We start from the raw sequence: 115,343 nt of genomic DNA on the forward strand, positions 1-115,343 counted from the left end.
TAAAACTGAGGTTTTCCGTTTGCGCTGTTAACAACTGTTGATCCGCCTGACGCAGATAGGAGGTTTGTGGCCCAAAGTAGTGGCAATATTCTCCGGCCTGTTGCTGACAGAGTTGGTCCTGAGTGGTGCGCTGGGGAGTGACGCAGGCCGTTAACATGCAAATAGAGGCGCCTAGGGTTGCTAGGCTAAAGGAAAAACGGCGTTTGCATTCAATCTTGCCTACATGGCGGTGTGATAAGGTTTCCATGATGTCACTCCCTCTTAGCTGATGCTCACGCTGAACTAGTGGCAACTAAAGTGCGCGATGGCCGCGTCTTGATCTTCATAAATACTGAATATCTGATGTAAGCGCGTCAGTTCGATCAGGGCACGCACATGGGCCGAGGGTGATAACAGCAGAATTTCACCATCTTGTTGCTGCGCCCGCTTAAGGGCGGAGATCAGCACCGACAATCCGCTAGAGTCGATATATTTCACTTGTTCAAGATTGATGATTAAGCGGTTGGTGTTCTGCTCCATATGGCGCAATAGCGCGGCCCTGTGGGTGGGCGTGTTGGCCATCATCATCTCGGTTGGAAATATCACTAGGCTCGCGTTGTATTTTTCAAGTGGGAAGAATTTCATGATAATCACCTCTGCCTGCCAGTTAGTATTGAAACCGCATCTTCAGAAAGCATTTATCAGGCCAAGATTTTTATTGATTAAAATCAGGTGGTTATTTTGCTTGTTAACTGGGCGCTATAGTCAGATTTGAAAATGCATTGCAATTTGCAATGGGGATTGTGTAACACGAAAACCAAACCTAGCGGTTGGTAAGCCTACCGCTAGATTTGGTATCGATCGGGTTTAATGATGACGCAGTAAGGTTAATCTTAAGTGTGAGCCAAGCACTGTGGTTTGAAAACGCACCGCATCCATCCAGTTGTACATGATCCACAGGCCACGGCCATGCTCGCTCAGTTGGTTTGGACACTCCTCGAAGGCAACCTTGGGCACTGTGGGGGAATGATCGAGTAAATCGACGACGATACGGTCGTGGTTACAATGCACGATCAACACTATAGGCTCATGGGTATCCTGAGTATGGCTAATCACATTACTTACCGCTTCGAGTACGCAGGTAATCACTTTAAAGCGTTGGCGTTCATGCACATTTTGCATCAACATAAACTGCTCTAACTCGTCACAGAAGGGATGTTGACGCCACTGTTCATGGGTGAGATTAAACTGCAAGCTGTTCATAGGGCCTCCAGAGCCGTATTGGCATAGTTGGCAGATGGGTAAGTAATTAACATCATGGAAATATCATCTTGGGTTGTGCCGCTTTGCCACAGCTTTAAGGCGTGGCTTAAATGGCGCAGCAAGTCTTGGTCGTTTAGGCTGTAGGCATTACGGCACAGGGCTTGTAATCGTTCTAAGCCAAAAAAACCAAATTTAGGGTGTTGGCACTCGTAGGCACCATCGGAAAACAGCAAGAGTCGAGCCCCAGGTGCAAGCCTTATGAGTTGATCTTGATACTGCACGGCGGCGTGGATCCCAAGGGGCAATTCGGTATCAAGAGGCAAAGGCGCGCAGTCAGTTTCACTCAGCAGTAACGGCGCAGGATGGCCGGCGCTGCACAGGCGCAGCTCGCCAGTCTGGGTATGGATCTTTCCAAGTAGCAGAGTCACGAAACGGCCAGTATTATCAGGATCGCTCAACTCACGATTGAGTTGATTGACTATCTCCTGCGGCGACAAGCCACGCCAATCGGTTCGCTCTAGCGACAAACGCTGGGCAAGGCTGACACTCTGCAGTGCGGCGGCAACGCCATGGCCTGCGGCATCTATAAGGAAAAAACCAAGTTCACCATCACCCAAATCAAAACACTGATATAAATCCCCGGCAAGGTAATGGGCGGGTTGAAACTCATGGTGCAACTGCCAGCCCCTTGGCAAGGTTTTACTGCGGGGCAGCAATTCCCGCTGCACTTTCGCGGCAGAAACTAAATCTTGTTTTAGGGTACTGAGCATGGCGGATTCCTTAGCCAGCCCTTGTTGTAACAGTTGATTGTTGCGGCTCAGATGGTGTTGCAGCTGCACGATACGCATCGCGGCTAACATTCTGACCTTGAGTAGCTCTGGGTGAAACGGTTTACAGATAAAATCATCGGCGCCGGCTTCGATACCCAGCACTATGTCGGCGGTCTGATTATTAGAAGTTAACAGGATCACAAAGGGCGGTAATTGATGATTTTTAACGATTTGGCACAGCTCAATACCATTCATCTTGGGCATGCGCCAATCGCTGACAATAATATGTACCTCGTTGTGCGCGAGATAATCCACCGCCTCCTGACCATTGCTTAGGCTCTGAACTAACCAACCAAATTGCCTCAATAGCTGTGTGATATAAAGGCGCTCACTGTCCGTATCTTCCACGACCAGCACAGACAAGGTAACGGCTTGCATCGATGACAACGAAGAGAGCGGCATAGTCTGGCTCCGATAATGGCGAATATTCTTCGATAGCAAGAGCTATGCCCATTTAAAAAAAGCCTGCTAATTGAGGTTGATACTGTCTACATGCGCTGAAAAGACCAAGCTAAAGACTGATTTTTTGTAGTTTGTTGCAAAATGCAAATCCGTCATCCATAGTGAGTTTATCTTTTGTGCAATGTTCTCCAAGGTGATTGTTTTTATTGGTGGTATTTTTTGTGGCATAGGGGTTGCTGATATCACCTCAGGGCGCGCTAGGTTGAGGCACCCTGTGTAGCCTGCATATCATTAACAAAAGGACATTTAGCATGGATAAGTTTTCGACATTAAGCACCCAGTCGACACCGAATAAGGCGAGTCATTGGCAATTTATCTGTTTGATAATTCTTATGATAAGTTTAATTTCACCGGTTAATGCCCAAGCTCCTCTCGTCGCAAAAAACACAAAACCCATATTGACCTTTGGCATAGTTCCTCAGCAATCGGCTATTCAACTGGCTAAGCTATGGCCGCCAATCTTGGCGGCCTTGTCCGAAAATGCAAATTATCAATTGCAATTTGCAACGGCGCCCGATATTCCCACCTTTGAGCAACGCCTGAAAGACGGGCAATACGATATTGCCTATATGAATCCCTATCATTATGTGGTGTTCCATGAAGTACCTGGCTACCAAGCGCTTGCGCGGGAAAAGGACAAAAAACTGAAAGGATTGCTCGTTGTCCGTAAGGATTCGCCGATAAAGTCCTTAACCGAGCTTGCGGGCAAAACCTTAGCTTTTCCCGCACCTGCCGCATTCGCGGCCAGCGTATTACCGAGAGCGCATTTAAAGCAGGGTAATATCGATGTGCAGGTGAAATATGTTGGCTCCCATGACTCGGTTTACTTAGCAGTACTTCAAGGACTCGTTGATGCTGGTGGCGGGGTGCAGCGCACCTTTAACAATTTGACCGATGCACAAAAACAGCAGCTAAATGTGCTTTGGCAGTCGCCAACCTACACGCCCCACGCCATTGCAACCCATCCGAGAGTGACAAAGGCGCAGCGTCAGCAGTTACTCGAACAATTAATGGCGCTATCCACGACGCCACAGGGGCAAGCCTTACTACAATCCGTCGACTTTTCTTCCTTTGTGGCGGCAGAAGACAAGGATTGGGATGATGTTCGTGAATTAAAACTGGGGACATTAACCAAGCCGCTCGAGGAGAAATAGTGTGTCCTTTAGACTGAAAACCATTTTAGGGATCGCCTTAATCGAAGGCTTACTATTGTTTTTGTTGGTGTACACCAGCATTAACTACCTTAAATTGTCCAATCAGTCGCAAATTGAAAAACGGGCCGAGGCCACCTTAACCTTGTTTTCGGTCGCCGCGCAGGATGCGGTGATCAGCAACGATCTCGCCACGCTGCAGTCATTGATCCAAGAGCTGCTGAGTCACAAGGAAGTGCTGTACGTCACTGTGTCTGATCAGAACCGTATTTTGGCCTATGGCGGCGCCGATAAATACATTCAAGTCTCCCATCAGGCGGATAAACACTTAGATCAAGTTGATGATGGGATCTTCGATCTGGTGCAATCCATTGAAGTCAATGGCTATCATTTTGGCTCAGTCAGTATGGGCTTTGAGACACAAAGCCTTGAGAACCTCGTTCATACAGTGACACAGCAGATCCTCTCGATAGCAGGGGTAGAAATGTTGCTGGTGGCCTTGTTTTCACTGCTGCTGGGGCATTATCTCACCCGTAATTTAACCCAGCTGACCAGCGCCTCGAAACGCATTTTAGCGGGGGAATTGGGGGTGCGTGTCCCCGTGAATGGCAAGGATGAAATCGCCCAGATGACTTGCGCTTTCAACAACATGGTGGATAAGGTCGATGCGCGGACCAAGGCGTTGGAAGCGGCGAATATCCGTCTTAACACTATTCTAGAATCGGCGGTCGATGGCTTTGTGATCATCAATGAATTTGGCATCATCACCGACATCAATCCCGCCGTCAGTCGACTCTTTGGTTATGCTCACAATGAATTGATTGGCCAGAATGTGTCGATTTTCATGCCGTTCGACCAAAGATCGCTGCACGATGGTTACATTCAACAGTACTTCACGACCCATGTTGCCAAAATCATCGGCACCAGCCGCGAGTTAACGGCGCAACGTAAGGATGGGCAGTTGTTTCCCATTGCTTTATCTGTGTCGCAGATGAGCATCGACAATCGGGCGATGTTTATCGGTTTAGTCAAAGATTTATCCGAAGCAAAACGCAAAGAAATTGCCGCGGCGAAAACCGAGTCAGTGCTGCTTGCCACCTTAGCGGCGAGCCAAGATTGTTTGATCACTATCGATATGTCGGGGAAAGTGATCGAGTTTAACCTCGCGGCCACACGGCTCTTTGGTTACAGCCGCGAAGAGGCGGTTGGGGCCTTGTTAGAAGACTTAATCATTCCTGATGAGCACCACCATGAGCACCGACAAGGGATGGCCCATTACAAACAAACGGGTGAAGGGCAAATCCTCAATAAACGGGTTGAATTGCAGGCCCGTTGCAAGGCGGGTCATCAAATTCCCATTGAGCTTGAGGTTGTGCCTATTCAGCTTGGTGATGAAGTGCTGTTTACGGCCTTTTTACGGGATATTTCCGAGCGCAAAGCCAACGAACTCAAGTTGCAATTAGCTAAGGAACAAGCCGAGCAGGGCAGTCGAGTCAAATCGCGCTTCTTAGCGACCATGAGCCATGAGATCCGCTCGCCACTGAATGCGATTTTAGGCGGGGTGGAATTATTACTCGATTCGTCCCTGAGTAAGGATCAGCGCATTCACGCCAATATCGCACGGGAAGCGGGCAGTGCGTTGCTGCATACCATTAACGATATTTTGGACTTCTCTAAGATTGAAGCCGGACAAATGGTGCTCGAGTCCCACGAATTTGAACCGGACAAACTGGTCGCTCAGGTGCTGCAAATTCTGGAACCTAAAGCCTTTGAGAAGGGATTACAGCTGGTGAGCTTTGTAAATCGTAATGTGCCCCGCACTGTGGTTGGCGATCAGCAGCGCTTACGCCAAGTGCTGCATAACTTAGTGGATAATGCGATTAAGTTCACTTCCTCTGGCACCATTACCGTCGAAATGTGGCTGCCGGACAATCATCAAACAGAGGTGCAACTCTATTGCCGCGTTACCGATCCCGGTATTGGGATTGCGGCGGAGGCACAAAGCAAATTATTCCAAGAATTCAGCCAAGTCCATGATACCCACAACACCAACTACAAAGGCACGGGTCTAGGTTTAGCCATCTGTAGCGAGCTTATCACTATGATGGGCGGCAGTATCGAATTACATAGCGAACTCGGTAAGGGCAGTTGCTTTACCTTTTATGTGTCTTTGCAGCTGCTCGATAGCAACTTCTGCCATAGCTATTACTTCCCCGCGCACTCGCGGGTACTGCTTGCCCATCAAGATGCGACCTGGCTCAGGCTCGTATCGAAACAATACTCGCAATATGGCGTGGAGACGGTCGAGGTGCAGGATTGGCCATCGATTAAACGCGCCAAGCAATTTAAAGCTCCGTTCAATCTTATCCTGCTCGATGAAACCTTTTTCTTCGAGGTGGATGAAAAAGATGTCCACCAATTACGAAAAGCACATTTAGCGCCCGATGGCTCCATGGTGGCTTTGGTGTCGGGGATGAGCACTGAGATAGGCCAAACCTTGACGACCTTAGGTCTAGATCAAGTGATCAATAAGCCGTTAAGCCGTGCGATGCAGTTGGCACTCTTGAGTAAGGATGCGCTTGCAAACGAATTTGAAGAGGAATACGTGGCTCAGGAGAAATTCCAAGGCCACATTTTGCTGGCGGAGGATAGTCCCGCCAACCAAATCATTGCCGGGACTATGCTCACCAAGGCAGGCTTTGATGTCACTTACGCCTGTAATGGTGTCGAGGCGGTTAACTTAGTCGATAACAAGCCCTTGGATCTCGTCTTGATGGACGTGCGTATGCCCGAGATGGATGGGCTTGAAGCCACGCAAATTATTTTGCAGCAGCATCCAGAGCAAGTGATCCTCGCCATGTCCGCCAATGTGATGAAAGAAGAGATAGAGCATTGTTATCAAGTTGGAATGAAGGACTTTATCGCCAAACCGGTCAAACAAAAGACCTTGTTGCAGGTGATTCAAAAGTGGTTGCCCAATGCCGTTGTCAGTTTACAAAGCCCGGTAAAACCTGCTGAAAATACTGCGAGTCTGCTCGATGAGCCGCTGCTGGCGGAGCTTGAGCAAACCCTCGGTAAGGCGAGTCTATCGAATATGATGAGTATCTTTTGCGATGAGTTAGCGCAGCGGCTCGAGAACTTAAGCGCTCTTAAGGCCAGTCAAGTGGACGAGATAGAAGATCAAGCCCACACTCTAAAAAGCAGCTCGGGCAGCTTTGGGGCGGCGGCATTATTTGTACTCGCTCGAAAATTAGAAGCCTGCGCCCGAGAGCAGCAACTGGGCGCCATCCCAGAGCTGATGGCACAAATTGATGTCCTTGGTAAGCAGACACACAGCGTATTAACGGAACGTTTTATTCAATAGGGAGAGCTATGAATTATTCTGCATTATTGGTCGAAGATAGCCTGTCACTCAGCGCGCTCTACACTGAGTATCTGCGTGCCGAGGACATAAAAGTGACCCATGCTCATTGCGGCGCAGACGCCTTAAGTGAATTGTCCAACTGGCAGCCCGATCTGCTGATCCTCGATATCAAGCTGCCGGATATGTCGGGGCTGGATATCCTCAAGCAAGTGCAGCAGCGCTATCCCCATATCAGCACAATTATGATCACCGCCCACGGCAGTATCGATATTGCCATCGACGCCATGCGTTCAGGGGCATTCGATTTTTTAGTCAAACCCTTTGATAGTAAAAGGCTTTCTATTACCGTTCGCAATGCGCTCAAGCAAAAGCAACTCTTAGAGCTCGTCACTCAATATGAAAACAGCTTACCGAAAGGCCATTACCAAGGGTTTATCGGTGATTCGCTGGCAATGCAGAGTGTGTACAAAACCATAGATTGTGTCGCTAACAGTAAGGCGTCAGTATTTATTATGGGGGAGAGCGGAACGGGTAAAGAGGTGTGCGCTCAGGCCATTCACCAAGTGGGTAACCGCGCCGACAAGCCTTTTATCGCCTTAAACTGCGCCTCTATTCCAAAGGATCTGATTGAAAGCGAAATTTTTGGCCACTGTAAGGGCGCATTTACCGGCGCCCACAGCAACCGAGATGGCGCGGCGACTCGTGCCGACGGTGGCACCTTGTTCCTCGACGAAATCTGCGAAATGGATTTAGAGCTCCAGAGTAAACTACTGCGGTTTATCCAAACGGGGACTTTCCAGCGGGTGGGCGGCTCCAAGGAAGAGCATGTGGATATTCGTTTTATCAGCGCGACCAATCGCGAACCCTGGGAAGAAGTCAAACTTGGGCATTTTCGCGAGGATTTGTTCTACCGCCTGCATGTTATCCCCATTGAACTGCCCCCTTTGCGCGCGCGGGGCAGCGATGTGCTATTGCTGGCTAAACAGTTATTAAAAACCTACAGCAAGGAAGAAGGTAAACAGTTTGTCGACTTTAACCCTCAAGCCGCGACTATGCTGCAAGCCTATGATTGGCCGGGTAATGTGAGGCAACTTCAGAACGTGATTCGCCAAATTGTGGTGCTCAATGACGCAAGCCATGTCGAGCCCAGCATGTTCCCCGCACCGCTGAAGCAGGCCTCGCAAGTGAGGAGCCATGCACAAGTTCATACTAATGCGCTTTCACAAAACAGTGCCCAGACTGAAACCCATACGCAGCTTCACGCTTCGCAGAACATAGATAACGCTATTCCACGGATAAGCAGCGAATTAGCGCCAGAGTCCACGCAAGATGCGCATCCACACATCCAAGAGACGCGGATCCAACCACTGTGGTTAACCGAAAAGCAAACGATAGAAGGGGCGATTGCCCTGTGTGATGGTAATGTTCCTAAAGCGGCAGCACTACTAGATATCAGCCCATCGACCATTTATCGCAAACGGATGACATGGGAAGAACAAGCGGAACGTTCAACTTAATAAATTGCTGAATTTGAGCCGCAGACACTTTGCGTTACTACAGAGCTTCAACAGAAAGCTTCCATATTGAACGTCAAAGTGTCTGCGATTAGATATTTATCCTCTTTTGTTACGCAGCCTAGGCCCCACTAATCTAGACTCCACTAACCTAGGCTGCGCTAGATCTCAAGCGTGCTAACGCACAGTGGTTCGGTGTAACTCACAATCGACCCACAGTCTTAAACCTATTCCCTAATCAATGACGACGCTTGGTCTTGAAGAAAGCGAGTAATTGTTTTTGCTTACCCGCTTCTGATAACACATCGTGGCAAGCCTTACTGGCGCTGCCGACGCCCACCACGTTTTGATCGACCATTTCTACCGTTGAAGAGATATTTCTGGAAATATCCTCGGTCACGCTCGATTGTTCGCTTGAGGCCGTAGCGACCACTGTATTGACGTTAGAAATCGCGTTGACTGAGGCCGAAATCCCCTGAAAAGCTCTGCGCACTTTTTCCGATACCATTTGGGACTCATCCAGCAAACTGGTGTTGGCCTTCATATAATGGTCGGCCTTTTCCGCCTGAGACTGTAATTTTGAAATAATTTCTTGGATATCAATGGTGGATTGCTGGGTTTTAGCCGCAAGAGAGCGAACCTCATCGGCGACAACGGCAAAACCGCGACCCGCTTCACCAGCCCTTGCCGCTTCAATCGCCGCATTGAGTGCCAGTAGGTTGGTTTGTTCGGAAATACTGGTAATCACATCGATAACCGAGCCAATTTCGATGGAATAGTCTTTCAACTGATTCACAATCGAGCCTGAATCTCGGATCGCCGCCCCGATTTTTACTGAAATATTATCTGACTCGCCGAGCGATTTATTGCCCTCAGAGACATTTGCCATCGCTTCGCCGGCGCTGGTTTCGGCCTCGGTCGCATTTTTACTCACTTCTAGCGCGGTACTGGACATTTCATTGAGCGCCGTCGCAATTTGCTCGACCTGAACCAACATGTGTTGGGAATTTTGTTCTACCTGATTCATGGTGGAGGCGAGGATTTCGGCCGAAGTGGCGGTATTGTCGGCGACGGTGATCAATTGCTCTGTCATCTCAGAAATTTTATCGGCAGTCTCATTACACCCCTGAGCCAAGAGGCCTAATTCATTGCTACCGGTATCCTGAATTCGGTCGGTAAGATCGCCATTAGCCAGTTTGGCAATAAAACTCTGCACAGTATTAATGGAGGTAATAATAAATTTTGAGATGAAGATGGAGGTGGCTAACACCAATAGTGACACTATGACTAAGATGGATACCATTATTGTGATCGATTCATCGTAAATCACATCGCCATAGCTGCTTGCATCCTGCGCGCCTTTGTAATTCAGATCCGATAACTTCAGCAATAAATCCGAATATTCGTTATACGCAGTGAGTGATTCCGTCAGCAGCAATTGCTTAGCATCTTCGTTTTTATTTGCCCGTGACAGTACCAGCAGCTTCTGATGAACGACCAGATATTCCTTATATAAGCGCTGAAAATCATTGAAGATATTTCGTTCTTCATTGCCGCTGATCAGTTGCTCGTAGGTGCGGATAGATTCATCGATTTGCGCTTTGGTTTTATCCAGCTCTCTTTCGGTTTCTTGCATCTGATCACTATCCAACGAAAGAATATGTCGGGATTCTAATACCCTAAGATCTGCGGTTTGACCGTTGAGTCGCTCAATGACCCGCACGGAGGGCAACCAGTCGTTGGATATGACGGTGGACTGATCATTGATGACTTGCATTTTGCTAATAGCCATCATGGTTAACCCTAGAATCGCAATAATAGGAATCGCAAACGCGCCAAGTAATAGGTGACTTATCTTTAGATTACGCATGTAAACCCCAGCAATGATGATTATGCTCAAATGTGTTTATCCGACGCCTGATACAGGCTTATTCCCTCCATAAATATATAAGCCAGACATTCAACTTTCGCTATGCCAACGGATAATTAATCGCTGAATTAACAGCAGTTATTTGCTGGTTTCTAAAGGAGCTTTGTTTCCCACATCGGTTGAACTGATTTTGATGTAGATTAGCAGAACGGCATGATTTTCAGAGCAATCAAGCCACTTACCTTAAGTCTCCTATAAAAACGCCAACTCGAAACAATACAACCAAGTGCCTTAAATAACTTAGGTTCGTTTACCTTCAGGCCCGATGAGCAGGCTATTGCTCAGTGACTTAGCCATTACCTCCCTCAATCTCAGAAACGGCTATGTACAGAATAGAGTAACTACTCTGCGATTGTTTAAGTATACGAAATTACAACGCGCAAGTTGCCGATACTCACGCCATGCACAAGTCACTGACTAACTGACTTGGCCAGGCATGTCTGAAACTCAATATCTCGTGTGACATTTAAACAAATAAATTGAATTTGTTGCCGTTATTAGGTTTGGATAACAAAGTCTCTGGAATTAATTCCATAAATCTGCATAAGTCAATTTTCTTAGAGAAACTAACGTTACTTAATACTTCTGCGATGTTGCCGATTTGGATTAAAGCAACTTTAAATGTTCTCTCGTTTTGGAATGCGTTCCATCTTTAATATGTTCCTGTCTATTAAAACAACAAGGGTGATGACAGATGAGCAAATATGATCTGCTAGGACGCCGTAATTTTATTAAAGGCTTAGGTGCCGCTACAGGTGTTGCGATTGCTGCACCTGCTATGGCGTTATCAGAAAAGGCCGACGGTGTTAAATGGGATAAAGAAGTTGAAGTGCTAATTGTGGGGTCTGGTTTTGCGGGATTAGCTGCAGGTATAGAGGCTATTCGCAAAGGCGCTAAAGATGTACATATATTTGAAAAAATGTCTTATTTCGGCGGTAACTCTGCAATTAATGGCGGTTTATTCGCGGCACCTGGGACGCCAATGCAGAAAAAAGAAGGCATTGATGATTCAGTTGAAAAAATGGTTGCGGATCAAATTGCATCTGGCCGCGGTATTGCAGACGAGAGCTTATTACGGCATGTGGCTTCACATGCTGTAGAGGCGCTGCAAATGACGTTAGATGCTGGAGCTGAATTTCATCCATATTTGCAGCAACTGGGTGGTCATTCCGTTGCTCGAACTTACCAAACGAGTGTGAGTTGTGGTGCCGGTATTACTCAACCTCTGCTAAAAGAGTGCCGCAGGCTAGGTGTAAAGACCCATAACCGCGCTAAGTTTGAAGGTTTCATTTTGGGGGATAAGGGAAATGTTGTCGGTGTGAAAATGCGCGAAAACTATCACTTTGCTGAAGATCAACCAGGGAAGGTTGTTAATATTCGAGCATTGCGAGGCGTGCTTATGGCGACCGGCGGCTTTGCGCAGAATATCGATTTTCGGATGGCGCAAGATCCGACGCTAACCTCTGAAGTAGGCTGTACCAATGCGCCTGGCGCGACCGGTGAGGGCATGTTGGAAATGTTCCGCTTAGGGGCTGTGCCTGTCCACCTTGCCCATATCCAATCTGGGCCATGGGCTTCGCCCGATGAAGGCGGCTTTGGCTATGTATCTAATTATTCGATTTTTAATTTCCCACATTCAATTGCGATTAACTGTATGACTGGTAAACGCTTCATGGATGAGATTGCGGACAGGAAAACACGAGCCGATGCGGAGTTGGCATGTCGTGATGCTAAAGGTGAACCGCTACCACCCATTTTAATTACGAGTTTTAAGGACTCTAAGCAGCATCCTAATACTGCCAAAGTACTTAAATATAATGTGGGTTGGAAGTTCGATACTCTTGAGGAGTTAGCGAAACACTTTGGCGTACCAATCGAGCCATTAAAAGCACAGATTGAAGAATATAACGGCTATGTCAAAACGGGTGTTGATAAGCAATTTAACAAGAATATGACAAAAGCCAAGGATAAATATATTGAAGCGCCATTTACCGTAGTTCGCCTATGGCCAAAAGTGCATTACTGCCAAGGTGGTGTGCAGGTCAATACTAAGGCGCAAGTAAAAGACAGCTTTACGGGTCAACCTATCCCAGGTTTGTATGCCGCTGGAGAAGTTTGTGGCGGTATTCACGGTGTTAGCCGTTTGGGGAGCTGCTCAATTCCAGAATGTATGGTGATGGGTATGACAGCCGCCCGCAGCATGATGCAAGCCTAAGTGGCCAGTAAATAAGAGGAATCAATAATGAAAATGTTAAATATTGTACTCGCGCTGGTCTTAGGTGGCTTGGTGAGTCTGTCTGCTCAAGCCGTAGAGCAACGTCCTTGGCATAAAGAAGTCATAGGCAAAGATTGTAAGGTATGTCACGACAATGGCATCAAGCAATTTCCTTCGGATCAAGCTTGTTTGCAGTGTCACGATGTGGATGATTTAGCCAAGAAAACGGCTCGTAGTGAAGAGGATAAGTGGCAGAATCCACATAATAATCTGCATTATGGTAAAGATCTGCCGTGTCAGGAATGTCACGGTGAACATAAGTCGAAGCAACCTTTATGCAGTAATTGCCACACCTTTAAGTTTGACAAGTATAAAAAGTAAAGGCTCCGACATGGCCTAGGATTACCCTAGGCTATCACTCGATATTAGCTCGCTTTATTTTTAAGATGATATAAATTGGGCACAACTAAGCTTGTGAAATAAATATAGCGAATTGACAAATTAAATTATCCCTGCAAAGAAATTTATAGTTAACATCCTCGCCTTATGTGCCCCTTAGTGATTATGACTAAGGGGCTTTTTTATTTTTTAAATTAGTCTCCCTTGTTAAATATAATTTTATAAATTGTGTGACTAGCGTTGTTTTGTGCGCTAGGCAAAGTTACTTATGTGCTGGCTACATTTTTGGAATGGATTCCAAGCGTATTATTCACTCGGTAAGTGGTTAGAAAAATAATATGTGAATAAGGATGAGATGAATGAAAAAGGCAATCATTGCTCTGTCATTGTTATCAGCAAATGCTGCAATGGCGACTGATATACCTGACTTTTTAGACGAGGCAGATATATACAACGCGCGGTTTAAGTGTTTGGGAGAACCAGTCAAGCATTCAAAAGCAGATCAAAAGTATCTCGATATGCTTTGGGATGAGACGCTAACCTACCTTAAGGCCTACGCTATCGCGTTAACCAATGGCGAAAACAGTCACTGCCTGAATTCTGATGAGGCCATTGTCGATTCGACCCTGAGTGCAAATAAGATGTGCATTATGGATCGCAGAGACATGCAGTTGATGGTGAAAAACATCTATCAAGTGATCTACAACGCCGACAAGGCCAAACAATGTTTCGGCGCCCGTGAAGAGGTTAATTGGATTTATAACCCCGGTGGCGAATTAACCAAACACTCACCCGTTGCGCAGTATTTCAAGCGTACAACGTTTGATGAATTCTTTAAAACAAAGGTGACAAATAAAGAGGTACAGAAATTAGGTCAGATCTTCACTGATAATTTCTATAAGATGGTCACTGGTGATGAAGTGAAAATGCCTTCAGCCTTTCCATATGATATCAGCGCCAACACTCTACCCAATTTGTGGGCAGCAGCAGGTTGGTTTCCTATGTATGCCGAAGAGAGTAAGCGAAATGATAAGAATTTTAACAACATCCGCGGTGGTTATGCCTATGCTGAGATCTTCGGTCATTGGGGATTACTGCGTATCGATGAGATTAATGGTGAAAAGGTGGGTGCTGAAGTGGGGATGACAGTGCAGTCAGTCGATACGCTTTATCCCTATCACAATCATGCGATTGCGGAGATCTACTACAACATGCGCGTGCCCGCATGCGTCAACCAATTTAAGAGTTTTGCAGTACGTGCTGATTCACCCTTGCTCAAGACGGTGAAGCAAGATGACAAGATGCGCAGAGTTCAATTCGATGCCGCACAGCACAATGGCCATACCATGTGGTTAGCCAGCAGCTATCAGCAAGATCCCTTGATGTATTTTCACCAGAACACAATACATGCTTTTGATATCGATGGTAGCTGTGAAGCTAAGCCTCATGAGCGGGCTATTGTTTCGGTTTGGGCCAGAAGTAATGCCCATGACAAGCGCAATGACTATGGCACGACACTGCTGTGTGAGTCGGCGAAACATCCAGGGACTCCGGCAAATAAAGATGAGGTTATTCAGTGTGATCTGACTAACTTGAAGTGGTAATTACGGAAAAATAAGGCCAAAAATAAGGTCAATATGAAGTGGTACCGTGCACCTAAAATTGCATGGGAAATAAAGAGGTAAATGATGAAAAATCTAAACTTATATCTTATCGCGGCATGGATTCTCCTCGCATTGACAACAAGTGGGGTGCAGGCAGAAGAACCACAAAATGGCATTGATGTTGGCGGTACTGTTAGGGTGAATTATGCCTATAAAGATTACAGTCAGAGCTCAAAAGATAAGGGCGGCGATCTTACTTTCGATATGGCGGCAATTAAGTTTAACGGTAAGCTGGGTGAGTGGGGACTTGCCAGTGAATACCGTTTTTATGATGGCTGGCAAGCGCTGCGTTATGGTTATGGATTTTACGACCTTAGTGCTGACTGGCAGATTCAGTTTGGCGTGAATCAGGTTCCTTTTGGTAATCCTGGATTTATTTCAAACAGCTTCTGGTTTGGTGTGCCTTACTACTTAGGATTCGAAGATGATTACGACTTAGGAGTGAAAGGGGTATACCAGAAGGGCGCTTGGGGGACCGAAATAGCCTTCTATAAGAATGCAGAATATGGTGCTGGCCGCGCCGATCGTTACTCAACTGATCTGTACAGCGGTATTGTTAACGGCACCGAATACAATAACGAAGAGACGAACCAGTTAAATCTACGTCAAATGTACGAGATGAGCTATGAAGGCGGCAAAACACTTTTGGGTGGCTCTATCGAATACGGCCAGATCTATAACGATGCAACAGGCAACAATGGTGACCGCTATGCTGTCGCGATTCATCTGGATGCGACCTACAATGGTTGGGGTCTACAACTGCAGGCTATGCAGTATGAATATGATGCAGCCGATGCCATAGATAGTAATAAAATAGCGGTCGCTGCTTACAATTGGCAGTATGAGATTGCCTCTAAGGCGCAGGCATACAGTGTTAATATCGCAAAGACAGTCACGACCGATTGGGGTAGTCTTAAGTTCTATAATGATTTTGGCATGGTGACACCGGATGTATCCGATGATAGCTATGATACCAGCTATCAAAATGTGACTGGCTGCGCCATTGCAGCAGGCCCGACTTATACCATGGTCGATTTTATTTTGGGTAAAAACATGTATGCCTCCACTCGTGACAATGGTCATGTTGGTTTACCTGAAATCGGTGATAGTTGGGATAAGCGAGTTAATATTAATTTCGGATATTATTTCTAAGCGGCGCTAAAAAAGTATTTCCTACTTATACGTATGCCAACATTTATGTTGGCATACGTTCAATTAGGTTAGCGATAAAACGTTGTTTATCTCACCGAGATTACGCATTATTTTGCATTTTATAAATGATCTACATTTGCTTTGAGTAATGCGATTAGCTGAATTGTGGCGTCTGTTTGCGTTTCTGGATTGAGATAAATAGATTCATTAAAGAGGGGAAGAGGTGGTAAGCCATATTCGAGTGGATCCAATATTTGCATCTGTTCATTAATGCGAAACTCGGCAATGGGCGCAATGACAAGATCATTCTCTACCGCCATACATAAGGCCTGTGGTGATGGGGTCGATAACAATACATGAATTGGCCGCATACTGAGTTGATGGTTGGCAAATACCTGCGCACGTATCGGGCAGTTTTCAGGGTAAAGCGCCATCGGAATCGTCTCGCGTTTATGTGCGTTGCCACCTTTGGCTGCAACCCAATGAAAGCGGCGGGAGAACAGCAACTCACCGTTAATAGGTGTTTGCCAGTGGGTGGCAACGATGAGGTCAAATTCCCCCTGCTGTAGGCGCTTAAACAGATTCCCACTGACATCAGTGTCGATCACGAGTTCGATACAGGTGAATTCTCGGATAAATTCCAACAAACAACTGTTCAAATAACATCCGATGTAGTCGGTAGGCACCCCTAATCTGATAGTTTCTCGGTTGGGACAGTCTTTTAATTCATTCATTGCCTGCGAATTGAGTTGCATCATTTTATAGGCGTAATTTAATAGAGTTAAACCAGCCTCGGTTAAGGCTACGCCTTTGTTGTCTCGCAGCAACAACGATTGACCAACGACCTCTTCAAGCTTTTTGACTTGTAAACTCAAGGTTGATTGTGTGCGGCAGACTTTATCTGCCGCTTTTGATAAGTTGCCGCATTCCGCTATTGCAATAAAACTCTCAAGTAGTTCAATTTTTAACATTTGTTGCTATTGAGTTTATTCATGATGGTATCAGTATTACTCAATTTGGCCTTGCGTTAAACACTGTTATTGTTTGATTGTGAAGTTGCAATGTTATTGATTGTCAGAATGTGATGAGGTCGAGATGAGTAGTTGGGAGCAAAGGAGAGACTACCTAACACAAGTTGCACTGCGTAGCTTGAGAGGACACAAAACATTTGATTTATGTCGTTCTCATTTGGTTCAGGTGAGTCAAATATCGAAAGGCACTATCTATAATCATTTTACAACAGAAGCTGATCTTATCGTTGCCGTCGCTTCTGCCCAATACGATGAGTGGCTCTTCGCGGCAAAGCAGGACGCACAGCGATATCCAGATCCTTTTAGCAGATTCTTATATCATCACTGCTATCGACTTCATCAAGTCTTATCGCAACAACGGTTTGTGATTGAGCGTATTATGCCCAATCAAACTTTATTATTCGAAGCGACAACGAGCTGCCGGCAGCGATTTGAAAAAAGATGTGATGAATACACTCAATGGAATAGAAATACGATCTCAGAAGTTGGTGATATTCCAGGGTTTAATCGAACTGAACTCGTCATGGACTATCTTCGTGGCGCAATGATAAATAGTGATGACTCCAATAGACAAGCGAATGATATACAGCTCTATTGTCAATTTAGTTATGCGTTAACTCAGTTAATGGGGCACTCGGATAAACGTATTCCAACTGAGTTTGTATTTGCCAAGTGGTTATCGAACTTACCTAGCAGTTCATCGGCCTTTTCGGCCGCTTGACGATAAGGATTATTTAATTTGAGAGACTGCATATCCATAAGAGTCTCGTTGTTAATATTTTTAATATAGCTTGCGGAGAAAACTTATGTTTGATGCTTTAGTTTTAACACAAAGAGATGGTCGTATAAATGCTCAAGTTACACCGATTAACGAAGCTGAACTACCAGAAGGTGAAGTTTTAGTCGATGTAGCATACTCCTCATTGAATTATAAAGATGGTTTAGCAGTGACTGGCACGGGCAAAATCATTCGCCAGTTTCCCATGGTTCCAGGCATCGATTTTGCGGGTGTGGTGCGCGGATCCACAGATACGAGATACCAAGTCGGCGATCAGGTGATTATGACGGGCTGGGGTGTGGGTGAAAACCATTGGGGTGGTATGGCGCAAAAAGCGCGAGTTAAAGCCGACTGGCTAGTGCATCTGCCGCAAGGTTGTGATGCCGCGAAAGCCATGATGATAGGCACGGCAGGGCTTACTGCGATGTTGTGCGTGCAAGCGCTGCAACAGGCAGGGGTGACACCCCAAAGTGGCGATGTTCTCGTAACAGGTGCCAGTGGTGGTGTGGGCTCTGTAGCAGTGGCTTTGCTCGCCAATGCAGGCTATCGTGTGGTTGCTTGCAGTGGTCGGGTTGAAGAGAATGCGCCATTATTGAAAGCACTAGGTGCTGTAGATGTGATCGCTCGCAGTGAACTTGAACAAGATGCTAAACCGCTTGAGGCGCAGCGCTGGGCGGGTGTGGTCGATACGGTTGGCAACAAGATCCTCGCTAAAGCATTAGCGCAAATACAATATAGTGGTGCAGCGGCTATCTGTGGATTAGCGGGCGGTTTTGCATTACCAACAACTGTTATGCCGTTTATTTTGCGGGGTGTGAAGTTACTTGGGATCGACTCTGTTTCTTGTCCATTTGAGAAACGAAAAGCGGCATGGGAAGCTGTGATTGAAGCACTACCAACTCATTTTTATCAACAAGCTTGCCAACAGATTTCATTAGCAGAGGTTCCTGATTTCGCACATAAAATTGTGCAAGGTCAAACGACTGGGCGTGTACTAGTTAAGCTGTAATTTACTTTTAAACATCGACTGTCAAGCAATATGATTAACCAATGTTTAATGCACTTATCTCAATAAATCGTTAGCAAAATTAAACCTTCTCACTTAAGGAACAACAAAAATCGTCAAAAGCATTTTGTGCCAACTGGTTTGGCACGAAATGGGCTCACATTTAGGAAACGGCGAATTTGAGAGAAATTCCGGTAAATCTCGATTAAGCAATAGAGGCAAAATTAGGTATAACCGAAGGGTGGGGCATGTTTGAATGTTTGTGGAAAAACAAAGAACAGGCACGAAGATTTTATCTTAGGCACAAATAAAAATTAAGCATCTTGATGGATTAACAGGTTAAATTGAGGTTTTATAGGGAGTTAAAGCAAGAAATGGTACACCCGAGTGGACTCGAACCACCGACCCCTACCATGTCAAGGTAGTGCTCTAACCAACTGAGCTACGGGTGCACTGTTTGAATTTCACTTTTTATACTCTGTGAAGAGAGTGGTACACCCGAGTGGACTCGAACCACCGACCCCTACCATGTCAAGGTAGTGCTCTAACCAACTGAGCTACGGGTGCATTGTTTTAATTGTTACGGTAACACTACTTTGCGTTGTGCTTCGGAACGAGCGCTATATTAGGGGGATAGCGAAAGGCTGGCAAGCAAAAAAATGAATTTTATTGCCAAATGGTGAATTGCTGTGCAACTTGTCCAGTGTTTCAGCAAAGTTGTTGATAAAACGGCAAGTTAGACTGAGATGCAGGCCAAAATCACCCTTCACGAAATAAAACGCCGAGCCAAATGCTCGCCGTTTCATCTTTCCATCTCCTTAGTGATGCACGCTGTCGCCTTCAATCAAACTTAAATGTACACCATGCTTTTGAATATAACGAAGGCGGATGAAAAACAGCAGCGCCGCCGAGGTGAGGCCTGCAATTAATCCTGTCCAAAAACCATGGGCGCCCATGGCGGGTACGATAAAGTCGGTATACGCCAAGGTGTAACCTAATGTCATGCCGATGCCCCAATAGGAGAACAGGGTAATGTAAAACGCACTGCGGGTATCTTTATATCCACGCAAGGCGCCGGCGGCGACCACCTGGACTGAGTCAGATAATTGATACAGCGCGGCCATCAGCATCAAGCTGCCCGCAAGTACCACCACTTCGGGATCGCTGTTATACAACTCGGCGATTTGGAAACGGAATAACACCGTTAAGATTGCCGTCGACAAGGCCAATGAAAGTGCCAACCACAATCCGACCTTTGCCACCACCGCAGAAATATCCGCACGATCGCGGCCGAGGTAGTAACCAATGCGAATCGAGACAGCAATACCAATCGAGAGTGGCAACATAAATACTATGGCGGAGAAGTTCAACGCAATCTGATGACTCGCCACCACAGTCGCGCCCAATGGCGCCAGAAGCAGGGCGATAATCGCAAACAGACTTACCTCAAAGAAGAGTGCCATCGCAATCGGCATCCCAAGCTTGGTCATCTTCTTCATGGTGGCAAAATCGGGGCGATGGAACTGGCTAAAGGGCGCCAATGCGGCAAACTTTTTATGGAACTGCATATAAATCGTCATGGCTATCAACATGGCCCAAAACACCAGTGCGGTCGCGACACCACAACCGGCACCGCCCATGGCAGGCACGCCGAAATGGCCATAGATAAAGATATAGTTCGCCGGAATATTCACCGCTAACCCCACGAATCCGATGATCATGGTCGGTAATGTGTAAGAAATCCCTTCACTGCAACCGCGTAATACCTGATAGAGCACAAATGCGGGCGCGCCCCATAAAATACCGTCGATATATCCTATGGTTAAGTTGTACAATTGGGGCTCTAAATTCATATGGCTGAGCACGAGTGGCGCGGATGCGAGAAACACCATCACGCCAATACCACCAATTAAGGCCAGATAAGCGCCTTGAAACGCCAGCGGTTGAATGGCTTTCTGATTGTTTGCGCCATTGTGATGGGCAAATAACGGCGTAAAGGCCATCAGCAGCCCTTGGACAAATAAGATGGCGGGTAACCAAAGACTGGTTCCTACGGCCACGGCGGCCATATCGACAGCACTGACGCGGCCCGCCATGACAGTATCGATAAACCCCATCATGGTTTGTGTCACTTGGGCGATCAACACTGGGAGTGCGAGTTGAATTAAGCGTTTGGCCTGAAAGCCTGAATGATTCATAAATACAGCCTTTAACGAATAAGCGAGCAAAAAATGTTTACTGGTATAGTTCAAGCCACCTGCGAGGTGGTTGCAATACATAAGAAAGATGGCCTAAATACCCTTGAGGTAGCGTTTAAACCTGATTTGCATGAGGGACTTGCGATTGGTGCAAGTGTGGCAAATAACGGGGTATGTCTGACGGTGACTCAGGTCGTTGATGATAGGGTATTTTTCGATGTAGTGGAAGAGACCTTAAGGTTGACAAACCTTGCCAATTTGACCGTTGGCCAGCGGGTGAACATTGAGCGTTCTTTGACGTTCGGCAGCGAAATCGGCGGCCATATCCTCTCGGGACACATTCATACTAAGGCGAAAGTTAGCCACATTAGTCATACCGAGCAGCATTATGATCTAACCTTAAGTGTCGAGCCCAAATGGATGAACTATATCCTTTATAAAGGCTTTGTCGGGGTAAACGGTTGCAGCTTAACGGTAGGCGAGGTGACCGAAAGCAGTTTTATGCTGCACTTGATCCCAGAAACCCTCAAATTGACCAATTTAGGCCAGTGTCAGGTTGGAGATGAGTTAAATATCGAAATTGACAGCCAAACCCAAGCGATCGTCGACACCGTCGAGCGCGTGCTGGCCAAACGTTTTAGCGGCCAATCTTAATTAACATGCCTAGTAAATTTGCTCGTCGTCCGAGTCAATATATAACTCTATGGTTCGGCGGGCATCATCCACATGTAAACGCAGGTGGATGGGATTACAACAAATTCGGCAGTCATCGTAATAATCCTGATCGCCGCTGCTGGCATCAATACTTATATGTTGATGATGTCCGCAGTGGGGGCAGGCAATCACTTTATTCATGATCCTCATGGCGCAACTCCTCTCTAACGAATGCTAGGGATGACACTTGTCGCTAAACCTTCACACTGGCTTTAGTTGAGTATACAAGAATGTGCCCTGGCAACTTAGATAAAGTCGGTATCAAAATCTCAGCAACTAGATTTTTCCGTTCCGCACAGCGCTTGGTACTTTTTCACTGAAATTTACCTAGCGTAAGAACCGTCAAGCATGCGCACCAGTTAAGTTATGTAAGTTATGTTAATTTAACTCAATCCTTTACAGTCATCAGTTCTACAGGCGCCGTCGGTAATATGCCTTCCTCTATATTGTCACTAATGGCCTGCGATAGCTGTTCTATCTGCAGCAAAAGCTCGGCGTGGATATCGGCCTGCAAACCAATGGCGTCAAATTGCACCGCTTGGCGTTGAACCGCTCGGGGTTCAGGTTGAATGACTGGCGTTGGGCTAACTGGGATTGGGTTCTGGGCGACTTGGCTAAGTGCAACCGTCAATAGGATACTCGTGAACATACCAACTCCTTTGGCTTCATTATTTACAGCGATGCGACTGCGCGATATGCGTGGTGGTAAACCTCCAACCCACCCGCAATTATTTAACGCGCATAGCGTAGGGGCGTTAAATGACTGCCACATGAACGATTGACTGCAATATGATGAATTCATGGCAAACTTTGCGGATGATGTTAATAACGGAGCTAATTTGGGGGCTAAGCCTCGCAATTGGGCCATTTAACTTGCGTGCCTTAAAGACTATCCCGTAGAATAACTGTCCTGCTACGCAAGGCGGCTAAGACTCCTGTACTGTCTTAACCTCGCGAGCATTCTCTTTTTACTTAATCACCATGTGGCCCTACGTGTGGGTCACCACTGGACAAGGATATTTCATGCCTGTAATTACACTTCCTGATGGTAGCAAACGCGAGTTTGCACATCCCGTATCGACTCTCGATGTTGCCGCTGATATCGGCCCTGGTCTTGCTAAAGCCTGTATCGCTGGTCGCGTGAATGGCGAACTAAAAGACGCTTGCGATCTGATCGAAACCGATGCTGAACTTTCTATTATTACCGCTAAAGACGAAGAAGGTATTGAAATCCTTCGCCATTCTTGCGCGCATTTATTAGGCCATGCAATCAAGCAATTATGGCCACAAACCAAGATGGCGATCGGTCCTGTGATCGATAACGGCTTCTACTACGACATCGATCTTGAGCACAAGCTGACTCAAGAAGATATCGAAGCCCTCGAAAAACGTATGCTTGAACTGGCTAAGACCAATTACGACGTAGTCAAACGCGTTGTGAGCTGGCAAGAAGCCCGTGATACCTTCGCCGCCCGCGGTGAAGAATACAAGATCGCGATTCTGGATGAGAACATCAGCAAAGATGCGACTCCAGCGCTCTATCATCACGAAGAATACACCGACATGTGCCGTGGTCCACACGTGCCAAACATGCGTTTCTGCCACCATTTCAAGTTGATGAGCATTGCCGGCGCTTATTGGCGCGGTAACTCTGAAAACAAGATGCTGCAACGTATTTACGGTACTGCATGGGCGGATAAAAAAGCCCTGAGCACCCATTTAGCCCGTCTTGAAGAAGCGGCTAAACGTGACCACCGTAAAATTGGTAAGCAGCTTGACCTCTACCATATGCAAGAAGAAGCACCAGGCATGGTGTTCTGGCATAACGATGGTTGGAGCATCTTCCTCGAATTAGAACGTTTCATTCGCCGTAAGTTAAATCAATACACTTACCAAGAAGTGAAAGGTCCGTTGATGATGGACCGCGTACTGTGGGAACGCTCTGGTCACTGGGATAAATACTCAGAAGCCATGTTCACAACCAGCAGTGAAAACCGTGAATACGCGGTTAAGCCAATGAACTGCCCAGGCCACGTACAGATCTTCAACCAAGGCTTGAAATCTTACCGTGATCTGCCATTGCGTATGGCGGAGTTTGGTTGCTGTCACCGCAATGAGCCCTCAGGTTCGCTGCACGGACTCATGCGCGTACGTGGTTTTACTCAAGACGATGCCCATATCTTCTGTACTGAAGATCAAGTTCAAGCAGAAGTGAGCTCTTGTATCCAAATGGTATACGACACTTACTCGACATTTGGCTTTGAAAACATCGTTGTAAAACTGTCGACTCGCCCAGAAAAACGTATCGGTGACGATGCCATGTGGGACAGAGCCGAAGAAGCACTCAAGCAAGCTTTACGTGCGAACAACATCGAGTTCACTATTTTACCGGGTGAAGGCGCCTTCTACGGTCCTAAGATTGAGTTCACACTACACGACTGTTTAGACCGTGCATGGCAGTGCGGTACTGTGCAATTAGACTATGCATTACCGAGCCGTTTAGGGGCAACTTATGTCGCCGAAGATAACAGCCGTCAAACACCAGTGATGATCCATCGTGCGATTTTAGGCTCGTTGGAGCGTTTCTTAGGTATTTTGATTGAAGAATACGCAGGTCGCTTCCCAACTTGGTTGGCCCCGATGCAAGTTGTCGTGATGAATATCACCGACAAACAGGCTGATTATGTTGAAGAAGTGGTCAAATTCTTCAAAGAACAAGGTATTCGTGCCTCATTTGACTTGAGGAATGAGAAAATAGGCTTTAAAATACGCGAGCACACCTTAAGGCGTGTTCCTTATTTATTGGTCGTTGGCGATCAGGAAATGGAAAATAAGGAAGTTGCGGTGCGTACACGTGATGGAGTCGATTTAGGTAAGATGCGAATCGAAGATTTCGCCGCCAAGATCCATCAACAAATTTCGCTCCGTAGTCTCAAATTGTTGGAGGAATAGGTCATAAAGATCAAGAAAACAGCAGGGCGTCAGCCGGCCCCTAATAGAATCAATGAAGAAATCACAGGTGTACCTGAAGTACGCTTAACTGGCATTGATGGTGAAGCTATTGGTGTGGTAAGCATCAGAGATGCTCAGAATTTGGCAGATGAAGCGGGTGTAGACCTAGTCGAAATTAGTCCAAACGCTGAACCTCCAGTATGTCGCATTATGGACTACGGTAAGTTCCTATTTGATAAAGCGAAAGCTCAAAAGGAACAAAAGAAGAAGCAAAAACAGGTTCAGGTTAAGGAAATCAAATTCCGTCCTGGAACTGACGAAAACGACTATCAGGTAAAACTACGCAACCTGATACGTTTTCTGGAAGACGGGGACAAAGCGAAAATTACGCTGCGTTTCCGAGGCCGCGAAATGGCTCACCAAAACCTGGGTATGGATCTATTGAACCGTATCAAAACAGATTTGGATGAGTATGCAATTGTTGAATCCTTCCCGAAAATGGAAGGCCGACAAGCCATTATGGTGCTAGCGCCTAAAAAGAAATAAGTAGGGCAACCTATAAAAGTAGCGAAGGCTATATGCCTTCGCTCGCCTTGCTTTTTATTTAACATCCCAATGCGGAGTTTTAGTAATGCCTAAAATGAAAACCGACAGAGGTGTAGCGAAGCGTTTTAAGAAAACCGCTAATGGTTTCAAGCGCAAGCAAGCCCATTTACGTCACATTCTGACCAAAAAGAGCACTAAGCGTAAGCGTCACTTACGTAACAAGTGTTTAGTTGCTAAAGTTGACGTTCCAGCAATCGCGCGTCAATTACCATACGCTTAATTTAGGAGATTAGAAAATGCCAAGAGTTAAGCGTGGTGTAACCGCACGTGCTCGTCACAAGAAAGTTTTAAAATTAGCTAAAGGTTATTATGGCGCTCGTAGCCGTACTTACCGCGTTGCTGTTCAAGCAGTAACTAAAGCTGGTCAATATGCTTACCGTGACCGTCGTCAGAAAAAACGTCAATTCCGTCAACTGTGGATTGCACGTATTAATGCTGCAGCTCGTCAAAATGGTCTGTCTTACAGCCGTTTCATCAACGGTCTGAAAAAGGCGTCTATCGAAATCGATCGTAAGATTTTGGCTGACATCGCTGTATTCGACAAAGTTGTATTCGCAACTTTAGTTGAAAAAGCAAAAGAAGCGTTAAACTAAGCAATTAGTTTGTCGCACTTAAGAGGGGACCATTTGGTCCCTTTTTTTGTTGCTGCTGCTGTAACCCGTCCTAAATAGCGTAGAGGCTTGCTTCAAGCGAGTCACAAGATACAGATAAAAAAATAGCAGGGAAATGCCTGCTATTTCATTTGAGTAGAGGACCACCCGTAAAAGTCACACTCGATTGTTTCGGCGCGTAATTACTTTTTAGCGTCTAAGTAACGCTCAGCATCTAATGCAGCCATACAACCGGTACCCGCAGAGGTAATCGCTTGACGGTAATGTTGGTCCATAACGTCACCTGCGGCAAACACACCTTCGATGCTCGTTTGGGTCGCGTTACCTTGAAGGCCGCTTTGTACCTTCAGATAACCGTTGTTCATCTCTAATTGGCCTTCGAAAATCCCAGTATTTGGGCTGTGACCAATGGCCACAAACACGCCGGCAACGGCCAGATCTGTGATAGCGCCATCTTTGGTGCTCTTCATTTTCAGGCCCGTTACACCCATAGCATCACCAACCACTTCTTCCATGGTTTGGTCAAGGTGCAGGATAATGTTGCCGTTTGCCACTTTATCCATTAAACGATCGATAAGGATTTTCTCTGAGCGGAAGGTGTCACGGCGGTGAATTAAGTGCACTTCGGCGGCGATGTTACTCAAATAAAGTGCTTCTTCAACGGCAGTGTTACCGCCACCAATGACTGCAACTTTCTGATTGCGATAGAAGAAACCATCACAGGTCGCACAGGCCGATACGCCGCGTCCTTTAAACGCTTCTTCAGACTCAAGTCCTAAGTAACGGGCAGAGGCGCCTGTCGCAATGATCAGCGCATCACAAGTGTATTCGCCATTGTCGCCTTTTAAACGGAAAGGGCGCTCAGTCAGCGTCACTTCATTGATATGGTCGAAAAGGATTTCAGTATCAAACTTTTCCGCATGCTTTTGCATACGCTCCATTAATGCGGGACCCGTTAAGTCTTCTGCATCACCTGGCCAGTTTTCAACTTCAGTCGTGGTGGTTAACTGACCACCTTGCTGCATACCTGTGATCATCACAGGCTTTAAGTTTGCGCGCGCAGCATAAACTGCGGCCGTGTATCCTGCGGGACCTGAACCTAAAATCAATAGGTTACTGTGTCTGACTTGGCTCATTTTTCTCTCCGTGCCTTTAGCAAATTGCATGGATTGTAGGGAATTTACCTGTAGGGGTAAAGCGCTGTTTGGTGATTCTTTTAGATTATGCTAATCGAATCCTAAGGCAAATTGTCAGCCTGAGTTTACTAAGACCCGCACGGATGAAGATATTTGTGATCAGCATAAAAAATCGGCCTCAACAGAGTGAGGCCGAACAAAGCAGAGTAGGTCAGAAAGACCTAGGCTCTCATATGATTAGGCTAATAAACTTGCTGGCGCTGTGTACTCAAGATTTAATGCTTGCGCCACTTCTTTACAAACCAGTTTGCCGTGCATCACGTTCAAACCGTTCAGTAAGTGTTTGTCTTGTAACAGGGCGGCTTTATAACCTAAGTTAGCTAACTTAAGAATATAAGGCAGAGTCGCGTTATTCAGAGCGAAGGTTGAAGTGCGGGCTACGGCACCTGGCATGTTTGCCACACAGTAGTGCACCACGTCATCAACGATGTAGGTTGGATCTTGGTGAGTCGTTGCATGTGAAGTTTCCACACAACCACCTTGATCGATTGCTACGTCAACGATAGCACTGCCAGGCTTCATGCGTGCGATCATGCTACGTGTTACAAGCTTAGGCGCCGCAGCACCAGGAATTAATACGCCACCAATCACAAGATCAGCTTCTAATACATGGCGCTCAATTGCATCGGCAGTTGAGTAAACAGCCTTAACTGCAGAACCAAATTGTACGTTTAAGCGACGCAGTGCATCGATACTGCGGTCAAGAACAACGACATCAGCGCCCATACCCACAGCCATTTGTGCAGCATTGGTACCGACCATGCCACCACCGATGATCACGACTTTTGCAGGCTCAACACCAGGAACACCGCCTAATAACATGCCGCGACCACCAGAGGATTTCTCTAATGCCATCGCGCCTGCTTGAATCGACATACGACCAGCCACTTCAGACATTGGGGCCAGCAGAGGTAAGCCACCACGGTCATCAGTCACGGTTTCGTAAGCGATACACACGGCACCACTTTTAATTAAATCTTCAGTTTGTGGTAAATCTGGCGCTAAATGCAGATAAGTGAATAAAATCTGGTCATGACGCAGCATAGCGCGTTCGACTGCTTGAGGCTCTTTTACCTTTACGATCATCTCTGCTTTAGCAAAGACTTCAGCAGCAGTTGCTAATATTTTAGCACCTGCATCAACATAATCCTGATCAGAAAAACCAATTCCCGTGCCGGCATTTGTTTCAACAAACACTTCATGACCTTTGATGGTCAATTCGCGAACGCTTGAAGGAACCATACCGACACGATACTCGTGGTTTTTAATTTCCTTTGGTACACCAATAATCATTTTTGAGCCTCAATTGCCTGAAAAACCCACTTTTAATGGGCATAATTGTTATTTTATCGTGACCTGAACGTGATTAATTCAGGGATATCTAGTATAGTATCGGCGACGCAGTTTATGCTGCTGAACTTTTGACATACGTAGAATAAAATGTTGTTTTAGTGATAAAGCAAGGTTAAATAAATGGCATATAATAAAAAGAGTCCTGTAAAAGACTTGGATCGCATCGATCGCAACATTCTTAATGAATTACAAATTGATGGACGCATTTCAAATGTGGAACTATCTAAAAGAGTAGGATTAAGTCCGACTCCGTGTTTAGAAAGAGTGAAACGACTCGAAAAGCAAGGATATATCAATGGCTATACCGCCTTGGTCAATCCTCATTTCTTGGGTGCATCCCTACTGGTATTCGTGGAAATCACTTTAAGCCGTGATACTCCCGAAGTATTTGATAAGTTTAATCGCGCTGTGCAACTGTTAGATGATATTCAAGAGTGTCATCTGGTTTCTGGTGACTTTGACTACTTATTAAAGACACGTGTTTCTGATATGTCAGCTTATCGTCGTTTACTCGGTGAGACGCTGTTGAAATTACCTTCAGTGTCCGATACCCGTACTTACGTGGTGATGGAAGAAGTGAAACACACTAGCCGTGTCGCGATAAACCATCTGCTCTCCGATATTTAATACCCTGAACGTTTACAATAAGGGGCCTAGGCCCCTTATTTATTCCTACGTTTGCCGTTTCTAACTCAAAAATGACCTTGCTTAGCCCTTAGGTTTGCCAGCTTAAGGGCGAATTTTTATCTGGTTTTTATCTTCTCAATAGCGCGTAAATTGGTTGCGTAATAGCCAGTTAGTGCTGAAAACCTGTGCTTTAGCTCATTAGCGCCGATTTTTTGTCTTGTACCAGTAATTCTTAGGATAAAAACGCCCTAAGATGCTCCACATTTAGTGGGATTCTGGTATCGTTAGCCCACCTGTTTTCATTTTTATGGATTAAGTCGTTTGTCTCAAGGAAATAGTGTACGCACGCTCTCAGGGCTGCAGCGTCTGCTCGAAGGCGGACTCATCATTTGCTGTGTTTTAGCCACCTATATTTTGCTTGCCTTAACCAGTTTTAGTCCGTCGGATCCGGGCTGGAGCCAGTCTCATTTTCAAGGCGATATCAAAAACTGGACGGGTGCAGTCGGGGCGTGGATTGCCGACATTCTGCTTTACTTTTTTGGCGTCACTGCTTACATCATGCCGATCATTGTGGCCTCCACAGGTTGGTTGCTTTTCAAACGCGCCCATGATTTATTGGAAATTGACTACTTTTCAGTCGCTCTGCGCATCATAGGTTTTCTACTGCTTATTCTTGGTTTTTCAGCATTAGCAAGCATGAATGCCAATAATATCTATGAGTTTTCCGCAGGTGGCGTGGCAGGGGATGTTATCGGCCAAGCCATGTTGCCGTATTTTAATAAGCTCGGTACTACCTTGTTGCTGCTGTGCTTTTTAGGCTCGGGTTTTACGCTGTTAACTGGGATCAGCTGGTTGACAGTGGTCGAGAAGGTTGGCTTTGTCTCCATTTGGTGTTTTAGAAAGCTCAAGCGTCTGCCACAGGCGTTAAAACGCGAGCGTGAAACCGAAGATACCCGCGGCTTCATGACGGTCGTTGATAAGTTTAAGCAGCGCCGTGACTCACAGCATCAACTTGAAAAAGCCCGGGTGCGTGAGCCTGAGGTTACACCGAGTCGTATCTTCACGACTCGCCCCGCGAAAGAAGAAGAGGTCAGCGACGAAATCATCACCGAAGCAAGCTCCGGTAAAGGTAAGCTGTCGGCGCTCGCAAAAATCTTAAGTTTAAACAGCAATAAAGCCAAGGCTGAACCTAAGGGCCTACAAAGAGTTGAACCCCAATTAGATCAAGCCAGTGCCGTAGCTGAGCATGGTCATTTTGAGGCGCCTCCTTGGGTCGCCAAGCCTAAAGAGGCGGAGTTAGATTTAGATGATGAAACTGAGTTCAAGGCGCACGTTTTCGAAGATGAAGATGACGACGATAAACCCGTATTCCATCGTGAAACCATGCTCGATGACGAGGATGAAGACGAGTTAGGTTTCAACGATGAAGATGTCATCGATTTTGATACTAAGGCCTCAACGGGCGCTGTGACTCAGGCGCAACGTCAAAAAGAAGCGCCAAAGGCGAAGATTGTCGATGGCATCGTGGTCTTACCGGGGCAAGAAGATAAACCTGTTCCAGCAAAACCTATGGATCCGCTGCCAAGCATCAGCTTGCTGGATGTGCCTAATCGTAAAAAGAATCCGATAAGCCCTGAGGAATTAGAGCAAGTTGCCCGCTTAGTCGAGGCCAAACTTGCCGACTTTAACATTGTGGCCACTGTGGTGGGGGTTTATCCCGGTCCTGTGATCACCCGTTTTGAGCTGGATTTAGCGCCAGGTATTAAAGCCTCGAAGATTTCAAACCTTGCGAACGACTTAGCGCGTTCGCTACTGGCTGAGCGTGTGCGTGTAGTTGAGGTCATTCCCGGTAAATCTTATGTGGGTCTAGAGCTGCCGAACAAGTTCCGCGAAACCGTGTACATGCGCGATGTACTCGATTGCGAAGCCTTTACCGAGAGCAAATCGAACCTGACCATGGTGCTTGGCCAAGACATTTCCGGCGAGCCTGTGGTGGTTGATTTAGGCAAAATGCCGCACTTACTGGTTGCCGGTACCACAGGTTCGGGTAAATCGGTCGGGGTGAACGTGATGATCACCAGCTTATTGTATAAGTCTGGCCCTGAAGATGTTCGCTTTATCATGATCGACCCGAAAATGCTGGAATTATCGGTTTATGAAGGCATCCCACATTTACTTTGTGAAGTGGTTACCGACATGAAAGAAGCGGCCAATGCGCTGCGCTGGTGTGTAGGTGAGATGGAGCGCCGCTACAAGCTAATGTCTATGATGGGCGTTCGTAACATCAAGGGCTATAACACCAAGATTGTCGAAGCGAAAGCGAATGGCGAAGTGATTTTAGATCCTATGTGGAAGTCATCTGATAGCATGGAGCCAGAGGCGCCAGCCTTAGATAAACTGCCATCGATTGTGGTTGTCGTCGACGAATTTGCCGACATGATGATGATTGTCGGTAAGAAAGTGGAAGAACTGATCGCCCGTATCGCCCAAAAGGCTCGTGCTGCGGGTATCCATTTAATTCTCGCGACCCAACGTCCATCGGTGGATGTGATCACAGGCTTAATTAAGGCCAACATCCCGACACGGATGGCCTTCCAAGTGTCTTCCCGTATCGACTCCCGTACCATTTTGGATCAGCAGGGCGCTGAAACCTTATTGGGTATGGGTGACATGTTGTATTTACCGCCCGGCACTGCGGTGCCAAACCGTGTTCATGGTGCTTTTATCGATGACCATGAGGTTCACCGTGTGGTGGCCGATTGGTGCGCCCGTGGTAAGCCACAATACATTGATGAAATCCTCAATGGCGTGAGTGAGGGCGAACAAGTGCTCTTGCCGGGTGAAACCGCCGAATCCGATGAAGAATACGATCCGCTTTACGATGAGGCCGTCGCCTTCGTGACCGAAACCCGCCGTGGTTCGATTTCAAGCGTGCAGCGTAAATTTAAGATTGGTTATAACCGCGCCGCGCGTATTATCGAACAAATGGAAATGCAGGGTGTTGTCTCGGCGCAGGGTCATAATGGTAACCGCGAAGTGCTGGCACCGCCGGCCCCGAAACACTATTAATGTTAAGCTAGATGTCAGTTTGAACTCGCCATAATGCGGCGAGTTCAACTTTTAGTCCAAAGGATACCTATGAAAAAACTGTTGTGTGCTGTGTTGTTATCACCATTGTTATACAGCAATGCAGTATTGGCCGATGACGCAAAGCAATTACGCGAAACCTTAAACGGCACTGAGTCACTCAAGGCGGATTTCAAGCAAACCGTTGCCGATATTAATAAAAAGGTTATCCAAACGGGCGCGGGTGTATTCGCACTGGCCCATCCAAACCAGTTTTATTGGCATTTAACTGCACCCGATGAATCCCAAATTGTCGCCGACGGTAAAGATTTATGGATCTACAATCCCTTCGCCGAAGAGGTGGTGATCATGGATTTTGCCGAAGCCATTAATGCATCGCCCATCGCCTTATTGGTTCACCGCGATGACGCCACTTGGTCGCAATATAGCGTGACCAAAAAGCAAGACTGTTATGAAATCAAACCTAAGTCCACGGATGCCGGGATTACCTCGGTCAATGTCTGTTTTAACAAAGGCATACTGAATAAATTTAATGTGCTCGATGATAAAGGCAACCTGAGCCAGTTTGACTTGAGTAACCAACACAGCATTAGCGCTGCGGATAAATCGCTGTTTAAGTTTGTGTTGCCAGAAAACGTTGATGTGGATGATCAACGTCTTAAAACACAATAGGTTAGCGCGTGAGCAGTTTATCGTTTAATTTTGCGCCTGATTTTCGTCCCTTAGCCGCGCGTATGCGGCCAAGGACGATTGCCGAGTATATAGGTCAAGCCCATTTGTTGGGGGAAGGCCAACCACTGCGCCAAGCATTAGAAGCGGGCCGTGCCCATTCGATGATGTTATGGGGACCGCCGGGCACAGGTAAAACGACACTTGCCGAACTTATTGCCCATTATTCCAATGCCCATGTTGAACGCATCTCGGCGGTCGCCTCGGGGGTAAAAGACATTCGCGCCGCCATCGAGCAGGCCCAAGCTGTGGCCCAATCCCGTGGCCAACGCACCTTGCTGTTTGTCGACGAAGTGCATCGCTTTAATAAGAGTCAACAGGACGCCTTTTTGCCGTTTATTGAAGATGGCACTGTGATTTTTATTGGGGCGACCACTGAAAACCCTTCATTTGAAATCAATAACGCCTTACTGTCGCGGGCACGTGTCTATCTTATCAAGCGCTTAAGCCAAGACGAGATAGTGCATATCATCACCCAAGCCTTAACGGATACCGAGCGAGGTTTAGGGCAGCGTCAGTTAATTATGCCAACGGATGTGCTCAATAAGCTGGCGCAGCTCTGTGACGGTGATGCGCGCAAGGCGCTAAATCTGCTTGAGTTGATGAGCGATATGGTGGCCGATGGCGGCAGTTTTACCACTGAAATGCTGGTACAAGTCGCAGGCCATCAAGTGGCGGGGTTCGATAAAAATGGCGATCAGTTTTACGATTTGATTTCGGCGGTACACAAATCGATTCGCGGCTCGGCGCCCGATGCCGCATTGTATTGGTTCTGCCGCATTCTAGAAGGCGGCGGCGATCCGTTATATGTCGCCAGACGCTTATTAGCCATAGCCTCGGAAGATGTGGGCAATGCCGATCCTAATGCCATGACGGTCGCGCTCAATGCCTGGGATTGTTTCCACCGTGTCGGACCTGCCGAAGGTGAGCGGGCGATTGCCCAAGCGATTGTGTATTTAGCCAGTGCGCCTAAGAGTAATGCCGTTTACACCGCCTTTAAAGCGGCGAGGGCGCTCGCCCGCGAAACCGGCCAAGAGGCCGTGCCTTATCATCTGCGCAATGCGCCGACCAAACTCATGGCGGAAATGGGCTTTGGCGCCGAATATCGCTATGCCCACGATGAACCCAATGCCTATGCCTGTGGCGAGAATTATTTCCCCGAATCCTTACAAGCATCGCAATTTTATTTCCCGACCGAACGCGGATTTGAGAAGCGAATTAAGGACAAATTGGCGCAATTAGCGCAATTAGATCAAGCCAGTGGGAGAAAAAGGTATGAATAATCTCCTACTTGTGGCCTTGGGTGGTTCCATTGGTGCGGTTTTTCGCTATCTTATTTCAATATTCATGATCCAAGTATTTGGCAGCAGTTTTCCTTTTGGTACACTGTTGGTCAATGTCCTCGGTTCATTTTTAATGGGCGTCATTTACGCACTGGGACAAATGAGTCATATCAGCCCAGAACTCAAAGCTCTGATCGGCGTTGGCCTGTTAGGCGCTTTGACAACGTTTTCAACTTTCTCAAACGAAACTTTATTGCTGATGCAAGAAGGAGATTGGTTGAAGGCGGCTTTGAATGTGGTGTTGAACCTAAGTCTATGTTTGTTTATGGTTTACTTAGGCCAACAACTGGTTTTTTCTCGCATTTAACTATTAAGAATATATCACATGTTAGATCCTAAATTTTTGCGCAACGAATTAGCAGTTACCGCTGAGCGATTAGCTACCCGTGGTTTTATTTTAGATGTCGCTCATCTCACTCAATTAGAAGAAAAACGTAAGTCACTGCAAGTGGCGACTGAAGAGTTACAAGCTTCGCGTAATGCTATTTCCAAGTCCATCGGACAAGCAAAAGCCCGCGGCGAAGATGTGGATGCCATCATGGCGCAGGTTGGCGATTTAGGTGCACAATTAGATGCGAAGAAAGTCGAGCTGGCTGCGGTACTTGAAGAAGTGAACGCGATTGCCATGTCGATGCCAAACCTGCCGGATGAGTCTGCGCCTATCGGTGCTGACGAGACTGAAAACGTTGAAATCCGTCGTTGGGGCACACCACGCAGCTTCGATTTCCCTGTTAAAGATCATATCGACTTAGGTGAAGGCCTAAACGGTTTAGATTTTAAGAGCGCCGTGAAAATCACTGGCTCACGCTTTATCGTCATGAAAGGCCAAATCGCCCGTTTAAACCGCGCATTAGGTCAGTTCATGTTAGATCTGCACACTACAGAGCACGGTTATACCGAAGCTTACGTGCCATTACTGGTTAACGAAGCAAGCTTACTGGGTACTGGCCAATTGCCTAAGTTTGGTGAAGACTTGTTCCACACTAAACCTGCGACCGAAGAAGGCCAAGGTTTAAGCCTGATCCCAACCGCAGAAGTGCCATTAACGAACTTAGTGCGTGACAGCATTGTCGATGAAGACGAATTACCGATTAAGTTAACCGCGCATACCGCCTGTTTCCGCAGTGAAGCGGGCTCATACGGTAAAGATACCCGTGGACTTATCCGTCAGCACCAATTCGATAAAGTGGAATTAGTACAACTGGTTAAGCCAGAAGACTCAATGGCGGCGCTCGAAGCATTAACGGGCCATGCTGAAACCGTACTGCAACGCCTCGGTCTGCCGTACCGCACAGTGATCCTGTGTACCGGTGACATGGGCTTTGGTTCAAGCAAAACCTACGATATCGAAGTGTGGTTACCTGGCCAAAACACTTACCGCGAGATCTCTTCATGTTCAAACATGAAAGACTTCCAAGCCCGTCGTATGCAAGCCCGTTACCGCGTTAAGGCAGATAACAAGCCAGCCTTGCTGCACACCTTAAACGGCTCAGGCTTAGCGGTAGGTCGTACTTTAGTGGCGATTTTAGAAAACTATCAAAATGCCGATGGTAGCGTGACCATTCCTGAGGCACTGCGTCCATACATGGGCGGACTGACTCAGATCGGTTAATTGGCGTAACACAACACCATGGATAAAGGTCAACGTTATCTTCGTTGGCTTTCCTACACCGCTGTCATCGCCGTGTTTTGCGCAGTGATGTTGGCCACCCTAGGTAAAGCCGTCTGGGTTGTGTTAGAAAACGTGAAATAGCACGACTCAAATAAAAAGGTATATTCCACTGGAATATACCTTTTTTGTTAGCAGAATTGATTAAACCTTAAATACACTTGGCAGGTTTAGGCAGGCCCGCAATCTTTGTCGCCTGTTTGGCAGGACCAACAGGAAAGAGGGTATAGAGGTACTTGGAGTTACCTTTATCCGGCCCTAAGGCTTGACCAATGGCTTTGACTAACACCCTGATCGCAGGGCTGGTTTTATATTCCAGATAAAAATCTCGAACAAAATGGATCACTTCCCAGTGGGCAGTGGTCAGTTCAATCTGTTCTTCTTGGGCTAACAGCGGCGCCATATCGGGCTGCCAGTCGGCGATATTCTTTAAATAACCTTGATGGTCGCGTTCAATTTCGACGCCATTGAATATAAGCGGATTTACCACGTGATCACCTTATCGTGCAGCAAAGATTGAGCGACAAACTCGTTGTAATCAATCTGACTAATGTTTTTAAGACGTTCCGTTAAGCCGCGGGCGATGACATCGTCCTTCAGCACCATAACCTTAAAGGGCGATAGCGCCATGGCCCATTGGCGCAGTAATAATGCGTTAACGCCATCGCTCGAGAGTAAAATCGCATCCTCTTTGCAAGCATAACGCAGGCAAAGTTTGAGGGCATTGTCTCGGCTGGGCGAGGTTTGGATATGATGTAAAATCATTAGAATACTAAGACCTCATCGACGGCTTTTAAGTGAGCAGAGATGGCTTCATCGTTTAAGATAGTCACCGGAATCGACAGCAAGCTATGGCTTAAGCCGTAGTCACCTAAGGACTGTTTGCAGGCGAACACTGATTCGATGTCGTACAGCGGGAGCGCTTTTAGCGCCGCAAGGTAATCTTTACCGCCGATAAGCTCGGGTTGTTGATCTTTGAGCAGATGTAGCACGCCTTCATCGACAAACACTAAACTCACTTCTTGCTCAAAACTGGCGCTTAACAGGGCAAAGTCTAAGGCTTCGCGGCCCTTAGTGGTGCCATGGGGCGCGCTTCGGAACAATATACAGATTTTTTTCATAACATTTCCGAAGCTTAAAAGCAGATCAAACGATCGGCTGATTCAATTCCCGTGACCAGTTCACCCAGTCCGCCCATAATAAAAGAATGTTCAACATTCCAGTGGCTTAGCCCGTTTTCCTGCGCCTCTTGCTGCGAGACTATGCCACGTCGTAATGCCGCTGAAACACAGTTCACTAACGAGACTTGATGCTCGGCTGCCAGTTGTTTCCAACCTTTAACCACATCATATTCATCGGATGCGGGTAAGTTAAAGTCCGTCGAGTTATACACGCCATCCTGATAGAAAAACACGCAGGCGATCTCATGTCCGCTTTGCAGGGAGGCTTGGGTGAAACGTAGGGCATTCACACTTGCCGACGTGCCATAGGCTGGCCCGTTTACTTGGATAATAAATTTGCTCATCATAAAAAAAATGGCCCTAAAAGTAGGGCCATTTTAGCGTAAGTTTCCCGAAAAGGGGATTAATCATCGTTACCAATGCCAAGCAAATGCAAAATGGCAATAAACAGGTTTAAAAAGTCCAGATACAAGGAGATAGTGGCGCGGATATAGTTAGTCTCGCCACCATTCACGATACGGCTAGTATCGAACAGGATAAAGCCGGTCATTAACAGCGCAAGACCCGCGTTAATCGCCATAAAGGCCACACTGTTACCTACGAAAATGTTAATCAGCGCAGCGGCGATCACCACAATCAATCCGGCGAACAGGAAACCACGTAGGAAAGAGAAATCTTTCTTCGTTGTGACTGCATAGGCCGAGAGCGCAATAAAGATAACCGAGGTTAATCCTAAAGCTTGCATGATAAGCTCAGAGCCATTGGTCATGCCGGCGTAGTGGTTAAGCATGTAACCTAATGAGGCGCCTTCCATACCGGTGAAGGCAAATACCCAGAAGATGCCCGCAGCCGAGTCGGCTTTGCGTAGGGTAACGAACAACAGCACTAAACCACCGATAGATAAACCCAGTGACATCAGAGGGCTGATATTGAGCGCCATCGCTAAGCCTGCACACAATGCAGAAAAGGCGAGGGTCATGGCCAGTAACAGATAAGTATTTTTTAGAAGTTTATTCACTTCTAAGGTGGATGCACTCGCTGAGTACAAGGTTTGCTGAGTCATATCTTTCTCCATTAGCTTTTAAATCCAAACTGATCATTTTGATTTTTAACAGGCACGAGAGTTCCCATCAATCTCGCAAATCCAGTAATCCTGTTTGCATACTACCTAAAACGGCGCTTGGCTTAAAGGATTCAAGCCACAAATAACAAGTTGTAAAGACTGATTTTTCCGCGCTTTCTGACGATTTAGTCTTATTTCATACAACCAGTGCAACACAAAGACTTTAAAACAAACTTAATCCTGTGGTAACGCAGCAATATTACGCCAGCCATTCACGGTGTAATTTCTCGGTATCCCCTAAGTAGTCGAGCACCCAAGCCAGGGCGGGCGACATCTTATCGGCGTTCCAAGCTAAGCAACATGGGCTGGTTAATTTCGGATTTTCAAGCTGCTTTTCAACCAAGGCGCCTGCTTTAATAAATACACTGGCCAGATGTACTGGCATATAGCCGATACCTAATCCCTCTCTAAAGCAGTTAATCGCGCGGATCCAATCTGGCACCACGAGTCTTCGTTGATTCTCCAATAACCAGGTCATGCGCTTAGGAATTTCCCGCGAGGTATCTTCCAAACAAATAGAGGGGAAGGGACGCAATTCATCATCGGTCAAGGGCCGATCAATACTGGCTAAGGGATGGTTTTTACTCACCAAAAACGCCCATTGAATATCGCCCATGTCCTTATATTGGTATACGCCTCCCACAGGGATCGCCGTTGTTGCACCAATGGCGATATCACTGCGACCAGTCGCAAGCGCCTCCCACACCCCGTTAAAGACCTCGATGCGGATGATAAGCTCAATATCTTGGAAATGACGGTAAAAGTCGGCGATTAATACGCTAATTCTGTCGGCGCGCACTATGTTATCTAAGGCGATAGACAGTGTGGGTTGCCAGCCGTTGGCCACACGCTGGGTGCCGCGTTTCATCTCATCCATTTGAGTCAGCAAGTTTCTGGCTTGCTTAACAAAATGCTCTCCCGCAGGGGTTAAGGTCACGCTGCGGTGGTGGCGCTCAAATAACACTACGCCAAGTTCTTCTTCGATTTGTTTAACGGCATAACTGACCGCAGAAGGGACCTTGTGCAGTCGATTGGCTGCCGCCGTAAAACTCCCAACACGGGCCACGATATCAATGAGTTCTAACGCTTGTTCCGAGAGCATAGCTGACATCCATTGTGATGAAAATAATTGATAGCATCTGTCAAAAATAAACGTTTCCAATCAAATTAACAAGTATTTAGACTGCACGCCTTAAGTCTTTTGACATGATTATTTTATGAAAACGTCTAGTAATATCTTTGTAAATATGAAGTTTTTTATATTCTTATTCTATTTGGCCTTATTAAGCATGTTAGGTTTTATTGCCACTGACATGTATTTGCCTGCTTTCAAAGCAATTGAAAGTTCGTTCAATTCTTCACCGTCTCAAGTGGCGATGTCGCTCACCTGTTTCTTGGCTGGTTTAGCCTTAGGGCAACTGATTTATGGCCCTTTGGTCAGTAAAATCGGCAAACGTTACGCCCTGATCCTCGGCCTTGGCATTTTTGCGCTCGCCAGTGTGGCCATCGCCAATAGCGACTCGATACTGATGCTAAACATCGCTCGCTTCTTCCAAGCCGTAGGCGCCTGTAGCGCAGGGGTCATCTGGCAAGCGATTGTGGTCGAGCAATATGATGCCGAAAAAGCGCAGGGAATTTTCAGTAACATTATGCCGTTAGTGGCATTATCACCCGCATTAGCCCCCATCCTTGGCGCTTATATTCTGAACGATTTTGGATGGCGTGCAATCTTTATCTCATTGTGTGTGATTGCCTTTTTATTGGTGTTGATGACCTTATACTTCGTGCCGAGCCACGCAGAGCATCAGGATGCTAAGCCAAGCGCGGTTTCCTACGGCAAGATTTTGAAAAATACCCGCTACCTTGGCAATGTGGTGATTTTTGGTGCCTGTTCGGGTGCGTTTTTTGCATATCTTACTGTATGGCCGATTGTCATGGAGCAACACGGCTATCAGGCAACTGAGATTGGGCTGAGCTTTATTCCACAAACCATTATGTTTATTGTGGGTGGATACGCGAGTAAGTTATTGATAAAACGCATTGGTGCCGACCGTACACTCAACGTATTGCTGACCATTTTTGGACTCTGCGTTATCTCGATTGTGTTTTTCACCTTATTAATGAAGGCGGAAACCATTTTCCCTCTGCTGATTTCCTTCTCGATACTCGCAGCGGCGAACGGGGCGATTTATCCCATTGTGGTGAACAGTGCTTTACAACAATTCACTCAAAATGCGGCTAAGGCGGCAGGATTACAGAACTTTTTGCAAATCACCATCGCCTTTGGCGCCTCAAGTTTAGTCGCGCTCTGGGCAAGTTCAGGAGAAGTCGCCATAGGTTGGGGTATTCTGAGCTGTTCGTTAGTGGTGATCTTGGGTTATCTGTTAAAAACCGAGCAAACTTGGGCGGATTTTGCCAAACACTTTACTGCGCCAGATCCTGCTCGTCTTGGGATCAACGCAGATACGAAGCAAAATCAAGCAGATTGAATGTAATACGAGCAGTTAGCGCATAATTATCAGTTAGTGCTTTACAGTCAGTAAACTAACTTATATTATGCGCATCGTTCGGAGGGGTGGCAGAGTGGTTTAATGCACCGGTCTTGAAAACCGGCGTGGGTTTATAGCCCACCCAGGGTTCAAATCCCTGCTCCTCCGCCATATTCTACGGAAAAGCCATCAGCAATGATGGCTTTTTTGTTTTTGCAGTTCCGGAAGTTGAACCTCAGGGTTCCTGATGCTATGTGCAGCTCCTGCCCAATATTCCACAGATTTGTCATCTGTTATGGTGACTTTTCTGTTTTTGGAATTTCGGAAGTTAAACCCTAGGGTTCCTCGTGCTAACCACAGCACCTCCACCCAATTCAGATAAAAAGGCCGCTAATGATTAGCGGCCTTCTTCTTTCGCAATGGATTTCATTTACCCATTAGCCTAGTTGTTCAAATAGCAAACCTGCTTAGGTTAAATAAGGCTAAGTTAAATAAGGCTAAGCTAAGTGAGCTTATGCCTGATAAGACTTAGCGCAAAAGCTTCATAGACAGCAACCGTTTCACTCCCCACCCATATACTGTAGATGCTGGCAGGGTCACTCAATTTAAGCCCCAGAGCGTCAAGATAGTCTGGGCCGTTGACCACGAAGAATTGATTTTTGTAGGGCAACAACACCATCTGTGGTGATTGCTTTAAAAAAGCCTGCGCCTCATCAAAACTGCTGAACCAGTGATTGAGCAAGCTATCGCAGCGCCTGCTATGGAAGAGGGTACCTAGGTCTTCACCGATTTGTGCTTGACCCGATAACACTCTTTGACAGTGATTAAAATCAGTAAAACCAAGCTCACGAGCCAATAGGCTTTGGCAATGCTTAAGCTGGATATTCTGCTGGGTTAAACCTTGCTTGTTCATCAAGGAAGCGAATTTATCTAGCGCCACGGCATCGCCAGTTTGGCAGGCTTTAAGGTGCTTTTTAGCGAGGATTTTGACTTCGGTTAAGGCACGTGGTGCTGGGGTAATTTGTTGTATCACAAACAATTCTCCTAAGTTTTATTGGCATCTCCGCTAAGCCAAACCTAATCAATTGTTGTGTCATACATGTGATGCGAACATCGAGATATGAGTCAGAGTGATGTCATCTTCTGCGGATAGGCGTCTCTGCAACCTGGCGCCATTATTCGACTTCTTCATGCTCGAGTCAAGCTTAGCACTGCTTCTACCTTCCTTACGCTTCATCCCCTTAATCGTTACATGCTCAGCCTTAATGTTAAAAATTTTATCACTCAACAACTAAAATCATATTGTATTACTATTGAGCTGTAGTAATATTGTAGTACTAAATAATATTCACTCTACCTGCGTAAACCGGATCGGACGCAGATAAAATGTACGGGGATGCAAATGTCGAATGTTTTAGGGGCTTACGCGTTAGGGCTTGATTACGGCTCAGATTCAGTTCGCGCGTTATTGGTGGATACCCAAACGGGCGCAGAAGTAGCAACAAATGTGGTGTACTACCCACGTTGGAAGAAGGGGCTTTTTTGCGATCCTGCCAAGAATCAATTTAGACAACATCCCCTCGATTACATCGAAAGCCTTATCGAGGTAGTACAAGGACTCTGGGCAAAAGCTCCCAGTGGCGCCGCGCAAAGAGTCTGCGGTTTGAGTGTTGATACCACAGGTTCAACCCCGATTGCGGTTGATGAATCGGGTGTTGCCTTAGCCTTAAAACCAGAGTTTGCGAGTAATCCCAATGCCATGTTTTTGCTTTGGAAAGATCACAGCGCCATTCTCGAAGCCCAACAAATTACCGCTGCGGCAAACAATGCAAGCGAAAATTACCTGAAATATGAAGGAGGAATTTACTCCTCAGAATGGTTTTGGGCAAAAGCGCTATTCGTACTGCGCCACGACACAGAAGTCAGACAAGCCGCCTATAGCTGGGTCGAGCACTGTGATTGGATCACCGCATTAATGACCGGCACCACACATCCAAAAGTCTTTAAGGCAGGGCGCTGCGCCGCCGGTCACAAAGTGATGTGGCACGAGTCATGGAATGGCTATCCACCGAATGACTTTTTCGTTGGCATCGACCCTTTACTCGATGGTTTAAGAGACAAATTACCGCTTGAAACCTGCACATCTGACAAAGTTTGCGGCCAGCTAACACCAGAGTGGGCACAGCATTTAGGGTTATCGACCGAGGTTATCGTGTCTTTTGGCTCATTCGACTGCCACGCAGGCGCCGTTGGAGCCAATGTTAAACCTGGTGTCTTAACCAAGGTGATGGGGACCTCTACCTGCGACATTACCGTCGCCAGTTATGAAGATATAGGTGAGCGCTGTATCAAAGGCATTTGCGGTCAAGTGGATGGCTCAGTATTACCCGGCATGATAGGGCTGGAAGCGGGTCAGTCAGCCTTTGGCGATCTCTACGCTTGGTTTAGGGATCTCACCGCATGGCCGATGCAACAGCTTGACACCTCAGCCTTATTTGATGACAACACCAAGGCCAAACTCATTCAGCAACTCGAATCTGAAACCCTGACAATGTTAGGCAATGCGGCCGCGAAAATCCCCGTTGGCGAGACTGGTATTGTCGCGCTCGATTGGATTAACGGACGTCGCACCCCCGATGCCGACCAATCTGTTGCCATGGCTATCACAGGCTTAACCATGGGCAGCCAAGCACCTCAAGTCTTCAAAGCTTTAGTGGAAGCTAGTGCCTATGGCGCACGGGCCATTATCGAGCGCTTCAAACAAGAAGGCGTTTGCATTGACCATGTGGTCACCATTGGTGGGATCTCGAAAAAATCCGACTTCATTATGCAAACCTGTGCCGATGTGTGGAATTGCAACATCGATGTACTCGAGAGCGAGCAAAGCTGTGCCCTAGGCGCCGCTATTTATGCCGCAACCGCAGCCGGGGTTTATCCCGATGTGCTGAGTGCCCAAGCTGCCATGGCCTCAAACGTTGCGAAAACCTATCAGCCAAATCCTGAAAACGCAGAGAAATATCAAGCGCTTTACCAAGGGTACTTAGCCCTTGGCCACTATGTTGATGGAGCGAAATAAGATGTCTTTTTTAGAGCTAAAACGCGAAGTATACGAAGCCAACATGGAGCTTGAGAAACGCAAACTGGTGACTTACACCTTTGGCAACGTTTCACAAATTGACCGCCAACTCGGCGTGATTGGTATCAAGCCCAGCGGTGTGCCCTATGAAGATTTGAAGGTTGAAGACATTGTGATTGTTGACCTTGAGAATCAAATCGTAGAAGGGCGCATGCGTCCTTCATCCGATACCAAGACACACACCTATTTGTATCGCCAGTGGCAGAGTATTGGTGGCATTACCCATACCCATTCGACCTATGCCACCGCCTGGGCGCAAGCGCAGATAGCGATTCCCTGCTTAGGCACGACACAAGCCGATTATGTGTATGGTGAAATCCCATGCACAGCAGTGATGCGCAACGATCAGATCAGCCGCGACTACGAAGAAGAAACCGGCGTGCAGATCCTCGATTGTTTCGCCGACCGAGATCCCAACGAGTCACCCATGGTGATAGTGGCAGGCCATGCACCGTTCACTTGGGGCGCGAATGCGGCAAAGTCTGTGTACCACGCCGTGTTGCTCGAAGAAATCGCTCGGATGGCGTATCTCACCAAAACCTTATCACCAGGTATTAGTCAGTTAAAACAAGAGCTTATTGATAAGCATTATTTGCGTAAGCATGGAAAAGACGCTTATTACGGCCAAAGCAAGTAATTGCCAGTCGGGTCTCATTTCAAACTAGAGAGAGTAATATGAAAGCCTTCAAACAAAAACAAGTGTGGTTTATCACGGGTTCGCAGGATTTATACGGCCCAAAAGTATTAGAGCAAGTCGCTAAAAACAGTGAGCAAATTGTTCATGGCTTCAATGAATCATCCGCCATTTCCATCGAAGTGGTGTATAAGCCAACCGTCAAATCCCCACGGGAAATTCACGCCGTATGCCAAGCGGCCAACAGCGATGAAAACTGTGTTGGCGTTATTCTGTGGATGCACACTTTCTCTCCCGCCAAGATGTGGATTGCTGGTCTTAATGAATTAAGCAAGCCATTCATGCACTTACACACTCAGTTCAATGCCGAGCTCCCTTGGAGCGAAATCAACATGAACTACATGAACACCCACCAAAGTGCTCACGGTTGCCGCGAATTTGGTTTTATCGGCACTCGTATGCGTAAAGAGCGCAAAGTGGTTGTGGGTCACTGGCAATCGAGCGATGTACAGGCTCAAATCGATGATTGGTGCCGCGCAGCGGCGGGTTGGCACGAGAGCCAAAACCTGCGTATTGCCCGCTTTGGCGACAACATGCGTCAAGTGGCCGTAACCGAAGGCGACAAAGTTGCCGCACAAATTCAATTCGGTTACGAAGTGCACGCCTACAGCTTAGGTGAACTCAATGAAGCGATTGCAGCCATTGCCGAAGGCGATGTAACCGCACAACTCGACCGTTACGCCAGCGAATACCAAGTGGGTAACGAGCTATTTGGGGATGAATACCAATTAGACCGTTTAAGAAAAGAAGCCAAGATTGAACTCGGCTTAACCCAATTCTTAACCCAAGGTGGATTTGGTGCCTTTACCAACTGCTTCGAAAACCTCACCGGTATGACAGGATTACCGGGACTGGCTACCCAACGTCTGATGGCGAACGGTTTCGGTTACGGCGGCGAAGGCGACTGGAAAACGGCTGCCATGGTGCGCATCATGAAAGTGATGGGCCAAGGCCGTGCCGGTGGTACTTCATTTATGGAAGACTACACCTATAACTTTGGCGCGACTGACCAAGTTCTTGGCGCCCACATGTTAGAAGTGTGTCCATCGATTGCTGCTGCAAAACCGCGTTTAGAAGTTCACCGCCACACCATTGGTGTGCGTTGTGACGTGCCACGTCTGTTATTCACAGGTAAAGCGGGCCCAGCAATCAACGTATCGACTATCGATTTAGGCAACCGTTTCCGTATCATTCTCAATGAATTAGATACAGTGACACCACCACAGGATCTGCCAAATCTGCCTGTCGCGTCAGCGCTGTGGGAGCCTCGTCCGAATTTAGCGGTTGCCGCCGCTGCTTGGATCCACGCTGGTGGTGCTCACCACTCAGCTTATAGCCAAGCCATCACGACGGATCAGATTGTCGACTTTGCTGAAATGGCCGGTGCTGAACTGGTTATCATCGATGCCGACACTAAGATCCGTGAGTTTAAGAATGAGCTTCGCCAAAATTCCGTTTATTACGGTTTAGCAAGAGGTTTATAATTCTCGCGCAGCAATAAAGCCGCCTTCGGGCGGCTTTCATTTTTCTGGCACCATTCATTTCATAGGGTTAACACAGATGTATACAGAATTTGACGGCATTATCTTCGATATGGATGGCACCTTAGTCGACAGCGGTCAGTTGCATGAGCAGGCATGGCGACAAACCTTGAATCACTTTGGGATCCCCGTAGAGCCTGCACTGATGCGCTCGTTAGCGGGTGTGCCCACCATTGGCACCTTAGAAATTCTGATCGCCCATTTTGGCGTCACGCCAACGGCCAGTTGCGAAGCCATGAACGAGTATAAAGAAGCCCTAGTGCGCGACACTATGCATTTATATGTCAAACCGACAGCATTAGCCGAATTTGCCAAGCAGAATCAGGGCAAACGCCCAATGGCAGTCGGCACAGGCGCCTACACAGAGGAAGCAATTCAAATCTTGACCCTGTGTGGATTGTTGGAATTAGTCGATTATGTGGTGGGCGCCGACCAAGTCGCGTCACCCAAACCTGCGCCCGATACCTTTTTACGCTGCGCCGAACTGATGGGCATAGCGCCTGAGCGCTGTATCGTATTTGAAGATGCGAAGGCGGGCATCCAAGCCGCCGAAGCTGCGGGAATGTTTGTGGTCGATGTACATGCCGAATTACAGATTGAAAATGACTATTTCCTAGGCACTCGGTAGTCGTTGCGAGCTTGTCCAATCACTGGCTAAAACGCAAAATTAGGCTTTACAATGTAAAAGTTTGGGGTAAGGTAGGGACAGTAAGTTTGAGGAAATTCCCATAAATTCTTAGCGTTAACAAAATTTTTATTACCTTTATCAGGAAAGGTAGTATCATAACATTTGTTTATCAGCGTTAAGCACCTTATCCAGCTGATTGGATTGAGCACAGAGATAGAGAGTTAAAGAGGGCACTATGGCAAATCAGGCAAATAACCGTCCGCAGAATATCCATAACTGGGTGGCAAGCGAATTAGGTTCTCGCATTGTGGGCGGCTTTTATGCGCCAGGTGAATATATCCCTAATGAAAATGCTATCTGTGAAGAGCTGGAAGTGTCACGCACCTCCTTAAGGGAAGCCTTTAAGGTGCTCACGGCAAAAGGGCTTATCGAATCCCGTCCTAAACTTGGCACCCGCATTCGTGAGCGTCGCCACTGGAACATGTTCGATCCGGTGATCTTAAACTGGTTTTCCCAATCTAAACCTTCGCCCGAGTTTTACACTTCTCTCTATGAAATCCGTGAAGTGTTTGAACCCGCAGCAGCGGAACTGGCGGCGAAAAAACGCACCCCTGAGCAGCTTGAGGTGATTGCGGCGGCCTATGCCAAGATGGAAGCGGCCGAATTAGGTACGGATGAAGTCTATACCTCGGATATCGATTTCCACATGGCGATTTTAGATGCGACCAATAACGAGTTTATGGTGTCCCTCGGCGTGTCTATCCAATCTGCGCTGCTCGAAATCTTTAGACTCAGTAGCACAATTCAGGATGACTTTATCCAATCACTCCCAGGCCATAAGGCCATTTATACTGCGATTGCCGCAGGGGACAGTGAAGGCGCGAAAGCCGAGATGAATAAATTACTCTCGACGTCTCAAGATACAGTGCATAAAAATATTGAGCGTAAATAACGAGTTATTCATTTTAACGCACTCTACCCATAAAAAAGGTGAACGTAGGTTCACCTTTTTTACTTTGGCGCGAGCAAAAAATAGGATTACTGCGGCTCGCTGATGCCTTCGCTCGTCATATGAATGCGCTGTAGTGTGCCATCGGCATTGTAATGCAGCGGGTCAATTGCCACTGAACGTCTAAACTCACCGCCACCATCCTGCGATGCGCCGGTATGGTAGATAAAGTAGGATTTCCCTTTAAATTCAATAATCGCTTGATGGTTTGTCGGCGAGTTGCCCGCCACTTCATTTAAGATGCCTTGGTACTTCCACGGCCCTTGAATGCTATCGCTGGTCGCATAGGCAATTTTTTCAGGGAAGCCAGAAGCGTATGAAAGATAATAGGTTTTATCTTTTTTATGTACCCAAAGCGCTTCGGTGAAGTTAGGAACATCAATGGCGTGTATTGGGCCATCAAGTTCAATCATATTGGCTTTTAGCTTGGCAAATCTTGGCTTAGTGTTGCCCCAAAACAGATAGGCTTGCTTGTCATCATCGATAAAGACAGCAGGATCGATATCATCCCAATCAATCTCGGTATCTGTGGTCATGTCATTGGTGATAAGGGCGCTGCCGCGGGCATCCTTGAAGGGACCAAGTGGACTATCTGCAACTGCGACACCAATAGCAAAGCCATTGATTTTGTTGTGTCTTGCCGTGACATACCAGTAAAACTTACCTTCTTTTTCGATCACATGGCTAGCCCATGCATCTCCTTTAGCCCAGCTGAAATCTTTCACAGATAACTTGCTGCCATGTGCCGTCCAATTGTGCATATCCTTAGAGCTGAAAACGAGCCAATCATGCATTTCGAAGAAGGTGCGATTGTCCTTTGCAACGTCATGGCCAGTATAAAGATAAACAGTATCTTGGTGCACTATGGCGGCAGGATCGGCAGTAAATACATCCGTAAACAGAGGGTTAGCAGCAATCGCTGCAGTGCTGACACTCGTACTCAATGCCAAACACACACTCAAAAATGCCTTTTTCATACTTCCTCTATTGTTTTTTGATATTTTGGTATTATAGTAATACCAATACTTTTACGTGCTAGCAATATTAAAGTACAAATTGTTAACTCAGGGCATTAGGTTCGTCCGTTTGTTTTATGTTGAGTGTTACTCAATTATTCGGGCAGGGCATGTGCCTTGGAAGACGAAGGTGTCATATGAATAATAAAAAACCGAAAACACTTCGTTCGGCTAGTTGGTTTGGTAGTGATGATAAAAATGGCTTTATGTATCGCAGTTGGATGAAAAACCAAGGCATACCCGAGCATCACTTTCAAAATAAGCCTGTGATTGGTATTTGCAATACCTGGTCAGAATTGACGCCCTGTAATGGTCATCTACGGGAATTGGCGCAAAGAGTAAAGAATGGCATTCGGGAAGCGGGTGGCATTCCAGTGGAGTTTCCAGTGTTTTCGAATGGCGAGTCTAACTTGCGTCCAAGTGCCATGCTTACCCGTAACCTTGCGGCCATGGACACGGAAGAAGCCATTCGTGGCAACCCCATCGACGGTGTTGTGCTGTTAGTGGGCTGCGATAAAACGACTCCGGCTTTATTAATGGGTGCGGCCAGTTGTGATTTACCGACAATTGTTGTTACCGGTGGTCCCATGCTCAATGGTAAGCATAAGGGCAAGGATGTCGGTTCGGGCACACTCGTATGGGAACTGCATCAAGAATATAAAGCGGGCAACATCAGTCTCGCCGCATTTATGAATGCCGAGGCGGATATGTCACGCTCAACGGGCACCTGCAACACTATGGGCACAGCATCGACTATGGCTTGTATGGTGGAAACCCTTGGGGTGAGTTTGCCACACAATGCAGCCATTCCTGCGGTGGATTCTCGCCGCCAAGTATTGGCGCATATGTCGGGAATGCGAATTGTGGAGATGGTCAAAGAGGATTTGACCTTAAGTAAAATTTTAAGCCGTGATGCTTTTATCAATGCCATCAAAGTCAATGCTGCGATTGGTGGCTCAACCAACGCCGTAATCCATTTAAAGGCGATTGCCGGCAGGATAGGGGTTGAGCTGTCACTCGATGACTGGCGCCATGGTTACACAGTACCGACCATAGTGAATCTTAAGCCTTCGGGTCAGTACTTAATGGAAGACTTTTACTACGCAGGTGGCCTGCCAGCAGTATTAAGGCAGCTGTTTGAGCATGATTTACTGAGCAAAAACACGCTTACAGTCAATGCGGCTAGCCTCTGGGACAATGTCAAAGAAGCGCCTTGTTATAACCAAGAGGTGATCATGTCACTTGAAAAACCCTTGGTCGAAAATGGCGGCATTCGCGTACTGCGCGGCAATCTCGCGCCCCGAGGCGCAGTGATCAAAACTTCAGCCGCCAGCGCACACCTGATGCAGCACCGCGGTAAAGCCGTGGTGTTTGAAAGCTTCGACGATTACAACGCTCGCATCGGCGATCCTGAATTGGATATTGATGAAAACAGCATTATGGTGCTTAAAAGCTGTGGCCCGAAGGGATATCCGGGCATGGCTGAGGTCGGCAATATGGGACTGCCACCTAAGTTGTTGAAAAAAGGAATTAAGGACATGGTTAGGATTTCCGATGCACGCATGAGTGGCACCGCCTTTGGCACAGTTGTGCTGCATGTTGCCCCAGAAGCACAAGCCCTTGGGCCACTGGCCGCCGTTCAAAATGGTGACATGATAGCGCTAGACACTTATGCCGGAACGTTACAGCTAGAGATCAGTGACCAAGAGTTACAGGCTCGTCTTGCCAAACTGGCGACGGTGAAATCCATTCCCGTGAATGGTGGCTATCTCTCGCTTTTTAAGGAGCATGTTCTCCAGGCGGATGAGGGATGTGATTTTGATTTTCTCGTGGGATGTCGAGGTGCAGAGATACCAGCACATTCCCATTAAATATGAACTCGTTTTCTTTTATAATAAAACCAGATAATTATTTTAATAAAAGGTTGAGTTATGAAGTTGACTAATCAATACCCGAGTTTACAAGGGAAAACCATTTTTATCAGTGGTGGTGCAACGGGTATTGGAGCTTGCTTGGTTAATGCTTTTTTAGAGCAGGGCGCTAAGGTGGCATTTGTCGATATTTTAGTTGAGGAGTCGACTCAACTCATCGCAGACCTTAAGCAGACTCAACCAGAGGCCAGCGTAAAATTTTATCACTGCGATCTTGTCGATATCGCCGCCCTCAAGCGTGTGATTGCTCAGGTCGAGGACGATTTGGGGCCAATATCGGTATTGATTAATAATGCCGCGTGCGATCAGCGCCATAGTATCGACGAAGTGACCCCAGAATATTGGGACCAATGCCTAAACACCAATTTGCGGCATTACTTTTTTGCCGTACAAGCGGTCAGGTCGCAAATGCAGCGCCTCGGCGGTGGCTCAGTGATCAACTTAGGTTCTATGAGTTGGCACAATCGGCAGGCGGGCATGGCGGGTTACACCGCATCTAAGGCCGGCGCCATGGGCTTAACCCGAGGGTTAGCAGCCGATTTAGGTAAAGATAAAATCCGGATTAATACCTTAACGCCGGGTTGGGTGATGACAAAACGTCAACTCACACACTGGGTAGATAAAGATACGGCAAAACATATCGAAAATAACCAATGTATTAAAGAATATGTAATGCCCGAAGATATTGCTGCTATGGCGTTATTTTTAGCAGCAGATGATAGCAAACTCTGCACCGCACAGAATTTTATTGTCGATGGTGGTTGGATTTAAATATCACAATAAAATTTCAGTTCATTAAATAATGAGGTGAGTGCTGAGTTTATTTTAAATAAAAGGTAAAGCACTCACCATGCAACTCTCTGTTACTAAAAAAAGCCTACAACACGCCGCATTTGCGGATGAATTACAATTAGTCACGCTCACCAATAGCCACGGGCTTGAAGTGGTTCTGTCAAATTACGGCGCCAGTATTTGGTCGGTCAAACTTTATGGTCAAGGGCAAGAACCTATTTCATTAAGTCTTGGCTATCAAGATATTAAAGATTGGGCGACTAATCCGTATTATTTTGGTATTACCGCCGGCCGTGTCGCAAATCGCATTGGTAAAGCACAATTCCCCTTAGCAGGTAAAACAATTCAATTAGTCGCCAATGAAGGCAACAATCAACTTCACGGCGGACCTAAAGGATTAAGCCATTGCACTTGGCAGGTTGAGACGCTGCAGGACAATGACAGTGTGGCGGCAGTTTTCAGCATTACCAGCCCCGATGGCGGTCAAGGATTTCCGGGTAATCTTGCCATCAAGCTAGAATACCGTCTCAATGAAAACAATGAATTAACCCTGAACTATCAAGCCGTTTGCGATCAAACCACCCCCGTCTGTTTAACCAATCATGCTTACTGGAATCTTGCCTCCAACAAACAGCAAGGCATTTTAGGGCACGAACTCTCCATTCAAGCCAGCCATTTCCTGGCGCTCGATAATGAACAGATCCCAACAGGCGAATTAACCTTAGTCGACGATGGCGCTTACGATTTCAAACAACCGAAGCTAATTGCCACGGATATTAAGCAATTAACTAATGGTTATGATCATTATTTTGTGATGGATAGAAATCCAGACAATAAAAACAGTTTGCAGGCTATTGCGGTGTTAAAAGATCCGCTTTCTGGCCGAGAACTCGAAATTAGTACCACTGAAGTCGGCGTGCAATTTTATAGTGGCAACTTTCTCGATGGCAGCCATATTGATGATGAAGGTTATAGCATTAATCAATTCCATGGCCTGTGTTTAGAAACCCACGGTTATCCGAATGCGGTAAACATTGACCATTTCCCGAGTGTCATGCTTGAGGCAAATACTCAATATCAACAAATTACGGTACATAAGTTTAAGAATATTTAATTCAATCAAGGCGAAATAACATTTATTTGTACGAGTTGGCCTGCTGTTAACAGCAGGCTAGGGGATCTCTGTTACCTAAAATTATAAAGGGAATAATAATGAAACATAATAAAATCATTACCGCATTGGGATTATGGGCTGTCAGTGCAACTTGTGCCTACGCCACCACGGTGGGCTTTTCACAGGTTGGCTCCGAGAGTGGTTGGCGCACCAGCTTTAGTGAAGCGGTCAAGGCCGAAGCCAAACAGCGTGGCATCGATTTAAAATTTGCCGACGCTCAGCAAAAACAAGAGAACCAAATCAAAGCCGTGCGTAGCTTTATCGCCCAAGGCGTGGATGCCATTATTATCGCTCCCGTGGTAGAAACAGGCTGGAAACCCGTACTCAAAGAAGCCAAACGTGCCCATATTCCTGTGGTGATTGTCGACCGTAATATTAAGGTCGATGATGACTCCTTATTCCTTACCCGTATCGCCTCCGACTTTACCGAAGAAGGCCGCAAGATTGGCCAATGGCTAATGGATAAAACCCAAGGCAACTGCGATATCGCCGAGTTGCAGGGCACAGTAGGTGCAACCGCAGCGATTGATCGCGCCGCCGGTTTTAACCAAGTGATTGCCAATTATCCCAATGCCAAGATCGTTCGTAGCCAAACCGGCGAATTTACCCGCGCTAAGGGTAAAGAAGTGATGGAAGGTTTCCTCAAGGCGCAAAACGGTCAGCCACTGTGCGCCGTGTGGTCGCATAACGATGAAATGGCCCTTGGCGCGGTGCAAGCCATTAAAGAAGCGGGTTTAAAACCGGGCAAAGATATTCTGATTGTCTCAGTGGACGGTGTTCCCGATTACTTTAAGGCCATGGCCGATGGTGATGTTAATGCCACGGTTGAGCTTAGCCCATACTTAGGCGGCCCAGCGTTCGATGCTATCGATGCGTACCTGAAGGGCAATAAGGATCAAGCCAAGCTTATTAGCACCACGGGTGATGTATTTACCCAAGAAACCGCGGCCGCAGAGTACGAAAAGCGCCGCCAGCAATAATCCCATTGACGCTTTCTTGGGGAATAGCGCTATGAGCCTTATTTTAGAACTCAAGCAGATCAGTAAGCATTATCCGGGCGTTAAAGCCCTTGAGGATGTGAGCTTACGGTTATTTGCGGGGGAAGTTCACGCCCTATTGGGCGAAAACGGTGCGGGTAAATCGACGCTGGTGAAAGTGATGACAGGCGCCCAGTCGAAAGACATGGGCGACATCCTCTTTCTAGGTGAGCCGCAACACTTCAACACACCAATGGACGCGCAAAAGGCGGGGATCAGCACGGTTTATCAAGAGGTGAACTTAGTGCCTAATCTGACCGTGGCACAAAACCTGTTCCTCGGTTACGAACCGCGACGCCTTGGGTTGATCCATTTTAAAAAAATGTATGCCGACGCGCGGGCCGTGTTAACCCAGTTCAAGCTGGATATCGATGTTAGCGCACCGCTGTCGGATTATTCCATCGCGGTGCAGCAACTGATCGCCATCGCCCGCGGCGTAGCCATGTCGGCCAAGGTATTAGTGCTCGATGAGCCTACGGCGAGCTTAGATGCCAAAGAAGTGCAAGTGCTGTTTGGGATCTTAAACCAGCTCAAAGCCAAGGGCGTGGCTATCGTCTTTATCACTCACTTCCTCGATCAGGTTTATCAGATAAGCGATCGCATTACCGTGTTACGTAACGGGCAGTTTATCGGCGAATATCTGACGGCAGAACTGCCACAACCTAAGTTGATTGAAGCCATGCTCGGGCGTTCTCTGCAGGAGCAATTGGTTGATAAACAGGAAAAGGAGCGCACAGTCACCCGCGCTGAGGCTGTGCTCTTGTCCCTCAAAGATGTGTCGGTAAAAGGTTCAATCCAATCGATGAATCTCACCGTGCCAAAGGGGCAGGCAGTTGGACTTGCGGGGCTGCTAGGCTCTGGGCGCAGCGAAGTCTGCAACGCCGTTTTTGGGCTGGACTTGGTCGATAGCGGCAGTATTCATTTGGCTGGGCAGAAATTGAATCTGTCACAACCCGTGGATGCAATCAGCGCTGGAATCGCCCTGTGCCCAGAAGATCGCAAGATTGACGGCATCATCGGCCCTTTATCGATTCGTGAAAACATCATACTCGCGCTGCAGGCGCGTATCGGGTGGTGGCGGTATCTATCTAAAGCTCGGCAGCAGGAAATTGCCCAGTTCTTTATCGATAAATTACAGATTGCGACACCGGACGCAGATAAACCCATAGAACAGTTGAGTGGTGGTAATCAACAGAAGGTGATCCTCGCGCGTTGGTTAGCCATAGAGCCGATTTTATTGGTACTGGATGAGCCGACCCGCGGCATCGATATTGGCGCCCACGCCGAAATCGTCAAACTTATCAGAACCTTGTGTGATGAAGGCATGTCGCTGCTGGTTGCATCGTCTGAGCTCGATGAGCTCGTGGCCTTTTCAAATAAAGTCGTGGTATTACGCGACAGATACGCAGTACGTGAACTTTCAGGAGCGGAATTAACCTCGCAACACGTAATGCAAGCGATTGCGGAGGGATAAATGAAAAGCTCAGCCGAAACCCTATCATCCACACGCATGTCCGCCGATTTGATCTCACCCCAGATGAACGCATCTGAGGCGCATTCATCTGAGCGGCAACCACGGATGCAGGAAAGTCATAAGACCATGGTTCAAGAAAAAAATGCCCGTTACCAAGCGGGTAAGTCGACCTCCATTAGTCGATACCTGTGGCCACTATTGGCCTTAACTATTCTGTTACTGGCCAATCTGTTTATTGACAGCAGTTTCTTCAATATCAGCTATCAAGACGACAGACTCTATGGCTCTTTGATTGATATCTTAAATCGCAGTGCACCCGTGGCGCTGCTCTCCATTGGTATGAGTCTCGTGATTGCTACTGGCGGAATCGACCTGTCGGTTGGTGCCGTAATGGCGATTGCAGGCGCGGTTTGCGCCAATCTACTGTTAGTGCCGGATATCAGCTTAGTCACCGTTATTGCGGCAGGCTTGATCGTTGGGCTCTTCGCTGGCTGTATTAATGGCGGTCTGGTGAGTTTCTTAGGTATTCAACCAATTGTCGCGACCTTACTGCTCATGGTGGCGGGGCGCGGTGTTGCTCAGCTTATCAATCAAGGGCAAATTATCACCTTCCAGCATCCTGGCTTTGCCGCCATTGGCGTGGGCCAGTTTTTAGGCCTGCCGATGCCAGTGTGGATTGTGATTGGGATGCTAACCTTCAGCCAATTACTGCTGCGTAAAACCGCTTTAGGGCTTTTTATCGAAGCGGTTGGCTGTAATGCCAAGGCAAGTCGTTACCTTGGGATCAACGATAAATCCATCAAACTGTTCGCCTATGGCATTGCGGGTCTGTGCGCGGCGTTGGCTGGCATGATCAGCACCGCCGATATCCAAGGTTCAGATGCGAATAACGCTGGGCTTTGGCTTGAACTCGATGCCGTGCTGGCCGTCGTGATTGGCGGCGCAGCGCTCACGGGCGGGCGTTTCTCGTTAATTTTGTCGGTCGTCGGCGCGCTGATCATTCAAACCTTAGCGACCACGATTATCGTCAGTGGTTTACCCGCTAAATTTAACTTGCTGATCAAGGCCATCGTTATCCTGACCGTGCTGCTGTTGCAATCGGCTAAATTTAGGCGCCAATTGTCGGCGCTGTTCACATCCAAGCGTCAAGCGGATGCCAAACCAGCAGAAAAGGGCACAAGTGCAAAAGCCAGTACAGCAACAGGAGAAAAACTATGATAGCAAGACGTTTTATCCCGCTGTGGATCACCGCCTCATTATTACTGACCATGTTTCTGGTCGGCACCTTTCAGTTTGATGGTTTTGCCAGTGGCCGAGTGGTCACCAACCTGTTGCGTGACAATGCATTCCTATTGATCACCGCATTAGGCATGACCTTAGTGATTATCTCTGGCGGGATCGATCTCTCGGTTGGCGCCGTCATCGCCTTAAGTGGAGTCGTCACTAGTTTATTAATCACCGAGTACCAGTGGCATCCATTGTTAGCCTTTGCGGTTATTCTGCCCCTAGGCACTCTGTTTGGCGCACTCATGGGCACTATTATCCATGTGTATAAGTTGCAGCCATTTATTGTAACGCTTGCGGGCATGTTCTTAGCGCGGGGCTTAGCGACAACGCTCAGCGAAGAGTCGATTGCCATTGACCATCCATTTTACGATGCAGTGGCCGAGATGAGCATTGCACTACCAGGCAATGGCGCGCTCGATTTAAGCTCGCTGATCTTTATCCTGTTCTTTGTGATTATCGCCGTGGTTATGCATTACACCCGTTTTGGTACGAATGTGTATGCCATTGGTGGCAATCAACATTCCGCCGAGCTGATGGGGATTTCCATCGCTAAAACTACCATCAGTATTTACGCCATCAGTAGCTTCCTGGCAACGCTGGCGGGGATTGTCTTTACCTTTTACACCTTCTCGGGCTATGCGCTTGGCGCCATTGGCGTCGAACTGGATGCCATTGCCGCCGTGGTCATTGGTGGCACCTTGCTAACTGGCGGCAGTGGCTTTGTGCTCGGCACTGTGCTTGGGGTGATTTTGATGGGGGTGATTCAAACCTATATTACCTTCGATGGCAGTTTAAGCAGTTGGTGGACCAAGATTGTCATTGGCCTGTTACTGTTCTTCTTCATCCTGTTACAGAAACTCTTGAATGGACGCAAAACACAACATGGATAATCGTCAACCTAACCTGTCGGTCTTTCGGCGCTTGCCTTTGACCTGTGGCTTACTCGCCGCATTGGCGCTGCCATTAGCGCAAGCTGTGCCTGTGCTTGAGATTAGCCGCGCACAATCCCACAGCGCCACGGCGCAAACCCTCGATGCGAATGCGCCCTTTATCGAGAGAAGGGCGGATCCTTGGGTGATCCGCGATGATGACGGCAGTTACTACTTTATTGCCTCAGTGCCTGAGTTTGACCGCATCGAACTTCGCCACGCCAAAACCATCGACGGTTTACGCCAAGCCACACCTAAAACCCTGTGGCACAAGCATGAAACCGGCCCCATGAGTATCGATATTTGGGCACCTGAGCTGCACAAAATCGATGGTCGCTGGTATATCTATTTTGCGGCCAGCAATAAGGATGTGCGTTTTCATAACCGCATGTTTGTTTTAGGACTCGAGGGCGACTCACCGATGACGGGCCAATGGCAAGAACTTGGCAAGTTACAATCGGCGCAGGATGCTTTCTCCCTCGATGCGACCAGCTTTAGCCTCAAGGGCGAGCGTTATTTTATTTGGGCGCAGCAGGACAAAGCCAAGCGTTACAACACCGGCTTAGTGATTGCCAAAATGCTATCGCCAACTCAACTCTCTGATAACGAAACCATTATCAGCGAGCCCTTATTGGATTGGGAGCGTTTAGGCTTTAAAGTCAACGAGGGCGCCGCGGTGCTTGTTAAAAACGGTAAAGTCTTCGTGACCTATTCAGCCAGTGCCACGGATGACCGCTATGCCATGGGGCTGTTATGGGCCGATGAAAATGCCGATTTACTCAATCCTAAGAGTTGGCATAAATCGCCAAGCCCAGTCTTTACCACTGAGCCGAGCCTGAATCGTTTTGGTCCTGGCCATAATAGTTTTGTGCTGGCAGAGGATGGTAAAACCGAGCTGATGTTTTACCATGCACGTAATTACCTTGAGCTGCAGGGGACACCATTGACTGACGGTAATAGACACACTTACTACCGCGCCATTCGCTGGTCGGCGGACGGTTTCCCAGTATTTGATAATCAGCAGAGCGATAGCCAAACATTTAATCAGCAAGACACGCAATCCCGCGAATAAGCGAAATGCATTAACAGACACGAACAGCACACTTAAGTAATCGAAATAGACAGGTTTTCCATGATAAGAGCAACAAACAGCCCCCTAGTCGAGCAGCGCGCCGATCCCTTTGTGTACCGACATAGCGATGGTTATTACTACTTTACGGGCTCTGTTCCGACCTACGATCGGATTGAACTGCGTAAATCCAAGACCTTAGACGGCTTGAAAGACGCCCAAACCTTCGATATCTGGTTTAAACACCAAAGCGGCCCGATGAGCCGCCACGTATGGGCGCCCGAGATCCATTATCTCGACGGCAAATGGTACATCTACTTCGCGGCCAGCGAAGAGGAAAATATTTGGGCATTACGCCCCTATGTGCTTGAGTGTCTGGGACAAGATCCATTAAATGATGAATGGATTGAACTTGGCATGATGCAGGCGGCCGAGGGTGATAATAAATCCTTTATCGACTTTTCCTTAGATGCGACCATTTTCGAAAACAACGGTAAGCGTTACTTCTGCTGGGCGGAGAAAACCGGTGGACAATTTGCGGCATCCAACCTGTATCTTGCGGAAATGGCATCGCCCATCAAGTTAAAGACGGCGCAATTTATGCTTACCACCCCAGATTATGATTGGGAGCGCGTCGATTTTTGGGTTAACGAAGGGCCTGCAGTGCTTAAACACCAGGGGAAAATCTTCATTACCTTCTCAGCCAGCGCCACAGGTGCTTGTTATTGCATGGGTTATATGGAAGCCGATGAGCATGCTGATTTGCTCGATCGTAACTCCTGGAAGAAAACCCGCCAGCCAGTGCTGTGCACGGATGTCGACAAGCAAATCTTCGGCCCTGGTCATAACAGTTTCACCGTGGCAGAAGATGGCGTAACGCCCATCTGTGTTTACCATGCCCGTGATTATGAACATGCGGTGGGCGATCCTAGCGTGGTGCCAAAAACAGATACCCGTCCATTAGCGCAAATCATTAAAGATCCACTCTATGATCCCAATCGCCATGCGCGAACGTTAGCGGTGTCATTTGATGAGAGCGGGCGCCCCTTGTTCAACCTCTACTAATTCATTTGCCGCCATAAATGATGTGATACCCGCGGGGCATGCTTATGCAGCCCCGCTTTTTTATGCCTGACTTAAGCGCTATTGCTTAGGTGAATCGCGATTTTTAGGCTCGCACGCGCAACATGCTATTCCAATCTATATTTCAATCACTTAACCGATTCAATCTTTGAACCTGTTGATGTTATATTGCCGCCCGAGCATTCACATGGTGGGCAGAAGCACTGCCTGCGTGTGGAAGTGAATATCAGTGATGATGATTTTGCTAAGTTCGAGGAGAAAGGGTATGGCGATAAACAAGGACAAGCTTAGTGCAAATATTGAGGAAAGAATGAATGAGTTTGCTCAGGAACTCACTCTGGCACTTGCGAAATATTACGATTGGTGGCTGTCAGAATATCCGGCGCAAACCCTCTACGGTTTTTGCCTATACAGCACGCCTTTAGTGGAATATTTAGGCGTCACCCTCTTCACCGAGGAAGGCCTGACGGCCGTCGCAGAGCAATATCAAAACGATCATCGTTTTCGGCATAAATCCCTCGCACAGCTTAAGCAAACGCTGCGCTGGTCGACCTGCGACTCTCCACATCACAATGAAAATGAAGACATTTTTGAGGCGATTAACGACAAACTGCAATTGCTGCAAGAGGACGCTGAGGCGCTCGAGTCCGAAGAGGCATACGATGCTTTCCTTAAAGCCTTGTACGCCATATTAGTCAGGGCGCTCAATGAGGTTAAAGCCATGCGCCCGCTAAACCAGCAGACAATATTGTTCTCCGTTTGGTTTGGCGATCAAAGCGATGCTAATATCGATTATTTTGTTCAAAATTGTAATGATAAAGAGATTATCGCTAGTTTTTATCAGCAATGGCGCTGAATATTGCCAACAAAAATTTTCAACTCAATTGGCTTATTTCGTTTGTTACCGACGAGGTCAGACTCAATATTGACTGAAATGGTGACTGAAATATTGATGGGTAGTGGTTGTTATTTACGGCAAGTCGCATAGGGCCACCAGCAAACATCAGGTAGTGCCAAGCGTAGAAACTCTGGGTAAGGGGATAAAAACAAGGGAAAGCGTTTCACTTTCCCTTATCTGAATCAGTGTTTTAAGCCCTAGTGCCTACATGCGCTCGGGATGCTCGCTTAATGAGTCGAGCTTGGCTCACTTTTTAGCAGGCGCACCTCATATAAACCGCCGGCAATCGAGCCCGGTTTTGCCACAAATTTCACCCTGAAGGGCACTGTGCTATCCGAAAGCCTGTCGGCGGGAATAGGGTAGTCGACGTTGTAAAATGTCGGCCCCTTATCGGCAGGCAGAGTGACTTCGGCAAGGCGTTTATCGTTGATCAAAATGTCGAAACGTCGCCCAGCATCCAAGCCAAAGTAAGTTAAGCGTAATATGGGTTGCGGTTCACCTTTGGCATCGAGTTGATAGCTAAACCAATCCTGGGCATGGCGCCAATGGCGATTACCATTAAGGCCAGCTTCACTCTTTGATGCCTTAAAGAAATGATCCGACTCAGGTTGCTGCTCACCGGGCTGCACACTATCTAAGGTTTGCGCCATCAGCTTGGCTTCCATTTTGGCTTTTTGAGCTAACTCTTGCTGTTTTTGTTGCCATTCATCGGGAGCACTCTGGCCAAAATACAAGGTATAGCGGCTGTCATGCAGGCGAAAGAAGGGGATCAGCGTGATGGGGCTCGCTTGATTTGTACGGGCTTTCCCCGTGGTAAATTGCAGCTGACTCATGGGCTCACGGCGGATATCGGTTAAAAAGCGGGTTCCATCACTGATAAAAATCGGCGCCTGACTGGGTTCGCACATAGGGCCACTGGCAATATGCCCCATGCGACTGGCATCGCCGATAAAGTTTAAGGCTTCGTTAGCGATAGGCGCCGTTTTTACCGCTAACACAATTGGTCCATAAAGCACTGAGTAATAGGCGGTTTTATCGGGTAGCTGCTCAAGACTAATGTCCATAGGTAAGGTGATGGTCACGCTATCGCCCTTGCGCCAGTGCCGTGTTAAGGGAATATATTGCCCTTGAGTCGGTGTAAACCTTTGCGGCTCGCCATTAATGCTCACGGTCACGTCCCCCTTAGCCCATGTGGGATAGCGCAGATTGAGGGTAAAGTCCGCTTCCTGATGGATAATCATCTGCGAAGTATTGTCATCGGGAAACTGAGTTCTTTGGCTAAGGCTGATGCCCTTGGCTTTCCAGTTGACCTCGGAATCGACAAACAGGTTCACAAACAGATTGTTGTCCTCCTCGGCATAGATGAGCTCGCCGTATTTAGCATGGTTTTCGATGCCTGAGCCGACACAACACCACATACTTTCCTGCGCCGAGGAATAGACGCGGTAATGGTCTGGGCGCATTGGCGTAAAATACACTAGGCCGCCAGTTTGCGGATGCTGGGACGAGAGAATATGGTTGTAGAGCGCACGCTCGTAGTAATCGATATAACGTAAATCACGTTTGTTTTCATAGAGTAATTTAGACAATTTCAGCATGTTGTAGGTATTGCAGGTCTCAGGGCCTTCTACCGAATCGAGCATACTGCTGAAGTCTTCACTGGGATGAAAATGCTCGCGCACACTGTTGCCACCAATGGAAACGGTGCGCTGGTGTACCACTTGCTGCCAAAAGTAATCGGCGCTCTCTAACCACGCCTTGTTATGACTGAGTTCGGCAATACGTGCCACTCCCACAATTTTAGGAATTTGTGTATTGGCATGTAGGCCCGTCAGTTTATCTTGATGCTGCAACAGGGGTTGTAACAGCCTCTGATCCGTATAGCGATTCGCAAGATTTAAGTATTTGTTTTGACCTGTAATGCTGTACACATCCGCTAAGGTTTCATTTAAGCCACCATATTCGGTGCGCAGCATAAGCTGCAGCTGCTCATCACTTAGATTGCGACTTAAATCCAGCATCCAATCGGCAAAACCGACGAGCATTTTCTTCGCTGTAGGATTTTGAGTATAAAGATAGGCATCCCGCAGGCCCGCAAATACCTTATGCAGGTTATACCAAGGCACCCATGATTGGTTGAGCGTAAACAGATCCGCTTCGATATGACCAGCGGCGACCTGCTGCCATAATTTGTCTCCATGGGGGACACCGCCCACGTAACCATTGCCATGGGCCTGTTGGCACTTTTCCAACTCGGCCACCATGTAGTTGAGTCGCTCAAGCACCGCCTGATCACCCGTGGCGGCATACATTAGGGCCAATGCCGATAGATAATGCCCACCGATATGGCCATCAAGGCCCGTATTTTCCCAATTGGGGTAGTTGTCGGCGGTAGTCGCAATTCCCGCTTCCTTGCGGTAAGGGGCCAGTAGTCGCTCGGGATCCATCGACATGATGTAAGCCAAATCGGTCTGCTGGGCATGCAGAAACGGCCCGGCTGTGAGGCGCACATCGTTTAGGGGAATGGGGGTAAGGCTAGCAAAACTTGGCTGGGATACGAATGGGCAAGTTAATGGCAATAACAGGCAAAGGCCAAACAATCGGGCAGTGTTCATCTTGGCTCCCTTTATTATACGGATTGGAGTATTACGTTTGGATTAACTCGGTTTTTGCGTGATAAAAAAGCCCCTGGGTAGGGGCTTATGGTGTTATCGCAGAAAGATTACGCCGATACTTGGGGCGCAGCAGTCTTAGGCGTTACGGCCTCAGAGGCTTCAGTGCTAGAGGCGAGAGCCTTAGACGTGAAGTTGGCGTCCGTTTGGCTTGAATGGGCCTGCTCGGGTAAAGCCTGTTTGATTTCTTCATAAACGCGGTCAGAAATCTTGTATTTGAACATCAGTAAGCCCATCAGCGCGTGGAATGCGCCAGGGATCACCGTCAGCATTAACGAAATACCGGTCAACGCAAACTCGCTTTGGGTTTCACCGGGTTGATAGTTAAAGTAGGTCAGCAGCATACCCACCACAAATCCCGCCGCGCCCATACCCGCTTTTTGGGCGAATGAGATCCCACCAAAGGCAAGGCCAGAGACCCTGTGGCCTGTTTTGACTGTGCCATAATCCACCGACTCTGAAATCACCGACCAGAAGACAGGTGCATGTAAATCCACCACGAATGAAATCGCAAAGTAGAGTACGAAGGCCAGCACTATGTCGCCCGGTTGCACGGCAAAGAACATGATGGCGCTTAAGATCCCAACCACGATTTGGCTATAGCGGAAGAGTTTTAGTTTGCAGTAACGCTTAGTGATCCAAGTTGAAGCGACCATGGCAAGAATCGCAGCACCCACACCGGTCGACAGGAATGCCGAGAGCATTTTGGCATCGCCGCCCAAGTAATAGGTGGCGTAGTAGGCTGCTACCGAGCCGCGGATCACATAGCCAATGGTACCAATCACACAAATCGCGACTAACACTAACCATTGATCGTTTTTGAACAATAATCGCAGTTGCATGCCAACAGGCTTAGTTTCCACCTTGTAGGCCACGCGCTCTGTGGTAGTGAAAAAGCAGAATAAAAACAGTAGTGTTGCCATCAATGCCATCACGCCCATGGCTTTTTGATAGCCCGCGGCAATGTTCTCACCGCCCCAGGCAGACGCTAGCATAGGCACGATAATAGTCACTAAAAAGGCGGCAATCTTTGCGAAGAACAAACGATAACCGTTGGCGGATAACCGCTCTTTTGGATCGTCGGTGATCACGCTGATAATCGAAATATAGGGAATAGTCACAGTGGTGAAGATGATAGTGACCAGAATATAGGTCGAGTAGGCCCAGATAAGTTTGGCATTGTAATCCCAATCCGGGGTTGAGAAGGTTAAGAAGACCGAAATACCAAAGGGAATTGCCATAAACAGGAAGTAGGGGCGATATCTTCCCCAGCGGGTGGTCACTTTATCGTTAATAATGCCCATTAAAGGATCGGTAATGGCATCGATAAGACGAACCAACAGGAACAATATCCCGACATCGGCGGGTTTTAACCCAAAAATATCGGTATAAAAGAAGGTAATAATTAACATCATTGACGAAATCACCACGTTAACGGCCATGTCCCCGGAGCCGTAACCGATCTTTTCAATGACTGACAATTTATGAGAACTCATCAGAAATCCTTATTATATTTATTATAAACAGTGAGTTATTGTGTTACTTTGCAATTTACCGCATCCGCAATGTTAACACATTTTTCTCCTGTTAATTTTTTTGCATTTGATTGTTACTTCCTTGTCCTGATAGTATGATAACTTAATTCATCATACAATAGCATAATAACTATTTTGTTATATGGGATGGGGTTCATAAGGAGAATTGATGCCAGCTATGAGAGTCACACCGAAAACAGCCCTAAAACGTCACCTTAAGATGCTCAATTGTGCGCTGCTAGGCGTATTGGGAACCCTAGGCCAAGTGAGTGCCAAGCAGGTGAGTATTCACGATCCTGTGATGGCAAAAGAGGCCGGACAGTATTATCTCTTCAGCACAGGCCCCGGTATTACCTATTATTCCTCAAAGGATAAGATCCATTGGGAATTAGCTGGGCGGGTATTCGAAACCGAGCCTAGCTGGGCAAAGGACGTTGCGCCAGAGTTTAACGGACATTTATGGGCGCCGGATATCATTGAGCATAACGGCTTGTTTTATCTGTATTACTCAGTATCAGCCTTTGGTAAAAACACCTCGGCCATTGGTGTGACAGTCAATAAAACCCTCGACAAAAATTCAAAGGACTATCAGTGGACAGATAAGGGGATCGTGATTCAATCTGTGCCAAATCGCGATGCATGGAACGCGATTGATCCCAATATTATTGTCGATGAGCTGGGTACGCCTTGGATGAGTTTTGGCTCCTTTTGGCAAGGGTTAAAACTGGTCAAACTCAATCCAGACTTTATCTCTATCGCCAAACCAGAGGAGTGGCACACGCTAGCCAAGCTAGAACGCCCCTCACTGCTGGGTGAAACTGAGCCAGGTCCTGCTGAAATCGAAGCGCCGTTTATCTATAAAAAGGATGGCTATTACTATCTTTTTGTCTCCTATGGCCTTTGCTGTCGTGGGGACGACAGCACTTACCACTTAGCCGTGGGCCGCGCCAAAACGGTGACAGGGCCTTACCTCGATAAAGAGGGCAAAGACATGGCGCAAGGCGGCGGTTCGGTTTTACTGCATGGCACTAAGGCTTGGCCTGGATTGGGCCATAACAGTGTTTATGCCTTCGATGGCAAAGATTACTTAGTCTTTCATGCCTACGAATCGGCTGATAATGGCTTACAAAAACTCAAGATGGCGGAACTGAGCTGGCGCCAAGGTTGGCCAGAGGTCGATCCTAAGGCGCTCAATCAATACCAGAGCGTATTAGTTGCACCCGAAGGAACAAAATAATAATGACTCATACAATCAACAAACGAATGGCTACGCTTGCGCTGGCCATGGGACTTAGTGCGACCTGCTTGTGGGCAGGTAACCTACATGCAGCAGAGAGTGCGAAGGGCGCGGATGAAAACCGCATTACCGCAGCGACCTTTGCGAATCCGTTATTTCGAAATGGGGCCGATCCTTGGCTCGAATACCACAATGGTAACTATTACCTAACGACCACCACGTGGACCTCTGAGCTGGTGATGCGTAAATCGCCCACCATTGCAGGGCTTGCCGATGCGCCGGCCCACAATATTTGGAGCGGTACCGATAAATCCAACTGCTGTAATTTTTGGGCATTCGAATTCCACCCTCTGCAAACTGCAGGGGGATTACGTTGGTATGTGATTTACACCTCGGGCGTGGCTGAAAACTTCGATGGCCAGCGTAACCATATCCTCGAGAGTGAAGGCAGTGACCCTATGGGGCCATACAAGTTTAAGGGCACGCCAATGCCCGACCACTGGAATATCGACGGCAGCTATTTGGAGTATAAAGGCCAGTTATATTTCCTCTGGTCCGAATGGCATGGCCAAGATCAAGTCAACTTGATTGCCAAGATGAGCAATCCTTGGACCGTCGAGGGCGAACATAAGGTGATCACTGCGCCCATTCACGACTGGGAAAAATCAGGCTTAAACGTCAACGAAGGCCCTGAAATCATCCAGCATGAGGGCAGAACCTTCTTAGTTCACTCGGCAAGCTTTTGTAACACTGAGGATTATTCCTTGGCCGTGGTTGAACTCACAGGTGACGATCCTATGGATCCTGCCGCATGGACTAAGTACGACAAGCCTTTCTTTAGCAAAGCCAATGGCGTCTATGGCCCTGGCCATCATGGTTTCTTCAAGTCTCCCGATGGGAAAGAAGATTGGCTCATTTACCATGGCAACTCCTCGGCCTCCGATGGCTGTAGTGGTACCCGAGCGGCACGTGCTCAACCCTTTACTTGGGATAACAAAGGCTTGCCTAAATTTGGCGAACCGATGGCGGATAAAAAGCAATTGCCTGTCCCTAGTGGCGAGTTTGGCCCGATAACCACTCAAGTGGAAGGTGTAAAATACCGCATCGTGAATCGTGAGGTAGGTCAATGCCTAGTGACCAATGCCAAGGGCCAGGTCAGTGTCGGTAAGTGCGAAGATGACAACAGCCAATGGGTAATTGATCCGAGTAACGATGGTCTGTATCGCTTTGCTAATGTGGGTCAGGGAACCTTTTTAACTCAGGCTCAGTGCCAAGATGAGTCTTCAACGGCACTGAATACTGCGCCTTGGGTCGCTTCCCGTTGTCAGCGTTGGTCGGTGGATTCGACCCGTGAAGGCTGGTTCCGTTTCGCAAACGATCGCTCTATCGGCAATCTGCAGGCGAAAAACTGCAGTAAAAAGGCCGGCGCAGAGGTGATTGCGGGGGAAAACCGTGTCAGTGAATGCACCGATTGGCGGATTGAGCCTGTCTCAACATTTGCCATAGTCAACGCCCATAGCGGCCGAGTGGTCAGCGCCGAACAATGTCAGCTTAAACCTAATGCCAATGTGGCTCAGTTTGAATACACCGGCGATGCCTGTCAGCAGTGGCAAGCAATGCCGACAACCGATGGATTTTACCATCTGCAATCCATCCAACTTTCAAACAACAAGGCGCAACAATGCCTTGTGACCAACGAAGGTAATCTGGAGCTAGGGGCGTGTAATGCAATCGACAGCGAGTTCCGTAGCGAATTAATGCCAAATGGCTCATTAAGGCTAGTGTCACGCAAGGGCGGTTCGTCTATGAAAGTGGCCAATGGCTCCTATGCCAATGGCGATAATATAGTGGAAGACGTGTGGAAAAACACCATTTCACAACAGTTCTATTTTAGAGAGGTGAAATAATTCATCCCTCTAAATAACTGAGCATCACCACGGCGGTGGTAATACCCAAACAACCTGAAGATGTAGGATTCAGCGGGAGTTTAACGCACTTTAGGCAAGGCGGTTATTTGAGAACCTAGTGAGCTAAGTTAAAAATAACCAACACAGCATAAAGTACGTTAAAACCCGCCGGGACGGAGCGCCTAGGGCACTCCACTTCTGTGTTACATCAATTCAAAAGGTGGTCGACATTTTTTCATCGATGCGCCTTGAATTGAAGCGCCCTAGGCGCTCTGAAACTCGTATCTTCAGGTAGCTTGGGTATAAACGCGTGCTTGTAATGTCGTTTAAGTTGAGGTCGCTTAACGGCATCTTGGTTGAGCCTTGTTTGCTCGGCACCAGAGCAGTAGTTGTGTATGCAGCTGCTGCTCTTTTTTATTCAGGCTCACTTATCCCAAGTTTTATCCCACTAAGGCCTGCCACAATAAACGTATCGCCAGCAGTGTCAACACCCAATTAAAGGCGACGCCGAAATGTTTATCCGTCACCCGCGCTAACATCTTAAAGCCAAGCCAGGTTCCCAAGGCGCCGCTTAAAATCATGCAAACTAGCAGCGGCCACCAGGGCAGGATAGGAATATCCAGTCCTTCAAAAACGATAATTTTGACGCCATGTTGCAGCGACATCGCCATCGCAAAGGTCGCGACAGTGCGAAAACGGTCAACGTCTAATTGTTTGATAAAGGCCGCCACTAAGGGACCTGTCGCGCCGACAAATAACGAAATAAGGGTAGTTAACGCACCAGCGATTATCGTCCCGGCTGTTCCCAGCACCACACGGGGGATTTTCGGTCCCCAGCAGGAATACAAAATAAACAAGGCGATGGTGAGGTACATGACCTTTGGCGGCAATGCGACTAACACTAAGCTCCCCAAGGCGGCGCCAACGAGCGCGCCGGGTAAGAAACGACTGATAAGCCACCACTGCACATGCTGCCAACCTAATAGGGCGCGGCCCAGATTCGAGCCCAATTGCACCACGCCATGGAGGGGAATTATCACTTGAGGCGGAAGGACTTGCGCCATCACGCCTAATAACATTACGCCACCACCAATCCCGAAGCAGGCGGTAAAAAATGCAGTAAAGGCCGAGGCTAAGGTTAACAGCGTGAATATATCGATAGGGATCAGCGTAAAGTCGAACCAAGCGGTATACATAGTCAATATTCGAGGAAGAGTGGGATCCTTAAACTAACAAAGCTTGCCCAGAGACAAAAGCAGTTTGATGGCCAGCAAGTACGTAAGCGCGGCTACGGCTTTTGCTATGCATTTAAAATAAATGCATAAAAAAAAGCTAATCCACAGGATTAGCTTTTTCGGTTTACACAACAGTGGTCAATTAGAAGGAGTAACGAACGCCCAGAGCAAAGGTACGAGTGAAGATATTGTTCGTACGGTTAAATAGGGTCGAATCCTCATAGTATTCCTGATACACATCGTCCAGCAGGTTAGTCGCATCGAAGCTCACGACTAAGTCATCGCTGATGTTGTAGCTTAACTGGAAGTCCAATGACTGCTCAGGCTTACGATAGATACCGCGAGGCATAGCAAAGAACGCCGCATCATAGGAGTTTAAGAACTCACTACGCCAGGTATAAGACATACGCGCGCTGAAGAAATCCTTATCGTAAATCAACACTGCACTGTAAGACTCATCGGATACCCCAAACATATCGCGGGTCGTAAAGCCAATTTGCTCACCTGTAGCGCTATCGAACTCTGGAATATCCTGCGACGAATCCAGCAGTGTCGCACTAAGCTGAGTACCGACACCGTCTAACCAGCTTGGTAATCCTTCAGGGAAGTACACTGCACCTAATTCAAAGCCCGTTAACTTACCGTTTGAGGTGTTACCAGGACGGTTCAGAATATAGGCTTCCTCGATACCATCACCATCGTAGTCATACAGGGTTCTGGTTAATGAACTGTAGACTAAACCTTCAATATCACGGCTGAAGTAAGTACCGTAAATCGAATTGCCATTACCAAAATAGTATTCGAGGGTGAAGTCATAGTTTTTAGAGGTGACAGGCTCTAAATCAGGGTTACCACCACTGGCCGAACCGAAACCTACTTGGGTCAAATCCGGTGTGTAGTAAGTGAAAGAGTTCAAATCCGCAAAGGCGGGTTGGCGAATGGTTTCGGTGTAGGCGAAACGCGCAACAAAATCATCCATTAACCAATAACGCATCACAAAACTAGGCAACACTTTAGAGGTATCGGTAGTATCGCTGCTCACGGCGGTATAGAGATTGTCGTTTTCATCTTTGGCTTTATTGTCAAAGAAGTCCATATCCGCTTTAGTGCCTTCGTAACGAACGCCCACTTGACCATCTAAACGCTTACCAAAAACTTCAGTATCAAAGTCAGCCATCAGGTAGCCAGCCCAAGCTTGTTCTGAAATATCGAAGGTTTTTTGCAGGACTAGGCTGCTTTGTTCAAAGCCCCAGAGAGACTCAAATTGACTGCGATTTTTATACAGGTTGTAACCGTTAATCACCGCCCATGAATCTGGCACATTCGCGCGACCTTCAAAGAAGCCCGACGTCACCAGATACATGGAAGGATCTAAATCTGCATAAGCGATATTTTTCGCGCCGCTTGCCGTGCGATTTGAGTTAGTAGCGTTACGTTTTTCATAACGTGCGCCAAATTGCACCTTAGTGAAAATGGCATAATCCACATACAAGCTGCCATCCATTGTCCAAGACAACGAATCACCCTCATCTTTACTACCGTTGTCATAGAAATCTGCCGTTTCCCACAGGGCTGGGTTAGTTAAGTCAGACTCATCCAGCGCAGTATCTGGATTATCTAAATAGTTCCAGCTAGGGATACCATCGTCGGCATTAGCATCAATCGCGACACCGTAAACAGTAGTTTGACCGCGCATTGCGGCAAATTCATTCTCATAGGTACTCTGCTGATAAACGACTTCCGACTTTAATTGGAACTCGTCGGTAATGTCCCATTTACCCCCTAAGGCGAAGACATAACTATCGGTACTGGCTTTGGAGTGATCGCCACTGCTGAAGTTGTAAGCATTGTATGCGGTGCGCGATTTCACCACATTGGTGCCATCGTACACTTCAATCCCATCCTGGATCACTTGTTGCCAATTGGCAGCAGAATCGACGGTACTGAACAGCATAGAGTTAAAGCTTTCATTGCGATAACCATTGTAGAAGGCTTCGAAGGTGTATTCAGAGGTATCATTTGGCGCCCATTGCAATGAGATATTAAACGCAGGACGTTCACGCTCGCCCTCGAGAATGTTGCCAAACATCGCATCGCGAGCCAGTAGATATTCTTTGCCATCGATGGTGGCGCCAGCGCTGGTATCGATACCATGGGCAGAACCCACGTTCCAACCACTGGTAATGCGAGTACCATCTTCAACAAAGTAGGGGAAGGATGCACCAGGTGACACACTTTCATCTTTATAGTTAGTGCGGATATAAGACACGTTAACTAAAGCGCCCACTTCACCAATACTGGTATCCCAACGGTTACTTGCTAATGCACTGAAATTAGGGTCGATAGTATCGGGTTGGTCTGAATAGATGCCTTTAGCAGCAACTGAGACTTTACTGTCTTCAAAATCGAAAGGCTTATGGGTGCGGATATCAATTTGACCCGCAATACCGCTGGCCACTTGAGAAGAAGAACGGGTTTTAAAGACTTCAACACTGCCAAGCAGTGCAGCGGGAATATCGGCGATAGCAACTGAGCGGCCCGTTGCGGTGAAGATTTGGCGGCCGTTCACTGTGGTCGTCACATCCGTTAAACCACGAATACTGACAACATTCGCCTCACCAGACGCGCGGTCAGTCACTTGAACACCGGTTACCCGTTGTAAGGCTTCAACCACGTTATTATCTGGAAATTTGCCAATATCTTCGGCAACGATGGCATCGACAACTTGAATGTTTTGACGTTTAAGTTCTACCGCTTTATTTAAACTACCGCGGATCCCCTGAACCTGTATGATCTCCATCTCTTCATTATTATTTTGCGCTTTGCCGCCAGAAGAGGGCTGTGCCGTTTCTTCTGCCTGAGGCGATTGTGTCGCTTCAGCTTCTGCCGCATACGTCGCTTGACTAGCAAGAGCAAGCAGAATAGCACTTGCCAAATAAGTCTGTTTAAACATCTAGTTAATCTCCGGTAGTTTTATTATTTGACCCGGTAGCCTAAGACACCATCTGACGTCCCGGTCTTTTTTATTCCACTTCAGAGTCACGGACATCCCCACAGTGTCCCTGAAAATTTAGAATTTTGTAGCCTATTTTGTAGCGTATAGTGCGCCGCGTTAAGTCAATTACGCTCCAACGGGCGAGGTTAAGAATTTATCATAACTGTTAAAATCATATTGTATGACTATTTACATGTCAACTCACTGTTTGACGCAATAGGAAAGCAAGATCACATTTCGTTAAAATGCGTAAAATGGGATGAATCACATTTATCCATATGAAATAAAATGAATTAATTGAAAATAATGATGGTTTAGTGGTGAAAACACGACCTGAATTGAATAGGCACAACAGACCCAGCAAGCTGACCTTAACGTCAAATGTTTTGCAAAATCTCACAAATCTCTGTCACAAGATATTTACTTCTATCCCCAGAATGCTAATGTAACTTTAGTGTTACAGTAGTATTGTATTACTTTTACATTTGATACATTGATACACGCTAACCTAATTATCAAACACAACAATAAAAGGAACGACGCTCATGGTGCTTAAACGCTCATTCGTGTCAGCAAGCTTGATCATGGCACTAGCCTCCTGTGGTGGGGACGACAGCAGCTACAGTGCGAACGACACAAATACCTTTACCCCTCCAGCCCCTGTGACATCGGCAGATCCAACAATTGCAGGTGAGGTGAGCTACAAAAATGCAGTAGTTCATGATCCTTCCATCATTAAAGATACCGATGGTACCTATTATGTTTTCGGCTCACATTTGGCGGTGGCCAGTTCTACAGACTTGATGAACTGGACACAAATTGCCTCTGATGGTGCAGCAAAGAGCAGCCTGTTTAATACCTATGAGTCAGAAATCGCGGAAGGCACAGCATGGACGGGCGGCTTTGTTGGTTCGTGGGCACCGGATGTGATAAAGCTTGCCGACGGTAAGTACCATTTCTATTACGACTTCTGTGGCGGCCCCGATAAGATTGATTGCGTATCGCGCTCCTATTTGGGGATGGCCATCTCGGACAATATTCTCGGTCCCTATGTTAACCAAGGCTTGATCTTAAAGTCTGGACAGGTTGGAGCCGAAAACCCCGGTGCCAATGGTCAAAACTACAATGGTTTTGTCGACCCTAACGCTATCGATCCAGCCGTGTTTTACGATAAAGATGGCGGTCTATGGATGACCTATGGTTCCTATTCCGGCGGGATCTGGGTGATGCAGTTAGATCCAGCAACGGGTAAACCGTTAGCGGATCAGGGCTATGGCACTAAGATCATGGGCGGCAACTACAGTGCGATTGAAGGGTCTTATGTTATCTATAGCCCTGAATCCGAATACTATTATATGTTTACCTCCTTTGGTGGCTTCGCCCAAAAAGACGGTTACAACATTCGTATCTCTCGCTCTAAAAATCCTAACGGTCCCTATGTCGATGCTGCGGGTCTGGACATGATTGGCGCAACAGCCGCAGGCAATATCGCCGACTATGGCGTTAAACTGATGGGCGGTTTCCAATTTGTGGCCCACCCGGGCGATGTGGGTCATGATCACGGTTACCTGTCACCCGGCCACAACTCCGCTTTTTATGATGCACAAACGGGCAAATACTTCTTAGTATTCCATACGCGCTTCCCCGATACCGGCGAAGGTCACAGCGTGCGCGTGCATGAGCTATTTCTCAACAGCGATGGTTGGTTAGTTGCCTCACCACAGCGTTATGCGCCGATCAACGGCGATAACATTGTCGATGAAATCGATGTCACTGGTGATTATCAATTCATTAATCACGCAAAAGATATCAATACGGCGGCGCACACCTCCCTGCACATTAAGTTATCCCGTACTTGGACCAATAAAGGCAGTGTTTCTGGCGATGTGACTGGTACATACCAACAGGGCGATGACAACCAAATCACCTTAATGCTAGACAATTTAGGCACTTTTGAAGGCGTACTCGCTTGGCAATGGGATCCTGAGCAAAACAAACTCATGCCGACATTTAGCGCCATTTCTAATGATGGGGTGAGTATTTGGGGCGTGAAGCTCACCGATAAAACCACTGAGGAAATTTTAACGGCATCGGCAAACGGCATTAGCCTGCCGACCGAAGCTACCGAAGGTAAAATCGCCTTACCGACAAAAGGTACCCGTGGATCAACTATCGAGTGGCAATCGAGCGACGAGTCAGTGATCCGTGCCGATGGCACCATTATCCGACCCAACGTGGGCGAGGGCGATAAGGTCGTGACCTTAACCGCGACGATCATGGTCAATGGTAAGAAGGTGACTAAAACCTTCCAAATCACCGTATTTGCCCGTAAAACCTATAACCGTATTGCCCAGTACAGCTTCGAGAATAACCTCAAGGATTCCTTGGGCTTATTTGGTGATGGTCAACCCACTGGCGATAGGATCTACAAAGCAGGTGATGCCATTGGCTACGCCACAGGCTTTGAAGGACAAGCCCTATCATTAGATGGTGCCCACGGGGTGTTACTGCCATCGGGCATTATCTCCAGCTACGAGTACACTGTGTCTTTTTGGGCAAGTCCTGCGGTTATCACAGGATTTACCACGGCATTCTTCGGCGCAGTTAACGAGCAAACCGCTGAAGATGGTAGCAAGTTCTCCAATACTTGGGTCAGTTTGCTGCCACAGGGCTGGGACGGTAATACCATGTTCTGGAGCCATAATATCGATACCAGCGGCAGCTCAGTGCTGGAGACCTGGTTTGATGGTGTCACCGGTGAGCGCATCGCTGAAAACACTTGGTCGCATCTAGCGTTCTCCGTCAATAAAGGGCTCGTTAAAGTCTTTATCAACGGGGTTGAGCGCTTCAGTAGCGGTAACCTTGCCAACTACTATACGGGTGCACAGGGTATTTTCGGTCTTGGTGTTAACTACTGGGATCTGCCATACAACGGCCTTATCGATGAGCTGAAGGTATATGAAGCAGCATTAACGGCTGAAGAAGTCAAAGCCCTCGATATCGACAAGTTAGCTGACAGTGAACTCTTGTCCTCAGCAACGGCCATTCTGGAGCTAGGCGACTTATCTGCGGTGCGTGAAAACATCGAACTGCCAGTAACGGGTCCTTATGCTTCGGCAATTACTTGGGTCTCTTCCGATCCAACCATTATCGATACCCGCGGCACAGTCAATCAGCCTGGCCGTGAGGAAACCGATAAGGTGGTGACCCTAACGGCAACCTTAAAACTCGGTCAAGCGACGCAGACGAAAGTCTTCACCGCCACCGTTAAGTCTAAGGCGCCGCCAACACCGGTCGCAGTCTACAGCTTTGAAGACAATCTTAACGACAGTACCGCTAACTTCGGTGCGGGCACTGTAGTGGGTAACCTGATTGGCGTTGAAGGCGGTAAAATCAGCTATGTGGATGGCTCGGTAGGCAAGGCGGCGGTCTTTGATGGTGCCTCTGGTATTGTATTGCCGAATAACCTTATCAAAGACTACACCTATTCAGTGTCAATGTGGCTCAACCCTGAGCAGCTGAATAAGTACACTACAGCCTTGTTTGGTTATGCGACTGATTCTAGCTGGACCAGCGTTTTACCAGGCGGTCAAAATGATTATGAGCGCATGGTGTTATGGTCAGGCACAGCATGGTACGACGGTAGAACTGGTTTTGTGATGCCAAAATCCCAATGGACGCACCTAGCGTACACTGTGAATGGCGGCGATGTGAAGGTCTATATCAATGGTGAATTGAAGTTTACCGGCGCGAACTTCCCGAACATCTTCTCAGTACCGACCACTAAGTTTGCGGTCGGGGTCAACTTCTGGGATACGCCTTTCAAAGGGGCAATAGATGAAATCAAGTTCTATGACGAAGCGATTACTGAACAAGATGTAGCTGATTTATTTGGTGAATCTAATCAATAATCGAGATTAGCTGTCTATACTGAAAGCACCCATTCGGGTGCTTTTTTATTGTTTGCAGCATGGTAATTGAATTCTGGTTATCCGTGGCTAAGGAATCTAATGACTGTTTTTCGTCTATTTACGCTGACAACGCTCACCATGTTGGCCTTTGCCTGTAACTCGATACTTTGCCGGCTTGCGTTAAAGGATGGCAGTATCGATGCGGGCAGCTTTACCCTGTTCCGGTTGTTATCGGGTGCCATCATGCTCTGGCTATTAAGCCTCAACAAACCTACGCAGGAGGCCAAAGGCCATTGGGGCTCAGCCTTGGCATTATTTGTCTACGCAGCGGGATTTTCCTATGCCTATATCAATATGACGGCTTCAATGGGGGCTCTGTTACTCTTTGGCGCCGTACAAGCCACCATGATTGGCTATGGGCTGTACCGAAAAGAAATCTTTAATACCAGACAATGGCTTGGATTAGGCTGCGCCGCTGCCGGTTTGATTTTTCTGCTGTTACCTGGGTTGTCGGCGCCGCCACTAATGAGTTCATTGTTGATGATAAGCGCTGGGGTCGCTTGGGGGATTTATTCGATTAAAGGTAAGGGAGCCAAGCATCCCATTCCTGTCAGTGCAGGCAACTTTATCCGCACTGTGCCGATGGCACTGTTATTACTGTTATTAGTTCGAGATCCCTTAGCGGTAAGTCAGATGGGAATTATCTATGCGTTAGCCTCGGGCGCCGTTGCTTCTGGCTTAGGTTATGCGATTTGGTATTCCATTTTACCTTTATTGTCATCCACCTACGCCGCCACTGTACAATTGAGTGTGCCGTTAATTGCCGCCGTTGGCGGAGTGGTATTGCTGGGTGAACCCCTAAGTCTTCGATTACTGCTAGCCTCCTGTGCCATCCTCGGTGGCATTGCACTGGTTGTCCTCAGCAAATCTGCACCAAAAAATAAAAGCTAAATAGAAAGAAACATTTATCTTTTCCTTTTGCCCTTGCGTCTGCCAACGCCTTGTTTAAGAATAAGGCCATTCTGGGTAAAAGGACGTCTTGAGTAAATCATGCAAACAGTCACGGTTGGCGATCTGTTGATGACAATCCCTGTGGGCAACCGCCTTGGTGAAGGTGTGCTATGGGACGATTTACACCAATCCATTTGGTGGACCGACATTCTCTCCTCCGTGATTTATCGTTTTCATCTCGCGAGCCGCTCCTTAGAGACTTTCCCCATGCCGCACCGTGTGGGCTCCTTTGGCCTCACGGCAAAGCCTACAACACTTATCGTCGCATTCGATATCGGTATTGCAACTTATGATATTGAAGAGCAAAGTCTGACATGGTTGGCGCAGCCAGAATCTCATTTTGCTGGCAATCGCTTTAATGATGGTCGCATCGATAGGCAAGGGCGTTTTTGGGCGGGTACTATGGTTGAGCGGCGCGATACGTTGCAACAAACCGCAGCCCTGTATTGTCTAGATGAGAAAGGGCATTGCCACCAACACCTTACAAATCTCGAAATCTCCAACGGCCTGTGCTGGAGCGTGGATGGACGAACGCTCTACCATGCTGATTCGCCAAAGCACCAAATCTATCAATATGATTTTGATATTGAGCAGGGGTTATTGAGTCGTAAGCGCCTCTTTGCGACCACGAGCCATCATATTTTTCCTGATGGTTCTGATGTCGATGCGGCGGGTTATCTCTGGAATGCCCAGTGGGGCGGTGGACAGGTAGTGCGCTATCGTCCCGATGGTGAAGTCGATCTTATCCTCAAATTGCCCGTTACCCACCCAACCAGCATTGCTTTTGGCGGCGAAAAGCGCGATTTACTGATAGTTACCAGTGCCAAACACTCACTTGACGCATCGCAATTAGACCAAGAGCCGCAAGCAGGCGATGTGTTTATCTACCCATTACAGGGTATTTATGGTGTAAACAGCCCTCGTTTTTGCGGGCAGCTATAAGTTTAGATCAGCGTTTTTAGCGTAAATCTTGTTATCACAACCACTCACCAATCCCTTATACAAAAACGGTTTACCGTAATTTCAGGTAAAATCCCCCTTTGTTGCCCCAATCATTTACCTTAAATTGTGATCTTGCTCAAAAAGCAGCTAATCGGTATTTTCACTCATAATCTGAGCAACTGGCGTCACTTTTGTGACACGCATCAACAATAAGATTTACGCCCATCGGAAATTGGTACAAAGTGGACAAAATGGCTAATCAAAATGTCCATATCAATAAAAGTATTTAATTCTATATACTGGCGCAAATAAAACACATAAACCTAATTGCCTCATTGTAAATCATTTAATTTAGACATTTGCTCCATTGGCAGCTTGATGTGATTTTGATCACCTGTCGGAAATTGTCATTATTGGTCACTTTTTTATACTCACACCATGAGTAGGGTTAAGTTCTCTACTCAAGCATGCAGCGTATTCGCTGCAACTTGTGAGCACATAAAAGAGAGTGTGTGAAATGACAATGAATAGACGACAGTTTTTTAAACTCTGTGCTGTAGGAGCCGCGACTTCTGCTATTTCTGCACTGGGGTTAATGTCCGAAAAGGCATTTGCATCCGTCAGAGGTTTTAAATTGCTACGCGCAAAAGAGACGCGTAACAATTGTTGCTACTGCTCTGTGGGTTGTGGTTTGTTGATGTACAGCCAAAGCAGTAATGGGAAAAATGCGGAGCAGAGCATTTTTCATATTGAGGGCGATGCCGATAATCCGATTAACCGCGGCGCCCTGTGTCCAAAAGGGGCAGGACTGGTTGACTATGTGAACAGTCCGCACCGTTTAAAATATCCCGAAGTGCGTTTACCCGGTTCGGATAAATGGCAGCGCATTAGCTGGGATGAGGCCTTTAAGCGTATCGCAAGGCTTATCAAAGACGAGCGCGATGCCAATCTGGTTGAGAAAAATGCCCAGGGTCAAACCGTTAACCGCTTAGTCAGCCTAGGGATGATGACATCATCGGCCCAAGCAAACGAAGGCTGCTACATTACCCATAAATTTGGCCGTGCCATTGGTATGTTAGGCATAGATAACATCGCCCGCGTTTGTCACGCCCCAACACCCGCGGCGATGGCGCCCACCTTTGGCCGTGGTGCTATGACTAACCACTGGGCGGATATGAAAAATACCGATCTGGCCATAGTGATGGGCGGTAACGCTGCCGAAGCGCATCCCGTCGGCTTTGGTTGGGTGACAGAAGCGATGGAACATAACAACGCCAAGTTGATTGTGGTCGATCCGCGCTTTAACCGCAGTGCTGCCGTCGCCGATTTATATGCGCCTATTCGTTCAGGCACCGATATTGCCTTCCTGCTCGGCATGATCCGCTACCTGCTCGAAACCCAGCAAATCAACCTTAACTATGTCAAAGCCTATACCAACGCCTCGTTTATAGTGCGGGAAGACTTTGAATTTAATGACGGTTTATTCAGTGGCTACGATGAGGCTAACCATAAATACGACCAATCCACTTGGTTCTATGAGTTAGATGAAGAGGGCTACGCAAAAGTTGACCCAAGCTTAAGCCATCCTCGCTGCGTGATAAACCTGCTGAAAAAACACGTTGATCGCTACGATCCTGACACGGTATCCAGCATCACAGGGACGCCTAAAGAAGCCTATCTCGAAGTATGTCAGCAAATTGGGGCGACCCATGTTGACCATAAAGCTGCCACCTTCCTGTATGCCCTCGGTTGGACACAGCACAGCGTCGGCGCGCAAAACATCCGTACCATGGCGATGATCCAATTGCTGCTTGGCAATATGGGGATCATGGGCGGCGGCGTGAATGCGCTGCGCGGTCACTCAAACGTACAGGGCGCGACGGACTTAGGTTTATTATGCCAAGGATTACCTGGCTACCTAAAACTGCCACAGGATAGAGATGTTGATTTACAAAACTATTTAGCCCATTACACCCCTAAAGCCTTAAGACCAAACCAAACTAACTATTGGCACAATTACCCAGCCTTTACCGTGTCGTTGTTAAAAGCCTTCTTCGGTGAACATGCAACGGCAGAGAATGATTATGGTTATGACTGGCTGCCAAAATGGGACCAACAGTACGATATCAACAAGCAAATCGACATGATGGTTCACGGTGAGGTTAACGGCTACTTTATCCAAGGCATCAACGCGCTTAACTCCCAACCCGATAAGCAAAAAGTGTCTAAGGGCTTATCGAATCTGAAGTTCTTAGTGGTGCTGGATGCGCTCGCGAACGAAACCTCGAGCTTCTGGCGCAATGCGGGTCAATTTAACGATGTCGATACCGCCAGTATTCAAACCGAAGTCTTCCGCTTACCAACTACATGTTTTGCAGAGGAAAGTGGTTCAATTGCTAACTCGAGCCGCTGGTTACAATGGCACTTCAAGGGCGCGAATCCTCCCGGTGAAGCCTTATCTGATCCTGCGATCCTTTCTGGCATCATGCTGGAATTAAAACGTTTATACCGTGAAGAGGGCGGCCGTTTACCTGCGCCTATCGAAGCCATTAAATGGGACTATGCGATTGAGCATGAACCCAGTTCAGAGGAAATCGCGCGGGAGATGAACGGTTATGATCTCACGACCGGTAAGCTGCTCAATGGTTTCTCCGAATTAAAAGCCGATGGCTCAACCTCATGCGGTATTTGGGTTTACTCAGGCATGTGGACCGAAGCGGGCAACTTGATGGCGCGTCGTGATAATAGCGACCCATCAGGCAAAGGCATTACCCCGAATTGGTCATTTGCATGGCCTGCAAACCGCCGTATTTTGTACAACCGCGCCTCATGTGACGTGCAAGGTAAGCCGCGCGACCCAAGCCGTGTGCTGCTCGAGTATAAGGACAGCAAGTGGCAGGGCATTGATGTGCCAGACTTTAATGCCAAATTGAATGCCGAAGAATCGGCCCATCCTTTCATCATGCAAGCCGATGGCGTTGGCCACTTATTTGCGCTGCGTGACTTAAAAGATGGCCCATTCCCAGAACATTACGAGCCGTTCGAATCACCACTGGCGAGTAACCCGCTGCACCCTAAGGTCACCAATAACCCAGTGGCGCGTATGTTCAAAGGCTTACGTGAAAGCTTTGGTACCAATGAAGAATTCCCCTATGTTGGCACCACTTACTCAATGACGGAGCACTTTAACAACTGGACCACACATTGCCACCTTGCTGCGATTACCCAGCCACAACACTTTATCGAAATCGATGAAACCTTGGCGGCGGAAAAGGGCATCAATAACGGTGATTGGGTCAAGGTGAGCTCTAAGCGCTCGCATATTGTCACTAAGGCCTATGTCACTAAACGACTCCAACCCATGATGGTTCAGGGCAAAAAAGTTCACACCATAGGTATTCCACGCCATGGCAGTTATGAGGCCTTGACGCAGAAGAGTTATATCGTCAACGAGCTGACTTCATCTGTGGGCGATGCCAATACCCAAACCCCTGAATATAAAGCATTCCTTGTGAATATTGCCAAAGCGGAGGGCTTCTAATTATGGCTTCTCAAGATATTATCCGCATCTCAGGCACCACGGATATCACCCCAGCGTCTCAAGCGCGCATTGGTGCGGTCCAGCAGGTGACTAAGCTGTTTGATGCGACTAAATGTACCGGCTGTAAAGCATGTCAGGTTGCCTGCTCCGAATGGAATGACCTTCGTGAAGATGTCGGCACTTTCCAAGGCAGTTACCAGAACCCGATGATACTGTCTCCAGAAAGCTGGAACATAATGCAGTATCACGAAGTGATGGATAACAATAAGTTGCGTTGGCAATTTACCCACACTGCCTGTATGCACTGCGCCGATCCAGCCTGTTTAAAAGCTTGTTCAACCAGCGGCGCGATTGTGCAACATGCCAATGGCACAGTGGATTTTGATTCGAACAAGTGTATTGGCTGTGGTTATTGCGCCAGTGCCTGTCCTTTCAATGTGCCTAAGATCAGCGCCAAAGATAACAAAGCCTATAAGTGCACCCTGTGCTCCGATAGGCTCGCCGTTGGCCTCGAGCCTTCCTGTGTTAAAACCTGCACCGTGGGAGCGCTGCGTTTTGGCACCCGCGAAGACATGTTGTTCTATGCCGAAAAGCGCGTCGAGCAGTTAAAGGAACGTGGTTTTAGCAAGGCGGGACTCTATAACCCCGAAGGGGTTGGTGGTACGCATATGATGATGATCCTCCACGACATCACACAACCCGAAACCTATGGTATGCCCAAGGATCCGCAAATCCCTGCCGCCACCGAATGGCGTCAAGATTGGCTTAAACCTCTGGGCACCGCAGGCTTGCTCGCAACAGCGGCGTTCGCCCTGATGCACCGTATTGCTGTAGGGCGCAACATCGTCGAGGAAGATCAGCCAGGTTACATTGATGCCGGTGTCAAAGAGGAGGAAAAGCTATGAATCATAAAGAAATGATTGTCCGTCATAAGCTCGTTGATCGCCTGTGCCACTGGACCATAGTCTTTGTTGGCCTAGTGACCTTTCTAACGGGATTCTCGTTTTTTTATCCCTCGTTCCAGTGGCTCAGTGGCATTGTTGGCACACCACAGCTGGCAAAAGTGATGCATCCATTTTTCGGGATCGCCATGTGTCTGCTGCTGGCGGTGATGTTGATCCGCTACTACCAGCACAATAAGTGGAATAAATACGATTTGCCTTGGATGAAAGCCGTGGTGTGGGTGTTACTGCAGAAAGAAGAGAACATTCCGCCCGTGGGCCATTACAACCCAGGTCAGAAAATGTTATTCCGCGCCTTTGTGGTTTTTGTGCTGGCGTTTCTGATCAGCGGCATCATGATGTGGCAGCCTTATTTTGCGCCCATGTTCTCGGCAGAAGCGGTCAATTGGGCCACCTTAGTCCACTCGGCCTGCGGGGTGTTAATGCTGCTCTCCCTCGTGGTGCATGTGTGGATGGCCTGCTGGATTGAAGGCTCTATCACTGGGATGCTCTACGGAAAAGTCTCTAAGGCTTGGGCCCGTAAGCACCATCCAGCCATGTTAGAAGAACACGAGGACAAATAGCAATGAAGATGGCCAGCGATATCCCGTTAAGTTTTGTTGATAAGTCTCCCTTAGCATTGAAACCGCTAAAAGCGGCAGATCCTGAGAAAATTTATCAACATAGAGCACGTCGTTTAGCCCAATTAGCGCAGGATTCTCCGCTGGCGGATTATCTTAAGCTTTGCCAAATCCTTGTGTCGACGCAGCAAAAACTGGCTGCAACGGAAATGGGCCCTGCGCCAAAGATTGACCCAGAGGTCCAATTTCCGCTGTCAGTGAGTCAAACTGCTAAGGCCCAAGCTTGGTTACGGCCATTGCAAGCACTGCTAACTGAGTTGGTATCTCAAGTACCTGCGCATTTAGTGCCAGTGATACAAGAGCTACAACAGCAGTCACCAGCTCAATTGCTAGAGTGGGGCAATCAACTAAGGCAAGGGCAGTTTAGTGCCGTACCCGCACAGTTCAGCTTATTTATCTGGGCGGGTTTGTCACTGTATTGGTCCCATTGGGCGCCCATGGTGATTGCACGTATGGATGTCAATCGGGTTAAACAGTCCAGTTTATGCCCTGTGTGCGGTAGTCATCCGGTCGCCAGCATGATTGTCGATAAACCCCGCGAAGGGCTGCGTTATCTGCATTGCAGTCTGTGCGAAACTGAATGGCATTATGTGCGCGCCCATTGTACTTGCTGCGAACAATCTCGGGAGATGTCCATTTGGTCCTTTGACGATCATAAAGCCAACGTGCGGATTGAGAGCTGTGAGACGTGTAAGGGCTACACTAAGATGTTGTTTACCAACCGTTTGCCATTGTTAGATGCGGCTGCGGACGATATCGCAACGCTGGGGTTGGATGCCGAGCTCAATGCAAAGGGCTATGTTGCGACAACGGTAAATCCGCTGTTACTTGCACATGAGGCCTAACCAATAAAAAAGGATTGAATAAACAAGGCCATGGATGGCCTTTGCTAAACATGTTCCATTCGGTCACCACTTAAGTTGTGACCGAATGGTCATTGACTGTGATATCAACCTCGCCGGTAAAATCAGAGTGGGGCGGTTATCAGGCTTTTTGGCATACGCTGTATTGATTCAAATGCCCCTTCACTTTATAGCTAAAGCATTATTAGGCCTTAATGGTTATAAAAACCATGTGGAATGCCTAGATGAAACAATATTGGATTTTGCGGAGCTGAGTTTAAACAGTATTATTTAGAATAACTTAGATAAAAACAGTGTTTTATTGTGCCAAGATTACACTCGGCATTACAAAGTTTTACTCCACAAAGCGAACCAAGAAGCTTCAATCATTCCATAAGCATACTTTCACTCCATAAGAATATTTTCGTCGCTCAAACCCGTTTGTCTAAACCTAGAAACCCAGCGACAAACAACGATGGCGGTATGCATCTTGAACTCGAATCTGACTGGAACTGCGAGCGTGGAGTCGAAATCATCATTCAAGCCAACAGACTTCTTTGTGTAGGTAGGTTTAACAGCATTGAACCGTAATGCTCTGGGAATTTGGATAATTTAGGCGCATTGCACAACAGGCATTTTGCTCAAAGACGATTCCACTGATGAAGGGACTACATTGCGGTATCTGAGTATTGTGAGGTTTACACCAAAAATAGGCGTGACTAAACAACGCGATTTAGCGAGGTTAATCAACGCGCTCATTAATAGCGCATGAAGATAGTCCACCTGAACTTATCGCTACATCATCAATCTTTGTTAATCACAATCCTTTAGTCACATTCGTGCGCTACGTGAAATCTGCACAACTTGCAGGGCAATCCTAGCCAAATATTCACGTAGAAACGCCTTTTAATAAATTCATTAAACGCATCCTTAGGCTGATGATTAATAACCAACGGTGAGTGTTAAAACGAGGGCATTCTTAACCCTTATGGTGAGTGACTAATAAGAGCAATTAATAAAATTCTGCCATTTGCCTAGGGAAGGTAATCAACCATATTCACTCACATTCAATTTAACATAATATACATTGTGCGCAGTTTTGTATGAGAGGGATTTGGGATGCCAACGCGGTACTAGTCAATCCCGCGTAAATGGTCTAATGGCTTATTGAAGGCGCTTTCATGTCTTTCTATTTGTGTGGTATGCAAATATTTCGATGTGGTGTCGATACTCTCATGGCCAGCATCGGCTTGTACGTGTGACAACGGTCGACGATTGATATTGATATCATGGGTGATCCCCGTGTGCCGAATGTTGTGTGCGGTGAGTTTTCGCATTTGCTCAGCATCCTGGATAAAGCCATCGGTTTGAGCATTATCCGCCGCGAGATTGATAATGGTTTGGATGTCGTCGCGGATTTGCCGGATCCCGAGATTGGCATTGACAAGACCCGCGTCGCGGCCACGACCGGCGGCGCGATGGCGAACAAACAAAGGATGATGTTCACCTTGGCTTGGAAAATCTGACAGCCCCAAAAATTGCCTGTATTTAACCAAACCATCGAGTAACGCCTTAGAAATGGCCACGCTGCGTTTTTTCCCACCTTTACTGAGCGGAATGTGAAAACTCCAAATTCCAGTCTGTGGATTTTGCCTAAATTGCCCCATAACGGGCGAATAGCCAACCCGAGCCGAAACATCTGAAATACGCAAATAACAGGAATAAATCAATGAAATCAAAAACAAACTACGTTGGTGTAATTCGGGTGTCGTTTCTGCCAGCTGAGTCACTGTACTCATCACATAGGACCACTGTAATTCTGTGAAAGCCAAGCTGTTTTCATCTTCATCAGTTTGTCTTTGATACTGCTTGTTTTGCGCAAAACGACTGTGATTCAACCAAATTTGCGCGGGATTACGCTCGCAAAACTCCTCACTCATTAAATAGCTATAAAACGAGGATAAAATAGCAATCTTGGTCTTTAAGGCGTTATCGCTCAGCACATAAGGCTGCACTTGCCCAAGGGTTTTCTTGCCGACAAATGGCCGCCAAAGGCTGTTGGGCACTCGCTCATCCCGCAATTTATCGACTTTAAACTGTGGCACGTTAAAGTAACCGATTAGCGTTAATGGTGGCGCTAAGCAATAATCCACATAGCGACTCATATCCTTACGTAACACCTGTGTGGGCGACATTTTCGCGACATCAAAACACCAATGCAGGAACGTTGTTACTTCACTCCGATAGGCTTTATAGTTGTTTTCACTGTGTTTTTGCTCGAATAACCAATCAGTTGCGTGTTCCATTACTAAACCCGCATCAGGTACATCTGCAAGACTGACTTGTGTGATGTATTGATTCACCACACTGTTACCGTCTTGTATGAATTGAATTGAATCAAATAATGGTAATACTGGAGGAAGCTGCATATTAACTTTAAAATTTAATGGTTTATTGCATGATAATACTTAAATGCAAATGCCGATAACGTTATTTATCGGCATTAACCAAAAACTCAATTTGTGGACAGCTCGTTTGCGTACATTGCTGGCAACCAATGCGTTTTTGGCAGCAAATCAGACAAAGCTGCCAGACTTTTCGTTTTGATTGACTATCGAGACAAGAAAAGTCCGCCGCACATAACGTGCCTTCGCGAATAAGTTGCGCGAGTTTTTCCTCTGAAATGGATAGATTGATCCGTTCAGCCATATAAATCCCCTGCGATTAACTCTGTGTCGATAATACTAAAATGAGAATAGTTATCAACAAGGTTAATGCAATAATGCTAACTCCCCCACTATCTTAATTATTTTCAACTGATCTGATTGGCTTCTACTACACTCTAACTGTGTGCTGCTCCTTTACGTGTTGAGGTACCGGATGGTGATTGATCTTACAAACAAAAAGCCGTTGTTCTCCACTAAGAAAACCACTGAAACCTCTACCTCTGGGGCCCCTTGGAAGATCCTTGTTGTCGATGATGAGCCCGATGTCCATACCGTGACTAAGCTCGCCCTTTCCCGTTTTCGCCTCGATGGCCGTGCCCTCACCTTTATTAATGCCTACAGTGGCGAACAGGCAAAGGAGCTGCTCGCCCATGAACAAGATATTGCCGTTGCTTTTATCGATGTGGTGATGGAAAGCGACCATGCGGGACTCGAGCTGGTTAAATGGATCCGCGAAGTGCAAGTGAACAAAAATATTCGACTCATTCTCCGTACTGGCCAGCCCGGACAAGCCCCCGAAGAGGATGTAATAGTCAATTACGATATCAATGATTACAAAGCCAAATCTGAACTCGATTCCCGCAAACTCATGACCAGCGTCTACTCTGCCCTTCGCTCCTATCGCGACATTATGGAAATCGAGCAAGCAAGACGAGCGCAAGTGAGTCATCGTAAGGGCTTAGAGCGGGTGCTTGAAGCCACCTCGGGCCTATTTGAACTCAGAACCTTACATCGATTTGCCGATGGCCTACTCACCCAAGTTGCGACTCTGCTTAATCTTGATACTGAAACCTTGCTGCTGACCTGCAATGCGATGGATGCGATTAGTGGCCATGTGGATACGGCTGAAATTGAAATCCTCGCCGGTACAGGGCAATTTGCTAATAGTCCTTCACATAAAGAACTCCCTGAGCATATCGCCACGCTGTTGCGTAGCGCCTTAATGCAAAAGCGCTGCTTGTACGAAGACAATTGCTTTATCGGTTATTTCCCGACAAAGAGCGGTCTTATTAATCTGCTCTATATGGATGGCATTGATAAAATTGATGATTTGGACAAAAAGCTGGTCGATATTTTTGCGATAAACGTCGGGGTTGCGTTTGAGAATCTTCTCTTGAATCAAGAGGTGGAAGATACTCAATCAGAACTGATCCTGCGTTTAGGCGATGTGGTCGAGAGTCGTTCTAAAGAAGCCGCCAATCATGTTAAGCGCATGGCGGAATATTGTGCCCAACTGGCGTTACTGGCGGGGTTAACCGAGACCGAAGCCGACTTATTGCGCCGCGCCTCTCCAATGCACGATATAGGTAAAATCGCCATCCCCGATGCGGTATTACTCAAACCTGGCAAATTAGATGACCAAGAATGGTCTGTAATGCGTCAGCACCCCAGCATTGGATACCAGATCCTCGCCAATTCCGAACGGCCGATTTTAAAAGCGGCGGCGATTATCGCCCTACAACACCATGAAAAATATGACGGCTCTGGCTATCCAAGCAATTTAAAACAAGACCAAATTCACATTTTTGCCCGCATCGTTGCTATCGCAGATGTGTTCGACGCCCTATCACACGCAAGATGCTACAAAGCTGCCTGGCCATTAGAGGATGTTATCGTCGAAATGCGTAAAGGTGCAGGTAAACATTTTGATCCTGATTTGCTCGAACTCTTTATCAATAACATCGATATCTTTGTTCGAGTCAAAGATAACTGGAAGGATCATGACGAGTCATTAAAATAACCTTAAAAATCAGCACAAACTGAATGGTAAATAGCTGTATCTGCTATTTCTTCAGCAAAAGTTCACGAAATAAGGTTTTATTTGACTCAATCGTTCCAATCAACTCGGATTATCGGCCAGAAAGTCAAAAACGATGGCTTGTTGAACACCATTTCGGTTAAAACTGATAAATCCTCGCCAGACCATGTATCCACTGCTGCAAGCGCCGTAAATCATCTTCCCTTCATAGGTGGTTTTATTCACTTCACGAAGATTAACAGGTATAACCCCCATAAACATGTCTCTGCCTTCTAAACGGATCTGAAGATTATCGATAGCATCGGATGATAATAGCTTCAATGTTAATGGTTTTTCGCTCGGGGCATGCGCTGGTGTTAGACTAATACTCAGCTCTAAATCGCCAATGCGTTTAATACAATCCCCCCGTGTAAAGGCACAAAGTGTCGGGTCAGCGGGCATTGTTTTTATCTGTTGCGTGGTCTTTTCATTGCAAGCTGTGAGATTCATCATAACTAGCATGAGAGAGAGTGGGAGAAGTTTGCGAATAAGCACAAAAATTAACCTTGTGATGCAAGATGTTAACATTCTATGGCGTAGGTTGATCTAGATCAACTTTCCAGCCCCCTTCTTTGGTATCTTTTTTGACATGGCTCAAGTATCATTGCGAAACCTCATATTTGAGCACAAATGTGTAGGGTAACGCATTGACATGGCTTCACAACCCTAATAGGGAAGTGGATTTTGTGTCATATATAACAGGTAAAGCTTGTCTTTACTAAAAGTAAAAGTAATAAGCAGTGGAAGCATTATGATGAACCATTCCCAGCCAACAGGCGCTGATTACAATTACACCATTGTCCGCCAATTTGCCTTAACCACAGTTTTGTGGGGTATTGTTGGTATGTCAGTCGGTGTATTAATTGCGGCTCAGTTAATCTGGCCACATCTGAACTTTGATACTCCTTGGTTTACGTATAGTCGCTTGCGACCATTACATACCAATGCGGTTATCTTCGCGTTCGGAACATCAGCCCTCTTTGCAACATCCTATTATGTCGTACAACGCACCTGTCAAACCCGACTATTTGCACCTAAATTAGCTGCATTTACGTTTTGGGGATGGCAAGCCATCATTCTGTCAGCAGCCATCACTCTGCCTATGGGTTACACCAGCGGTAAAGAGTATGCTGAATTAGAATGGCCAATCGATATTGCCATCACCATCGTTTGGGTATCCTATGCAATAGTGTTCTTCGGCACTATTATCAAACGAACAACATCGCATATCTACGTAGCGAACTGGTTCTTTGGTGCATTTATCATTACGGTTGCCGTGCTTCACATCGTGAACTCAATGGCCGTTCCTGTTAGCTTGTTCAAGTCATACTCTATGTACAGTGGCGCGGTCGATGCCATGGTGCAATGGTGGTATGGTCACAACGCGGTAGGTTTCCTGTTAACCGCAGGTTTCTTAGGGATGATGTACTACTTCGTGCCTAAGCAAGCGGGTCGTCCTGTTTACTCATATCGTCTGTCGATTGTGCACTTCTGGGCACTGATCGCACTGTACATTTGGGCAGGTCCTCACCACTTACACTACACTGCCCTGCCAGACTGGACTCAGTCTTTAGGTATGGTGATGTCACTGATCCTGTTCGCACCATCTTGGGGTGGTATGATCAACGGTATCATGACCTTATCTGGCGCATGGCACAAACTGCGTACTGACCCAGTACTGCGTTTCTTAGTGGTTTCTCTGTCTTTCTACGGTATGTCGACCTTCGAAGGTCCGATGATGGCCATCAAGACAGTTAACGCTTTATCTCACTACACAGACTGGACTGTCGGTCACGTTCACTCAGGCGCGCTAGGCTGGGTTGCAATGGTGTCTATCGGTTCTCTGTATCACTTGATCCCAGTACTGTTCGGCCATGGCCGTATGTACAGCATCAAGTTAGTTAACGTGCATTTCTGGTTAGCGACTATCGGTACTGTTCTTTACATCGTGTCTATGTGGATTTCAGGTGTAATGCAAGGTCTGATGTGGCGTGCAGTTAACGCTGACGGTACTTTGACTTATAGCTTTGTTGAAAGTCTGGAAGCTTCTTATCCTTTCTACTTCGTACGTTTCCTCGGCGGTTGTTTCTTCTTAACCGGTATGCTGATCATGGCATACAACGTGATCCGTACTGTGAAAGCCTCTAAAGATTCATTGCCAGCACTGGCTGAAGCAAAAGCGGCTTAAGGAGCAAACTCGATGAAATTTAATCATGAGATAGTTGAAAAAAACATCGGTTTGTTAGCGATCTTCACTGTTATCGCTATCAGCTTCGGTAGCTTGGTAGAAATCACGCCGTTGATTTTCCAAAAAGATACCACTGAGCCTGTTGAAGGTTTGAAACCCTACACTGCCCTGCAACTCGAAGGCCGTGACATTTATGTGCGTGAAGGTTGCTACAACTGCCACAGCCAGATGATCCGTCCTTTACGTGCAGAGACTGAACGTTACGGTCACTACTCTGTTGCCGGTGAGTCTGTTTGGGATCACCCATTCCAATGGGGTTCTAAGCGTACTGGTCCAGACTTGGCTCGTGTTGGCGGTCGCTACAGCGATAAATGGCATGAAGTTCACTTAATCGATCCTCGTGCAGTGGTCCCTCAATCGAATATGCCAGGCTTCCCATGGCTTGCCGAAAACAAGTTAGACGGCAAGTTAACCGGCGACAAGATGACTATTCTGCGTAACATGCATAAAGGCGGTTACAAAGGTAATGATCTTTACACCGATGAAGAAATCGCAGGCGCTCAGAAAGCTGTTGAAGGTAAGACAGAGCTGGAAGCCTTGATTGCATATCTTCAGTCTTTGGGTCACGCACTCAAATAAGGAGGCAATATATGGATTACGGCACATTACAAGGTATTTTAACCATCATTGTGATGCTGACCTTCGTCGGTATATTTGCTTGGGCATATAGCTCGCGTCGTCAAAAATCCTTTGATGAAGCAGCCAATCTTGTGTTTTCCGATGAGGAAATCAGCAAGGAATCGAAGGACTCAGGAGAGAATAAGTGATGAGTAGCTTCTGGAGTATTTGGATTAGCGTACTCTCGTTAATTGTGATCGCAGGATGTTTTCTGTTGCTGCGTGTGTGTTCAAAGAACACCACGGATGTCAAAGAAGGCGAATCTATGGGTCATAGTTTCGATGGTATCGAAGAACTCAATAACCCACTGCCAAAATGGTGGAGTTATATGTTCTATATCACTATCGTGTTTGGCCTGGTTTACTTAGCCCTCTTCCCAGGTTTAGGTAACTACAAAGGTCTACTGAACTGGACCAGCTCTAACCAGAGCATTGGTACAGAGAAAGGTATTAAAGCCGATTCTGCTGCAGCGGTTGAGCTGGCAGCAAAAGAAGGCATGTACGTTCAGTATGATCAAGAAGTTAAACACGCTAACGAAAAATATGGCCCAATCTTCGCGGCTTACTTGGCTACACCACTCGAAGAGTTAGTGAAAAACCAAGAAGCGTTGAAAGTGGGCGGTCGTTTGTTCCTACAAAACTGCGCGCAGTGCCATGGCTCTGACGCACGTGGTAGCAAAGGCTTCCCTAACCTGACCGACAGTGATTGGTTATACGGTGGCGATTTAGCGACCATCAAGACCACTATCATGAACGGTCGTCATGGCATGATGCCACCAAAAGGTGGTTTGCCAATCGACGATAGCGAAATTGCAGGTCTGGCCGAGTACGTAGTTAAGTTATCTGGCCGTGAGCACGACGAGAAACTCGCCGCTCAAGGTCAAGGTTCATTCATGAAAGGTTGTTTTGCGTGTCACGGTATGGACGCAAAAGGCAACAAACTCATGGGCGCGCCTAACTTAACTGACGATGTTTGGTTATATGGCGGTAGCCGCGGTGTGATCGAAGAAACGATCAAACACGGCCGTGCAGGTGTGATGCCAGCATGGAAAGACGTTCTCGGCGAAGAGAAAGTCCACGTGATCGCAGCTTATGTTTATAGCTTGTCAAACAAGTAATTAGATGTGAGTAACGCTAAGGCCTCGATAACGTCGAGGCCTTTTTTTTAAAGTGCTAAAGCCACCTTTTAACGGTAAAATGGCGCAAATTTTTATTATGGGTATTTAACATGAGCGAACAACAACCCTGGTATAAGCAGTTTTGGCCTTGGTTTTTAATTATTCTTCCTTTGTGTGCCGTCGTCGCAAGTTTTACCACGCTAAAAATTGCCCTCTCTAACTCTGACTCTCTGGTCGCCGAGGATTATTACAAAGAAGGCAAAGCCATCAACATGGACTTGAGTAAAGTCAAATATGCCAAGCAGCTTGGCATGCAATGGCAACTCGAACAAAATCACCACGAAGTGCTATTCACCCAACACGGTGGACCCGCCTATCAAGCCGCGTTAAAAGTCGAATTTTATCACCCAACAATTGCCGAAAAAGACATCAAGATGACGGTAACGGCCGATGCTAACCATGTGTATCGCATTACCCTGCCCGATGTATTAACGGGTGCTTGGGAAGTCCGCCTCGAAGGTTTTGACGGTAAATGGCGTATTCATCAACGTGTCGAACTCAAAGACAACGTCCAATTGTGGTTGAACTAATTGTGGTTGAATGAATATTGCTATGACACATCCAAGTTGTTTTCACTGTAATGAGCCCGTGCTCACTGGGACTCAGTTTGTCACCCGCATTAATGACCGCGATGAACTCATGTGTTGCCCAGGCTGCCAAGCGGTATCTCAAGCCATTGTGGATGCAGGCTTATTAAGCTATTACAAGTTTCGAACCGAACCTGGCAGTAAACAGACGGCACTCGTACCCGATGAATTAAATCAGTTTAGTGCCTACGATTTGCCCGAAGTACAGCAGGACTTTGTCCACTCGGAGGAAAAGAGTGACTCTGTGTCGCTGTCCATCGACGGCATTACCTGTGCGGCCTGCGCTTGGTTAATCGAACATAAAGTGAAACAACTGCCTGGCATCAGCCAAGTGATGGTCAACTCCACCACCCAAAGGGCGATGATCAGCTGGGATAAACAGCAAGTTAAACTCAGTGATATTCTTGGACAAATTAGCCGTATAGGTTATCAAGCCGCGCCCTATCAAGTGGATGAGCAAGAACTGACCGCCAAGCAAAATAGCCGCAAATTTTTACTGCGCTTAGGCTTGGCGGGTTTTGCTACCATGCAAGTGATGATGTTCGCCCTCGCCCTCTATACCGGTTACTTTACCGATTTGGATGTGCAATATCGGGATTATTTCCGTTGGGTGAGCATGATTTTTGCCACACCCGTGGTGCTTTACTCGGCGCAGCCCTTCTATTTCAGCGCCATTCGCACCCTGCTCAGTGGCAAACTCAATATGGATGTGTCGGTCTCTATTGCCATTGGCGGCGCCTATATCGCCAGTTGCTTTGCGACTGTAAACGGCACGGGCGAAGTCTATTTTGAATCCGTCTCCATGTTTACCTTCTTCCTGCTGCTGGGGCGTTATTTCGAGCAGAAGGCAAGACAAAAAGCTTCCGTCAGCTCCAGTAATCTCCACAAATTAGTGCCGTTAACGGCGCATTTAGTCACGGCCCAGGGGCAAGAAGAGATCCCCGCGAAAAAATTACGCCTCGGGGACATTATTCTTATTAAACCCGGCGAAATGGTCGCCGCCGACGGAATCGTCGTTGACGGCCACACTAGCATCAATGAAGCCATGCTCACCGGTGAGCAAATGCCGATTGAAAAGCCCGTCGATAGCCAAGTATTTGCTGGCACCATTAACCTAGACCAACCCATTAAGGTTAAAGTGACCGCCCTTGGGCAAGACCAATTGGTTGCCGAAATTATTCGCCTGCAGGAATTAGCCTCAAATACTAAACCTGCCGTGGCTATGCTAGCCGATAAACTGTCGCGTTATTTCTCAGGCACTATCTTATCGATTGCGACAATCACCTATCTGGTGTGGCTGCAAATCTCCCCCGAAGATGCCTTTTGGGTCACCTTGTCGGTATTAGTGGCAACTTGCCCTTGCGCGCTTGCGCTAGCCACCCCCACCGCCGTCACCTGTGCGACCGCAATACTTACTCGCCTTGGGATTATTACCCGTAAAGCTGGCGTATTTGAAAAACTGCCACAAATCAAACATGTGGTATTTGATAAAACCGGCACCCTCACCTGCGGCACCCTATCGATTGCCAAGGTTGAATGCCATAGCGATATAGAGAAAGAACAGGTACTGGCAATTGCGGCAGCGCTAGAATCAGGCTCACGCCACCCTATTGCCGCGGCCTTTGCCAGCTTTGCCCAAGTCGATGTTGTTGCCGAGCAAGTTCACCATGAAGTGGGTTTTGGGGTGAAAGGCTTGATTAATGGCACCGAGTACCGCATTGGTAACTCAAGCTTTACGGGGGCCGCCGCCGAGTCCAAACTTGCAAACCAGCTGATTTGGCTCGCCCGCAGCCATAATGGCCAGCTTGAAGTCATCGCCACGATTGAGATCCAAGATAATATCCGTGTCGATAGCAAAGAAACCGTCGATATTTTGAAGCAACAAGGTTGCAAGGTTAGTATTGCCAGTGGCGATAGCTCTGGGCATGTGCATCAATTGGCGAAAGAACTCGGGATTAGCGATGTTCACAGTGGACTGACTCCAGCCGATAAACTGGCCCTGGTGACCAAACTACAGCAATCGACACCGGTGGCGATGTTCGGCGATGGCATCAATGATGCGCCAGTCCTCGCGGGCGCCGATTTATCTGTGGCTATGGGGAGCGGCAGCGCGATTGCTAAAAACAGCGCCGATCTCATTCTGCTTGGCGATCACCTCTCTCGCTTCACCCAAGCGGTCAAGGTTGCTAAACTGACCACACAAATTATTCGTCAAAACCTCGCTTGGGCCTTAGGCTATAACGCACTGATTTTACCGCTGGCGGTAACTGGGCATGTTGCGCCTTATATTGCCGCCCTTGGTATGTCGGCAAGCTCTTTGATTGTTGTGGGTAACAGTTTGAGATTATTACGAATTAAATTATAACAATGAAATAGGCTTAGGTTATGAGCATCATTTATGTACTAATCCCTATCGCGATGATCTTTGTGTTGATCGCCGTAGCCGTGTTCTTTTGGGCGGTCAAATCCGAACAATTCGATGACTTAGACCGTCAAAGCGTGTCGATTCTCTTCGATGAGGATGCAGACAAACCGACTCAAGCCAATCCATCGTCACAGGCACAAGATAAAGGCATGCCTCAGTGATTGGCTCTGTGATTGAATATAACGTCACAGGGGCATTTCTGGTGGGGTTAATGGGCGCAGCTCATTGCTTTGGCATGTGTGGCGGCCTCGTTGGCGCCTTTTCCTCCCAACTGCCGAATCCTAAACAGGGCAATCACTTAGCCCATCAACTCACCTACTTATTAAGCTATAACGTCGGCCGGATAGTAAGTTATACCCTCGCAGGCGCCTTAGTCGGCGGTTCATCGGCCATGCTTGGGCACTTATTTGAACTCGACAGTTACCTGTTGATCCTAAGGATCATTGCTGGCGTGATGATGATTGCAACCGGGCTTTACATTGCAAAAATCTGGGTGGGTATAGTGCAGATTGAGCGCCTTGGCCAAGTGTTATGGCGCTACCTGAAACCCTTAGCCCAACGCCTCGTGCCCATCACTACGCCCATGCAGGCCATCACCGCTGGACTGATTTGGGGCTGGCTACCCTGTGGCTTGGTCTATAGCACCTTAACCTGGTCGGTGGCGGCAGGCTCTGCCAGCCAAGGCGCCTTGATTATGTTCGCCTTTGGATTAGGGACACTCCCAGCGCTCCTGAGTGCCGGTGTTGCGGCCAAACGTTTGGCCAATTGGGTACAGCAAAAAACCGTTAGATTATTGAGTGGCTTACTTTTAATTGCCTTCGGCGCACAAACTTTATATATCGCCCTGTCGCAGCTAAACTAGCCCAAGCGAGTGAATTGGTTTAACATGGCTGCAGTGGATTAACTTGAGAACCGACATGACAATAGAGCAGAATAAAAACCGTCGTCCCGCCGCGAGTGGGTGCGCAATTCATTGTCACGATTGCAGTATGGGTACCCTTTGTATTCCGTTTACCCTCAATGCCAACGAGCTCGATCAGCTCGACGATATCATTGAGCGTAAAAAGCCAATTCAAAAAGGTGAGCAGATTTTTAAATCAGGCGATCCATTAAAGTCCCTGTTCGCCATCCGCTCTGGTACAGTCAAAAGTTATACGATTACCGAACAGGGCGATGAACAGATCACTGGTTTCCATTTAGCGGGCGATGTGATTGGTTTTGACGGTATACACGCTCAATCCCACCAGAGTTTTGCCCAAGCCTTAGAAACCTCCATGGTATGTGAAATCCCCTTCAATATTCTCGATGAGCTTTCAGGCAGCATGCCCAAGTTACGCCAACAAATCATGCGTTTAATGAGCAATGAAATCATGAGCGATCAAGAAATGATTTTATTGCTGAGCAAGAAAAACGCTGAAGAACGCCTCGCCGCGTTTATCAGCAATCTTGCTAACCGCTTTGGCAACCGTGGGTTTTCTCCGAAAGAATTCCGTTTAACCATGACCCGTGGTGACATTGGTAACTACCTTGGCTTAACCGTAGAAACCATCAGCCGCTTGTTAGGCCGTTTCCAAAAGTCAGGTTTGATTGAAGTGAAAGGCAAGTACATCACCATCCTTGACCACCACGAACTTAATCTCTTGGCAGGTAATGCCAGGATCGCCAGATAAGTCACACCTTCCTAGATTTGTGCTTTAATATTCGTAATTAATGCGCTAGGCACTGGTTTTGAAAAGAGTTTTGATCTAGAACAATACAGATAATTGCCAAAGGCTCATGATGAACATGAGCCTATGACTAAAGGAACATGTTATGAAGGATTATCAAAAAATACTGGTAGTAGTCGACCCAACGACAGAGCATCAAGTTGCACTCGCCCGAGCGGTGACCTTGGCCAGTAAAAGTAACGCCCATGTGACTGTGTTTCTCTCTATTTTTGACTTCTCCTACGAAATGACATCGATTCTATCGAGCCAAGAGCGCGAAGCCATGCGCCAAGGTGTGATTGATCAGCGTCTGGCGTGGATCCAAGATCTACTGACCGCCTATAACCACCTGCAACTCGATATTGATACTCAAGTTATTTGGCACAATCGCCCATTTGAAAGCATCATCAACCATGCGATTGCAGGGCAATATGATTTGATCGTCAAAGGCACCCACGCCCACGACAAGTTAAAGGCCGTTATTTTTACTCCAACCGATTGGCATTTAATGCGTAAAGCGCCAGTGCCTGTGTTGATGGTCAAAGATCATGATTGGCCAGAAGCGGGTAAAATCCTCTGCGCCGTCAACGTGGCAACCGAAGATACCGATCATCAGATGCTAAATGGCAAGATTATCGAACATGCCAAGGATTTAGCCGCAAAATTTGCCGCCGAAGTGCACTTAGTCAATGGTTATCCCGGCACACCGGTGAATCTTGCTATTGAACTGCCTGATTTCGATGCACAAACCTATAACGACACCATTCGCATGCAACATGAGCAACGAGTGCAATACCTTGCCAATGCCTATGGTATCGATACCCTGCACTGCCATGTGAAAGAAGGCTTACCAGAGGATGTGATCCCTGAGCTTGCCGAGCAACTCGATGCCGAGCTGGTCATTTTAGGCACCGTCGGTCGGACTGGATTCTCGGCGGCGCTTATCGGCAATACCGCAGAGCATGTGATTGATAGCATTAACTGTGATTTATTAGCCATCAAACCCGATGGTTATAAATCGCCGCTTGAAGAGGCATAACGCACGCCGCTCTTTACCCCGCCGTCGATAGCTGGAATAATACGCGCCCTGAAACTGAGTTACTGGGCGCTTTTTTTATGTTGGAAGCTATGTCTGAAGTTACGGCGAGTCAAATGCCTGAAGAATTATCAAAAAAACAAATTACCCGTCTGAATAAATTACAGAAGCGTCTGCGCCGTGAAGTGGGTAGTGCCATCGCCGATTACAACATGATTGAAGATGGCGACCGAGTCATGTGCTGCTTAAGTGGCGGTAAAGACAGTTACGCCATGCTGGATATTCTGCTTAATCTACAGCAGCGCGCGCCCGTACAGTTCGAAATTATTGCCGTTAACTTAGATCAAAAGCAGCCGGGTTTCCCTGAACACGTACTGCCAGCCTATTTAGACAGCCTAAATATTCCCTATCACATTCTCGAGAAAGACACTTACTCGATTGTGAAACAAAAGATCCCTGAAGGCAAAACCACTTGCTCGCTGTGCTCTCGCCTGCGTCGCGGTACTCTCTATGGCTTTGCCCAGCGCATTGGCGCAACCAAAATCGCACTAGGCCACCACAGAGACGATATTATTGAGACCATGTTCCTCAACATGTTCTACGGCGGCAAGATGAAAGCCATGCCACCTAAGTTGCTCTCGGACGACGGCGCTAACGTGGTTATTCGTCCACTCGCCTATTGCCGCGAAAAGGATTTAGAAGAATATGCGGAATTGAAAAAATTCCCTATCATTCCCTGTAACCTTTGTGGCTCGCAGGAAAACCTCAAGCGCCAAGCAGTGAAAGACATGCTTAATCAGTGGGATAGACTCTACCCAGGCCGTATTGAAACCATTTTCACCGCCATGCAAAACACAGCCCCTTCACAGGGTGTTGACCGTGAGCAGTTTGACTTTGTGTCGTTGAAACGCGATCCCAACGCGCCGATGAAGGGTGATGTGGCCGAAGCCGATTTACCCGCATTTGACTTTTTGGATATCGCCAACAGCGGCCATATCGATTTAGATGCGGCAAAACGCATCAATATCGTCAACGTTTACGAAGCGTAAACGCGATACGCATAAAAAAGCCCACGAGAGTGGGCTTTTTTATAGCTAAAATCTATCCTTACTTAACCCAAGGGCTCAATACGGTCGGCGCCTGGCTAAATTGCAACGACGTCAAGCTGTTAAGCTGCTCAACACTCAACTTAAAGCTGCTGTTCACCTGTTGCTCACGCCCATCAAGCGTCACAGTAACGGCTTGGTCTTGAGCAAATTCAAAGTTTAATCCCGCGATTGGCTCCTTAAAATAGCGCATCGGGAAGCCCTGCATGGCTCCGAGTAAAGCATCCATTTCGCTGGCGATTTGCGCTAGTCGCGCCTTGTCGTATGTGGCTAAAGTCTGCTTAGCTCTGACTTGCATCGCAATACCACAGCCCTCAGCCTTGCCTTCAAACTCTAGATTCACTAATGCGCGTTGATCTTTCAGCGCGTCATCAAAGGGAATAAACAACCGCTGCGCCGCTGTATAAGTGAGTGGCGTTGAATTTAATTCACTCGAAATGCTTCCACTCTGGATCTGACAATTAGGCAGCATTGGTACACTAAAGGCGATTTCGACTAACTGATAATTCCCCTTATTGACTTGCTTTAATCTGTCATAAAAGCCTTTATATTCGAGGGAAATCGTTTCTGCCTGCAGGCTTGTCGCACACAAGCAAAGCCCCACTAACCACCATTTTTTATACATCCGCCTTCACCAAATATTTTTCATTATGACGTAACATATCGAGTAACTCGTCGATATAAGCTTCTTGCCTTTCAGAATAATTCACTAGTCCATAGATCAGTTGGTCGGCACTTAGCTCTGCTTCCTGAGAGCGTAAATCGGCCCGTATTGAGCGAAACAGCGTGTATGCCGTATTCGAGTTCAAATTGCGCATATAGGAAGACACTGAAGCATCCACCGAGGGAAACACTTTCACTTCATGGGTTTTGCCTGAACCACGAGAGGATGGCACTATGCCGCAACCATTGCTAAAACACCATTCGCCGAAAAAGTTAAAGCCTTCACGGGCAAAACGCGAACTGCCCCACCCCGATTCATTGGCCGCCTGAATAAGCACCATAGATTCGGGAATAATATCGACCCGTTTGAGTAAACTGTTCAGGGATTTTGCATCCACATTACGGGCAGCATATTGATATTTATCAAATAACTGATTGAGCTGCGCTAACTGTTTATCCGACAGAGTACTGTCGTTCTCCACTAAGGCCAACATGTCGGTGATAAAGTCACGCTCGGTGGCAATAATGGCGTTTTGCTGTTGAATGATCGGCCTGAGAAAATCAAAAAAGGCACGCTTTTTTTCCGCCACATCATTGATGGCAGAAAAGTCAGGCACTTGAGTAACGGGATCAACGGAGTTTTCCAGTTGGTTAACGATAGATTCAGGCTCATCAATTGTAGGAATGAGCCAGACTCTCAGCGAAAAAATCGCTAAGATCACTAGGGCTAACGCGAGTGTAAACGAACCAATTCTACCTGTTTTCAATAAGTCACCTTTGATATTGAGTCACGAGTGGCAAAATAAGCGCCAGATTATATGTCATATCTTGAAATTCACGAAATCTGACGACAAAACCGCCCATGCCAAGCGCAGTCAAAGCGTATCTGTTCTGAAAATGCGATCCCACGCTTAACTCATACACATTGGCACAATTTGAGCGTGAATATTTAGTGCATGCTTTTGACTGAGCTTTTATACTAAGGTTCCGTTAATGCAGGTATTGGCAACCGAGCCCAAACGAGGCTTCGCAGCACCACTTAACAACAGGACAGGATTTTTTGGGTATTCAGGAAGGAACCCTCATGCAGCATCAAATCTTAAATCAATACAGACACGTGGTCGCCATTGGTGGTGGTCACGGCTTAGGTCGTGTACTCTCATCGCTGGATTTTCTGGGCAATCGTCTCACAGGCATTGTTGCAACCACAGATAATGGTGGCTCTACGGGCAGATTACGGGCCGAACAGGACTGTATTGCCTGGGGCGATCTGCGTAATTGTCTGTCTCAACTAGCCCATCGCCCTTCGGTGAGCTCGCAATTATTTGAGTACCGCTTTCAGGGCGAAACCGAACTAAGCGGCCACAATCTGGGTAATTTGATGTTGCTTGCCCTCGACAAGCTTTGCGTTAGGCCCCTCGAGGCCGTCAATCTTATTCGTCATATGCTTAAGATTGAAACCAATATTATCCCAATGTCAGAGCAACCAACCCATTTAGTGGCATTGCAGGCCTCTGGTTGTAAGGTCTTTGGTGAGGTTAATGTCGATAAGATGAATGAGGCGCCCATTGCCTTATGTCTTGAACCACAGGTTGATGCGACTGCCGAAGCCTGTGAAGCCATCAGCCGTGCGGATCTGATTATCCTAGGCCCAGGGAGCTTCCTGACCAGTATTATGCCACCGCTGTTACTGCCCTGCTTTGCTAAAGCCTTAGCGATGACCACTGCGCCCGTGGTTTTTATCGATAATCTGAATGAAGAAACTTCACCAGCCGGCCAGTTTAGTATTGAGCAGCGGATAGCTTGGTGCCATCAAGTGATTGGCAAGCCTGTGATCACTAAGGTACTGCGTCACTCTGAACAAGTGCGCCTTGGCACTTTAATGAATTACTTCCCGTTAAGAAATCGCCACAATCCGCAATTACACGATCAGGCGGGGCTGCGTGATGCGCTCAGCGCAGTATTGAGAATTAAGTCGGATTTACCGCTAGAAACCTTGGCGTCATAACGACGCACTAATCGCATCCCTTCAGCACCCAACAGATTCAAAATGCTAAAGGACAGCTCAAAATACCAAAAGGACAGCCTAAGCTGTCCTTTTTAGTGAGCCCTCTTCTTATGCCAGAGGACTAAATTAAAGAACTAAGTTAAAGAGCTAACTTAAAGAACTAAATTAAAGAACTAAATTAAAGAACTAAATTAAAGAACTAAGTTAAAGAACTTGGGCAATCGCTTTACAGATCACAGGCATATTGGTTTTGGTCATACCGGCAACACTAATACGGCCTGAACCGACGATATAAATACCAAACTCGTCTTTCAAGCGTGCAACCTGCGCTTTGTTTAAGCCAGAGAAACTAAACATACCGTTTTGGCGGGAAATAAAGCTAAAGTCCTGGGTCACGCCTTCATCCTTTAAGCTTTGGACGAACAGGGTACGCATCTCGGCGATACGCTCACGCATTTCGGTCAACTCTTGTACCCAAAGTGCTTTTAATGCCGCATCGCTTAAAATGGTGCTAACGATTAACGCACCGTGTGCTGGTGGGTTTGAGTAATTAGCGCGAATGGTACGCTTCACTTGGCTGAAGGCACGCACCGCTTCATCGGCATTTTGTGCCACTACAGTCACAGCGCCGATACGCTCGTTATAAAGACCAAAGTTTTTAGAGAAAGAGTTAGCCACTAACAACTCAGGTACTTTTGCAGCCACTAAACGTAGTCCTGCGGCATCTTCTTCAATCCCAGCACCAAAACCTTGATAAGCAAAGTCAAACAATGGCACTAACTGCTTGTCTGCACACAGGTTAGCAACTAATTCCCATTGGGCTAAGGTCAAATCAATACCCGTTGGGTTATGGCAGCAGCCGTGCAGTAGAACAATGTCACCCGCCTGTGCATTGGCGAGATCTGTCATCATGCCATCGAAATCGATATCGTGGGCACTGGCATTGTAGTAACCGTATTCTTTAACCGTTAAACCTGCAGTTTCAAAAATATTCTGATGGTTCGCCCAAGTTGGGTTACTTACCCACACAGTGCGCGATGGCGTGTTGCGCAGTAGAAACTCGGCGGCAATACGCAGTGCACCAGTACCACCTGGCGCCTGAGCGGTCGCGGCACGGCCTGACGTCACAAGCGTACTGCCCTCGCCAAATAATAGCTCTTGTACCACGCGGTTATAGGTTTGAACCCCTTCAATACCTAAATAGTTCTTGGTCTTCTCTTGCTCAAGCAATAGGGCTTCTGCTTTCTTCACTGACTGTAATACTGGAGTCTGCCCTGCTTCATCCTTATAAATGCCAACACCGAGGTTCACTTTATCTTGGCGTGGATCGGCCTTGAAGGTATCGGTTAAACCAAGGATGGGATCAGCGGGTGCGAGTACTACCTGAGAGAAAATCATGACTACTTATCCTAAATGTTCACGTGTAGGGGAAATTCGGCTTATTTATACCACTGTCTTAAGAGGGGGAATAGCGCCTATTGCCGCATCTTAAGGAAATAGTTTGCGTATTATGGATTGATTAAAATAAATAACAACTAAATGAGAGATCAATTGTCTTGAAGCTGAAATTTTTGATAATTGTGATTTTTAAGAGGCTGATCACTATTTGTTTAAGGATTAATTTGTAGGTGTTAGAATGGGATTTTCGGCAATAAAAAAGGCCTAACATCTGTTAGGCCTTCTCTATGTTATGGTACCCGAGGCCAGACTTGAACTGGCACGCTGTTACCAGCGAGGGATTTTAAATCCCTTGTGTCTACCGATTCCACCACTCGGGCAAACTCTTTATATTAACGACGGGAATCGTGTCATTAATACTTTAATCTATGGAGGCGCGACCCGGAGTCGAACCGAGATCGACGGATTTGCAATCCGCAGCATAGCCATTCTGCCATCGCGCCAGATTTCCAAACTCGTAAAGAGTTGGAGCGACATATCGGGTTCGAACCGATGACCTATACCTTGGCAAGGTATCGCTCTACCAACTGAGCTAATGTCGCATCGATGTCACAGCTTAATCAGCGATTAAGCTTAGGAGTTACGTTGCTACGCTTTCCCCTGACTGCGGATTGGCATTCTACCGATTTAACCTTCAGAGTCAATCAACAAATTTGAAATATTGCGCTCAGAAGCACTGTTTGCCCAATATTCAGCCACAGAGATAAAAACTTGCCGATTGAATAATCAATTTGATGATTTTCTTTGCAACAACAAGAGCTGAAGTGATGTTACCCAGCCTTATCAACGCTATTTAGGACGGGTCAATGCCATAAAAAAAAGCGCCCTACTGGACGCTTTTTCTTGGAAGTATTTATGTGCGTAGCAATTATGCCGGCAGAGACAGAGTCGTCAGGCCTAACATCGTCTGCATCACACCGACTACTTGGCAGCTGTAACCAAATTCGTTGTCATACCATACGTACAGAATGGCACGTTTACCTTCGGCGATAGTCGCTTGTGAATCAACCACGCCCGCATAGCGAGATCCCACTAAATCGCTTGATACGATTTCAGTTGAGTCTGTGTAATCGATTTGGTTTTGCAATGGTGATTGCAGCGCCGTGTCTTTCAGGTATTCGTTCAATTCGTCTTTGTTGGTCTCAGCATTGAGGTTCATGCTGATGATCGCCATAGATACGTTTGGTGTTGGCACGCGAATCGCGTTACCCGTCAGTTTACCCGCTAATACAGGCAGTGCCTTAGCTACGGCTTTAGCCGCGCCTGTTTCAGTTATCACCATGTTTAATGGTGCACTGCGACCACGACGGTCAGCACTGTGGTAGTTGTCGATCAGGTTTTGATCGTTTGTGTATGAGTGAATCGTCTCAACGTGACCATTCTCGATACCGTACTTGTCGTTTACCGCTTTCAGTACTGGTGTGATGGCGTTAGTGGTACAGCTCGCCGCAGACACAATGATGTCTTCTGCAGTGATGTCACTTTCGTTCACGCCGTAAACGATGTTCTTGATGGCGCCTTTTGCAGGAGCTGTCAGTAACACTTTGCTCGCACCAGGGCTCTTCAAGTGTAAGCCAAGGCCAGCTTCATCTTTCCAAATACCCGTGTTGTCTACCACTAAGGCATCAGTAATACCGTATTTGGTGTAATCCACTTCATCTGGCGAGTTTGCGTAAATAACTTGGATATAGGTGCCGTTAGCGATGATAGCGTTGTTCTCTTCATCCACTTCAACTGAACCGTTAAATGGACCATGAACAGAGTCACGACGCAGTAAGCTTGCGCGTTTTTCTAAATCGCCCTTCTTACCACCACGTAACACGATAGCGCGCAGTCTTAACTTGTTGCTGCGGCCAGTACGTTCGATCAGTAAGCGCGCTAATAAGCGGCCAATACGACCAAAACCATACAACACGACATCACGCGGGGCGATATCATCAGCATGATCAATCGCCGCCGCTAATTCACGTGCCATATAGCTTTCAATTTCGTTGGTATCGGTATGTTCAGCCCAGTATTTAACGGCAAGCTTACCAATATCCACTTTACATTGTTTAACTGCGAGTCTGCTTAAGGCTTGAACAAACGGGAAACTCTCGCGTAAACGTAATTTCTCGCCGACATGACGACGAACTAAACGGTGCGCTTTAATAATCTCAATAGTAGAAGCATTGAGTAATGGCTTACCATAAACCACAACTTCGACGCCTTGGTTACGGTACAACTTGCCCAGCAAAGGTTGCATTGCCTCTGCCATTTCAAAACGTTCTTGCCAACTTTGTAGGTGTTTATCAGCGCTCATTTACAGATCCTTTATCTCACTTTTCAATAAAATATATTGAAAGGTTTGAGTAACATGACGAAAAGACCAATAATCTTATGGAGGTTTTAGGGAAAACCCTGTGTTTTGGTCGGCGCCATTGTAATGAAAACTGACCCAGCTTGCCAGTAAGATATTTTCTGTAAATCTGTAATTTTATTAGAGAAAATTGCATTTTGGAGCGTATTTTGAGACAAAATCTAGTAATAATTACATCATTTACCCTCGCAATAAGCCTTTTCGGTTGTGATAATGGCCGAAATATCGAAACGATTTGTAAAAATAATCCTGAAATTTGTGCTGATTTGCATAAGGATGGATGGTGTTTAACCGAGAAAACCCTGCTGATCCAGAGCCGATTCGACCTATTAGACAACAAAAATCCTACGGGTAAGCAACTTTACCAACAGTTAACTTACCTTGAAGATTACAGCCGTTGTATTGAATTGGCCTCAGGGGTGCAACATATCATCCATACGAATCGCACAGCAGACCGAGCAAGAGCCTTTCGCCTAAGTACAGAAAACCTCAGCCGTCTACAGGAAGAAACCCGCGAACGCCAAGACCCCTTTATGTCTTACTATCAATGGACACGTTTTGGCGACACCGATGCCTTAAACCGACTATTAGCGCAAGAAAATGCCGGTGAAGTCACTGAACCTTTTCTCTTAGCGCAAATCGCCACCTATTACAGCAATCGAAATGCCATCAAAGCGCAGCAACTCTATCTTAAAGTGTTTGCAGAAATTCAATATGCCGACTTTGATCCCAACTGGTTGCTTGGGCTCGCCTCAGCCTATCGTCAAACCCAAGCGTTTGAAAAAACATATATGCTGACCAAAGCCAATTTACTACTTACGCAGCAGAAGTATTCTGAAGATAAGATGCTAGCCTTAATCGGTGGCGACAAGACGCTAGCGGCCAAATTAGATCAATACGCCCAGAACTTAATCGACGCGTTAGAAGATGGCCTCTATTCAACCAGTCCGGTTGCGCTCTGGCTTGCTCCGCCCCAGACAGAGGTAACACCGCCTGCGGCAACAACTGTCGAGCCAGAGAAGCCAAATTCGCCTTAACTTGCGTTTTGAAGAACGTCGGCAAAATGTTTGCCACCTTGTAATTTTTTACCCAAATACAGCGCTGAAAATGGTGTTTTCGCGAGCAATGTAAAAAAAACACCTAATTTGTTAACCGAATCCCGGCAAAATTGCCGAATTCACTTGACGATAGCTGTCAGTTTGGTAATTTTACTACCAGTTGAATTTTATAATCACCAGAGGGATATGAGATGACTATCCGTGTAGCAATAAATGGTTATGGCCGTATCGGTAGAAACGTATTACGCGCCCTGTATGAAAGCGAAAAAGCTTACCCAATCAAAATTGTTGCCATCAACGATTTAGGCGACGCTTCAATCAACGCTCACCTGACAAAATACGATTCTGTACATGGTCGTTTCAATGCCAAAGTTGAGCATGATGCTGAAGCAATTTATGTCAACGGCGACAAGATCCTCACCTTCCAAGAACGCGATCCAGGTAAATTACCTTGGGGCGACTTACAAGTTGACGTCGTGTTCGAATGTACTGGTATCTTCACTTCTAAAGAATCTGTACAGCCACATTTAGCGGCGGGCGCGAAGAAAGTCATTATCTCTGCACCAGGTAAAAACGTTGATGCAACCGTCGTTTACGGTGTAAACAACAATGTGTTGACCGCGGATATGACAGTTATCTCTAATGCCTCATGTACCACTAACTGTTTAGCGCCTTTCGCTAAGCCGTTAAATGACGAAATTGGTATCGAATCAGGTCTGATGACCACCATTCATGCTTACACCAACGATCAACGTTTATCTGACGTATACCACACAGATTTACGCCGTGCCCGCGCTGCAGCACTGTCAATGATCCCAACTAAAACTGGCGCTGCCGCGGCAGTAGGTTTAGTTGTACCTGAATTACAAGGTAAATTCGATGGTTTAGCAGTACGTGTACCGACTGTTAACGTGTCTTTAGTGGATTTATCTTTCATTGCAGCACGTGATACCACTGTTGAAGAAGTTAACGCCATCATCGAACGTGCCGCTGCTGTTGCGCCACTGAGCGAAGTGTTAGCGGTTAACAAAGAGCCACTGGTGTCTATCGACTTTAACCACAATGCGTTTTCATCTAACTTCGATGCGACTCAAACCCGCGTTAACGGCCGTTTAGTCAAAGTGATGGCATGGTACGATAACGAATGGGGCTTCAGTAACCGTATGTTAGATAACGCGGTTGCGCTGATGAACGCGAAGTAATCATTCTTCTTTATCAAAAAGCCCCGCTCTTGCGGGGCTTTTTTATACCGATTTCACGGCTCATTAATCCACTGTCGTTACCAATGCTAGCATTTCGCCGCTAACCACTGAATGTGGCGATACATTAATTGATAATACCGCAGGCTACACGCGCACCGCCGCCACCTAAAGGCGCTGGGTGATCGGAATGGTTGTCGCCACCGGCATGGATCATGATCGCATGGCCTTTAAGCTCCCCCATTTTTAAGCGCGGTGCCAGCACGGCCTGGCTAGCAGCACCGTCTGCATCGACAAACAATGGTGGCAGATCGCCTAAATGCCCTTCTCCCCATGGCGCGCCGTGGGCCTTCGTGGCGGCAGGATCATAGTGTCCACCTGCCGCGCCAGCAGGAACGATTTTTCCGTCCTTTTCCTTTGGATCACAGCTGCCGTTCTCATGTAGATGGAAACCATGTAATCCCGGCATTAAGCCTTTGAGTGATGGCGTAAATACCACTCCATACTGCGACTCTGAAATGGTCACTTGACCGACACTTTCACCCACGCCCTTTTCGTTGACAAGATTCATAGGCACACTCACGTCTGCAAATGCACTGGCAGCAGACATTGATGCAAGCAGTAACACGATGTTTTTCATACCCTTCTCCATGGTTATCTTATACAAAATTGCATGAACACAGCGCAATGAGTGAACTCACCTACGCTTTGATATATCAAATTTAGGCCAACAACACCGATCCAGTAAGTAAAAGAGCGTGTATTTCTTTAAATTGAAGCATATATGCATCTATGAAGAATGGCGTCTAAAAGCTAGCGCACCTTATTAAGCACATACTTAGCAGCTTAGCTGCTGATCAATTTGAACCGATACAAAAATCCCCGCCAAGTGGCAGGGATTTCATTTTTCGTGAGTGTTATGGACGCTTGATTAAGCGTTGCCTTTCACTTTCATATTCAGTGTTTTAGCGAAGTCAAGCATGCGGGTCAGCGGGATTAAGGCTTTCACGCGTAAATCTTCATCGACAAAGATTTCGTGAGTCGTTTTGTCGCTGTCACTTAATGACGCTTCAATCGCCTTTAAGCCGTTCATCGCCATCCAAGGACAGTGAGCACAGCTCTTACAGGTGGCACCATTACCGCCAGTAGGCGCTTCAATCAGTGTTTTACCCGGCGCCGCTTGTTGCATTTTGTAGAAAATACCGCGATCGGTCGCCACAATAAAACGCTCATTAGCCATGGTTTGCGCAGCTTTAATCAACTGGCTGGTGGAGCCGACAGCATCCGCCATCGCCACCACACTCGCGGGTGACTCTGGGTGTACTAGAATCGCCGCGTCGGGGTAAACACGCTTTAAATCACGCAGCGCATTAGCCTTAAACTCATCGTGAACGATACAGTCGCCCTGCCACATCAACATCTCGGCGCCCGTTTGTTTGGCAATATAACTGCCTAAATGACGGTCTGGGCCCCAAATGATTTTTTTGCCTTCGCTGTCTAAATGCTCAACGATTTCAAGGGCAATACTTGAGGTGACCACCCAATCGGCACGGGCTTTTACCGCCGCCGAAGTGTTGGCATAAACGACCACGGTATGATCAGGATGCGCATCACAGAAGGCGCTGAATTTATCGATGGGGCAACCTAAGTCCAATGAACAGGTCGCCTCCAAGGTCGGCATCAGAATGGTTTTTTCTGGGCTTAAGATTTTGGCAGTTTCCCCCATAAATTTCACCCCAGCGACAATTAACGTCTTAGCGGGATGATCGCGGCCAAAGCGCGCCATTTCAAGCGAGTCAGAAACACAACCGCCGGTTTCTTCGGCCAGAGCTTGAATTTCAGGGTCGGTATAATAATGGGCAACCAAAACCGCATCTTTTTCAATCAGCAGCTGCTTGATACGTGCCTTGTAGTCCGCCTTTTCGGCATCGGACAGAGGAATTGGCTTAGGCGGAAACGGATAATCAATAGTTTCGATTGTTGGGGCAAATGGGCTGGGGCTCATAACAAATCCATCAGGATAACAACGTTCGTGAATTATACGTAATTGGGATCAAAAGATTAACCCATTTATGGCCTGCGAATAAAAAAGGACGCTAAATTGCGTCCTTATTTGCTGGATTGGCTGTAAGTATTGGCTGACAGCCGATTAGCGCATGGCTAATAGCATATCCTGCGGCTGCTCAAGGTATTGTTTCCAAAGGTTGCAGAAACGAGCAATGGTGCCACCATCGATAACGCGGTGATCCCCAGACCAACTCACTTGCATGATCTGACGCGCTTCGACTTCACCTTTCGCATTGAAGCGCGGCAAGATTTGTAACTTACCTAATGCGACAATCGCGACTTCCGGCTTATTGATTATAGGCGTTGCGACTGTGCCACCTAAGGCGCCAATATTCGAAATCGAAATCGTGCCTTCTTTAAGATCCGCCGGCGCAACACGGCCGCTACGGGCGGCATTGGTTAAGCGGGTGATTTCGGCCGCGACCTCAAGGATGCTCTTATCTTGTACATCCTTCACGTTTGGTACCAATAATCCCACCTTAGAGTCGACCGCCATACCTATGTTATGACGCGCCTTGTAGGTGATTTCCGTACAATCAGCATTCACTTGGCTGTTAAGTACAGGGAACTGCGTTAAGGCTAACGACATGGCCTTCATAAAGAATGGCATCATGGTCAGCTTAACTTCGTCGGTGGAATACTTGGCCTTCATGCTTTCACGCAGAGCGACTAAGTCTGTCAAATCAAACTCTTCGCAATAGGTGAAGTGTGGAATGGTGGATACCGATTCCACCATCATTTTTGCCATCACGGCTTTCACGCCACGGATAGGCTCAATAATGTCACCCCGTGCAGCGCTTGCCACTGCTGTAGAAACGGTCGATTGAGCCACAGTTGGGGCAGCAACCACTGACGCAACGGCAGGCACAGCGCCGCCTTGCGCTTGGAAGCGAGTAATGTCTTCCTTATACACACGGCCATGTTTGCCGCTACCAGGGACGCGACTTAAATCGATATCTAAGGCACGTGCCATACGGCGAACGGCTGGGCTGGCTAAGGCTTTACCTTGGCGAGCAGGCTCCGAGGACACCGCCGCGCAAGCGGCTGGTGCTGCGGTATTCGCAGCGGTGGCGCTGGCTTCTTGTACATGGCTGACTGGCGCACTAACGCCACCTTCAACCTCGATCGCAAATAATGGCGCATGTACCTTAGCTAACTGGCCCTTACGATAGTGCAATTTGACAATTTTACCCGCTTTGATAGCAGGGATTTGCACTAGGGCTTTATCTGTCATCACATCGGCGATGGGTTGGTCTTCCACCACAGTATCGCCTTCTTGGACTAGCCATTCGACCAGTTCACACTCAACAATACCTTCGCCAATATCGGGTAGCAGAAACTCTTCTACGCTCGTACCCGCCGCGCTGGATTGGCTTGCAGGTGTTTGCGTCGCTGTGTGTGCTTCAGGCTGAGACGCAGCAACAGGTGCGACTTCGTCGGACTCAATCTGCACAGCATAAAGCGGCGCATGCACCTTAGCGATATCGCCTTTGGCGTAATACAGCTTGGTCACGACTCCCGCAAAAGGCGCTGGAATTTGCACTAAGGCTTTGTCGGTCATCACATCGGCGATGGGCTGATCTTCAGCAATCGTATCGCCCTCTTGCACCAACCACTCGACGAGTTCACACTCGACAACGCCTTCACCAATGTCCGGCAAAATAAAATCTTTAATCATACCGGACTCCTAGAAATTCACCGATGCCTTAATGGCTTCAAAGGTTTTGAGCGCATCGGGCATATATTCTTTTTCGTGGACCAGTGGATATGGGGTATCTAGACCACATACACGGCTGATGGGTGATTCTAAATACAAGAAACACTCTTGCTGAATCGTCGCGGCGATTTCACCGGCAAAACCACCCGTCAATGGCGCTTCGTGGTTGATCAGTAAGCGGCCGGTCTTCTTCACAGAATCTGCAACTGTATCTACATCCCAAGGCGCGAGTGTACGTAGGTCGATAATTTCGCAGGAAATCCCCTCTTTTGCCGCCATGTCGGCCGCTTTTTCGATGATTTCCATCTGTGCGCCCCACGCCACTAAGGTGATGTCTTTCCCTTCACGCACCACTTCGGCTTTACCCAGCTCGATTTCATAATCGCCCGCAGGGACTTCACCCACTGAAGCACGGTATAAACGCTTTGGCTCAAAGAACACCACAGGGTTTTTATCGCGAATAGAGGCTAATAATAAGCCCTTGGCCTGCTCTGGATTACGTGGCACAACCACTTTTAAGCCTGGCGTTTGGGTAAAATAAGCTTCTGGCGATTGTGAATGATAATGGCCGCCCGCAATACCGCCACCATAAGGTGTACGGAACACTAGGCTTCCCACATTAAATTCATTACCGCTGCGGTAACGGAATTTAGCAGACTCGTTCACTATTTGATCGAACGCTGGAAAGATGTAATCGGCGAACTGGATTTCCGCCACGGCGGTCATACCATTAGAGGCTAAACCGTTGGCAAAACCCGCGATGCCTTGTTCTGTCAGCGGCGTGTTAAAGCAACGGCTGCGACCAAACTTTTCCTGTAAACCTGAGGTTGCGCGAAACACACCACCAAAGTGGCCAACGTCTTCACCAAATACCACCATGCGCTCGTCAGATTGCATGGCGATAGACAAGGCCTCATTGACGGCCTGTAACATATTCATTTCTGCCACGGCTTATAGCCTCCCTGCACTTTTGGGATAGGATTGCGGATATTTCTTGATGTGTTCTTTAAGTTCACTCAGCTGCTTTTTCAGCGCTGGTGTTGGCTTGTCGTACACATCTTCAATGATCTCATCCAGCATAGGGATAGGTAATTTTTCAGCGACTTTAACGGCGGCTAACACTTCTTCACGGTACTTTTCGTAACGCAGGGCATCATCGGCCTCGGCCAACCAGCCTTTGTTGATCAACCATAACTTGAAGCGTTTGACTGGATCGTGTTGCTGCCACTTCGCCTCTTCTTCTTTGGAGCGATAGCCAGAAGGATCGTCAGAAGATGAGTGCGCGCCAAGGCGATACGTCATGGCTTCAATCAACACGGGAGCATTGTGCTCAATCGCATAGGCACGCGCCTGTTGCGTCGCCGCTAACACCGCCAGCATATCGTTCCCGTCGACACGAATGGTGTGCATACCGTAACCCACACCGCGGCTAGCGATACCGTTACCAGCAAACTGTTCTTCAGTTGGGGTGGAAATCGCATAACCATTGTTACGGCAGAAGAAAATCACGGGGCATTTTAACACCGCAGCCATATTCAAGCCGGCGTGGAAGTCGCCTTCAGAGGCAGCGCCTTCTCCGAAATAACAGACGGCGACATTACGTTTGCCCTGCATTTTCAGGCTATAACCGACACCTGTCGCTTGCGGGATTTGCGTGGCCAGTGGCGATGAAATGGTTTGATAGTTTAACGCCGCGCAGCCGTAATGAATTGGCATTTGGCGACCTTTACCTAAGTCCTTCTCATTGCTGAACATTTGGTTCATAAACTGTTCAGTCGTAAAACCACGGTAGCGTAGCGCCGCATGTTCACGATATTGCGCGAGGATCACGTCTTCTTGATCAAGCGCCGCGACACTGCCGACGATCGCCGCTTCTTCACCCGTACAGGTCATATAGAAGCTGATCCGTCCCTGACGCTGTGCGCCTAACATACGTTCGTCGAGTACCCGCGTAAATACGCAAGTATCGTAAATTTTGGTGGCTAAGGCTTCATCTATTACAGGCAAAACCGCGGTTTCATAGGTAGTGCCGTCTGCTTGTAGAATTCGAAGGATAGGAATGTGAAGCGATGCCTTATCCAAGAAGCCGACACGGTGCACTGTATCAGTGTTGAGTGTTGCTTTGCTCATATTGTGCTCTTGTTATCTCGTTACGCCATGGAAAATCCACAACGCCTAATTTATACGAATATGCCGGATGAACATTACGTTAACGTAAACTACCTATCAACCGTTGGCACAGTTCAAACGACAACTAATCCCCTGTGGGCATGTATATAATGCTTTACAAAACTAGCGAACATCTGGCGCGACTGAAGGGATCAGGCAAATCACAGTGCGATTACCGATGGGCACCTTAGCATTGGGGAAGACAATCGCTTCAAATTCCTGTTCGACTTTAATTTCCTGCCCACCCTCTCGGGCCAATACAAAGCCTTTCGGGAACGATCGGAAGTTTTCGACATCGGTCGCGAAGGTAAATTCAAAATCATCAAAATGTTTGTTAATCACCCGACACACTTGATACAGATTCACCTTATCCGCTGAGAATGGCTCAAGCGCTAAGGGTTTGTCTGTGATAAGGCGCATAAACATCTCTTGGGCGGCAATAAAACGCGTCATATCGTTTTGCCCCATGGGATACACCTTACCTAATTCAATGGTAAAGGCATCGGCGCCATACTGCTCGGAGGAAAAATAGCTAAAGGTGGTTGTCGGCTCATGGTGAAATAACACAGTATCGACGCCACTGGCGGCTAAAAACATGATTTGCTCGGCGCTGTAAGCACGGCCGGGACGATAGGGATAAATCGCAAACTTTTCGTGTTTTGACGCCCGCATCGCCGTGTGTAAATCGTAGTGAATACGCTGGCGCCCTGCAGCTGCGCCCTTAAAGAAGCGGTCGACATAGGCTTCTAATTTTTTTGCCCGCACCCGCTCAGGATTCACTAATCCCGGTGGGTTTGAATGCTCGCCACTAAAGAGACGATTCATGTTCTCGTCGATAATGCGAGTCCCGTTATTAATCGCTAAAGGGTTACCAATAAGAAAGAGCGTGCGTTGTTTGGCGATGATTTTTTGTTGGAGAAGCTGTTTGATTAAGGTATTGCAGAGTTCGATGGGTGCGGTTTCATTACCGTGGACACCGCAGGAGAGAATGACATCCTTACCTTGGGCTTGTGCTGGCTCAAAGACGATCACACCTGTGTCCCACACTTCGACTCGAGTATGTTCCCCTAAGGTGAAACTAAACTCATCCCCGAGTGTTTCAGGATTGGCGAGGGTCAGCGCGAGAAAATCCTTCGAATCTAACAGAACTTGTAACACAGAATTCTCCTTATAATAGCGTGTTAAAGACGGGAGTGATGGCAATAACTGCCTGTTTCATGGCACTTATCGCTACCCGCCTTAAAAAGCGCATCCATACTAACACAAGTTTTTGGGCCGTTACTCTGTCATTCTGGTCAAACAAGCGCATTTCGCGGCAAAACCACAGCATCTTAGCCGCATTTGGTCGACATAGGATTAATTTTGTCGACACACTTGCTTTTAGGGATGAGTTTTATCACAATCCTTAGCCATCTAGACTTCTATCAGGATTTATCATGGCGTTAGCAACTTTCGGTGCCGGCTGTTTTTGGGGCGTGGAGTATTTCTTTAGAC

The 115,343-nt window shown here is 47.3% G+C and carries 98 protein-coding genes and 6 tRNA genes (2 of these 104 cut by a window edge); 63 read left to right on the forward strand and 41 right to left on the reverse strand.

Annotated elements, in window-relative coordinates; genetic code table 11:
• The 4 genes from L2713_RS10830 to L2713_RS10845 form a co-directional block, all read right to left on the reverse strand.
• Positions 1–247, reverse strand: partial view of a polysaccharide biosynthesis/export family protein gene (locus L2713_RS10830; protein ID WP_248967902.1) — the 5' portion only. Its footprint begins 1,022 nt before the window's first position; the window shows 247 of its 1,269 coding nt (coding positions 1–247); it begins with the start codon at positions 245–247; its stop codon lies off the left edge, out of view.
• A gap of 35 nt (positions 248–282) precedes the next feature.
• The gene (locus L2713_RS10835; protein WP_089067812.1) at positions 283–624 is read right to left on the reverse strand and encodes an STAS domain-containing protein; all 342 of its coding nucleotides are present in this window, start codon (positions 622–624) and stop codon (positions 283–285) included.
• A gap of 222 nt (positions 625–846) precedes the next feature.
• The gene (locus tag L2713_RS10840; protein ID WP_086904306.1) at positions 847–1,242 is read right to left on the reverse strand and encodes an ATP-binding protein; all 396 of its coding nucleotides are present in this window, start codon (positions 1,240–1,242) and stop codon (positions 847–849) included.
• Positions 1,239–2,474 (reverse strand): PP2C family protein-serine/threonine phosphatase, encoded by a 1,236-nt coding sequence (locus L2713_RS10845; RefSeq protein WP_248967903.1) that lies wholly within the window; start codon positions 2,472–2,474, stop codon positions 1,239–1,241. Before L2713_RS10845 ends, L2713_RS10840 begins: the two co-directional genes overlap by 4 nt.
• A 311-nt stretch (positions 2,475–2,785) precedes the next feature.
• Here L2713_RS10845 and L2713_RS10850 point away from each other — a divergent pair, with 311 nt between their 5' ends.
• Genes L2713_RS10850 through L2713_RS10860 form a run of 3 tightly spaced genes read left to right on the forward strand, consistent with a single transcriptional unit; the run spans position 2,786 to position 8,566 of the window.
• A complete protein-coding gene (locus L2713_RS10850; protein WP_089067810.1) occupies positions 2,786–3,688 on the forward strand; it encodes a phosphate/phosphite/phosphonate ABC transporter substrate-binding protein in 903 nt (300 codons plus the stop codon).
• A 1-nt stretch (position 3,689) separates the two neighbouring features.
• Complete coding sequence (locus L2713_RS10855) at positions 3,690–7,049, forward strand: PAS domain S-box protein (RefSeq protein ID WP_248967904.1); 3,360 nt, start codon at positions 3,690–3,692, stop codon at positions 7,047–7,049.
• 8 nt (positions 7,050–7,057) lie between these two features.
• Positions 7,058–8,566 (forward strand): sigma-54-dependent transcriptional regulator, encoded by a 1,509-nt coding sequence (locus tag L2713_RS10860; RefSeq protein ID WP_248967905.1) that lies wholly within the window; start codon positions 7,058–7,060, stop codon positions 8,564–8,566.
• A 235-nt stretch (positions 8,567–8,801) separates the two neighbouring features.
• Here the strand turns inward: L2713_RS10860 and L2713_RS10865 are convergent, their stop codons facing one another.
• A complete protein-coding gene (locus tag L2713_RS10865) occupies positions 8,802–10,433 on the reverse strand; it encodes a methyl-accepting chemotaxis protein (RefSeq protein ID WP_248967906.1) in 1,632 nt (543 codons plus the stop codon).
• Positions 10,434–11,187: 754 nt separating this feature from the next.
• Here L2713_RS10865 and ardA point away from each other — a divergent pair.
• The 4 genes from ardA (at position 11,188) to L2713_RS10885 (ending at position 15,923) form a co-directional block, all read left to right on the forward strand.
• The gene (gene ardA, locus L2713_RS10870) at positions 11,188–12,708 is read left to right on the forward strand and encodes an acrylate reductase flavoprotein subunit ArdA (RefSeq protein WP_109286008.1); all 1,521 of its coding nucleotides are present in this window, start codon (positions 11,188–11,190) and stop codon (positions 12,706–12,708) included.
• 27 nt (positions 12,709–12,735) lie between these two features.
• Entirely contained in the window at positions 12,736–13,089 is a 354-nt protein-coding gene (gene ardB / locus L2713_RS10875; RefSeq protein WP_011626360.1) for an acrylate reductase cytochrome subunit ArdB, read from the forward strand.
• A 377-nt stretch (positions 13,090–13,466) separates the two neighbouring features.
• On the forward strand, positions 13,467–14,711 hold the full coding sequence (dddY, locus tag L2713_RS10880; RefSeq protein ID WP_248967907.1) for a dimethylsulfoniopropionate lyase DddY: 1,245 nt from the start codon (positions 13,467–13,469) through the stop codon (positions 14,709–14,711).
• Positions 14,712–14,795: 84 nt separating this feature from the next.
• Positions 14,796–15,923, forward strand: a complete 1,128-nt coding sequence (locus L2713_RS10885; protein WP_380823605.1) for a hypothetical protein — start codon at positions 14,796–14,798, stop codon at positions 15,921–15,923.
• Between the two features lie 119 nt (positions 15,924–16,042).
• On the opposite strand, the gene L2713_RS10890 is transcribed toward L2713_RS10885, so the two are convergent.
• Positions 16,043–16,894: a LysR family transcriptional regulator gene (locus L2713_RS10890; RefSeq protein ID WP_248967909.1), complete on the reverse strand. Its 852-nt coding sequence runs from the start codon at positions 16,892–16,894 to the stop codon at positions 16,043–16,045.
• 124 nt (positions 16,895–17,018) lie between these two features.
• Between L2713_RS10890 and L2713_RS10895 the strand changes: the two genes are divergently transcribed.
• Together L2713_RS10895 and L2713_RS10900 are read left to right on the forward strand one after the other, a co-directional pair.
• Positions 17,019–17,675: a TetR/AcrR family transcriptional regulator gene (locus tag L2713_RS10895; RefSeq protein WP_248967910.1), complete on the forward strand. Its 657-nt coding sequence runs from the start codon at positions 17,019–17,021 to the stop codon at positions 17,673–17,675.
• An 85-nt stretch (positions 17,676–17,760) separates the two neighbouring features.
• Positions 17,761–18,741: an MDR family oxidoreductase gene (locus L2713_RS10900; RefSeq protein WP_248967911.1), complete on the forward strand. Its 981-nt coding sequence runs from the start codon at positions 17,761–17,763 to the stop codon at positions 18,739–18,741.
• A 372-nt stretch (positions 18,742–19,113) separates the two neighbouring features.
• On the opposite strand, the gene L2713_RS10905 is transcribed toward L2713_RS10900, so the two are convergent.
• From L2713_RS10905 to L2713_RS10915, 3 genes are all read right to left on the reverse strand, one after another.
• Positions 19,114–19,190, reverse strand: a tRNA-Val gene (locus L2713_RS10905).
• Between the two features lie 38 nt (positions 19,191–19,228).
• Positions 19,229–19,305, reverse strand: a tRNA-Val gene (locus tag L2713_RS10910).
• 251 nt (positions 19,306–19,556) lie between these two features.
• Entirely contained in the window at positions 19,557–20,936 is a 1,380-nt protein-coding gene (locus L2713_RS10915) for an MATE family efflux transporter (protein WP_248967913.1), read from the reverse strand.
• 33 nt (positions 20,937–20,969) lie between these two features.
• Between L2713_RS10915 and L2713_RS10920 the strand changes: the two genes are divergently transcribed.
• Positions 20,970–21,590 (forward strand): riboflavin synthase, encoded by a 621-nt coding sequence (locus L2713_RS10920; RefSeq protein WP_011622721.1) that lies wholly within the window; start codon positions 20,970–20,972, stop codon positions 21,588–21,590.
• 9 nt (positions 21,591–21,599) lie between these two features.
• Here L2713_RS10920 and L2713_RS10925 read toward each other — a convergent pair whose 3' ends face one another.
• Together L2713_RS10925 and L2713_RS10930 are read right to left on the reverse strand one after the other, a co-directional pair.
• Entirely contained in the window at positions 21,600–21,800 is a 201-nt protein-coding gene (locus L2713_RS10925) for a CPXCG motif-containing cysteine-rich protein (RefSeq protein ID WP_011622722.1), read from the reverse strand.
• Positions 21,801–22,038: 238 nt separating this feature from the next.
• On the reverse strand, positions 22,039–22,299 hold the full coding sequence (locus tag L2713_RS10930; RefSeq protein WP_248967914.1) for a hypothetical protein: 261 nt from the start codon (positions 22,297–22,299) through the stop codon (positions 22,039–22,041).
• A 374-nt stretch (positions 22,300–22,673) separates the two neighbouring features.
• On the opposite strand from L2713_RS10930, the gene thrS reads away from it, so the two are divergent.
• The 4 genes from thrS (at position 22,674) to rplT (ending at position 25,801) form a co-directional block, all read left to right on the forward strand.
• Complete coding sequence (gene thrS, locus L2713_RS10935; RefSeq protein WP_011622724.1) at positions 22,674–24,602, forward strand: threonine--tRNA ligase; 1,929 nt, start codon at positions 22,674–22,676, stop codon at positions 24,600–24,602.
• Between the two features lie 3 nt (positions 24,603–24,605).
• Positions 24,606–25,148, forward strand: coding sequence for a translation initiation factor IF-3 (infC, locus tag L2713_RS10940; protein WP_083757895.1), 543 nt, complete (start codon positions 24,606–24,608; stop codon positions 25,146–25,148).
• 85 nt (positions 25,149–25,233) lie between these two features.
• Positions 25,234–25,428 (forward strand): 50S ribosomal protein L35, encoded by a 195-nt coding sequence (rpmI, locus tag L2713_RS10945; protein ID WP_011072303.1) that lies wholly within the window; start codon positions 25,234–25,236, stop codon positions 25,426–25,428.
• Between the two features lie 16 nt (positions 25,429–25,444).
• Positions 25,445–25,801, forward strand: a complete 357-nt coding sequence (gene rplT, locus L2713_RS10950; RefSeq protein ID WP_006081652.1) for a 50S ribosomal protein L20 — start codon at positions 25,445–25,447, stop codon at positions 25,799–25,801.
• A gap of 200 nt (positions 25,802–26,001) precedes the next feature.
• Here rplT and trxB read toward each other — a convergent pair whose 3' ends face one another.
• Both trxB and ald read right to left on the reverse strand, forming a co-directional pair.
• Entirely contained in the window at positions 26,002–26,955 is a 954-nt protein-coding gene (gene trxB, locus L2713_RS10955) for a thioredoxin-disulfide reductase (protein ID WP_011717030.1), read from the reverse strand.
• A gap of 237 nt (positions 26,956–27,192) precedes the next feature.
• Positions 27,193–28,308 (reverse strand): alanine dehydrogenase, encoded by a 1,116-nt coding sequence (gene ald, locus L2713_RS10960; protein ID WP_011622728.1) that lies wholly within the window; start codon positions 28,306–28,308, stop codon positions 27,193–27,195.
• 180 nt (positions 28,309–28,488) lie between these two features.
• Here ald and lrp point away from each other — a divergent pair, with 180 nt between their 5' ends.
• The 7 genes from lrp to L2713_RS20525 all read left to right on the forward strand — a co-directional run bounded on the left by lrp (position 28,489) and on the right by L2713_RS20525 (position 35,907).
• Positions 28,489–28,995: a leucine-responsive transcriptional regulator Lrp gene (gene lrp, locus L2713_RS10965; RefSeq protein WP_007647640.1), complete on the forward strand. Its 507-nt coding sequence runs from the start codon at positions 28,489–28,491 to the stop codon at positions 28,993–28,995.
• A gap of 321 nt (positions 28,996–29,316) precedes the next feature.
• Entirely contained in the window at positions 29,317–32,064 is a 2,748-nt protein-coding gene (locus L2713_RS10970; protein WP_248967915.1) for a DNA translocase FtsK 4TM domain-containing protein, read from the forward strand.
• Positions 32,065–32,133: 69 nt separating this feature from the next.
• On the forward strand, positions 32,134–32,754 hold the full coding sequence (gene lolA, locus L2713_RS10975; RefSeq protein WP_248967916.1) for an outer membrane lipoprotein periplasmic chaperone LolA: 621 nt from the start codon (positions 32,134–32,136) through the stop codon (positions 32,752–32,754).
• 8 nt (positions 32,755–32,762) lie between these two features.
• Entirely contained in the window at positions 32,763–34,094 is a 1,332-nt protein-coding gene (locus L2713_RS10980) for a replication-associated recombination protein A (RefSeq protein ID WP_248967917.1), read from the forward strand.
• Positions 34,087–34,461, forward strand: a complete 375-nt coding sequence (crcB, locus tag L2713_RS10985) for a fluoride efflux transporter CrcB (protein ID WP_011622732.1) — start codon at positions 34,087–34,089, stop codon at positions 34,459–34,461. The genes L2713_RS10980 and crcB overlap by 8 nt, the downstream gene beginning before the upstream one ends.
• An 18-nt stretch (positions 34,462–34,479) precedes the next feature.
• Positions 34,480–35,766, forward strand: coding sequence for a serine--tRNA ligase (serS, locus tag L2713_RS10990; RefSeq protein ID WP_011622733.1), 1,287 nt, complete (start codon positions 34,480–34,482; stop codon positions 35,764–35,766).
• A gap of 18 nt (positions 35,767–35,784) precedes the next feature.
• Positions 35,785–35,907: a hypothetical protein gene (locus L2713_RS20525; protein WP_011622734.1), complete on the forward strand. Its 123-nt coding sequence runs from the start codon at positions 35,785–35,787 to the stop codon at positions 35,905–35,907.
• 67 nt (positions 35,908–35,974) lie between these two features.
• Here L2713_RS20525 and L2713_RS10995 read toward each other — a convergent pair whose 3' ends face one another.
• From L2713_RS10995 to punR, 6 genes are all read right to left on the reverse strand, one after another.
• Complete coding sequence (locus L2713_RS10995; protein ID WP_248967918.1) at positions 35,975–36,313, reverse strand: TusE/DsrC/DsvC family sulfur relay protein; 339 nt, start codon at positions 36,311–36,313, stop codon at positions 35,975–35,977.
• Positions 36,307–36,588: a sulfurtransferase complex subunit TusB gene (gene tusB, locus L2713_RS11000; RefSeq protein WP_248967919.1), complete on the reverse strand. Its 282-nt coding sequence runs from the start codon at positions 36,586–36,588 to the stop codon at positions 36,307–36,309. Before tusB ends, L2713_RS10995 begins: the two co-directional genes overlap by 7 nt.
• Positions 36,588–36,944, reverse strand: coding sequence for a sulfurtransferase complex subunit TusC (tusC, locus tag L2713_RS11005; RefSeq protein ID WP_086904827.1), 357 nt, complete (start codon positions 36,942–36,944; stop codon positions 36,588–36,590). The genes tusB and tusC overlap by 1 nt, the downstream gene beginning before the upstream one ends.
• A gap of 14 nt (positions 36,945–36,958) precedes the next feature.
• Entirely contained in the window at positions 36,959–37,348 is a 390-nt protein-coding gene (tusD, locus tag L2713_RS11010; protein ID WP_248968037.1) for a sulfurtransferase complex subunit TusD, read from the reverse strand.
• A gap of 59 nt (positions 37,349–37,407) precedes the next feature.
• The gene (locus L2713_RS11015) at positions 37,408–38,067 is read right to left on the reverse strand and encodes a Bax inhibitor-1/YccA family protein (RefSeq protein ID WP_011717039.1); all 660 of its coding nucleotides are present in this window, start codon (positions 38,065–38,067) and stop codon (positions 37,408–37,410) included.
• Positions 38,068–38,326: 259 nt separating this feature from the next.
• Positions 38,327–39,229 (reverse strand): DNA-binding transcriptional activator PunR, encoded by a 903-nt coding sequence (gene punR / locus L2713_RS11020; protein ID WP_248967920.1) that lies wholly within the window; start codon positions 39,227–39,229, stop codon positions 38,327–38,329.
• A 115-nt stretch (positions 39,230–39,344) separates the two neighbouring features.
• Between punR and punC the strand changes: the two genes are divergently transcribed.
• Positions 39,345–40,616: a purine nucleoside transporter PunC gene (gene punC / locus L2713_RS11025; RefSeq protein WP_248967922.1), complete on the forward strand. Its 1,272-nt coding sequence runs from the start codon at positions 39,345–39,347 to the stop codon at positions 40,614–40,616.
• A gap of 80 nt (positions 40,617–40,696) precedes the next feature.
• Positions 40,697–40,787, forward strand: a tRNA-Ser gene (locus tag L2713_RS11030).
• Between the two features lie 331 nt (positions 40,788–41,118).
• On the opposite strand, the gene L2713_RS11035 is transcribed toward L2713_RS11030, so the two are convergent.
• A complete protein-coding gene (locus L2713_RS11035; RefSeq protein WP_248967924.1) occupies positions 41,119–41,649 on the reverse strand; it encodes a hypothetical protein in 531 nt (176 codons plus the stop codon).
• A gap of 369 nt (positions 41,650–42,018) precedes the next feature.
• Between L2713_RS11035 and L2713_RS11040 the strand changes: the two genes are divergently transcribed.
• The 5 genes from L2713_RS11040 (at position 42,019) to L2713_RS11060 (ending at position 47,567) form a co-directional block, all read left to right on the forward strand.
• A complete protein-coding gene (locus L2713_RS11040; RefSeq protein WP_109286041.1) occupies positions 42,019–43,692 on the forward strand; it encodes a ribulokinase in 1,674 nt (557 codons plus the stop codon).
• A 1-nt stretch (position 43,693) separates the two neighbouring features.
• Positions 43,694–44,389 (forward strand): L-ribulose-5-phosphate 4-epimerase, encoded by a 696-nt coding sequence (locus tag L2713_RS11045; RefSeq protein ID WP_011626173.1) that lies wholly within the window; start codon positions 43,694–43,696, stop codon positions 44,387–44,389.
• A gap of 38 nt (positions 44,390–44,427) precedes the next feature.
• Positions 44,428–45,930, forward strand: coding sequence for an L-arabinose isomerase (gene araA / locus L2713_RS11050; protein ID WP_011626172.1), 1,503 nt, complete (start codon positions 44,428–44,430; stop codon positions 45,928–45,930).
• Positions 45,931–46,006: 76 nt separating this feature from the next.
• Complete coding sequence (locus L2713_RS11055) at positions 46,007–46,615, forward strand: HAD family hydrolase (protein WP_011717044.1); 609 nt, start codon at positions 46,007–46,009, stop codon at positions 46,613–46,615.
• Between the two features lie 235 nt (positions 46,616–46,850).
• Complete coding sequence (locus L2713_RS11060) at positions 46,851–47,567, forward strand: FadR/GntR family transcriptional regulator (RefSeq protein WP_011622747.1); 717 nt, start codon at positions 46,851–46,853, stop codon at positions 47,565–47,567.
• A gap of 86 nt (positions 47,568–47,653) precedes the next feature.
• Here the strand turns inward: L2713_RS11060 and L2713_RS11065 are convergent, their stop codons facing one another.
• The gene (locus L2713_RS11065) at positions 47,654–48,601 is read right to left on the reverse strand and encodes a glycoside hydrolase family 43 protein (RefSeq protein WP_248967925.1); all 948 of its coding nucleotides are present in this window, start codon (positions 48,599–48,601) and stop codon (positions 47,654–47,656) included.
• Positions 48,602–48,777: 176 nt separating this feature from the next.
• On the opposite strand from L2713_RS11065, the gene L2713_RS11070 reads away from it, so the two are divergent.
• The 10 genes from L2713_RS11070 (at position 48,778) to L2713_RS11115 (ending at position 60,272) form a co-directional block, all read left to right on the forward strand.
• Positions 48,778–50,511, forward strand: coding sequence for an IlvD/Edd family dehydratase (locus L2713_RS11070; protein ID WP_248967927.1), 1,734 nt, complete (start codon positions 48,778–48,780; stop codon positions 50,509–50,511).
• 60 nt (positions 50,512–50,571) lie between these two features.
• Positions 50,572–51,342, forward strand: coding sequence for an SDR family NAD(P)-dependent oxidoreductase (locus tag L2713_RS11075; protein WP_248967928.1), 771 nt, complete (start codon positions 50,572–50,574; stop codon positions 51,340–51,342).
• 79 nt (positions 51,343–51,421) lie between these two features.
• Positions 51,422–52,477, forward strand: coding sequence for an aldose epimerase family protein (locus L2713_RS11080; RefSeq protein ID WP_248967929.1), 1,056 nt, complete (start codon positions 51,422–51,424; stop codon positions 52,475–52,477).
• A gap of 98 nt (positions 52,478–52,575) precedes the next feature.
• Positions 52,576–53,517 carry an ABC transporter substrate-binding protein gene (locus tag L2713_RS11085; RefSeq protein ID WP_011622752.1) on the forward strand — a complete coding sequence of 314 codons (942 nt, stop codon included), beginning with the start codon at positions 52,576–52,578 and terminating at the stop codon, positions 53,515–53,517.
• A 31-nt stretch (positions 53,518–53,548) separates the two neighbouring features.
• Positions 53,549–55,048, forward strand: coding sequence for a sugar ABC transporter ATP-binding protein (locus L2713_RS11090; protein WP_011626167.1), 1,500 nt, complete (start codon positions 53,549–53,551; stop codon positions 55,046–55,048).
• Positions 55,049–56,266 (forward strand): ABC transporter permease, encoded by a 1,218-nt coding sequence (locus tag L2713_RS11095; protein ID WP_248967930.1) that lies wholly within the window; start codon positions 55,049–55,051, stop codon positions 56,264–56,266. It abuts the gene before it with no gap.
• Complete coding sequence (gene yjfF / locus L2713_RS11100; RefSeq protein ID WP_011622755.1) at positions 56,263–57,225, forward strand: galactofuranose ABC transporter, permease protein YjfF; 963 nt, start codon at positions 56,263–56,265, stop codon at positions 57,223–57,225. The genes L2713_RS11095 and yjfF overlap by 4 nt, the downstream gene beginning before the upstream one ends.
• Positions 57,200–58,336 (forward strand): glycoside hydrolase family 43 protein, encoded by a 1,137-nt coding sequence (locus L2713_RS11105; RefSeq protein ID WP_248967932.1) that lies wholly within the window; start codon positions 57,200–57,202, stop codon positions 58,334–58,336. The genes yjfF and L2713_RS11105 overlap by 26 nt, the downstream gene beginning before the upstream one ends.
• Positions 58,337–58,396: 60 nt before the next feature.
• Entirely contained in the window at positions 58,397–59,398 is a 1,002-nt protein-coding gene (locus L2713_RS11110) for a family 43 glycosylhydrolase (RefSeq protein ID WP_248967933.1), read from the forward strand.
• Between the two features lie 283 nt (positions 59,399–59,681).
• Entirely contained in the window at positions 59,682–60,272 is a 591-nt protein-coding gene (locus L2713_RS11115) for a DUF4303 domain-containing protein (protein WP_248967935.1), read from the forward strand.
• A 269-nt stretch (positions 60,273–60,541) separates the two neighbouring features.
• On the opposite strand, the gene L2713_RS11120 is transcribed toward L2713_RS11115, so the two are convergent.
• Together L2713_RS11120 and L2713_RS11125 are read right to left on the reverse strand one after the other, a co-directional pair.
• Positions 60,542–62,929 carry a glycoside hydrolase family 127 protein gene (locus L2713_RS11120; protein WP_248967937.1) on the reverse strand — a complete coding sequence of 796 codons (2,388 nt, stop codon included), beginning with the start codon at positions 62,927–62,929 and terminating at the stop codon, positions 60,542–60,544.
• A 107-nt stretch (positions 62,930–63,036) separates the two neighbouring features.
• Positions 63,037–64,482: an MFS transporter gene (locus tag L2713_RS11125; RefSeq protein ID WP_248967938.1), complete on the reverse strand. Its 1,446-nt coding sequence runs from the start codon at positions 64,480–64,482 to the stop codon at positions 63,037–63,039.
• 208 nt (positions 64,483–64,690) lie between these two features.
• Here L2713_RS11125 and L2713_RS11130 point away from each other — a divergent pair, with 208 nt between their 5' ends.
• Both L2713_RS11130 and L2713_RS11135 read left to right on the forward strand, forming a co-directional pair.
• Positions 64,691–65,758, forward strand: coding sequence for an arabinan endo-1,5-alpha-L-arabinosidase (locus L2713_RS11130; RefSeq protein ID WP_248967939.1), 1,068 nt, complete (start codon positions 64,691–64,693; stop codon positions 65,756–65,758).
• Between the two features lie 2 nt (positions 65,759–65,760).
• Positions 65,761–67,665, forward strand: coding sequence for a family 43 glycosylhydrolase (locus tag L2713_RS11135; RefSeq protein WP_248967940.1), 1,905 nt, complete (start codon positions 65,761–65,763; stop codon positions 67,663–67,665).
• A gap of 440 nt (positions 67,666–68,105) precedes the next feature.
• Here the strand turns inward: L2713_RS11135 and L2713_RS11140 are convergent, their stop codons facing one another.
• Both L2713_RS11140 and L2713_RS11145 read right to left on the reverse strand, forming a co-directional pair.
• Positions 68,106–68,861: a sulfite exporter TauE/SafE family protein gene (locus L2713_RS11140; RefSeq protein WP_248967942.1), complete on the reverse strand. Its 756-nt coding sequence runs from the start codon at positions 68,859–68,861 to the stop codon at positions 68,106–68,108.
• Between the two features lie 181 nt (positions 68,862–69,042).
• A complete protein-coding gene (locus L2713_RS11145; protein WP_089067775.1) occupies positions 69,043–71,853 on the reverse strand; it encodes a TonB-dependent receptor in 2,811 nt (936 codons plus the stop codon).
• Positions 71,854–72,440: 587 nt separating this feature from the next.
• Between L2713_RS11145 and L2713_RS11150 the strand changes: the two genes are divergently transcribed.
• The 7 genes from L2713_RS11150 (at position 72,441) to fdhE (ending at position 83,727) form a co-directional block, all read left to right on the forward strand.
• On the forward strand, positions 72,441–75,806 hold the full coding sequence (locus tag L2713_RS11150) for a LamG-like jellyroll fold domain-containing protein (RefSeq protein ID WP_248967943.1): 3,366 nt from the start codon (positions 72,441–72,443) through the stop codon (positions 75,804–75,806).
• A gap of 99 nt (positions 75,807–75,905) precedes the next feature.
• A complete protein-coding gene (locus L2713_RS11155; protein WP_248967945.1) occupies positions 75,906–76,757 on the forward strand; it encodes a DMT family transporter in 852 nt (283 codons plus the stop codon).
• Between the two features lie 99 nt (positions 76,758–76,856).
• Positions 76,857–77,759 carry an SMP-30/gluconolactonase/LRE family protein gene (locus L2713_RS11160; protein WP_248967947.1) on the forward strand — a complete coding sequence of 301 codons (903 nt, stop codon included), beginning with the start codon at positions 76,857–76,859 and terminating at the stop codon, positions 77,757–77,759.
• 523 nt (positions 77,760–78,282) lie between these two features.
• Positions 78,283–81,300, forward strand: coding sequence for a formate dehydrogenase-N subunit alpha (gene fdnG, locus L2713_RS11165; RefSeq protein ID WP_248967949.1), 3,018 nt, complete (start codon positions 78,283–78,285; stop codon positions 81,298–81,300).
• 2 nt (positions 81,301–81,302) lie between these two features.
• Positions 81,303–82,205, forward strand: coding sequence for a formate dehydrogenase subunit beta (gene fdxH / locus L2713_RS11170; RefSeq protein WP_248967951.1), 903 nt, complete (start codon positions 81,303–81,305; stop codon positions 82,203–82,205).
• Positions 82,202–82,825, forward strand: coding sequence for a formate dehydrogenase subunit gamma (locus L2713_RS11175; protein ID WP_248967952.1), 624 nt, complete (start codon positions 82,202–82,204; stop codon positions 82,823–82,825). The genes fdxH and L2713_RS11175 overlap by 4 nt, the downstream gene beginning before the upstream one ends.
• Positions 82,826–82,827: 2 nt before the next feature.
• On the forward strand, positions 82,828–83,727 hold the full coding sequence (fdhE, locus tag L2713_RS11180; RefSeq protein ID WP_248967954.1) for a formate dehydrogenase accessory protein FdhE: 900 nt from the start codon (positions 82,828–82,830) through the stop codon (positions 83,725–83,727).
• 1,130 nt (positions 83,728–84,857) lie between these two features.
• Here the strand turns inward: fdhE and L2713_RS11185 are convergent.
• Positions 84,858–86,153: a tyrosine-type recombinase/integrase gene (locus L2713_RS11185; protein ID WP_248967956.1), complete on the reverse strand. Its 1,296-nt coding sequence runs from the start codon at positions 86,151–86,153 to the stop codon at positions 84,858–84,860.
• A gap of 61 nt (positions 86,154–86,214) precedes the next feature.
• Positions 86,215–86,433, reverse strand: a complete 219-nt coding sequence (locus L2713_RS11190; RefSeq protein WP_089067768.1) for a hypothetical protein — start codon at positions 86,431–86,433, stop codon at positions 86,215–86,217.
• 171 nt (positions 86,434–86,604) lie between these two features.
• On the opposite strand from L2713_RS11190, the gene L2713_RS11195 reads away from it, so the two are divergent.
• The gene (locus L2713_RS11195; protein ID WP_248967958.1) at positions 86,605–88,191 is read left to right on the forward strand and encodes a DUF3369 domain-containing protein; all 1,587 of its coding nucleotides are present in this window, start codon (positions 86,605–86,607) and stop codon (positions 88,189–88,191) included.
• Between the two features lie 99 nt (positions 88,192–88,290).
• Here L2713_RS11195 and L2713_RS11200 read toward each other — a convergent pair whose 3' ends face one another.
• Positions 88,291–88,776, reverse strand: a complete 486-nt coding sequence (locus tag L2713_RS11200) for a hypothetical protein (RefSeq protein WP_248967960.1) — start codon at positions 88,774–88,776, stop codon at positions 88,291–88,293.
• A gap of 223 nt (positions 88,777–88,999) precedes the next feature.
• On the opposite strand from L2713_RS11200, the gene ccoN reads away from it, so the two are divergent.
• From ccoN to ttcA, 11 genes are all read left to right on the forward strand, one after another.
• Positions 89,000–90,436 carry a cytochrome-c oxidase, cbb3-type subunit I gene (gene ccoN, locus L2713_RS11205; protein ID WP_011072351.1) on the forward strand — a complete coding sequence of 479 codons (1,437 nt, stop codon included), beginning with the start codon at positions 89,000–89,002 and terminating at the stop codon, positions 90,434–90,436.
• 12 nt (positions 90,437–90,448) lie between these two features.
• Positions 90,449–91,075 (forward strand): cytochrome-c oxidase, cbb3-type subunit II, encoded by a 627-nt coding sequence (ccoO, locus tag L2713_RS11210; protein WP_011622772.1) that lies wholly within the window; start codon positions 90,449–90,451, stop codon positions 91,073–91,075.
• 11 nt (positions 91,076–91,086) lie between these two features.
• Complete coding sequence (locus tag L2713_RS11215) at positions 91,087–91,263, forward strand: CcoQ/FixQ family Cbb3-type cytochrome c oxidase assembly chaperone (protein WP_011072349.1); 177 nt, start codon at positions 91,087–91,089, stop codon at positions 91,261–91,263.
• A complete protein-coding gene (gene ccoP, locus L2713_RS11220) occupies positions 91,263–92,231 on the forward strand; it encodes a cytochrome-c oxidase, cbb3-type subunit III (protein ID WP_248967962.1) in 969 nt (322 codons plus the stop codon). Before L2713_RS11215 ends, ccoP begins: the two co-directional genes overlap by 1 nt.
• 110 nt (positions 92,232–92,341) lie before the next feature.
• Positions 92,342–92,821, forward strand: a complete 480-nt coding sequence (locus L2713_RS11225) for a FixH family protein (RefSeq protein WP_011622774.1) — start codon at positions 92,342–92,344, stop codon at positions 92,819–92,821.
• Positions 92,822–92,843: 22 nt separating this feature from the next.
• The gene (locus L2713_RS11230; RefSeq protein WP_248967964.1) at positions 92,844–95,243 is read left to right on the forward strand and encodes a heavy metal translocating P-type ATPase; all 2,400 of its coding nucleotides are present in this window, start codon (positions 92,844–92,846) and stop codon (positions 95,241–95,243) included.
• A gap of 20 nt (positions 95,244–95,263) precedes the next feature.
• The gene (gene ccoS / locus L2713_RS11235; RefSeq protein WP_011622776.1) at positions 95,264–95,464 is read left to right on the forward strand and encodes a cbb3-type cytochrome oxidase assembly protein CcoS; all 201 of its coding nucleotides are present in this window, start codon (positions 95,264–95,266) and stop codon (positions 95,462–95,464) included.
• Between the two features lie 8 nt (positions 95,465–95,472).
• Positions 95,473–96,165: a sulfite exporter TauE/SafE family protein gene (locus L2713_RS11240; RefSeq protein ID WP_248968038.1), complete on the forward strand. Its 693-nt coding sequence runs from the start codon at positions 95,473–95,475 to the stop codon at positions 96,163–96,165.
• 55 nt (positions 96,166–96,220) lie between these two features.
• A complete protein-coding gene (gene etrA / locus L2713_RS11245) occupies positions 96,221–96,973 on the forward strand; it encodes an electron transport transcriptional regulator EtrA (protein ID WP_011622778.1) in 753 nt (250 codons plus the stop codon).
• Between the two features lie 142 nt (positions 96,974–97,115).
• Positions 97,116–98,048, forward strand: coding sequence for a universal stress protein UspE (gene uspE, locus L2713_RS11250; protein ID WP_011622779.1), 933 nt, complete (start codon positions 97,116–97,118; stop codon positions 98,046–98,048).
• A 77-nt stretch (positions 98,049–98,125) separates the two neighbouring features.
• Positions 98,126–99,094 (forward strand): tRNA 2-thiocytidine(32) synthetase TtcA, encoded by a 969-nt coding sequence (gene ttcA / locus L2713_RS11255; protein ID WP_248967966.1) that lies wholly within the window; start codon positions 98,126–98,128, stop codon positions 99,092–99,094.
• A 58-nt stretch (positions 99,095–99,152) separates the two neighbouring features.
• Here the strand turns inward: ttcA and L2713_RS11260 are convergent, their stop codons facing one another.
• Positions 99,153–99,776 (reverse strand): DUF2987 domain-containing protein, encoded by a 624-nt coding sequence (locus L2713_RS11260; protein ID WP_248967968.1) that lies wholly within the window; start codon positions 99,774–99,776, stop codon positions 99,153–99,155.
• Complete coding sequence (locus L2713_RS11265; RefSeq protein ID WP_089067761.1) at positions 99,769–100,581, reverse strand: glucosaminidase domain-containing protein; 813 nt, start codon at positions 100,579–100,581, stop codon at positions 99,769–99,771. Before L2713_RS11265 ends, L2713_RS11260 begins: the two co-directional genes overlap by 8 nt.
• 317 nt (positions 100,582–100,898) lie before the next feature.
• Here L2713_RS11265 and L2713_RS11270 point away from each other — a divergent pair, with 317 nt between their 5' ends.
• Positions 100,899–101,822 carry a YvcK family protein gene (locus L2713_RS11270; RefSeq protein WP_011626149.1) on the forward strand — a complete coding sequence of 308 codons (924 nt, stop codon included), beginning with the start codon at positions 100,899–100,901 and terminating at the stop codon, positions 101,820–101,822.
• Positions 101,823–102,026: 204 nt separating this feature from the next.
• On the opposite strand, the gene L2713_RS11275 is transcribed toward L2713_RS11270, so the two are convergent.
• The 5 genes from L2713_RS11275 to L2713_RS11295 form a co-directional block, all read right to left on the reverse strand.
• Positions 102,027–103,220, reverse strand: a complete 1,194-nt coding sequence (locus L2713_RS11275; protein WP_011622784.1) for an amino acid aminotransferase — start codon at positions 103,218–103,220, stop codon at positions 102,027–102,029.
• A gap of 293 nt (positions 103,221–103,513) precedes the next feature.
• Positions 103,514–103,600 (reverse strand) — tRNA-Leu (locus L2713_RS11280).
• Positions 103,601–103,649: 49 nt separating this feature from the next.
• Positions 103,650–103,723, reverse strand: a tRNA-Cys gene (locus L2713_RS11285).
• A 23-nt stretch (positions 103,724–103,746) separates the two neighbouring features.
• Positions 103,747–103,822, reverse strand: a tRNA-Gly gene (locus L2713_RS11290).
• 326 nt (positions 103,823–104,148) lie between these two features.
• Positions 104,149–105,582 (reverse strand): glyceraldehyde-3-phosphate dehydrogenase, encoded by a 1,434-nt coding sequence (locus L2713_RS11295; protein WP_248967970.1) that lies wholly within the window; start codon positions 105,580–105,582, stop codon positions 104,149–104,151.
• 206 nt (positions 105,583–105,788) lie between these two features.
• Here L2713_RS11295 and L2713_RS11300 point away from each other — a divergent pair, with 206 nt between their 5' ends.
• On the forward strand, positions 105,789–106,676 hold the full coding sequence (locus L2713_RS11300; protein ID WP_248967971.1) for a DUF2989 domain-containing protein: 888 nt from the start codon (positions 105,789–105,791) through the stop codon (positions 106,674–106,676).
• Between the two features lie 212 nt (positions 106,677–106,888).
• Positions 106,889–107,899, forward strand: a complete 1,011-nt coding sequence (gene gap / locus L2713_RS11305; RefSeq protein WP_011622787.1) for a type I glyceraldehyde-3-phosphate dehydrogenase — start codon at positions 106,889–106,891, stop codon at positions 107,897–107,899.
• A gap of 124 nt (positions 107,900–108,023) precedes the next feature.
• Here the strand turns inward: gap and sodC are convergent, their stop codons facing one another.
• From sodC to astE, 6 genes are all read right to left on the reverse strand, one after another.
• Positions 108,024–108,536: a superoxide dismutase [Cu-Zn] SodC gene (gene sodC, locus L2713_RS11310; RefSeq protein ID WP_248967972.1), complete on the reverse strand. Its 513-nt coding sequence runs from the start codon at positions 108,534–108,536 to the stop codon at positions 108,024–108,026.
• Positions 108,537–108,827: 291 nt separating this feature from the next.
• Positions 108,828–109,901: a quinolinate synthase NadA gene (nadA, locus tag L2713_RS11315; RefSeq protein WP_011622789.1), complete on the reverse strand. Its 1,074-nt coding sequence runs from the start codon at positions 109,899–109,901 to the stop codon at positions 108,828–108,830.
• Positions 109,902–110,045: 144 nt separating this feature from the next.
• On the reverse strand, positions 110,046–111,641 hold the full coding sequence (locus L2713_RS11320) for a dihydrolipoyllysine-residue acetyltransferase (protein ID WP_248967973.1): 1,596 nt from the start codon (positions 111,639–111,641) through the stop codon (positions 110,046–110,048).
• A 9-nt stretch (positions 111,642–111,650) separates the two neighbouring features.
• Positions 111,651–112,628, reverse strand: coding sequence for an alpha-ketoacid dehydrogenase subunit beta (locus L2713_RS11325; protein ID WP_011622791.1), 978 nt, complete (start codon positions 112,626–112,628; stop codon positions 111,651–111,653).
• A gap of 3 nt (positions 112,629–112,631) precedes the next feature.
• Complete coding sequence (locus tag L2713_RS11330; RefSeq protein ID WP_248967974.1) at positions 112,632–113,810, reverse strand: thiamine pyrophosphate-dependent dehydrogenase E1 component subunit alpha; 1,179 nt, start codon at positions 113,808–113,810, stop codon at positions 112,632–112,634.
• A 162-nt stretch (positions 113,811–113,972) separates the two neighbouring features.
• Positions 113,973–115,007, reverse strand: coding sequence for a succinylglutamate desuccinylase (gene astE / locus L2713_RS11335; RefSeq protein WP_248967975.1), 1,035 nt, complete (start codon positions 115,005–115,007; stop codon positions 113,973–113,975).
• 278 nt (positions 115,008–115,285) lie between these two features.
• Here astE and msrA point away from each other — a divergent pair, with 278 nt between their 5' ends.
• Positions 115,286–115,343 carry the 5' end (the start) of a peptide-methionine (S)-S-oxide reductase MsrA gene (gene msrA, locus L2713_RS11340; protein ID WP_011717096.1) on the forward strand. It continues 422 nt past the right edge of the window, so the window shows 58 of its 480 coding nt (coding positions 1–58); it begins with the start codon at positions 115,286–115,288; the stop codon falls past the right edge of the window.

It is taken from the genome of Shewanella seohaensis (assembly GCF_023283775.1).
GTDB classification, from domain to species: Bacteria; Pseudomonadota; Gammaproteobacteria; order Enterobacterales; family Shewanellaceae; genus Shewanella; species Shewanella seohaensis.

Coding starts and splice junctions, on each gene's coding strand:
- L2713_RS10835 (WP_089067812.1), bottom strand. CDS start 624: ATGAAATTCTTCCCACTTGAAAAATACAACGCGAGCCTAGTGATATTT.
- L2713_RS10840 (WP_086904306.1), bottom strand. CDS start 1,242: ATGAACAGCTTGCAGTTTAATCTCACCCATGAACAGTGGCGTCAACAT.
- L2713_RS10845 (WP_248967903.1), bottom strand. CDS start 2,474: ATGCCGCTCTCTTCGTTGTCATCGATGCAAGCCGTTACCTTGTCTGTG.
- L2713_RS10850 (WP_089067810.1), top strand. CDS start 2,786: ATGGATAAGTTTTCGACATTAAGCACCCAGTCGACACCGAATAAGGCG.
- L2713_RS10860 (WP_248967905.1), top strand. CDS start 7,058: ATGAATTATTCTGCATTATTGGTCGAAGATAGCCTGTCACTCAGCGCG.
- L2713_RS10865 (WP_248967906.1), bottom strand. CDS start 10,433: ATGCGTAATCTAAAGATAAGTCACCTATTACTTGGCGCGTTTGCGATT.
- ardA (WP_109286008.1), top strand. CDS start 11,188: ATGAGCAAATATGATCTGCTAGGACGCCGTAATTTTATTAAAGGCTTA.
- ardB (WP_011626360.1), top strand. CDS start 12,736: ATGAAAATGTTAAATATTGTACTCGCGCTGGTCTTAGGTGGCTTGGTG.
- dddY (WP_248967907.1), top strand. CDS start 13,467: ATGAAAAAGGCAATCATTGCTCTGTCATTGTTATCAGCAAATGCTGCA.
- L2713_RS10885 (WP_380823605.1), top strand. CDS start 14,796: ATGAAAAATCTAAACTTATATCTTATCGCGGCATGGATTCTCCTCGCA.
- L2713_RS10890 (WP_248967909.1), bottom strand. CDS start 16,894: ATGTTAAAAATTGAACTACTTGAGAGTTTTATTGCAATAGCGGAATGC.
- L2713_RS10895 (WP_248967910.1), top strand. CDS start 17,019: ATGAGTAGTTGGGAGCAAAGGAGAGACTACCTAACACAAGTTGCACTG.
- L2713_RS10900 (WP_248967911.1), top strand. CDS start 17,761: ATGTTTGATGCTTTAGTTTTAACACAAAGAGATGGTCGTATAAATGCT.
- L2713_RS10915 (WP_248967913.1), bottom strand. CDS start 20,936: ATGAATCATTCAGGCTTTCAGGCCAAACGCTTAATTCAACTCGCACTC.
- L2713_RS10920 (WP_011622721.1), top strand. CDS start 20,970: ATGTTTACTGGTATAGTTCAAGCCACCTGCGAGGTGGTTGCAATACAT.
- L2713_RS10925 (WP_011622722.1), bottom strand. CDS start 21,800: ATGAGGATCATGAATAAAGTGATTGCCTGCCCCCACTGCGGACATCAT.
- L2713_RS10930 (WP_248967914.1), bottom strand. CDS start 22,299: ATGTTCACGAGTATCCTATTGACGGTTGCACTTAGCCAAGTCGCCCAG.
- thrS (WP_011622724.1), top strand. CDS start 22,674: ATGCCTGTAATTACACTTCCTGATGGTAGCAAACGCGAGTTTGCACAT.
- rpmI (WP_011072303.1), top strand. CDS start 25,234: ATGCCTAAAATGAAAACCGACAGAGGTGTAGCGAAGCGTTTTAAGAAA.
- rplT (WP_006081652.1), top strand. CDS start 25,445: ATGCCAAGAGTTAAGCGTGGTGTAACCGCACGTGCTCGTCACAAGAAA.
- trxB (WP_011717030.1), bottom strand. CDS start 26,955: ATGAGCCAAGTCAGACACAGTAACCTATTGATTTTAGGTTCAGGTCCC.
- ald (WP_011622728.1), bottom strand. CDS start 28,308: ATGATTATTGGTGTACCAAAGGAAATTAAAAACCACGAGTATCGTGTC.
- lrp (WP_007647640.1), top strand. CDS start 28,489: ATGGCATATAATAAAAAGAGTCCTGTAAAAGACTTGGATCGCATCGAT.
- lolA (WP_248967916.1), top strand. CDS start 32,134: ATGAAAAAACTGTTGTGTGCTGTGTTGTTATCACCATTGTTATACAGC.
- crcB (WP_011622732.1), top strand. CDS start 34,087: ATGAATAATCTCCTACTTGTGGCCTTGGGTGGTTCCATTGGTGCGGTT.
- serS (WP_011622733.1), top strand. CDS start 34,480: ATGTTAGATCCTAAATTTTTGCGCAACGAATTAGCAGTTACCGCTGAG.
- L2713_RS20525 (WP_011622734.1), top strand. CDS start 35,785: ATGGATAAAGGTCAACGTTATCTTCGTTGGCTTTCCTACACCGCTGTC.
- tusB (WP_248967919.1), bottom strand. CDS start 36,588: ATGATTTTACATCATATCCAAACCTCGCCCAGCCGAGACAATGCCCTC.
- tusC (WP_086904827.1), bottom strand. CDS start 36,944: ATGAAAAAAATCTGTATATTGTTCCGAAGCGCGCCCCATGGCACCACT.
- tusD (WP_248968037.1), bottom strand. CDS start 37,348: ATGAGCAAATTTATTATCCAAGTAAACGGGCCAGCCTATGGCACGTCG.
- L2713_RS11015 (WP_011717039.1), bottom strand. CDS start 38,067: ATGACTCAGCAAACCTTGTACTCAGCGAGTGCATCCACCTTAGAAGTG.
- punR (WP_248967920.1), bottom strand. CDS start 39,229: ATGCTCTCGGAACAAGCGTTAGAACTCATTGATATCGTGGCCCGTGTT.
- punC (WP_248967922.1), top strand. CDS start 39,345: ATGAAAACGTCTAGTAATATCTTTGTAAATATGAAGTTTTTTATATTC.
- L2713_RS11040 (WP_109286041.1), top strand. CDS start 42,019: ATGTCGAATGTTTTAGGGGCTTACGCGTTAGGGCTTGATTACGGCTCA.
- L2713_RS11045 (WP_011626173.1), top strand. CDS start 43,694: ATGTCTTTTTTAGAGCTAAAACGCGAAGTATACGAAGCCAACATGGAG.
- araA (WP_011626172.1), top strand. CDS start 44,428: ATGAAAGCCTTCAAACAAAAACAAGTGTGGTTTATCACGGGTTCGCAG.
- L2713_RS11055 (WP_011717044.1), top strand. CDS start 46,007: ATGTATACAGAATTTGACGGCATTATCTTCGATATGGATGGCACCTTA.
- L2713_RS11060 (WP_011622747.1), top strand. CDS start 46,851: ATGGCAAATCAGGCAAATAACCGTCCGCAGAATATCCATAACTGGGTG.
- L2713_RS11065 (WP_248967925.1), bottom strand. CDS start 48,601: ATGAAAAAGGCATTTTTGAGTGTGTGTTTGGCATTGAGTACGAGTGTC.
- L2713_RS11070 (WP_248967927.1), top strand. CDS start 48,778: ATGAATAATAAAAAACCGAAAACACTTCGTTCGGCTAGTTGGTTTGGT.
- L2713_RS11075 (WP_248967928.1), top strand. CDS start 50,572: ATGAAGTTGACTAATCAATACCCGAGTTTACAAGGGAAAACCATTTTT.
- L2713_RS11080 (WP_248967929.1), top strand. CDS start 51,422: ATGCAACTCTCTGTTACTAAAAAAAGCCTACAACACGCCGCATTTGCG.
- L2713_RS11085 (WP_011622752.1), top strand. CDS start 52,576: ATGAAACATAATAAAATCATTACCGCATTGGGATTATGGGCTGTCAGT.
- L2713_RS11090 (WP_011626167.1), top strand. CDS start 53,549: ATGAGCCTTATTTTAGAACTCAAGCAGATCAGTAAGCATTATCCGGGC.
- L2713_RS11095 (WP_248967930.1), top strand. CDS start 55,049: ATGAAAAGCTCAGCCGAAACCCTATCATCCACACGCATGTCCGCCGAT.
- yjfF (WP_011622755.1), top strand. CDS start 56,263: ATGATAGCAAGACGTTTTATCCCGCTGTGGATCACCGCCTCATTATTA.
- L2713_RS11105 (WP_248967932.1), top strand. CDS start 57,200: ATGGACGCAAAACACAACATGGATAATCGTCAACCTAACCTGTCGGTC.
- L2713_RS11110 (WP_248967933.1), top strand. CDS start 58,397: ATGATAAGAGCAACAAACAGCCCCCTAGTCGAGCAGCGCGCCGATCCC.
- L2713_RS11115 (WP_248967935.1), top strand. CDS start 59,682: ATGGCGATAAACAAGGACAAGCTTAGTGCAAATATTGAGGAAAGAATG.
- L2713_RS11120 (WP_248967937.1), bottom strand. CDS start 62,929: ATGAACACTGCCCGATTGTTTGGCCTTTGCCTGTTATTGCCATTAACT.
- L2713_RS11125 (WP_248967938.1), bottom strand. CDS start 64,482: ATGAGTTCTCATAAATTGTCAGTCATTGAAAAGATCGGTTACGGCTCC.
- L2713_RS11130 (WP_248967939.1), top strand. CDS start 64,691: ATGCCAGCTATGAGAGTCACACCGAAAACAGCCCTAAAACGTCACCTT.
- L2713_RS11135 (WP_248967940.1), top strand. CDS start 65,761: ATGACTCATACAATCAACAAACGAATGGCTACGCTTGCGCTGGCCATG.
- L2713_RS11140 (WP_248967942.1), bottom strand. CDS start 68,861: ATGTATACCGCTTGGTTCGACTTTACGCTGATCCCTATCGATATATTC.
- L2713_RS11145 (WP_089067775.1), bottom strand. CDS start 71,853: ATGTTTAAACAGACTTATTTGGCAAGTGCTATTCTGCTTGCTCTTGCT.
- L2713_RS11150 (WP_248967943.1), top strand. CDS start 72,441: ATGGTGCTTAAACGCTCATTCGTGTCAGCAAGCTTGATCATGGCACTA.
- L2713_RS11155 (WP_248967945.1), top strand. CDS start 75,906: ATGACTGTTTTTCGTCTATTTACGCTGACAACGCTCACCATGTTGGCC.
- L2713_RS11160 (WP_248967947.1), top strand. CDS start 76,857: ATGCAAACAGTCACGGTTGGCGATCTGTTGATGACAATCCCTGTGGGC.
- fdnG (WP_248967949.1), top strand. CDS start 78,283: ATGAATAGACGACAGTTTTTTAAACTCTGTGCTGTAGGAGCCGCGACT.
- fdxH (WP_248967951.1), top strand. CDS start 81,303: ATGGCTTCTCAAGATATTATCCGCATCTCAGGCACCACGGATATCACC.
- L2713_RS11175 (WP_248967952.1), top strand. CDS start 82,202: ATGAATCATAAAGAAATGATTGTCCGTCATAAGCTCGTTGATCGCCTG.
- fdhE (WP_248967954.1), top strand. CDS start 82,828: ATGAAGATGGCCAGCGATATCCCGTTAAGTTTTGTTGATAAGTCTCCC.
- L2713_RS11185 (WP_248967956.1), bottom strand. CDS start 86,153: ATGCAGCTTCCTCCAGTATTACCATTATTTGATTCAATTCAATTCATA.
- L2713_RS11190 (WP_089067768.1), bottom strand. CDS start 86,433: ATGGCTGAACGGATCAATCTATCCATTTCAGAGGAAAAACTCGCGCAA.
- L2713_RS11195 (WP_248967958.1), top strand. CDS start 86,605: ATGGTGATTGATCTTACAAACAAAAAGCCGTTGTTCTCCACTAAGAAA.
- L2713_RS11200 (WP_248967960.1), bottom strand. CDS start 88,776: ATGTTAACATCTTGCATCACAAGGTTAATTTTTGTGCTTATTCGCAAA.
- ccoN (WP_011072351.1), top strand. CDS start 89,000: ATGATGAACCATTCCCAGCCAACAGGCGCTGATTACAATTACACCATT.
- ccoO (WP_011622772.1), top strand. CDS start 90,449: ATGAAATTTAATCATGAGATAGTTGAAAAAAACATCGGTTTGTTAGCG.
- L2713_RS11215 (WP_011072349.1), top strand. CDS start 91,087: ATGGATTACGGCACATTACAAGGTATTTTAACCATCATTGTGATGCTG.
- ccoP (WP_248967962.1), top strand. CDS start 91,263: ATGAGTAGCTTCTGGAGTATTTGGATTAGCGTACTCTCGTTAATTGTG.
- L2713_RS11225 (WP_011622774.1), top strand. CDS start 92,342: ATGAGCGAACAACAACCCTGGTATAAGCAGTTTTGGCCTTGGTTTTTA.
- L2713_RS11230 (WP_248967964.1), top strand. CDS start 92,844: ATGACACATCCAAGTTGTTTTCACTGTAATGAGCCCGTGCTCACTGGG.
- ccoS (WP_011622776.1), top strand. CDS start 95,264: ATGAGCATCATTTATGTACTAATCCCTATCGCGATGATCTTTGTGTTG.
- etrA (WP_011622778.1), top strand. CDS start 96,221: ATGACAATAGAGCAGAATAAAAACCGTCGTCCCGCCGCGAGTGGGTGC.
- uspE (WP_011622779.1), top strand. CDS start 97,116: ATGAAGGATTATCAAAAAATACTGGTAGTAGTCGACCCAACGACAGAG.
- ttcA (WP_248967966.1), top strand. CDS start 98,126: ATGTTGGAAGCTATGTCTGAAGTTACGGCGAGTCAAATGCCTGAAGAA.
- L2713_RS11260 (WP_248967968.1), bottom strand. CDS start 99,776: ATGTATAAAAAATGGTGGTTAGTGGGGCTTTGCTTGTGTGCGACAAGC.
- L2713_RS11270 (WP_011626149.1), top strand. CDS start 100,899: ATGCAGCATCAAATCTTAAATCAATACAGACACGTGGTCGCCATTGGT.
- L2713_RS11275 (WP_011622784.1), bottom strand. CDS start 103,220: ATGATTTTCTCTCAGGTAGTACTCGCACCCGCTGATCCCATCCTTGGT.
- L2713_RS11295 (WP_248967970.1), bottom strand. CDS start 105,582: ATGAGCGCTGATAAACACCTACAAAGTTGGCAAGAACGTTTTGAAATG.
- gap (WP_011622787.1), top strand. CDS start 106,889: ATGACTATCCGTGTAGCAATAAATGGTTATGGCCGTATCGGTAGAAAC.
- sodC (WP_248967972.1), bottom strand. CDS start 108,536: ATGAAAAACATCGTGTTACTGCTTGCATCAATGTCTGCTGCCAGTGCA.
- nadA (WP_011622789.1), bottom strand. CDS start 109,901: ATGAGCCCCAGCCCATTTGCCCCAACAATCGAAACTATTGATTATCCG.
- L2713_RS11320 (WP_248967973.1), bottom strand. CDS start 111,641: ATGATTAAAGATTTTATTTTGCCGGACATTGGTGAAGGCGTTGTCGAG.
- L2713_RS11330 (WP_248967974.1), bottom strand. CDS start 113,810: ATGAGCAAAGCAACACTCAACACTGATACAGTGCACCGTGTCGGCTTC.